Annotated in this window: 123 protein-coding genes and 1 pseudogene (1 of these 124 only partly in view); 107 read left to right on the forward strand and 17 right to left on the reverse strand. The window is 49.2% G+C overall.

From position 1 onward, the window contains the following. Nucleotides 1-396 precede the first annotated feature (396 nt). Nucleotides 397-1011 (forward strand): hypothetical protein, encoded by a 615-nt coding sequence (locus EIZ37_RS00005; RefSeq protein WP_134682503.1) that lies wholly within the window; start codon nt 397-399, stop codon nt 1009-1011. On the opposite strand, the gene EIZ37_RS00010 is transcribed toward EIZ37_RS00005, so the two are convergent. Further along, nucleotides 1012-1263: a hypothetical protein gene (locus EIZ37_RS00010; protein WP_134682504.1), complete on the reverse strand. Its 252-nt coding sequence runs from the start codon at nt 1261-1263 to the stop codon at nt 1012-1014. It lies immediately after the preceding gene. Nucleotides 1264-1370: 107 nt separating this feature from the next. After that, a complete protein-coding gene (locus EIZ37_RS00015) occupies nt 1371-2378 on the reverse strand; it encodes an NAD(P)/FAD-dependent oxidoreductase (RefSeq protein ID WP_134682505.1) in 1008 nt (335 codons plus the stop codon). Between the two features lie 421 nt (nt 2379-2799). Here EIZ37_RS00015 and EIZ37_RS00020 point away from each other — a divergent pair, with 421 nt between their 5' ends. The 14 genes from EIZ37_RS00020 (at nt 2800) to EIZ37_RS00075 (ending at nt 13754) form a co-directional block, all read left to right on the forward strand. After that, a complete protein-coding gene (locus tag EIZ37_RS00020; RefSeq protein ID WP_134682506.1) occupies nt 2800-3993 on the forward strand; it encodes an NAD(P)/FAD-dependent oxidoreductase in 1194 nt (397 codons plus the stop codon). Between the two features lie 10 nt (nt 3994-4003). Next, complete coding sequence (locus EIZ37_RS00025) at nt 4004-4258, forward strand: hypothetical protein (protein ID WP_134682507.1); 255 nt, start codon at nt 4004-4006, stop codon at nt 4256-4258. Between the two features lie 166 nt (nt 4259-4424). Continuing rightward, nucleotides 4425-5186 (forward strand): DeoR/GlpR family DNA-binding transcription regulator, encoded by a 762-nt coding sequence (locus EIZ37_RS00030; protein ID WP_134682508.1) that lies wholly within the window; start codon nt 4425-4427, stop codon nt 5184-5186. Between the two features lie 198 nt (nt 5187-5384). Continuing rightward, a complete protein-coding gene (locus EIZ37_RS00035) occupies nt 5385-5612 on the forward strand; it encodes a hypothetical protein (protein ID WP_134682509.1) in 228 nt (75 codons plus the stop codon). Beyond that, nucleotides 5612-6478, forward strand: a complete 867-nt coding sequence (locus tag EIZ37_RS00040; RefSeq protein WP_134682510.1) for a BglG family transcription antiterminator — start codon at nt 5612-5614, stop codon at nt 6476-6478. Before EIZ37_RS00035 ends, EIZ37_RS00040 begins: the two co-directional genes overlap by 1 nt. Before the next feature lie 148 nt (nt 6479-6626). After that, a complete protein-coding gene (locus EIZ37_RS00045) occupies nt 6627-7124 on the forward strand; it encodes a PTS sugar transporter subunit IIA (protein ID WP_134682511.1) in 498 nt (165 codons plus the stop codon). A 66-nt stretch (nt 7125-7190) separates the two neighbouring features. Next, nucleotides 7191-7952, forward strand: coding sequence for a glucosamine-6-phosphate deaminase (gene nagB, locus EIZ37_RS00050; protein WP_134682867.1), 762 nt, complete (start codon nt 7191-7193; stop codon nt 7950-7952). Continuing rightward, nucleotides 7934-8197, forward strand: coding sequence for an HPr family phosphocarrier protein (locus EIZ37_RS00055; RefSeq protein WP_134682512.1), 264 nt, complete (start codon nt 7934-7936; stop codon nt 8195-8197). The genes nagB and EIZ37_RS00055 overlap by 19 nt, the downstream gene beginning before the upstream one ends. 33 nt (nt 8198-8230) lie before the next feature. After that, nucleotides 8231-9952, forward strand: a complete 1722-nt coding sequence (gene ptsP, locus EIZ37_RS00060; RefSeq protein ID WP_134682513.1) for a phosphoenolpyruvate--protein phosphotransferase — start codon at nt 8231-8233, stop codon at nt 9950-9952. A 99-nt stretch (nt 9953-10051) separates the two neighbouring features. Further along, a complete protein-coding gene (nagE, locus tag EIZ37_RS00065) occupies nt 10052-11494 on the forward strand; it encodes an N-acetylglucosamine-specific PTS transporter subunit IIBC (RefSeq protein ID WP_134682514.1) in 1443 nt (480 codons plus the stop codon). A gap of 71 nt (nt 11495-11565) precedes the next feature. Next, entirely contained in the window at nt 11566-12483 is a 918-nt protein-coding gene (locus EIZ37_RS00070; protein WP_134682515.1) for a DUF7916 family protein, read from the forward strand. Between the two features lie 73 nt (nt 12484-12556). Next, complete coding sequence (locus EIZ37_RS25765) at nt 12557-12775, forward strand: hypothetical protein (protein ID WP_167568538.1); 219 nt, start codon at nt 12557-12559, stop codon at nt 12773-12775. Nucleotides 12776-13251: 476 nt separating this feature from the next. Beyond that, the gene (locus tag EIZ37_RS25770; protein ID WP_167568540.1) at nt 13252-13368 is read left to right on the forward strand and encodes a YuiA family protein; all 117 of its coding nucleotides are present in this window, start codon (nt 13252-13254) and stop codon (nt 13366-13368) included. Nucleotides 13369-13493: 125 nt separating this feature from the next. Then, the gene (locus tag EIZ37_RS00075; protein WP_134682516.1) at nt 13494-13754 is read left to right on the forward strand and encodes a YuiB family protein; all 261 of its coding nucleotides are present in this window, start codon (nt 13494-13496) and stop codon (nt 13752-13754) included. Nucleotides 13755-13820: 66 nt separating this feature from the next. Here the strand turns inward: EIZ37_RS00075 and EIZ37_RS00080 are convergent, their stop codons facing one another. Further along, nucleotides 13821-14003 (reverse strand): hypothetical protein, encoded by a 183-nt coding sequence (locus tag EIZ37_RS00080; protein ID WP_134682517.1) that lies wholly within the window; start codon nt 14001-14003, stop codon nt 13821-13823. Between the two features lie 185 nt (nt 14004-14188). Here EIZ37_RS00080 and EIZ37_RS00085 point away from each other — a divergent pair, with 185 nt between their 5' ends. Further along, nucleotides 14189-14812 (forward strand): 3D domain-containing protein, encoded by a 624-nt coding sequence (locus EIZ37_RS00085; protein ID WP_134682518.1) that lies wholly within the window; start codon nt 14189-14191, stop codon nt 14810-14812. Between the two features lie 101 nt (nt 14813-14913). Here the strand turns inward: EIZ37_RS00085 and EIZ37_RS00090 are convergent, their stop codons facing one another. Both EIZ37_RS00090 and EIZ37_RS00095 read right to left on the reverse strand, forming a co-directional pair. Then, nucleotides 14914-15681 (reverse strand): cobalamin-binding protein, encoded by a 768-nt coding sequence (locus EIZ37_RS00090; RefSeq protein ID WP_134682519.1) that lies wholly within the window; start codon nt 15679-15681, stop codon nt 14914-14916. Nucleotides 15682-15701: 20 nt separating this feature from the next. Beyond that, nucleotides 15702-16181, reverse strand: coding sequence for a divergent PAP2 family protein (locus EIZ37_RS00095; RefSeq protein ID WP_134682868.1), 480 nt, complete (start codon nt 16179-16181; stop codon nt 15702-15704). Between the two features lie 145 nt (nt 16182-16326). On the opposite strand from EIZ37_RS00095, the gene EIZ37_RS00100 reads away from it, so the two are divergent. From EIZ37_RS00100 to EIZ37_RS00130, 6 genes and pseudogenes are all read left to right on the forward strand, one after another. Continuing rightward, nucleotides 16327-16707, forward strand: coding sequence for a DUF309 domain-containing protein (locus tag EIZ37_RS00100; RefSeq protein ID WP_134682520.1), 381 nt, complete (start codon nt 16327-16329; stop codon nt 16705-16707). Between the two features lie 69 nt (nt 16708-16776). Beyond that, nucleotides 16777-17205 (forward strand): CoA-binding protein, encoded by a 429-nt coding sequence (locus EIZ37_RS00105; RefSeq protein ID WP_134682521.1) that lies wholly within the window; start codon nt 16777-16779, stop codon nt 17203-17205. Nucleotides 17206-17314: 109 nt separating this feature from the next. Next, nucleotides 17315-18133, forward strand: coding sequence for a MerR family transcriptional regulator (locus EIZ37_RS00110; RefSeq protein ID WP_134682522.1), 819 nt, complete (start codon nt 17315-17317; stop codon nt 18131-18133). Beyond that, nucleotides 18134-19351, forward strand: a pseudogene (locus EIZ37_RS00120) (MFS transporter). Nucleotides 19352-19530: 179 nt separating this feature from the next. Continuing rightward, a complete protein-coding gene (locus tag EIZ37_RS00125) occupies nt 19531-21321 on the forward strand; it encodes a methyl-accepting chemotaxis protein (RefSeq protein WP_134682525.1) in 1791 nt (596 codons plus the stop codon). A 136-nt stretch (nt 21322-21457) separates the two neighbouring features. Next, nucleotides 21458-22054 carry a sulfite oxidase-like oxidoreductase gene (locus EIZ37_RS00130; protein WP_134682526.1) on the forward strand — a complete coding sequence of 199 codons (597 nt, stop codon included), beginning with the start codon at nt 21458-21460 and terminating at the stop codon, nt 22052-22054. Nucleotides 22055-22144: 90 nt separating this feature from the next. On the opposite strand, the gene EIZ37_RS00135 is transcribed toward EIZ37_RS00130, so the two are convergent. Then, nucleotides 22145-23617, reverse strand: a complete 1473-nt coding sequence (locus EIZ37_RS00135) for a recombinase family protein (RefSeq protein ID WP_134682527.1) — start codon at nt 23615-23617, stop codon at nt 22145-22147. A gap of 109 nt (nt 23618-23726) precedes the next feature. On the opposite strand from EIZ37_RS00135, the gene EIZ37_RS00140 reads away from it, so the two are divergent. Next, the gene (locus EIZ37_RS00140) at nt 23727-24974 is read left to right on the forward strand and encodes a helix-turn-helix domain-containing protein (RefSeq protein WP_134682528.1); all 1248 of its coding nucleotides are present in this window, start codon (nt 23727-23729) and stop codon (nt 24972-24974) included. Between the two features lie 499 nt (nt 24975-25473). On the opposite strand, the gene EIZ37_RS00145 is transcribed toward EIZ37_RS00140, so the two are convergent. Next, complete coding sequence (locus tag EIZ37_RS00145) at nt 25474-25893, reverse strand: helix-turn-helix domain-containing protein (protein WP_134682529.1); 420 nt, start codon at nt 25891-25893, stop codon at nt 25474-25476. Nucleotides 25894-26050: 157 nt separating this feature from the next. On the opposite strand from EIZ37_RS00145, the gene EIZ37_RS00150 reads away from it, so the two are divergent. The 27 genes from EIZ37_RS00150 to EIZ37_RS00260 all read left to right on the forward strand — a co-directional run bounded on the left by EIZ37_RS00150 (nt 26051) and on the right by EIZ37_RS00260 (nt 39959). Then, complete coding sequence (locus tag EIZ37_RS00150) at nt 26051-26284, forward strand: helix-turn-helix domain-containing protein (RefSeq protein ID WP_134682530.1); 234 nt, start codon at nt 26051-26053, stop codon at nt 26282-26284. 70 nt (nt 26285-26354) lie between these two features. Beyond that, on the forward strand, nt 26355-26516 hold the full coding sequence (locus tag EIZ37_RS25775) for a hypothetical protein (RefSeq protein ID WP_167568544.1): 162 nt from the start codon (nt 26355-26357) through the stop codon (nt 26514-26516). Nucleotides 26517-26590: 74 nt separating this feature from the next. Continuing rightward, nucleotides 26591-27043: a hypothetical protein gene (locus tag EIZ37_RS00155; RefSeq protein ID WP_134682531.1), complete on the forward strand. Its 453-nt coding sequence runs from the start codon at nt 26591-26593 to the stop codon at nt 27041-27043. A gap of 16 nt (nt 27044-27059) precedes the next feature. Further along, nucleotides 27060-27638: a host-nuclease inhibitor Gam family protein gene (locus EIZ37_RS00160; protein WP_134682532.1), complete on the forward strand. Its 579-nt coding sequence runs from the start codon at nt 27060-27062 to the stop codon at nt 27636-27638. Between the two features lie 12 nt (nt 27639-27650). After that, the gene (locus tag EIZ37_RS00165) at nt 27651-28457 is read left to right on the forward strand and encodes an ERF family protein (RefSeq protein WP_134682533.1); all 807 of its coding nucleotides are present in this window, start codon (nt 27651-27653) and stop codon (nt 28455-28457) included. Nucleotides 28458-28484: 27 nt separating this feature from the next. After that, nucleotides 28485-28904: a single-stranded DNA-binding protein gene (locus EIZ37_RS00170; protein WP_134682534.1), complete on the forward strand. Its 420-nt coding sequence runs from the start codon at nt 28485-28487 to the stop codon at nt 28902-28904. A gap of 103 nt (nt 28905-29007) precedes the next feature. After that, on the forward strand, nt 29008-29922 hold the full coding sequence (locus tag EIZ37_RS00175; RefSeq protein WP_134682535.1) for a hypothetical protein: 915 nt from the start codon (nt 29008-29010) through the stop codon (nt 29920-29922). Then, nucleotides 29912-31219: a replicative DNA helicase gene (gene dnaB / locus EIZ37_RS00180; RefSeq protein WP_167568546.1), complete on the forward strand. Its 1308-nt coding sequence runs from the start codon at nt 29912-29914 to the stop codon at nt 31217-31219. The genes EIZ37_RS00175 and dnaB overlap by 11 nt, the downstream gene beginning before the upstream one ends. Next, the gene (locus tag EIZ37_RS00185; protein ID WP_134682537.1) at nt 31216-31398 is read left to right on the forward strand and encodes a hypothetical protein; all 183 of its coding nucleotides are present in this window, start codon (nt 31216-31218) and stop codon (nt 31396-31398) included. Before dnaB ends, EIZ37_RS00185 begins: the two co-directional genes overlap by 4 nt. After that, nucleotides 31395-31838, forward strand: a complete 444-nt coding sequence (locus tag EIZ37_RS00190) for a hypothetical protein (protein WP_134682538.1) — start codon at nt 31395-31397, stop codon at nt 31836-31838. Before EIZ37_RS00185 ends, EIZ37_RS00190 begins: the two co-directional genes overlap by 4 nt. 12 nt (nt 31839-31850) lie before the next feature. Then, nucleotides 31851-32366, forward strand: a complete 516-nt coding sequence (locus EIZ37_RS00195) for a DUF1064 domain-containing protein (protein WP_134682539.1) — start codon at nt 31851-31853, stop codon at nt 32364-32366. Beyond that, on the forward strand, nt 32366-32830 hold the full coding sequence (locus EIZ37_RS00200) for a hypothetical protein (RefSeq protein WP_134682540.1): 465 nt from the start codon (nt 32366-32368) through the stop codon (nt 32828-32830). Before EIZ37_RS00195 ends, EIZ37_RS00200 begins: the two co-directional genes overlap by 1 nt. 29 nt (nt 32831-32859) lie before the next feature. Beyond that, nucleotides 32860-33801, forward strand: coding sequence for a hypothetical protein (locus EIZ37_RS00205; protein WP_134682541.1), 942 nt, complete (start codon nt 32860-32862; stop codon nt 33799-33801). Further along, nucleotides 33779-34219 carry a DUF5651 domain-containing protein gene (locus tag EIZ37_RS00210; protein WP_134682542.1) on the forward strand — a complete coding sequence of 147 codons (441 nt, stop codon included), beginning with the start codon at nt 33779-33781 and terminating at the stop codon, nt 34217-34219. The genes EIZ37_RS00205 and EIZ37_RS00210 overlap by 23 nt, the downstream gene beginning before the upstream one ends. A 31-nt stretch (nt 34220-34250) precedes the next feature. After that, nucleotides 34251-34466: a hypothetical protein gene (locus EIZ37_RS00215; RefSeq protein WP_134682543.1), complete on the forward strand. Its 216-nt coding sequence runs from the start codon at nt 34251-34253 to the stop codon at nt 34464-34466. A 41-nt stretch (nt 34467-34507) separates the two neighbouring features. Next, nucleotides 34508-34954, forward strand: a complete 447-nt coding sequence (locus EIZ37_RS00220) for a hypothetical protein (RefSeq protein WP_134682544.1) — start codon at nt 34508-34510, stop codon at nt 34952-34954. A gap of 159 nt (nt 34955-35113) precedes the next feature. After that, the gene (locus EIZ37_RS25780) at nt 35114-35254 is read left to right on the forward strand and encodes a hypothetical protein (protein ID WP_167568548.1); all 141 of its coding nucleotides are present in this window, start codon (nt 35114-35116) and stop codon (nt 35252-35254) included. A 24-nt stretch (nt 35255-35278) separates the two neighbouring features. Continuing rightward, a complete protein-coding gene (locus EIZ37_RS00225) occupies nt 35279-35848 on the forward strand; it encodes a hypothetical protein (RefSeq protein WP_134682545.1) in 570 nt (189 codons plus the stop codon). A 475-nt stretch (nt 35849-36323) separates the two neighbouring features. Next, nucleotides 36324-36842, forward strand: a complete 519-nt coding sequence (yyaC, locus tag EIZ37_RS00230) for a spore protease YyaC (RefSeq protein WP_134682546.1) — start codon at nt 36324-36326, stop codon at nt 36840-36842. Between the two features lie 223 nt (nt 36843-37065). Further along, entirely contained in the window at nt 37066-37329 is a 264-nt protein-coding gene (locus EIZ37_RS26665; RefSeq protein WP_167568550.1) for an HNH endonuclease, read from the forward strand. Nucleotides 37330-37423: 94 nt separating this feature from the next. Then, a complete protein-coding gene (locus tag EIZ37_RS25785) occupies nt 37424-37597 on the forward strand; it encodes a hypothetical protein (RefSeq protein ID WP_167568552.1) in 174 nt (57 codons plus the stop codon). 19 nt (nt 37598-37616) lie between these two features. Then, a complete protein-coding gene (locus tag EIZ37_RS00240; RefSeq protein ID WP_134682548.1) occupies nt 37617-37841 on the forward strand; it encodes a hypothetical protein in 225 nt (74 codons plus the stop codon). A 25-nt stretch (nt 37842-37866) separates the two neighbouring features. Next, entirely contained in the window at nt 37867-38163 is a 297-nt protein-coding gene (locus EIZ37_RS00245) for a hypothetical protein (RefSeq protein ID WP_134682549.1), read from the forward strand. Between the two features lie 23 nt (nt 38164-38186). Continuing rightward, entirely contained in the window at nt 38187-38717 is a 531-nt protein-coding gene (locus EIZ37_RS00250; protein WP_134682550.1) for a hypothetical protein, read from the forward strand. Between the two features lie 39 nt (nt 38718-38756). After that, nucleotides 38757-39014 carry a hypothetical protein gene (locus EIZ37_RS00255; protein ID WP_134682551.1) on the forward strand — a complete coding sequence of 86 codons (258 nt, stop codon included), beginning with the start codon at nt 38757-38759 and terminating at the stop codon, nt 39012-39014. Nucleotides 39015-39458: 444 nt separating this feature from the next. Further along, complete coding sequence (locus tag EIZ37_RS25790) at nt 39459-39605, forward strand: hypothetical protein (protein WP_167568554.1); 147 nt, start codon at nt 39459-39461, stop codon at nt 39603-39605. A 12-nt stretch (nt 39606-39617) separates the two neighbouring features. Then, nucleotides 39618-39959, forward strand: a complete 342-nt coding sequence (locus EIZ37_RS00260) for a hypothetical protein (RefSeq protein WP_134682552.1) — start codon at nt 39618-39620, stop codon at nt 39957-39959. 60 nt (nt 39960-40019) lie between these two features. Here the strand turns inward: EIZ37_RS00260 and EIZ37_RS00265 are convergent, their stop codons facing one another. Next, entirely contained in the window at nt 40020-40220 is a 201-nt protein-coding gene (locus EIZ37_RS00265) for a hypothetical protein (protein ID WP_134682553.1), read from the reverse strand. Between the two features lie 547 nt (nt 40221-40767). On the opposite strand from EIZ37_RS00265, the gene EIZ37_RS00270 reads away from it, so the two are divergent. The 10 genes from EIZ37_RS00270 to EIZ37_RS00305 all read left to right on the forward strand — a co-directional run bounded on the left by EIZ37_RS00270 (nt 40768) and on the right by EIZ37_RS00305 (nt 45486). After that, entirely contained in the window at nt 40768-40998 is a 231-nt protein-coding gene (locus tag EIZ37_RS00270; RefSeq protein WP_134682554.1) for a DUF1653 domain-containing protein, read from the forward strand. Between the two features lie 19 nt (nt 40999-41017). Then, nucleotides 41018-41206 (forward strand): hypothetical protein, encoded by a 189-nt coding sequence (locus EIZ37_RS00275; RefSeq protein ID WP_134682555.1) that lies wholly within the window; start codon nt 41018-41020, stop codon nt 41204-41206. Between the two features lie 369 nt (nt 41207-41575). Next, the gene (locus EIZ37_RS00280; RefSeq protein ID WP_134682556.1) at nt 41576-42196 is read left to right on the forward strand and encodes a hypothetical protein; all 621 of its coding nucleotides are present in this window, start codon (nt 41576-41578) and stop codon (nt 42194-42196) included. 23 nt (nt 42197-42219) lie between these two features. Next, on the forward strand, nt 42220-42627 hold the full coding sequence (locus EIZ37_RS00285) for a DUF3307 domain-containing protein (RefSeq protein ID WP_134682557.1): 408 nt from the start codon (nt 42220-42222) through the stop codon (nt 42625-42627). A gap of 13 nt (nt 42628-42640) precedes the next feature. Continuing rightward, nucleotides 42641-42796 carry a hypothetical protein gene (locus EIZ37_RS25795; RefSeq protein ID WP_167568556.1) on the forward strand — a complete coding sequence of 52 codons (156 nt, stop codon included), beginning with the start codon at nt 42641-42643 and terminating at the stop codon, nt 42794-42796. Nucleotides 42797-42810: 14 nt separating this feature from the next. Next, a complete protein-coding gene (locus EIZ37_RS00290) occupies nt 42811-43263 on the forward strand; it encodes a hypothetical protein (protein ID WP_134682558.1) in 453 nt (150 codons plus the stop codon). Next, nucleotides 43260-43529 (forward strand): hypothetical protein, encoded by a 270-nt coding sequence (locus EIZ37_RS00295; protein ID WP_134682559.1) that lies wholly within the window; start codon nt 43260-43262, stop codon nt 43527-43529. The genes EIZ37_RS00290 and EIZ37_RS00295 overlap by 4 nt, the downstream gene beginning before the upstream one ends. Before the next feature lie 2 nt (nt 43530-43531). Continuing rightward, nucleotides 43532-44386 (forward strand): trypsin-like peptidase domain-containing protein, encoded by an 855-nt coding sequence (locus EIZ37_RS00300; RefSeq protein WP_134682560.1) that lies wholly within the window; start codon nt 43532-43534, stop codon nt 44384-44386. A gap of 25 nt (nt 44387-44411) precedes the next feature. After that, nucleotides 44412-45209: an AsmA family protein gene (locus tag EIZ37_RS25800; protein ID WP_167568558.1), complete on the forward strand. Its 798-nt coding sequence runs from the start codon at nt 44412-44414 to the stop codon at nt 45207-45209. Continuing rightward, complete coding sequence (locus EIZ37_RS00305) at nt 45094-45486, forward strand: phBC6A51 family helix-turn-helix protein (RefSeq protein WP_167568560.1); 393 nt, start codon at nt 45094-45096, stop codon at nt 45484-45486. The genes EIZ37_RS25800 and EIZ37_RS00305 overlap by 116 nt, the downstream gene beginning before the upstream one ends. Here EIZ37_RS00305 and EIZ37_RS00310 read toward each other — a convergent pair whose 3' ends face one another. Further along, a complete protein-coding gene (locus tag EIZ37_RS00310) occupies nt 45487-45693 on the reverse strand; it encodes a hypothetical protein (protein WP_134682562.1) in 207 nt (68 codons plus the stop codon). A gap of 115 nt (nt 45694-45808) precedes the next feature. On the opposite strand from EIZ37_RS00310, the gene EIZ37_RS00315 reads away from it, so the two are divergent. The 27 genes from EIZ37_RS00315 (at nt 45809) to EIZ37_RS00435 (ending at nt 81338) form a co-directional block, all read left to right on the forward strand. Continuing rightward, entirely contained in the window at nt 45809-47254 is a 1446-nt protein-coding gene (locus tag EIZ37_RS00315; RefSeq protein WP_134682563.1) for a terminase large subunit domain-containing protein, read from the forward strand. Nucleotides 47255-47270: 16 nt separating this feature from the next. Then, nucleotides 47271-47543, forward strand: coding sequence for a DUF2829 domain-containing protein (locus EIZ37_RS00320; RefSeq protein ID WP_134682564.1), 273 nt, complete (start codon nt 47271-47273; stop codon nt 47541-47543). Next, nucleotides 47540-47980 (forward strand): hypothetical protein, encoded by a 441-nt coding sequence (locus tag EIZ37_RS00325; RefSeq protein ID WP_235827838.1) that lies wholly within the window; start codon nt 47540-47542, stop codon nt 47978-47980. Before EIZ37_RS00320 ends, EIZ37_RS00325 begins: the two co-directional genes overlap by 4 nt. A 65-nt stretch (nt 47981-48045) precedes the next feature. Beyond that, on the forward strand, nt 48046-48357 hold the full coding sequence (locus EIZ37_RS00330; protein ID WP_134682565.1) for a hypothetical protein: 312 nt from the start codon (nt 48046-48048) through the stop codon (nt 48355-48357). Continuing rightward, entirely contained in the window at nt 48354-48500 is a 147-nt protein-coding gene (locus tag EIZ37_RS25805) for a hypothetical protein (RefSeq protein ID WP_167568562.1), read from the forward strand. Before EIZ37_RS00330 ends, EIZ37_RS25805 begins: the two co-directional genes overlap by 4 nt. Nucleotides 48501-48556: 56 nt before the next feature. Beyond that, nucleotides 48557-49216 carry a hypothetical protein gene (locus EIZ37_RS00335; RefSeq protein WP_134682566.1) on the forward strand — a complete coding sequence of 220 codons (660 nt, stop codon included), beginning with the start codon at nt 48557-48559 and terminating at the stop codon, nt 49214-49216. Beyond that, nucleotides 49213-49452, forward strand: coding sequence for a hypothetical protein (locus EIZ37_RS00340; RefSeq protein ID WP_134682567.1), 240 nt, complete (start codon nt 49213-49215; stop codon nt 49450-49452). The genes EIZ37_RS00335 and EIZ37_RS00340 overlap by 4 nt, the downstream gene beginning before the upstream one ends. A gap of 30 nt (nt 49453-49482) precedes the next feature. After that, the gene (locus EIZ37_RS00345; RefSeq protein WP_134682568.1) at nt 49483-51609 is read left to right on the forward strand and encodes a portal protein; all 2127 of its coding nucleotides are present in this window, start codon (nt 49483-49485) and stop codon (nt 51607-51609) included. 200 nt (nt 51610-51809) lie between these two features. Further along, the gene (locus tag EIZ37_RS00350; protein ID WP_134682569.1) at nt 51810-52901 is read left to right on the forward strand and encodes a hypothetical protein; all 1092 of its coding nucleotides are present in this window, start codon (nt 51810-51812) and stop codon (nt 52899-52901) included. Between the two features lie 16 nt (nt 52902-52917). Further along, on the forward strand, nt 52918-54084 hold the full coding sequence (locus EIZ37_RS00355; RefSeq protein WP_134682570.1) for a phage major capsid protein: 1167 nt from the start codon (nt 52918-52920) through the stop codon (nt 54082-54084). Nucleotides 54085-54156: 72 nt separating this feature from the next. Beyond that, nucleotides 54157-54579: a hypothetical protein gene (locus tag EIZ37_RS00360; protein ID WP_134682571.1), complete on the forward strand. Its 423-nt coding sequence runs from the start codon at nt 54157-54159 to the stop codon at nt 54577-54579. Between the two features lie 18 nt (nt 54580-54597). Next, nucleotides 54598-55263, forward strand: a complete 666-nt coding sequence (locus EIZ37_RS00365; protein ID WP_134682572.1) for a phage adaptor protein — start codon at nt 54598-54600, stop codon at nt 55261-55263. A 14-nt stretch (nt 55264-55277) separates the two neighbouring features. Next, nucleotides 55278-55670 (forward strand): phage tail fiber protein, encoded by a 393-nt coding sequence (locus EIZ37_RS00370; RefSeq protein WP_134682573.1) that lies wholly within the window; start codon nt 55278-55280, stop codon nt 55668-55670. Between the two features lie 17 nt (nt 55671-55687). After that, nucleotides 55688-56149, forward strand: a complete 462-nt coding sequence (locus tag EIZ37_RS00375; RefSeq protein ID WP_134682574.1) for a hypothetical protein — start codon at nt 55688-55690, stop codon at nt 56147-56149. Continuing rightward, the gene (locus tag EIZ37_RS26215) at nt 56150-56815 is read left to right on the forward strand and encodes a hypothetical protein (protein ID WP_205683760.1); all 666 of its coding nucleotides are present in this window, start codon (nt 56150-56152) and stop codon (nt 56813-56815) included. A gap of 25 nt (nt 56816-56840) precedes the next feature. Next, nucleotides 56841-57152 carry a hypothetical protein gene (locus EIZ37_RS00385; protein WP_134682575.1) on the forward strand — a complete coding sequence of 104 codons (312 nt, stop codon included), beginning with the start codon at nt 56841-56843 and terminating at the stop codon, nt 57150-57152. Between the two features lie 204 nt (nt 57153-57356). Next, complete coding sequence (locus tag EIZ37_RS00390) at nt 57357-60188, forward strand: fibronectin type III domain-containing protein (RefSeq protein ID WP_134682576.1); 2832 nt, start codon at nt 57357-57359, stop codon at nt 60186-60188. A gap of 14 nt (nt 60189-60202) precedes the next feature. Next, on the forward strand, nt 60203-62008 hold the full coding sequence (locus EIZ37_RS00395) for a carbohydrate-binding protein (protein ID WP_134682577.1): 1806 nt from the start codon (nt 60203-60205) through the stop codon (nt 62006-62008). A gap of 12 nt (nt 62009-62020) precedes the next feature. After that, entirely contained in the window at nt 62021-62851 is an 831-nt protein-coding gene (locus EIZ37_RS00400; protein WP_134682578.1) for a hypothetical protein, read from the forward strand. A 26-nt stretch (nt 62852-62877) separates the two neighbouring features. Continuing rightward, nucleotides 62878-64935 carry a hypothetical protein gene (locus EIZ37_RS26605; RefSeq protein WP_328591335.1) on the forward strand — a complete coding sequence of 686 codons (2058 nt, stop codon included), beginning with the start codon at nt 62878-62880 and terminating at the stop codon, nt 64933-64935. Nucleotides 64936-64949: 14 nt separating this feature from the next. Next, nucleotides 64950-65360 (forward strand): lytic transglycosylase domain-containing protein, encoded by a 411-nt coding sequence (locus tag EIZ37_RS26285; RefSeq protein ID WP_328591336.1) that lies wholly within the window; start codon nt 64950-64952, stop codon nt 65358-65360. 152 nt (nt 65361-65512) lie between these two features. After that, the gene (locus EIZ37_RS00410; protein ID WP_134682579.1) at nt 65513-76069 is read left to right on the forward strand and encodes an LPD38 domain-containing protein; all 10557 of its coding nucleotides are present in this window, start codon (nt 65513-65515) and stop codon (nt 76067-76069) included. A gap of 41 nt (nt 76070-76110) precedes the next feature. Then, complete coding sequence (locus tag EIZ37_RS00415) at nt 76111-76602, forward strand: phage holin family protein (protein ID WP_134682580.1); 492 nt, start codon at nt 76111-76113, stop codon at nt 76600-76602. Next, nucleotides 76602-78002: an N-acetylmuramoyl-L-alanine amidase gene (locus tag EIZ37_RS00420; protein WP_134682581.1), complete on the forward strand. Its 1401-nt coding sequence runs from the start codon at nt 76602-76604 to the stop codon at nt 78000-78002. Before EIZ37_RS00415 ends, EIZ37_RS00420 begins: the two co-directional genes overlap by 1 nt. A gap of 323 nt (nt 78003-78325) precedes the next feature. Further along, nucleotides 78326-78589 carry a hypothetical protein gene (locus tag EIZ37_RS00425; RefSeq protein ID WP_134682582.1) on the forward strand — a complete coding sequence of 88 codons (264 nt, stop codon included), beginning with the start codon at nt 78326-78328 and terminating at the stop codon, nt 78587-78589. Nucleotides 78590-78686: 97 nt separating this feature from the next. Further along, nucleotides 78687-79112, forward strand: coding sequence for a hypothetical protein (locus EIZ37_RS00430; protein WP_134682583.1), 426 nt, complete (start codon nt 78687-78689; stop codon nt 79110-79112). A gap of 12 nt (nt 79113-79124) precedes the next feature. Beyond that, the gene (locus EIZ37_RS00435) at nt 79125-81338 is read left to right on the forward strand and encodes a type IV secretory system conjugative DNA transfer family protein (protein WP_134682584.1); all 2214 of its coding nucleotides are present in this window, start codon (nt 79125-79127) and stop codon (nt 81336-81338) included. 287 nt (nt 81339-81625) lie between these two features. On the opposite strand, the gene EIZ37_RS00440 is transcribed toward EIZ37_RS00435, so the two are convergent. Continuing rightward, nucleotides 81626-81934, reverse strand: a complete 309-nt coding sequence (locus EIZ37_RS00440) for a hypothetical protein (protein ID WP_134682585.1) — start codon at nt 81932-81934, stop codon at nt 81626-81628. Nucleotides 81935-81936: 2 nt separating this feature from the next. Here EIZ37_RS00440 and EIZ37_RS26610 point away from each other — a divergent pair, with 2 nt between their 5' ends. The 4 genes from EIZ37_RS26610 to EIZ37_RS00460 all read left to right on the forward strand — a co-directional run bounded on the left by EIZ37_RS26610 (nt 81937) and on the right by EIZ37_RS00460 (nt 86104). After that, complete coding sequence (locus EIZ37_RS26610) at nt 81937-82029, forward strand: hypothetical protein (protein WP_328591338.1); 93 nt, start codon at nt 81937-81939, stop codon at nt 82027-82029. Between the two features lie 100 nt (nt 82030-82129). Next, the gene (locus EIZ37_RS00450; protein WP_134682586.1) at nt 82130-83731 is read left to right on the forward strand and encodes a spore germination protein; all 1602 of its coding nucleotides are present in this window, start codon (nt 82130-82132) and stop codon (nt 83729-83731) included. A gap of 34 nt (nt 83732-83765) precedes the next feature. Next, nucleotides 83766-84899 (forward strand): GerAB/ArcD/ProY family transporter, encoded by a 1134-nt coding sequence (locus EIZ37_RS00455; RefSeq protein WP_134682587.1) that lies wholly within the window; start codon nt 83766-83768, stop codon nt 84897-84899. Between the two features lie 5 nt (nt 84900-84904). Then, entirely contained in the window at nt 84905-86104 is a 1200-nt protein-coding gene (locus tag EIZ37_RS00460) for a Ger(x)C family spore germination protein (protein ID WP_235827863.1), read from the forward strand. Between the two features lie 288 nt (nt 86105-86392). Here the strand turns inward: EIZ37_RS00460 and EIZ37_RS00465 are convergent, their stop codons facing one another. Next, a complete protein-coding gene (locus EIZ37_RS00465; RefSeq protein WP_167568564.1) occupies nt 86393-87352 on the reverse strand; it encodes a DMT family transporter in 960 nt (319 codons plus the stop codon). 125 nt (nt 87353-87477) lie between these two features. Between EIZ37_RS00465 and pdxR the strand changes: the two genes are divergently transcribed. Then, nucleotides 87478-88875 carry a MocR-like pyridoxine biosynthesis transcription factor PdxR gene (gene pdxR / locus EIZ37_RS00470; protein ID WP_134682589.1) on the forward strand — a complete coding sequence of 466 codons (1398 nt, stop codon included), beginning with the start codon at nt 87478-87480 and terminating at the stop codon, nt 88873-88875. A 49-nt stretch (nt 88876-88924) separates the two neighbouring features. Here the strand turns inward: pdxR and EIZ37_RS00475 are convergent, their stop codons facing one another. From EIZ37_RS00475 to EIZ37_RS00490, 4 genes are all read right to left on the reverse strand, one after another. Beyond that, nucleotides 88925-90043, reverse strand: coding sequence for a deoxyribonuclease IV (locus EIZ37_RS00475; RefSeq protein ID WP_134682590.1), 1119 nt, complete (start codon nt 90041-90043; stop codon nt 88925-88927). Nucleotides 90044-90171: 128 nt separating this feature from the next. Beyond that, a complete protein-coding gene (locus tag EIZ37_RS00480) occupies nt 90172-91647 on the reverse strand; it encodes a sigma-54-dependent transcriptional regulator (RefSeq protein ID WP_134682591.1) in 1476 nt (491 codons plus the stop codon). Then, nucleotides 91616-92929: a sensor histidine kinase gene (locus tag EIZ37_RS00485; protein WP_134682592.1), complete on the reverse strand. Its 1314-nt coding sequence runs from the start codon at nt 92927-92929 to the stop codon at nt 91616-91618. Before EIZ37_RS00485 ends, EIZ37_RS00480 begins: the two co-directional genes overlap by 32 nt. A gap of 12 nt (nt 92930-92941) precedes the next feature. Continuing rightward, nucleotides 92942-94090 (reverse strand): iron-containing alcohol dehydrogenase, encoded by a 1149-nt coding sequence (locus EIZ37_RS00490; RefSeq protein WP_134682593.1) that lies wholly within the window; start codon nt 94088-94090, stop codon nt 92942-92944. A 223-nt stretch (nt 94091-94313) separates the two neighbouring features. Between EIZ37_RS00490 and adhP the strand changes: the two genes are divergently transcribed. Next, nucleotides 94314-95327, forward strand: a complete 1014-nt coding sequence (adhP, locus tag EIZ37_RS00495; protein ID WP_134682594.1) for an alcohol dehydrogenase AdhP — start codon at nt 94314-94316, stop codon at nt 95325-95327. A 181-nt stretch (nt 95328-95508) separates the two neighbouring features. On the opposite strand, the gene EIZ37_RS00500 is transcribed toward adhP, so the two are convergent. Beyond that, the gene (locus EIZ37_RS00500) at nt 95509-95946 is read right to left on the reverse strand and encodes a GreA/GreB family elongation factor (protein ID WP_134682595.1); all 438 of its coding nucleotides are present in this window, start codon (nt 95944-95946) and stop codon (nt 95509-95511) included. Nucleotides 95947-96117: 171 nt separating this feature from the next. Continuing rightward, the gene (locus EIZ37_RS00505; RefSeq protein WP_134682596.1) at nt 96118-96882 is read right to left on the reverse strand and encodes a hypothetical protein; all 765 of its coding nucleotides are present in this window, start codon (nt 96880-96882) and stop codon (nt 96118-96120) included. A gap of 361 nt (nt 96883-97243) precedes the next feature. Between EIZ37_RS00505 and EIZ37_RS00510 the strand changes: the two genes are divergently transcribed. The 14 genes from EIZ37_RS00510 to EIZ37_RS00575 all read left to right on the forward strand — a co-directional run. Beyond that, nucleotides 97244-98320: an extracellular solute-binding protein gene (locus EIZ37_RS00510; RefSeq protein WP_134682597.1), complete on the forward strand. Its 1077-nt coding sequence runs from the start codon at nt 97244-97246 to the stop codon at nt 98318-98320. A 13-nt stretch (nt 98321-98333) separates the two neighbouring features. Beyond that, complete coding sequence (locus tag EIZ37_RS00515; RefSeq protein ID WP_134682598.1) at nt 98334-99464, forward strand: ABC transporter ATP-binding protein; 1131 nt, start codon at nt 98334-98336, stop codon at nt 99462-99464. After that, a complete protein-coding gene (locus EIZ37_RS00520) occupies nt 99461-101170 on the forward strand; it encodes an ABC transporter permease (protein WP_134682599.1) in 1710 nt (569 codons plus the stop codon). Before EIZ37_RS00515 ends, EIZ37_RS00520 begins: the two co-directional genes overlap by 4 nt. Before the next feature lie 32 nt (nt 101171-101202). Then, complete coding sequence (locus tag EIZ37_RS00525) at nt 101203-101973, forward strand: HAD-IIA family hydrolase (protein WP_134682600.1); 771 nt, start codon at nt 101203-101205, stop codon at nt 101971-101973. Nucleotides 101974-102025: 52 nt separating this feature from the next. Continuing rightward, nucleotides 102026-102589, forward strand: coding sequence for a glycerol-3-phosphate responsive antiterminator (locus tag EIZ37_RS00530; protein ID WP_134682601.1), 564 nt, complete (start codon nt 102026-102028; stop codon nt 102587-102589). Between the two features lie 120 nt (nt 102590-102709). Beyond that, on the forward strand, nt 102710-104422 hold the full coding sequence (locus tag EIZ37_RS00535) for a glycerol-3-phosphate dehydrogenase/oxidase (RefSeq protein ID WP_328591337.1): 1713 nt from the start codon (nt 102710-102712) through the stop codon (nt 104420-104422). 84 nt (nt 104423-104506) lie between these two features. Then, complete coding sequence (locus EIZ37_RS00540; RefSeq protein WP_134682602.1) at nt 104507-106198, forward strand: methyl-accepting chemotaxis protein; 1692 nt, start codon at nt 104507-104509, stop codon at nt 106196-106198. A gap of 791 nt (nt 106199-106989) precedes the next feature. After that, nucleotides 106990-108198, forward strand: a complete 1209-nt coding sequence (locus EIZ37_RS00545) for an ROK family transcriptional regulator (RefSeq protein WP_134682603.1) — start codon at nt 106990-106992, stop codon at nt 108196-108198. Nucleotides 108199-108235: 37 nt separating this feature from the next. Then, nucleotides 108236-109552 (forward strand): ABC transporter substrate-binding protein, encoded by a 1317-nt coding sequence (locus tag EIZ37_RS00550; RefSeq protein ID WP_134682604.1) that lies wholly within the window; start codon nt 108236-108238, stop codon nt 109550-109552. A 64-nt stretch (nt 109553-109616) separates the two neighbouring features. Continuing rightward, the gene (locus tag EIZ37_RS00555; RefSeq protein WP_134682605.1) at nt 109617-110540 is read left to right on the forward strand and encodes a carbohydrate ABC transporter permease; all 924 of its coding nucleotides are present in this window, start codon (nt 109617-109619) and stop codon (nt 110538-110540) included. Nucleotides 110541-110629: 89 nt separating this feature from the next. Next, on the forward strand, nt 110630-111388 hold the full coding sequence (locus EIZ37_RS00560) for a carbohydrate ABC transporter permease (protein ID WP_235827864.1): 759 nt from the start codon (nt 110630-110632) through the stop codon (nt 111386-111388). A gap of 32 nt (nt 111389-111420) precedes the next feature. Continuing rightward, nucleotides 111421-112437 carry a Gfo/Idh/MocA family protein gene (locus EIZ37_RS00565; protein ID WP_134682607.1) on the forward strand — a complete coding sequence of 339 codons (1017 nt, stop codon included), beginning with the start codon at nt 111421-111423 and terminating at the stop codon, nt 112435-112437. Continuing rightward, nucleotides 112437-113426 (forward strand): Gfo/Idh/MocA family protein, encoded by a 990-nt coding sequence (locus tag EIZ37_RS00570; protein ID WP_134682608.1) that lies wholly within the window; start codon nt 112437-112439, stop codon nt 113424-113426. Before EIZ37_RS00565 ends, EIZ37_RS00570 begins: the two co-directional genes overlap by 1 nt. Nucleotides 113427-113446: 20 nt before the next feature. Beyond that, nucleotides 113447-113976 carry the 5' portion of a sugar phosphate isomerase/epimerase family protein gene (locus tag EIZ37_RS00575; protein ID WP_134682609.1) on the forward strand. Its footprint extends 304 nt past the window's final position, so 530 of the gene's 834 nt are visible here — the first part of the coding sequence; the start codon lies at nt 113447-113449; the stop codon falls past the right edge of the window.

Consider the following 113976-nt stretch of genomic DNA (forward strand, 5'->3'; position numbering starts at 1 on the left):
TGTGAGAGGTCGGGGGCTAGCCGCCCCCTCCTACTCGATTATTAGACGATCGATATCGTCTCGAGCTCATCCAATGAGAGATTGTATACTTTCTTTTCATCATCATGATAAATCAGGACAAGCTGTTGATCCTCATGAAAACAGAGCATCCTCCCGATGAACTGGGAAGGCTCGATAGAGGAACATTTACGCGTAAACCTCAACAACTGATTCGCTTTAATCCATTGAGGAAAAAATTCATTCGCCTGCATCGAGCTTTCATCCCCTTTTCGCGCAAATACTGTATTGGATGATATCGACATCTTTGATGAATAAGGAGATAGGAATGAACTGGAAACAAAATGCAGATAGTATGGGAGATAGAACGAAACGATCCTAGACAAGGAGTGAATCGCAATGAACAGATGGTCGAAACATCTCATCGCACCTGTATTGGTCGCGGCATTGGCAGCGCCTGCTTCCGCTGCTGCCCAAACCATGATCTTGCAGCAAGAAGGCCACTCCCCGACTATGCAGACGGCCTGGAAAAAAGGAGTTCATGGCAACAGAGCTCACAAGGCACATGAGCAGCAATATATGCTTTTGCTGGCGGAAAAATATACTCCGGATAAAGTGGCGGAATGGAAAGCGGTCTTTGCGGAGCGCGAACAGCTTTTCGCGAAATGGAAGAGTGTGCGGGAAAAACAGAAACTGGACCCTCATCTGGTAGAGAAGAAGGAACAGTATAAAAAATACAGGGACGTCTTGAAACAAAAGGTAGGCAACGGTGAAATTACCAAAGACCAGATGAAAACGATGCTCACCGAATGGAAGGAAAAGAATTTTCCGGAGAAGGCCAAGCTGGACGCGGAACGAAGAGAGCGCCGTGCTGCATTCAGACAGACCCGTCAAGCTTTTGACGAAGCGATTGCATCCGGCAATGAAAGTGCGATTCGCAGCGTGCTGCCAAAGCTGCTGGCACAGGAAAAGGAGAAAAACCAATATATCGCGAGCAAGCTGAAGCAAAAATAACTAGCGATGCCATTCCTGGACGGCCAGCCACACTTCTTTCTTGCAATGCTCGCACCATCCCATATGAACACAGAGATGCTGCTGCGCATCGGGCAAGCCGTTTGTCAGCTTGCTGTCTTCGATGGGGCGATAGGGGCTGTAGTCGCCGTAATAATCATAGAGCCGTCCGGCGTCTTCCATAGGCTGACCGCAAGATTCGCAATGAGTGGAAAGGGATTGAAATCCGTTGCAAATGGGACAGATGTAATTCATGCTCTGTCACCTCCCACGTCTACTGTGTGCATCTGTCATAGCGGATATACATGCAAAAAAACAACCCCCTGACGATTGAAATCAGGGGGTTGTACGATGATTCGACGCTATTTGAAGCCTTCCATGCTGGAAGAGTGATGCGGCTGTGCTTTCGCTTCCGGATTAATATACGTGATCGCATTGTTGACGGCGGTTGGCGCTTCGCCAAAGCCTACGGCGATCAGCTTCACTTTTCCTGGGTAGGTGGCAATGTCACCCGCAGCATAAATGCCGGGAATATTGGTTTCCATTTTGGAGTTCACCAGGATGGAGCCTTTTTCGAATTCCAATCCCCAGTTTTTGATGGGGCCAAGAGAAGAAATGAAGCCGAAATTGACGATGACCGCATCGACATCCAGTTCAGTTTCTTCTTTCGAGGCGTTGTTTTGGATGATGACCTTTTCGATTTGTTCGTCACCTTGGAGCTGGGTAAGTTCATAAGATGTCAGGACGTTCACTTTTGAGTTCATGAGTGTTTCGACACTGTGCTCATGTGCGCGGAATTTATCACGACGATGGATCAGATGCACCTCTTTGGCAATCGGTTCGAGCATCAAAGCCCAGTCGACTGCCGAGTCACCGCCGCCAAAGACAGCGACGCGTTGACCTTTGAAAGAGTTCAAATCGGTAACGAAATAGTGCAGATTCGCTTTTTCAAATTTCGCTGCCTCCGGATTTTCCAGACGGCGCGGTTCAAAGGCGCCCACACCTGCGGTAATGATCACCGCACGAGAGTAGTGAATTCCTTTGTCCGTAGTGATTTCAAAGACATTGTCTTCTTTTTTCTCTACATTTTGCACTTTCTCTTCCAAGCATACGCGCGGATCAAAGTGGGAGATCTGCTGCTTCAGTCCATCCACGAGATCCTGAGCCAATACCTTCGGGAAACCGGCAACATCGTAAATATATTTCTCAGGATAGAGAGCGGCGAGCTGGCCGCCAAGCTGAGGCATACTTTCGATGATTTTCACGCTCGCTTGTCGCATACCACCATAAAAAGCCGTAAATAATCCAGCAGGACCTCCACCGATGACGGTAATATCAAAGATCTGCTCGTCCTTTTGTAACAAACCCAAACCCAAGCACCTCCAAAGAGAAGTCAGAATTCTGAGCACACTTTCCTATTATAAACATCCTTGGAAAATAAGGAAAGCTTCAATGGAAGCCGAAACAAAGGAGAAAAGAAGCAGAATGATTAAACGTGAAAATAGGTACAAAAAGAAATCAATTATGGCTTGAAGAATATGGAGTTTCTTGTTACTATGTAAGTGGTTGTGAACAGTTTGTGAACTTGATTGTGCTTTTTTTCACAGTTTGATGTTTTGGTGCTTGCACTCATACGGTTTTACATCGATTCCTTTTGGGCACCTTACCTGTAACAACCCACGTGAAAGAACGCACAAACTTCCAAACGGTTTCCATATAGGAAGGCTCTTGCCGTACAATGTCGTCGGCAGGGCCCGGCTTTACAAAAACAGGAATGGGAAGGGATCAACGATGAGTACACCCAAAATCGTAATTCTTGGCGCCGGATACGGCGGGCTTTTGACAGCATTGGGGCTGCAAAAAAAGCTGAATTACAACGAAGCAGAGGTTACGCTTGTAAACAAGCATACCTATCATTATCTGACAACCTGGCTGCATGAGCCGGCTGCAGGAACATCCAGTGCCGATCACGCGCGTGTCGAATTGGATCGCATTGTCGACATGCAAAAAATCAAGTTTGTCAAAGGTGCTGTCCAGTCCATTCAATCCACAGAGCAAACCGTTACGCTGGAAAATGGCGATGTGCTGTCCTATGACTACCTGGTCATCGCCCTGGGAAGCGAATCCGAGACTTTCGGCATCGAAGGATTGAAGGAGTATGCATTCGGAATCCGCAGCATCAACTCCGTTCGCCAAATCCGCGAGCATATCGAGTATATGTTTGCGAAATACAAGACCGAGCCGCATCGCACCGATTATCTGACGTTCGTTGTCGGTGGAGCAGGCTTTACTGGTATCGAGTTCTGCGGGGAATTGACTGACCGCGTGCCTGAGCTTTGCAAGGAATTTGACGTAGATCCTGAATTGGTGAAAATCTACAGCGTCGAAGCAGCACCGACTGCCCTGCCAGGCTTTGATCCGGAATTGGTTGAATACGCCATGAACGTGCTTACTCGCAAAGGCGTAGAATTCCGCATCAGCACTCCGGTGAAACAATGTACGCCGGATGGTGTCGTTTTGGCGACAGGCGAGGAAATCAAATCCAAAACCGTCATCTGGACGGGTGGCGTACGTGGCAACAGCATCGTGGAGAAATCCGGCTTTGAAGTGATGCGCGGTCGCGTAAAAGTGGATGAATACATGCGTGCCCCAGGACATGACAACGTATTTGTAGTGGGTGACTGTGCGCTCGTCTTCAATCCAGAAGGACGTCCATATCCGCCAACGGCACAAATCTCCATTCAAGAAGGAGAAAATACGGCACAAAACCTGGTCGCGTTGATCCGCAACGCTCCATTGACGCCATTCGTCCCTGCTCTGCAAGGTACATTGGCTTCCCTCGGAAAAGGGGAAGGCATGGGCGTAGTTTTTGGCGGCAAAAAAGTATTTGGAACCAGCGCTGCCCTGATGAAAAAGGCGAGCGACCTGCGCTACCTCTACAAAATCGGCGGGGTTGGCCTGGCTTTGAGCAAAGTCAAACTGTAAGAGGGATTGTATGCGCCATGCCAGTGTGCAGGTAAGGGGACTGTTGACCAAGGAAGAGCTGGACAGATACAACGCTTTGATGGAAGTGGGCCATTTCCTTGAAGAAGCGAATCGCTACGACTTGTCCCGCAGCATTCAAAATGAAGTGGATATCCTGGTTCAGCCTGCAATCGAGCGCCTGAAGGAAAAGGGGCGCGAGCGAGATCAGGAAAACCTTCGTTATATGATCGACAATGGTCTTCTCGATATGGATGAAGATGATTAAGTAAAAGAACGCAAAAAACCCTCCTGTTCAACCGACCAGGGGGATTTTTTTGCGCTTTAATGACTTATATTCACTTAACAATACTTACAATCGCTTGTAAAATCGATTATAAACACTTATAATGAAGAAGCAAATATAACCGCGCAGCTCAAATGGGAGAACAGGTATGTACCAAGAGGAACGATTAGCAGCCATTATCGAGCATCTGAGCAAGCACAAGCGAGTGAGTGTTCAAGATGTATGCGAATTATACGGGGTATCCCGCGACACTGCCCGCAGAGATTTGGTGCGGTTGGAGGAACAAGGCTTGATTTTGCGGACGAGAGGCGGAGCCATTTTGCCTCCTATGCATAAAGCGCTGCCCAAATACACGGAACGCCTTCAGATGGAGCATGAAGGGAAGCGGCGGATCGCTGCTCTTGCCTCGAGCTTGATCAAAGACGGGGATCACTTGATGATGGACGCTTCGACCACCGTGCTGTTTACCGCTGAGCAGCTGCAAACAGAGCGGCATGTCCTCGTGACCAACTCCATCGATATAGCCGGGACCTTTGCCAGCGACGGGAAAAATACGGTTCATTTACTTGGCGGGATATATAAGCCCGAACATCGCTATGTTTACGGCCACCATGCCATTGAAATGCTGGGCAAATACCATGTAGATAAAGCAGTCTTAGGAACATGCGGGATTGGCATCCAGGGATTAACGACCTATACGGAGGAGGAAAGCTACCTGCTCCGGGCGATGATGAAACAAAGCAAGCAGGTCATTGTCGTAGCGGATCATTCCAAGTTTCATGTGAGGCTGTTCATGCAGGTAGCCGCTTGGGATGAAATAGATATGCTGGTGACCGATCAGCAGCCGGATGACGAGTTGTCGCAAATCCTTGCAGCCAATGAAGTGGAGGTATTGGTTGCCCAGGAATGACCTGATTGCAATTCCTGAGAATGGCTGGCGTGACATGATCATAGATTGGCGTGACAGCTGACGAACAAGGGCTCTGGAAGCACAGCCCTTGTTTGGCATGCATACAATCAGGTTGACAAGATTCGATACAATGTACTATCATAGATATGAAAGAAAATAAAGCGCTTCCATTCATGGCGTGTTACTGGATAAGCAGGCATGAGCCAGGAAAAGAATCTTTTTAAAAAGAGAGTCTTTTTCTGGCCTTTTCTTACTGTATCAGAAGGTATAAACTTCTCAATTAATCAATCTGATACAGCACGAAAAACGTCTGCGAAAGAAGGACTTGTTACCTTCTTCGAGAGGGCTTCTATTGAAGTTTTTCTTACTTTTCAGGAGCCTCGCCCGACCAAGCAAGCGCGACTATTGGTTGATGGTGATTCCTGATGGCAGAACAACGCAAATTTGTGATAGGCCGCATTTTTAATAACAATGTCATTTTGGTTCACGACCTCCCTAAAAATCAGGAGTTTATCTTGTTGGGGAAGGGCATCGGTTTTGGCCAAAAGGTCGACGGTGAGATCGACTACGATGATACGCGGATCGAAAAGAAATTCCGACTGGAGCAGGAGCACCACCTCAGGCAGTACGAATCCATGATTAAACAGGTGGACCAAGCTGTCATCGGCATTTCTGAGGAGATTATCAGCCTCATTACACAGGAAATCTCCCCTGACATTAATGAACATGTCCATGTGGCTTTGCCGGATCATATAAATTTTGCCATCCACCGCCTCCGCAATGGCTTGGAAATCGTCAATCCGTTCCTTTTGGAAATACAGACACTGTTTGCCAAGGAGTATGCGTTGGCGCAGCGGGCTGCCAAAATGATTGAGGAACAGTTTCAGATCGACGTACCGGAGAGTGAAGTTGGCTTTTTGACCTTGCACATCCATTCTGCCGTCAGTTACATACCCGTTGCGAAAGCGGTCCAGGTCACCAATATGATTTCTGACTTGGTGGCGAAGGTGGAGCAGGCGATTGGACGTAGACTCGATAAGGACAGCGTCGAGTATGTGCGATTCATTCTCCATTTGCGACATGCGATCGAACGCATTCGCAACAAAACATCCATCTCCAATCCATTGTTGGACCAAATCAAGATCACCATGCCGGAATCATTTGCGCTTGCCACAAAGCTTGCCAAGCAAATTGCAGAGAAGCTGGAGATCCATGTATCGGAAGAAGAAAGTGCCTACACAGCGCTGCATATTTTCCGCTTGGCACAACAGATGGAAAGAAATCAAGAATAGATCCTCAAAGGCGTGTTACTAGTTCGACTAGGCATGAGCCAAGAAGAGAGATTGCAAGCCATGCTGCTCGCTTTCTTTTCCTTGTCTCATGCTTTTTTTGTTGCAACTGGGAAAACCTAAGAGGGTCCAAACATCTCGGGAGGTCTGCATGTTTCAAAAATGGTTTTCCAAGAAAAAAGAGTCCACAACGATCGCGATTGCTGCACCGCTGACTGGACGCGTGATGCCATTGGAAGAGGTGCCGGATCCGGTCTTCGCTCAGAAAATGGCGGGTGACGGAATCGCGATCCTGCCGACGGATGGTCTTTTGGTCTCGCCTGTATCAGGAAAGGTCGCGCATGTGTTTCCGACTCATCACGCGATTGGTCTCGTAAATGCGGAGGGTCTCGAGCTGCTGATCCATATCGGCATCGATACGGTGAAATTAAACGGAGAGGGCTTTCAGCCTTTCGTCCAAGTTGGTGACCAGGTAAGCGTAGGCGATAAGCTGATCCATTTTGATCTGGAGAAAATCAAAGCGGCGGGCTACTCACTCATAACCCCAGTGCTGATTACCAACCATGAGATGCTTGCGTCCATCACCTTTACAGCGGGTGCTGAGGTTCAAGCCGGATCGGGAATCGTCATGGAAGCGCTTCTCAAGTAACGAAAGGAACGCGATGGTGTGTCGTGTAGACAAACATGTCGCGAATGGGGAGGAACAAAACGAATGATCCAGCTATACGTGACGGAGGATTATCGTGAGTTGAGCAAAAAGGCAGCGCAGGTTGTAGCTGAGCAGATTCAAAAAAAGCCCGGAGCGATCATCGGTTTTGCAACAGGTGGCACTCCTATGGGGTTATACGAAGAATTGATCGGGAAATACAACCAAGGTGAGGTTGACTTCAGCGGAATCACCACGTTTAATCTGGACGAGTATGTCGGTTTGACCAGAGAGCACCCCCAGAGCTACTACCACTTTATGTGGGAGAATCTTTTTTCGAAGGTGAATGTGAAGAAAGAAAGGATCCATTTCCCGCCAGGCATCTTTACGGATGCGCAGGCTGTTTGCCGTCAGTATGAAGCACAAATGGATGAAGCGGGCGGCATCGATTTGCAAATATTGGGGATTGGCACGAATGGACATATCGGCTTCAATGAACCAGCAGATACCTTTGAAATCTCGACACATTTGGTCGATCTTGCGGAAGAGACCATTGAAGCGAATGCACGCTTTTTCGGAGACAAGACAGAGGTGCCCAGGAAAGCGATTACGATGGGTGTCGGCAGTATCATGAAGGCGAAATCCATTTTGCTTTTGGCCAGCGGAAAAAACAAGGCAGAAGCCGTGAGTCATATCTACTCCGGGTTTGTGGATCCGAGGGTACCTGCGTCCGTGCTGCAATTGCATCCGCATGTGACGCTGGTCATCGACAAGGAAGCGGCACAGCTGATAGAAGAGAAGGGAGCATCTACATGGTTACATTCACAGTAAAAGTAGAAGCAGAGGGCGGTCTGCACGCACGTCCTGCATCCATGCTTGTGAACAAAGCAAATGCTTTTGATTCGAAGATCCGTATTAGCAAAGGGGAAAAAACGGCGGAAGCCAAGAGCATCCTCAATATCATGACCTTGGGCGTGAAAAAAGGGGAAGAATTGAAGATTGAAGTGGACGGTGCCGATGAGCAGGAAGCGGCTGAAGCACTGAAACAGCTTTTTGCAAGTAATTTCGCCATCTAATTGGAGTGGCTTGGATAGGAGATGCATGAAACGATGATGAAGGGGATCCCGGTTTCACGAGGAATTGCGATTGCGAAAGCGATGGTGCTCCGTACAGAAGAAGGACATCATGAAATCAAATCGATTCAGGCAAGCGAAGTAGACAGAGAGAAAGCCAGACTGAAAGAGAGTGTAGAGCTTGCGGCGCGTCAGCTGACCGAACTGGAGAAGCAGGTTAAAGAGACAGCCGGTGCTGAACAGGCCGCCATCATGCAGGCTCATATGGAATTTTTGTCGGACCCCGCATTTGTGGGCGAAATGGAAAGCAAGATCGCGGAGCAATTAATCACCGCGGAATCCGCAGTACAGCAAGTGGCGGAACAGTTCATCATGATCTTTGAAAGCATGGATGACACCTACATGCGGGAGCGCGCTGCGGACATTCGTGACGTGAGCAAACGACTGAAGCAGAATCTGTCAGGCGAGGCAGGCGGCGGGCTTGCCGATATAAAAGAAGCGACCATTATTATCGCGGATGATTTGACTCCGTCCGATACGATTCAAATGCCGCGCCAGTATGTCCAGGGGCTTGTCGCAGCAAAAGGGGGAGCTACGTCCCATGCAGCGATTCTTGCCCGCTCACTCGGCATTCCGGCGATCATGGGGATTGGCGAAGAAGGTCTGAATCGCTTTAAGAACGGGGACTTTGTCATTATCGACGGGGCAACCGGCGATATTTTGCTCAATCCGGACGAGGAAGCGATTCGTCAATATACAGCTGCACAGGAAAAAGAAGCAGCACGCAAGCAGGCGCTGGAGCAGCTCCGCGGCCTGAACGCAGAAACAACCGATGGCCACAGCGTTCACCTTGTTGCCAACGCTGGCGGCAAGGAAGATCCAGCCGAGCTGTTGGAAAAAGGAGCAGAGGGAATCGGTCTGTTCCGCAGTGAATTCCTCTTCATGCACCGGGAAACGATGCCGACAGAGGAAGAACAGTATGAAGGATACCTGCGCGCGGTAAAAGGCATGCAAGGGAAGCCTGTCATCATCCGTACCCTGGATATTGGCGGCGACAAGCACTTGCCATATCTGGACCTGCCTCAGGAAATGAATCCGTTCTTGGGCTGGCGAGCCATTCGTATCTCGCTGTCCCGCGTAGATCTGTTTAAAACCCAGCTGCGTGCCATTTTGCGTGCAAGCGCTCATGGAAAAGCACTCATCATGTTTCCGATGATTTCTCATATCGAGCAAGTCCGTCAGGCGAAGGCCATTTTGGAAGAAGTGAAGCAAGAGCTGAAGAGCGAAGGGCAAGCGTTTGACGAAGCGATTGAAGTGGGCGTCATGATCGAGATCCCGGCGGCTGCGCTCATTGCTGACGATTTGGCGAAGGAAGTCGACTTCTTCAGCATCGGTACCAACGATCTGGTGCAATACACCATTGCGGTTGACCGGATGAACGAAAACATTTCCGAGCTGTACAACTATTTCCACCCGGCGGTATTGCGCCTGATGAAGATGGTGATTGATGCTTCCCACCGCAACGGTATCTGGACCGGTATGTGCGGCGAGATGGCCTCGGATCCGTTGGCTACCGAGCTGTTGGTAGGCATGGGCCTGGATGAGTTCAGCATGAACCAAAACTCCTTGCTCGAGGTCAAACAACGCGTTCGCTCCATTTCCCTGGCGGAAGCGAAGGAGATTGCCGAAAAGGCACTGTCCTTGCCGACTGTGGCTGAGGTGCAAAGCTACTTGGCCAGCCGCGTAAATGAAGCGTAAGCAGTCATCTATCCCTTGTGTCAGTTATGCTCTCTCCGCGGTTTCAATCCGCGGAGAAGGCTTGCTGAAATATAATCATTTTACAAAGGAGGTCTTTTTATGTTGGCTTTTTTGCAAAAGATTGGGAAGGCGCTCATGCTCCCGGTCGCAACATTGCCTGCAGCAGCCCTGTTGCTCCGTTTCGGTGCCATCAACTACGTGACGGAATTTCATCTGGGTGAAGGCTTAGGCGGATTTTTGAACAAGTACATCGCTCCCTTCCTGCTCGCTGGTGGTTCTGCTATTTTTGATAATTTATCACTTATCTTTGCTGTAGGGGTTGCGATTGGTCTTGCTGGGGATGCTGTTGCTGCACTTGCTGCTGTAATCGCTTACTTGGTGCTCACATCTGTTCTGGGCAAGGTTCCGGCCGCATTTGACTTCATTCCGGATGAAGCCAAATTGAACATGGGTGTGCTTGGCGGTATCTTGGCTGGTGGCGTGGCCGCTTACTTCTATAACAAGTACCACAACATCAAACTGCCAGACTGGCTTGGTTTCTTTGGAGGAAAACGTTTCGTTCCGATTATTACGTCCTTGTCTATGGTCATTATCGGTCTTGTTTTTGGTCTGATCTGGGGTCCGGTTCAAGAGTGGCTGGATGCTTTCGGTCGATTCATCGTAGGTCTTGGCGCGACAGGTGCCGGATTGTTCGCGTTCTTCAACCGTCTCTTGATTCCGTTTGGATTGCACCACGTATTGAATGCCATTGCTTGGTTCCAAATCGGTGACTTTACCGATGCGGCGGGTAAAGTGGTACATGGTGACTTGAATCGCTTCTTTGCGGGTGACAAATCCGCAGGTATGTTTATGACGGGCTTCTTCCCAATCATGATGTTCGCGCTTCCGGCAGCTGCGTTGGCGATTATCCACACAGCGCGTCCGGAAAAACGCAAGCAGGTTTCCGCTGTATTTTTGGGAGTAGCGTTGGCTTCCTTCCTGACAGGGATTACGGAACCGATTGAGTTTGCGTTCATGTTTGCTGCACCATTGCTGTATGCTGTGCATGCGGTGCTGACTGGTGTATCCGCGTTCTTGGTCACCTCTCTGGGGATCAAGCATGGGTTTGGCTTCTCGGCCGGTCTGATTGACTATGCGGTGAACTTCCCGCTGTCGACCAATGCGTGGCTGATCATTCCGATTGGTCTGGCTTTCGGGGTCGTATACTATTTCTTGTTCCGCATCATGATCGTGAAGCTGAATCTCGCTACACCAGGTCGTGAGGTGGATGATGTCGCCACCGACGCTGCTCCAGGAGTGGCCTCCAGCATGCAAGATAAAGCACAAAAAGTGCTGGGGATGATCGGCGGCAAAGAGAACATCACCAACATCGATGCATGCATCACTCGTCTGCGCCTTGTGCTGAAGGACGACACGGTTGTCGATGAAAAAGGTCTGAAAGCAATCGGAGCGGCTGGCGTAATGAAGCTGGGCCAAGGAAGTGTGCAGGTTGTTTTCGGCACCCAATCCGAGCAGCTGAAAGACGAAATCAAGAAATTGTAAGGAACATCAACATGGACGGGAAGCCGTGAAAGGCTTCCTGTCCTTTCTACATACGGAAAGGATGTGCTGGTATGAAACGCATTCTCGATTGCACCGCTTCGGATTTCAGCCGCATGACAGGCCGCGATCTGAAAGCTTCGATACAAGCGGCAGAAGGGCGTACGCTCCTTGCAGAGGTAATCTGTGCAGGGACGCCGTTGTACCCGGCTGTGACCAATGCTGAAATGGCGTCTGCCTTTGGTGCGGACATCATTTTGCTCAATTTCTTTGATGTATTTCAGCCTGGCATCGCAGGACTGGCGGTGGAACAACCGGAGGAAGTCGTACGTACGCTCAAACAATACATAGGCAGACCTGTCGGATTGAATCTGGAGCCGGTCGACGTCACAGCGAAGCAGGCAGAGACCCTGTTGGAGCTTCCGAAAGGGCGTCTCGCTACGGCGGAGACGTTCCAAGAGGCGAAAAAATTGGGCTTCGATTTCGTATGTCTGACAGGAAACCCGAAAACAGGCGTCACCAATGCGGAAATCGCCAAGGCGATCAAAACGGCGCGAGAGGTCATGGGGGAAGAAACGCTGATCATCGCGGGAAAAATGCATGGAGCAGGCGTAGCTGGAGAAGCGGGGGAGGATATTGTCAGCGAGGCGGATATCATCAACTTCGTGGAAGCCGGTGCCGATGTCATTTTGCTGCCATCGCCAGGGACAATCCCGGGAATCACACTGGAAAGCTGCAAAAAGATGGTCAATTCGATTCGCAAGCATGGGGCGCTCTCGATGCTCGCGACGGGGACAAGTCAGGAAGGCGCCGACGAAGCGACAATCCGTCAGATCGCTCTGATGAGTAAAATGGCTGGAGCGGATCTGTTCCATATCGGCGATGCAGGGTATAGCGGGATCGCGATTCCTGAAAACATCATGCACTATTCGATCGTGATTCGCGGGAAACGTCACACGTATGTACGTATGGCGGCATCAGTAAAACGATAAAAGCGAAAGATTAAGCTGACGCAGATATGCGGCAGCTTTTTATCTTAATGTAAGGGGCTGCGGTGGGGAGAGCATGTTTCGCAACTCCGCTTCATTCTACGCCCTGCAAGGGAGCGGAGACTGTCCGCTCCGCAGAAAATCGCAGGGGTCCGCAAAAGTGGTAGCCGCTACGCAGCACGGGCAGGTTGCGGCCCTTTTTCCTGCGATTTCCTGCTCCGCTTTGTCGGGCTTCGCAGGCGCTCCGTTCCGAAACATGCTCTCCAGCGTAGCAGAAGCTGTTATAAAAAGATAAAAAGATTGCAAAAAGATTACTGTCTTTTTCGCCGACTTTATGCAACAGCCACGTGAGGAAGGGAAGAGAGGGACGGGGCGGAGTTTTTGCCGCGCCTACAAAGGTGGAGCTTCCAAAAACGGGACACGCTTGTTGCGCAACCTCTACGTATGAATAGGCTTCCTCGAACCTTTTGCGCGACGTACCGTTTTTGGAAGCGGAACCGGACAGTCAACGCTTCCTTGCAGGTGTGGCAAGTTCGGAGCACCGCCCTCTCTTCCCTTCCCCCACCACAATGTATGTACGTACAACCAAGAGATAGTGTAAGCATGAGAGAGATAATCAAGAATGTTATCGCTTACATCAATAAATAGCGCTTATATTCACATTATTCGCTATTTTGAAAAAAGTGAGCGAATCTGCTATAGTGTTGCTTATCACATTTAATATTCAGAAAATATAGAAATTAGCAAAATTAGGAGAGGGGAGACTGGGACATGAAACAACAAGAACAGTGTCCGTATTGCAAAGGAGAAGGTTACTTTCAAGTCATTTTGGGCGGCACGGAGAATTGCCCCAGCTGTGAAGGAACCGGGAATCACCAAGAAGAATAAGCTTGGGAGTCTTCTGTCACACAGTTGACACATCCAGATTTGCTTCACGGTGCTGTCTGCATTGACCCTTACCCAGCTTTTCGTTACACTTATAGCTGTAATGCTGACGGCTGGAGGGTTTTCTTATGAATTTGCTGCAATTTATTGTATCCATCGTGCTGTTCATCGTCCTAGGATTTGGGATCGGCTTTATCATAAACATGATTTTGCGCACGACATGGCTGCCGGTTGTCTTGGCACTGGGTCTGGTGGTTGGCATTCTCGTGTATAACCGGATTGTTCCAAACGTTTTTGATGTCGCGATTCTTGCCTGCGGGTTAGCTGGGACGATCGGTGGCGGATGGACGATTCAAATTTTGCGGAAAAAAGGATACCGGATGTTTTAAACGAAAGGTGAAAAGCTTATGGCGCTCAGGGGAAGGCATGCCCTCCCTTGAGCGCCATTTATGTTTCTACGTAATATCTACATCATCGGCTGCTTTGAGTGCACTGTCCCAAGATGGAAAGTAAAACAGTGCATGGCGCATTAATTCAGGATCGGTTGATTTTACTGACTTCTTGGAGAGATTGCCACCTTGTACTCGAAGATCACGTATCCGCTGACGAACTTGCTCAGAGCTTAACGATAGATCCAATACTGCTCATCTCCTTTTATTTGAAGTTTCAGTAATAGTTTGGATAAAACAGACTGATTTTAAACACAATTTTTTCAAATTGATTTGCTGGAAGAACTAACCAAATTTTTCCACAACTCTAGCAATTTATGTATATAACTCTCGTTTCTGGGACATTACTAGAGACGAGAGGAGGTTTCACACAGATGAAATGGAGACGTTTGTGCAGTGTTCTTGCTGTAAGTATCATCGCCATTACCGCATTTGCACCCAGTGGCTATACTTACAATCTGGCGGGGATCACTGCCGTGAAAACGACCTACGGACTACAGGAAAATAGAGAGGGCTCGCAAACAATCAAGAAGCGTAACGTGCGAGCCAGCTCCCTTACTATGGCAGATGAATGGAATGCACAGAACCCGGCATTGGCTCACTATCCAAGAGTTCGTGTCGTGGCCACTGGCTATTATGCAGGAGTTGAATCGACAGGGAAAGACCCGACGCATCCGTCTTATGGGGTCACCTACTCAGGTGTGAAAGTACGACGGGGCGAATATTCTACAATCGCGGCTGACCTGCGCGTATTTCCGTTAGGGACGGTGTTGTACATACCGGGATATGGGTACGGCGTGGTGGCGGATAAAGGAGGAGCGATTCGCGGGAATAAAATCGATCTTTACTTCCCGACCAAGCAGGATGTTTACAACCAATGGGGGAAAAAGACCCTGGACGTGTTTGTCTTGCATAAAGGGGAAGGGCGAATAACGGAAACGATGATGAATCTGTTGCATGAAAAAGGAATCGCCGCGATGGCGCAGCCTTATCAGTGATTACCATACACAAAAAAAGGATTTGTCCCAAGCCGTCTGGCCGGGCAAATCCTTTTTGACATCGTGCGTAAAGAAACCAAATTTTTGAAATAGCCGGCACGCTAGGGATGAATGAGGGCGATCAGCTTTTCCAATCCGTCCAGGATGCGTGGAGAAGGGCGGCAATATAAGCCTTCCTCCAAGAGGTGAACCTGACCGGCTTTGATCGCCGTCATCTCTTGCCATTCCGGACGTTCGGTAATCATTTTCGGCTTGATGCGTCTGAGCTCAATGCCGCACCAGACAATGCAGATATGATCAGGGTCGCGTTCAAGGACCATGTCTCTTGTCGCTTTTACATTGGCCACCGCGTAATCATCAAAAATATTGCGTGCACCCGCTATTTCGCTGACGTCGCTGAGCCAGTTTTCTCGGCCAGGGGTATAGATCGGATCCGGCCACCATTCCCAATACAGCTTTGGCCGGTGTGTACGAGAGGAGGTAGCCTCCCTCAATTCCGCGATCCTGTCTGTAAAATGGCGGGCCAGCTGCTCGGCACGGTCTTCATACCCTGTTGCCCGTCCGACTGTCCGGATATCATCCGGGATGTCGCCGATGCGTGAGGGATTGAGGATGATATGGGGAATGTTTCGTTCCTGAAGCGCTGCGATGTTTTTCTCCATACCCGGTACACTGAGCGAAGCGATGACCAGATCAGGCTGGAGGCTCTCTACTTTATCCATATCAATCGTCAGGTCCGGACCCACTTTGGGCAGATGCTGCCATTCCAGCGGCCAGTCCGAATGATCATCCAGGCCGACTACATATTCGCCAAGCCCGAGGTAGTACAGGATTTCCGTATTGCTTGGACAGATGGAAACGATGCGCATAGAGATCCACCCTTTTGGGATTAAGTGAAAAACGGATGCATGGCAATCGCAATCATGATCCCCAGCCAACCGCCAACCAAGACTTCAATCGGTTGGTGACCCAAGAGCTCTTTTAGCTTCTTGGCTTTTTCCTGATTGGGGCGCACGCGGAAGGTTTTCATGCCTTCCAAAAGATGGTTGAATTCATCGACCAGCTTGTTAAGGACGACTGCTTGCATTCCCGCATGTCTGCGTACGCCAGCGGCATCGAACATGACGATGATGCCCAAGATGGCCGAGATGGCAAACATGTTGCTGCCAAACCCTTCTCGCAAGCCAACTGCTGTGGAGAGCGCCGTCACCGCCGAGGAATGAGAACTGGGCATCCCCCCGGTGCTGAACATCAGTGCCCATTGCCACGTACGCGTCGCAATAAAGTGCAGAGGAATTTTAATAAACTGGGCAATCACGATCGCCAATAATGCAGCCCAAAGTGGAAAATTGCTAAAAAAAGCTGTCATGCGGTTCAATCGTTCCTTTCTCCGATATGCTGATAAGATGATTGTAACAGAAAGGGAAGTGTACATTTGCTAAGAATTTGTTAGGAAAAAATGCCAAGCTTCTCTATAATAAAGGGTGAGAAGCACGGAAGGGAATATCCAAACGATGGAAAATATCTATCCTGAACAGTACTATCTGTTCCTTCAAAAATTTAATGAAGGGGAGTATTATGAATGCCATGACCTGCTTGAGGAAATTTGGATGGAAGAGAAAACCAACAAATTTTTGCAGGGCATGCTGCAACTCTCGGTAGGACTTTACCATTTTGGATACGGAAACATCAAAGGCGCCAGATGGATGTTTGGCAACGCTCGCAAATATTTGTCACGCTATGCGCCCGTTTATTGGGACTTGGATGTGGAGCGAGTGATCACCTATCTGGATCAATGTTTGGCGGCTCTGCCGGAGGAGGACACCATACCCTTCGCACAAGTCGCAAGCATTTCGCTACCCACTATTAGCCTCTCATTAATCGGGGAATCATAAGCAATCAGCATCACGAAACATCGACGAGGTTCTCCTATTTTACCATAAAACCATAAAGGAGTGCGTACCATGCCTTTTCAAAATCCGTCAAACGACCAAAGACGTGAAATTCTGCAGCAAGCGAAAACGATTGCCGTAGTGGGTCTATCCAACAAGCCAGACCGGACCAGCTACATGGTGTCAGAAGCGATGCAGCATGCCGGCTATAAAATCATTCCGGTGAATCCGGTGATTGCCGGAGAAACGGTGCTGGGGGAAAAGGTGGTTGCTTCTCTCAGTGAGATCGAGGAACCTGTCGATATCGTCAACGTATTCCGCCGCAGTGAGGAAGTCATGCCAGTCGCAGAAGAATCGGTCAAGATCAAGCCGAAAGTTTTCTGGCTGCAGCAAGGGATTTATAATGAAGATGCAGCTGATCTCGTGGCGGAAAGTGGCATTGTTCCGGTGATGGATCAATGTATCAAAGTGGATCATGCGTTGCTGGTGAAAAGAAAATAAAACGAGAACAACGACTGCCTATTGGGTGGTCGTTTTTTTCTAACAAACGTGACGTTGACTTTCCACTTTACTGGAAGGTATATACTCGGGTCAAGAAGGGGGGAAAGTTATGTTTAAAATCAGTGAGTTTTCGAAGCTATGCCAGGTTTCAGCCAAAACGCTGCGCTACTATGACCAGATCGGACTGCTGAAGCCTTCTCATGTCGATGCGGTGAATGGTTATCGCTATTATTCGGCTGATCAGCTTCATCGTGTAAACCGAATATATGCACTGAAGGATCTGGGTTTTACTTTGGAGCAAATCATACCTATCCTCGATCAGGATCTCACAGCTGATCAGATCCGCAGTATGCTGCTTCATAAGGAAGCGGAGTTGAAGACGCATTTGGAAAAGGAGCAGGCCCGTCTGCAGCGGATACAATCCAGACTGGTTCAATTGGAGCGGGATCGTTCAAATGGTCCCGAATTAGCGGTTAGCTTTAAGGAGATTGAGGAAAGCTGGATCGCCTCGATACGGGAAGTGACCTCAAAGGCAACAGTTTTCCGATTATGGGAGGAGTTGAAACAATATGCACAGCAACAGGGGCTGGCAGAGCCCAAGACCTGGATGGTGCTATGGCATCAATGTGCGGAATGTGAGGATCATGTTGACCTTGAAGTAGCGATCCCACTTGCCAGACAGGCACAGTCAACGGAACGGGTGAACGTTCGACTTTTGGAGCCGACGTCTGCCGCTTGTCTTGTACATGAGTGCCAACCACAAGGGTACTGCAACGTGTCAGCAAGACTGGGGATTTTTCTTGAAGAACATCGCTATGCGATCCACCCAGATAACCCCAGTAGGGAAATCTATGTATCTTCCCTCGATGGCACAACCTTTATGGCTGAAATGCAGATGCCAATCTCTGCGGGAATGGGGAGGGTCTAAGTGTTGCAATCGGTACACATAACCCCAGGAAACAAAGCATCCATCTATTTATTGGCTGCCAGTGTCTTTGCGATCAGCACGGTGGAAATGCTTCCGCTCGGCTTATTAATGAAGATTGTCGAGGAATATCAAGTGTCAATCAAGACCGCGGGGTTAGTAGTGAGTGTATATGCTCTTGGTGTCGTAGCCGGAGGTCCTCTGCTGACAGCCTTGACGACAATGATTCCGCGAAAAAAGCTGCTTCTGGCTTTGCTGGTACTTTTTCTAGCAGGAAGCTTGCTTAGCGCGTTGGCAACCACGTTTCCGGTATTGCTGATTGCCAGATAAATTAGTGCTGTTGCACATGGAGCGTTTTTTGGCGTGGCGGTTGTCTTGGCAAGTCAGCTGGCAGAACCAGGGAAAAGGGGCTCCTCGATCGCGTTAGTCGGATCAGGACTTTCGCTTGCGACAGTATTGGGGGGGCCGCTGGGGACGTTGTTGGGCCAGCAACTGGGTTGGCGTTTTCCTTTCCTCGCTGTAGCGATTCTGGCACTGGTGACTATACTAGGCATCGCTAAAGTCGTACCGCACCTTCCTGGAGGAGAAGCTCCCCATTTTCGTCAACAGATGCGTGCAATCATTCGGATTCGGGTATTGTTAGCGTTGCTCACGACTGTATTTAGCTTTGCAGGCGTTTTTCTGGTGCTCACTTATATTGCACCGTTGTTGACAGAACATACAAAGCTGCCTGAAGCAGCGGTTCCTCATATTTTACTGCTATTTGGAGTAGGCACCGCGATCGGCAATCTCCTCGGAGGGAGGCTTGCCGATAAACGATTAGTTGCCACTTTGTTGGGCAGCATGATCCTTGTAACACTCATCATGACAGCTTTTACGATCACCAGTCACTTTCGCATCCCGATGGCAATAACGATTTTTTTATGGGGAGTGACATCTTTTGCTCTTGTTACTCCACTTAACATCCAAGTGCTGAAACATTCGGAGGGTGCACAGGATCTAGCCTCTTCCATGAATATCTCCGCATTTAACCTGGGGAATGCTTTAGGGGCATTCATCGGGGGATATGTGGTGGATAGTCATTATGGTCTCGGAGAATTGCCGATTGTTTCCTCCCTCCTTACATTGCTGGGCATTGGACTCTTAATCTGCGGCGTCATGCAGGATCGACGACAATCTGCTGCCAGTAGCATCCATCAAACAAAATCTACTGGATCGTAATCAGTAAGAAGCAAAAGAGACGTCTTTCGTAAAAACGAATAGGGCGTCTCTTTTCTGTTCAAAAAATACGCCCTATAGAAATTTTAATGAAGTTAATTATTTTTTATCCTGATCAAGAAAATTTTCATGTAAAATTGGTTCTAACAGACTATTCCAATAGACAAGCAGGGTGATTGAACGTGAAACGAAAGTTGCATCTAGGGATTCGCGGAAGACTGTTATTGATGTTTGCATTTCTTATCATTGTGCCTTTGACCACACTTGGCTTCATTAGTTATTCCAATACGGAGATCATGGAAGTTACCGTACTGATGGGAACGAAAGAAACCATTGCGGCACAATCTTCTGATATTGCGGAAAAATTCACCGAGTGGGAAGAACAACTCAAACAAGTTGCAGCCTCCGAGGAAGTCCGCATCGACAAGATCCAGCCAGGGGTCGTTTGGGAAAAATTCCCGAAGCTGCCTGCTGTCAACCGGCCGGAGCTGAATCAGCACTTTTTCGATTATTTTCAAGGAACGCTTAACTCCAATCCATATCTGACCCGCGCTTTTATGGCAACCAAGGAAGGGGCCTATTATCTCGCGCCAATGCCTGAGAAAGAGGACCTTTCTTCCTATGATCCAGCAGAGGAAAGCTGGTTTGAAAGTGCCGTGAGCAAAAAGGGTGAGGTCGTTTCGAGCTATTCCAGATATGATGTCACCAAAGGAACCAATGAGATCACGTTGGCAAAAGCGGTAGTCAATGAGTCAGGCGAAGTGATCGGCGTTGTTGGGTTTAACGTAAATCTGAAACAGCTCAGTCACGTAGCACGCGAAGGTATCGCAATAAATACGATCATCATCACGGGATTGGCCATCGTGATCGGCATGGCCATCGCTTACTTCTTTACTTCGAGCCTCACACGCCGGATCAAGTGGATGCAAGACGGATTGGAACAGGTCGCTGCTGGCAACTATACGGTAGAGCTTGCGGTGAAAGGCAGCGATGAGATTACCGAGGTATCCACGAGCTTTAATTATATGGCGAAAAGCATTCGTTCTTTGCTCACCCAGCTGCAGGGTTCTGTGCTGCATCTGCATGAGAGCTCCGATCAGGTGATGAACCATACGCGTCAAAGCTTGCAGCAAATGGAGGAAAGTGCACGTGCGGTGAGCGAGATCGCCACCGGAGCCAGCGCGCAGGCCGAGCAGATCGAGCAAAGTGTAGGAGTCGTCGGTGAAGTCAAAGACATGACCACAGAGATGACCACCAGCATCGTCTCCATGAATCAGACGAGTGACAGGGCCATGTCTGCAAGCAACGAAGGGCTCGTGCAGATGGAGAACATGCAGCGCAGTGTCAGCGAAAGCGAGCAAACAGTGGCTCATGTCGTGGAGAAAATCAGCAGCCTCCAGCAAAAATCGCTGCGTGTCAGCGATATTATCGGCCTGATCAACAGCATCGCGAGCCAGACCAATTTGCTTGCTCTGAATGCGGCGATCGAAGCGGCGCGTGCCGGTGAGCATGGGCGAGGTTTCGCAGTGGTAGCCGATGAAGTGAGGAAGCTGGCCGAGCAATCCAGCCGTGCGACGGAAGATATCACCGCGCTCTTGAAAGACATCAGCGAAGATATCGAGACATCGGTGGAGACCATGAACAATATGCAGCACGTGATGGAGCAGCAAACAGGTTCCTTCCAGCAAGTCAAAGTGCATTTCCAGGAGATCTCGCAATTTGTCGGGGATATTGAGGATCAAGCGGGACGCTTGGTTACCTTTATGGAACAGATTGATCAGAAGCAAGCGGAAATCGTGGCGAATATGGAAAGCATCGCAAGCGTGAGCGAAGAATCAGCGGCGAGCGCCCAAGAAGTTGCCGCTTCGACGGACGAGCTGTACAAGTCTTTCTCCACGCTGGAAGAGGCTGCCCTTCGATTGCGCCAACAAGCAGACATGCTGGAGCATGAGGTTGGAAAATTTACTGTTTAGGATATCGAAAAGACCCTCGAAAGCACGAGGGTTTTTTCCATCCAATCACAGTTTCAATATTGCGTGGCAGAGCAGGATATGGTAAGAAGGGGGTAAGGATTTTTGGTGAAAGCAGTGCAAAAGGAGCGGTTGACAGATGTTTTTTAACAAGGGAAATGACCAGACGCAGGATCGTGTGCCACCGAATCAAAAGGTGACTACCGGCTTTCCTGTTTTGCATTATGGGGAAGTTCCGCAATACACCGATTTGGCGACAGAGTGGAGTTTTCGGATATTCGGCTTGGTCGAGAAGGAAATGACCCTCTCCTTTGAGCAAGTGATGGCCTTGCCTACGAATCAGGTGCAAAACGATATTCACTGCGTGACCGGCTGGAGCAAGCTGGACAACGAATGGGAAGGCATTCCGGTTGAAGAGATTGCCAAGCTGGCGGGCATCAAGCCAGAGGCGAAATACGTACTGCTTCATGCCGAGCACGGCTGGACGGCCAATATGCCGCTGGAGGATTTCCTGAAGCCGGGCAATCTTTTCGCGTTCAAGCATAATGGCGAGCCGCTGACTCCGGATCATGGCTATCCGCTGCGCTTCGTGATTCCACATCTGTACTTCTGGAAGAGCGCGAAATGGGTGCGCGGGGTAGAATTTTTGGAGAAGGATAAGCCGGGGTTCTGGGAGAAGAATGGGTATCATATGTATGGGAACCCGTGGAAATCCCAAAGATTCGCTTGGGATTAATGTTTTTGGATCTGCAAGGAAGCCCGTGGAAATCCCAAAGATTCGCTTGGGACTAATCGACCATATTAACTCTTTGGGATATCATAGGCGCTAAAGATCATTCAGTTTCCACTTGAAACGAGAAATAGGCATGGAGCTACCAGGTCCTCCTCTAAAATCTGTTTCATCTGCATCAACAACGATGGATTCAAACAAATCACGAACGAGTTGTTTCTGAGTAAGCTGATCTAATTCGGTCCAGGCAAGTTTAATGTTGCGCAGCTTGTTGATGATGGATTCCACGTCAACAGGCTCGCGCTTTTTTCTTTGTGGTAACTCTTCAAGTTGAGCTTTGATATATGTTTCTGTTTTTGAATCTTCCGCTGTCAGTTCTTTTAATTCTTCCAATGAAATGGCACCGTTGGCGAATGCAAACTGCCACTTTTTTTTTCGCGCTTTGAGCTGATCCAGTTCCCGCTCAAGCTGGTTAATAAGATCTTCAAATTCACTTTCCACGTTGTTTGCTTCCGGTATAGCAATATCGTTTAATAACCGTTCATCAAAGGTTTCCAAATTATCGAGAAGAGTTTTGGTTACTGAATCCTCCCCGATAATCGGCATATTACACATTCCTTTATGGAATCTGCCCATACATTTATAAAACCTTCTCCGTCCGTTTTTGGTTGGACGCGCACCGCCAATCATCGCTGTTCCGCATCGACCGCACTTTAGGATTCCCGAATAAATGAAGTCGGAGGTTTGACGCTTTCCGTCCTTCTTTCTCCCCTCACGGATCTCCTGGGCCATATTGAACTCTTCCTCAGTAATCAGAGTGGGATGAGTGCCATCTGAAAGCATTTCCTTACCTGTTAATTCTCCGCCAGCCTGCCGATAATTCCAGCGGATCTTGCCGCAGTAAACGGGATTGGTCAGGATGTAGTAGACGCTTCCATATGCCCAATCAGCGCCCCTTTTAGGAACCTTCTCACGGTTAAGAGCAGTCACAATAGCTTTAATTCCATGACCGTTTACGTACATGGAATAAATTCTTTTTAAGATCTCGGCTTCCATCGGATTGATAATCAGGTTTCCGTTTTCGAGGTCATAACCATATGGAGCAACAGCGCCATTTCTTTCCCCTTTGAGTGCTTTCGTGTCCATCCCCATCTTAACCCGTTCGGCCAGATTCTCTCGTTCCCACTGTGCCATAGCAGCAACGATGGTAATAAAAAACCTTCCCATTGCAGACGTGGTGTCGAACACTTCGGTTGCTGATTTAAACTTCACATCGTGTTTGTCAAACAACTCAAGCAACTCATGAAGGTTGGTAACGGATCTAACCATTCGATCAAGTTTATACACCAGGACTACATCGAAATTTCGCCGCTTTACATCATCCTTTAACCGTTTCATAGAGGGACGGTTTAAATCTTTTGCACTATACCCATCGTCAATGTAGAAGTCATGTATTTCCCATCCTTGGCTACTCACAAAGTCAGTCAGCCGTTGCTTTTGTGCGTCGATAGAGTAACCTTCTTTAGCTTGTTCTTCCGTTGAGACACGGCAGTATATTCCGACTTTCAACCCTTGTCACCTCTTATAAATTTAGTTTTAATTAAATTAATTGCACTAAAAGTGTAATGACCTTTTACAGCATGATAACACACCTTGGCGCGGGGGTACTAATCACAACATGTTGAAAAACTGGATAATTACTGAGATGAAAAAAGCAAATATTAATCAAAAAGACTTATCCAGGCTGATCGATCTCCAGCCCTCAAATCTGAACAAGAAGCTTGCTGGAAAGGGTTTGTTTTCTGTCAAAGAAATAGACCAAATTACTCAAGTGCTAGGATTACAACCAGGGTATTTTTATGAATCTCTTTATCGCTCATGGCTTGTTGAAAAGAGAAAGGTTTCCTTACAAAATCTCAAGGACTTAATCGTCAAATGTCTGGAGTTGGATAAGATATCAATTGCTGATCGGATCGTTTCGCACATATTGGAAGACCAAAGAAATTTGGAGTTTCTCCTTGAAAGCGGGGAAACACTTTATGCCCAAAATAGATATAAAGAAGCACTTTATTTTTTCCAAAATGTTTACATGAACGAACGATATTTTAATTCTCGCAGACTCGCATTTTCCCTTTACCGTATATTTTTAATGTCCAGGGAAATTGACTTTGACTATGCGTACGATACCGCTCTGCTACTATCCCCACACATCAAAGAGCTTGAGGGAGAGGACAGAAGGCAAGCGTACAGCAAAGTCATAGCCGTATTTTTTATTTTAGAGAAATGGGTATTGGTCCGGCAGCTGAGCCAAACCCTTGCCGATCTATCCAAAGAACATGATCCGATTATGTATGGTGACGCATTAGTATATCTTGGTATTGTAGCCAGGGTAAACAGGCAGTACACGCGAGCGATGTTCTACATAAGTCAATATGAGCGTATAAGCGAAGAGTTTAGAAGGTGGGCAATTGGGAATCGGCTATATGTCCTTATCGATCAGGGGCAATCGGAAAAACTTGATGATTTATACCAATATGCCAGCCAATATGGATTTCCCGGGTTTACTGATTACCTTTTTGAAAAGTGCGTGGAATTAGATCGATTGGATCTTATTCAAAAGGCTCTTAGTGAACATAGTGAGGGGCTTGTTAATTTGTACAGACCTAACAATCCAATTGAAGCGAAGAGAAATGTAGTGGCATTAATCAATTTAGCCAAGTATTTTTTTGCGATTGGAAAGACAACGGAGGGAATAACGGAGCTTTTAGGGGCAACCAGGTTGTCGTTACGCCATAAATTACGAAAGCAAGCAACTATGATTTCTTTGCTAATGTTTCAATACAAAGAATCATGTACAATAGAACAACAAGGTGAATTTATCCAACTTTACTCTAAACTTTTGAATGAGGGGAAGATCAGTTTATGAAAGCCGCAAAGATCCTTGTAATCCTGGCAATTGTGTTGCTTCCGACATTCGGAGCGCATGCTGAAACAATCAATCAGGAGAATTCGACAATAGTTTATGAAGAGGGACCACGCTGGTAAGAAGAATTAATCTTATATTTCGACAATTACTGTCGATAATTTCCTGTTATGCAGACCCCCGCTCTAGGTGGCAATCGGTTATAGAATAAACAGACAGATGCCAAAGGGGGGGAGCTTTTTGTACACATCACATTTCATGAAACGTGCTTTCTCGCTGTCCGCGCTTTTTTCGTCGAATTTGCCCTGTATATGCAGATGCAACGAGTAGTAAGAGTCGCAAAAGGGGCATCTTTTCACGTTTTTCCAAAAATCGACGAAAAGGCGAAAAAGCAATGCAACTTAGATATCGACTTCCGTACTCTCAGTGAAATTGTTTCCAACAAAGAAAAAGACGATTTTGCACAAGAGATTTACCAAAAAATAAAGGCCATCCTAAGCGATTAGGATTGGCCGTTTTTGATTTTATAGAGTTCAACCAGCTCACGAATCATATTAATTTTCTCTGTAGGCAATTGTGAGATTTGTTGAGCAAGCTCAAGCGTCTCCATGTCTAGCGAAGAGATCAGCTTTGCGTATTCATACGCTTCGGGAGTGATGCCGATATTACTGGTCTTTGAGACATCCGTTTTTTGATTATCAGCACCAGGTTCTCTTTGATCAGTTTTCCCCGTTAAGTAGTCAATGCTTACTTCAAAAATGGTTGATAACGCCTGTAGATCATCGATACTTGGCTCTCTGAAACCATATTCCCAGTTGGAATAAGTCGAATGTCCTTTCAGCCCGAGTTTATCAGCAACCTCCTTTAATGTCATTCTGCTCCTCTTACGTTCTTCCTTTAGACGTTTCGCTAAGATGCTCATGAATTATCACCTGCCATTAATTTATGATATCACGATTTTACGTAACGTAAAATTATTTACCCGAAAAGTGCAAAAACCGTTTGACTTAGCTAATTTCTGGATATATAGTGTAAATATAAGCACGATACGTGCAAAGTAAGGAGGGAGGTGAACAACAATGTCATTGTTCAAAGGGTTAAGCTTTAGACTACGTATCCGAGAAATTCGCCTTGAAAAACGATTCCCGCAAAGTTATGTTGCAAAAGAACTTGGATTTGCTTCTTCTTCTGGATTGCAGCATATCGAAAACGGCAGTCACCGTTTGGACATTGTGAATGCATGGAAGTTGTCACAGATTTACGAATGCCCAATGGAAGAACTGCTGGAAGTAACTGAATCTGAAACAACGTAATTTTTTTTTGACCACCAGTTACACATTATGTGCATTAATTTACACAAATGGAGAACGGGGGATTCTGAACGTGAGTAAAAAGATCGTTTTACCTCCCGAAAAATGGATTGAGATCATCAACAAATACTTCGTTCCCGCGTTGGTACAACAGCAGTATGAGGCCAATGAGGGATTGAACAGTGAAAGCTGCCATTCGGCAAAATGGCAACTTTCGGAGGAAAAAACAGCTTAAAAAAGTGTAACACACCTACAACGGATTTTACACAAACATATTCAGACAGATCACGACAAAGGAGGACAAAATGGATGAAAAAAGTACCTTTGTGGATCAAGTCAAATGACGATCTGAAAGTTGTTTTGGATGAAGTAATTGCAGACTTGATTGAAATAAAAGCTAACTCGGACAGTTACACACTAAGTGAAAATTGGGAGCTTATCCGCATTGCCCTGGTGAGCTTTAGTCGATTGGGCGATCCAGCGACTTTGCTGGAACAATTGCACAACGTATTATGCCTGGCGTACCAGCTTCGCAAACAGGACATTGGCATAAACATTCGCTTACACGGATCGCCTGATCGGACCGAATCACAAGCGGAGAAAATGGTTCGTGATCTCCTGGATAATGCAGAGGTTCAATCGCATGACTCAGGCAGAACCCGATGGATCGATGCCAGAGAAACGGGCAATGGAAAAGATATTCAAGTGTCAGCTTTCTTTGACAAAAAGGATTTCGAGCTGCCGAAAGCAGTTTCACATTAAAAAGGAGTGAGAACGGATGAATATGGTAAACCCAATCATGGTACATGAGCTGGAAGAAATAGAGGATCTTTTGTTTGAGCAATCGGAGGAACAAGCTAAACAGCGCTTTGAAATTAAGGATCTCCCTTCACTCAACTGGACGGTTCGTAAGCTGGCTGCACTGGAGGCCAAACGTGACGAGGTAAAGCAGCTTGCCGATCTGGAACGGGAACGTATCGCTCGATATGAACAGAACCAGCTGGCAGGAATTGAACAGTCGGAGAACTTCTTCAAAGGGTTGATCGAGGCTTATCTCCACAAACGCCGTGAAGAAGATCCGAAATTCAAAAAGGAAATCACGCCTTATGGCGAAGTAGCTTTCGTCAAGCAACAGCCAGAATTTATCTACAACGACGAAGAATTGATCAAGTGGTTAGAAGGGCATGAACATTACGATCAGGTGAAGGTCGAGAAGAAAGTCGCCAATAAATCAGAGCTGAAAAAGCTTTTCACTCGAAACAATGATGGACGTTTCTACGATGAAAACGGCGAGCAAGTTACAGGTATGATCGCACTGGATCGTCCCGACAAAATCACCATCAAGCTGAACAAGTAGGAGGGTAGTCGAATGTTCGAGCAAACCTCAATCGAAGTAGATGGTATCCAGTACCAGATTCAGCAAGCGTATTTCCCTGGATGGAACGATGACCACAAGATCATCCTCAAAATTGCCGAAGTGATGGAAACAGTAAAGTACATTCAAAAACGCGGACATAACAAGTTTCACAACTACAAATACGCAACGGAAGCTGATGTAAATGAAAAAATCCGCGAAGAGATCGCCAAGCGAAAGGTGATCATGATCCCAAGCGTTCTCGATCACAAGACTCGTGATACCAAAACGAAGTCCGGTAATACGGAATACATCGTTTGCACCATCATGCAATTCACGTTTATGGATGGCGAGACTGGCGAGCGATTGGTACTCATGATGCGCGGTGAAGGTCAAGACGTAGGAGATAAGGCAATTTACAAAGCGGAATCCGGCACACAGAAATACGCTTTGATGAAACTGTTTATGATCCCGACTGGTGATGATCCGGAGGCTGACGAGGAAGCAGATAAGCGAAATGCTGGTCAGGATGACAAGGGCAACCGTGGCAACAAGAAAGCCCAGGAAGAGAAGCCGCCGACGCAAATTGATCCCCTGACTTCTGAACAAATCGGCAACGTTAATCTGAAAGTCCAGGAGCTTATTGCGCTCGGAGGCACAAAAGAGAAGATCCATGAATCTCTCTTCAAGGTATTGAACAAAGAATTTCATGTTGTGCTTCGCGATCTAACTGAGATCCCAGGCAAACTATATGGCGATACGATCAAGATCCTGGAGGGTTTTATTGAAATGAAGAAACAACCGCAGAGCGCGGCGAAATAACCGCGCTTTGCAGATAGGAGTCCGTAAATGAATCGAGTGATTCTAATTGGCAATCTGACGAAAGATCCAGAACTCCGCTATACACCATCAGGAACCGCTGTTACTACCTTCACCCTGGCGATCAATCGTCCGCGTACGAACCAAGCAGGAGAAAGAGAAGCAGACTACATCAATGTGGTTGCATGGCAAAAACTCGCTGATCTGTGCGCAACGTATTTGCACAAGGGGAAACAGGCAGCCGTTGAGGGGCGGCTCCAGACAAGATCTTATGACAACAAGGAAGGTAAAAAGGTCTATGTGACTGAGGTTGTCGCTGAGAACGTGCAATTCCTGGGAGCGCGCAATGAGCAGGGATCGAGGAGCGAGCGCAACGACGATCCATTTGGCGATCCATTCGCTGATGCAGGAAAACCCATTAATATCTCGGATGATGATCTACCCTTCTAAGCCATTGGCTTACCCCTCTTTTTTTTGAAAACGGTTTGTCGAATCTTTCCGTCGAAAACCGTTTTTATTGTCGGAACATCGCGCCATTGTGGGAGGGCGAATCATGGAATGGACCACCGGAAATGACATAGTTGATCGAATAAGCAAGATGCACCTGGAGGGCAACATTATCCCTCACACCTGGTACCACAAAATCACTCTAAGTGATAAGCCTGACCTGGTTGCTATTGTCATGTTATCTGAAATCGTCTACTGGTACCGAGCAACTTATGAGAAAGACGAAGATACAGGCCGTGTACTAGGGATCAGAAAGAAATTCAAAGCGGATCTGTTGCAGCGGTCATACGCTTCCTTCACTGAACAGTTTGGGATCACCAAGAGGCAGGCGCAGGACGCTATGAAGCGGTTGGAGGATCTCAAACTGGTCACAAGGCATTTCAGAACAGTTACCGTTAATGGCACGAATATAAACAACGTTTTGTTTATCGAACTTCACCCCGAGGAACTGGAGAAATTGACTTATGGGGATGGGGGGCTATCACGTTCAAACGGGAGAGGGTACCACGTTCAAACGGGAGAGGCTATCACGTTGAAACGGGAGACAAATACAAAGATTACCTCAAAGATTACTACACAGACAAAACGTGTGCGTTCCTCTCCCAAAATGACAGATTATACGGAAGCCTTTGAACAATTCTGGAGCGTGTATCCTAGACGGATCGGGAAGAAAGAGGCTTTCAGCAAATGGGTAGCTCGGTTAAACAGTGGTGTATCGGAAGAGGAGTTGATCCTAGCTGCTACAAACTACGCGAAGAAATGCAAAGCTGACAAGACTGAGGAACGCTACATGATGCATCCATCCACCTTCCTAGGCCCAAACGATAAATACGTGGACTACCTCAGCCCGCAGCCTGAACAAAAGGAAAAGCCGGACAAGCCTGCTGATCCAAGAAGAAAGCCTCTTGTTGATGAGAATTTCATAAAACGATTTTCGATAGGTGATGAAGATGATCTATAACGAGCAAGCCGAACAAACGGTGATCGGTTGTATTCTTCTAAAGCCGGAATTGATTAAAGATTGTCGGCTGCAACAGGAGCAAATGACTGAAACTAACGGATTGATCTTATGGGCCATGCGACAGCTTGAAAAGCAGGACAAGCCCGCGGATATGGTCCATGTCACTTCAATCCTCCAGGATCACAGAAAGCTGGAACGAGTCGGCGGGGCAGTTGCATTAACCAAACTAGCCTCTAGTGTTCCGACCGTTCACAACTTTCAGTATTACGAACAGTTGGTGTTAGAAGCCTGGCAAGCAAGAGAAGCGTTTGAAGCGTCTAGGTGGCTACAAGAAGCGCTGCTAAGCGGGGAACGGACACAAGCAGTGAATGCCGCAATCCAGCGAATGATGAAGCTCCAGGACAGCGGCAAAGCGGCTCTGGTGGATAAGCGTAGGATCATGCTGGAAATGTGGGAAGAGTACGAATCAACCGCACTCAAAGGTATCTCAACGGGATACAGACCGTTGGATGCCATGACTGGAGGATTCAAACAACGCGGCGGAGATTTTTGGGTGGTAGCCGCAAGGCCAAGCGTAGGAAAAACTGCATTCGCATTGTGCATTGGGTTTGCGGCAGCAACAAACGGGGCGATCGTAGTATTTTTCTCGCTCGAAATGAGCGAAAAGATGTTGATCAAGCGTTTACAGTCTGCTGTTGGCATGATCAACTCGCTCAAGCTCCGCGATCCGCAGAAGTTTTTTGATGAAAAAGATTGGGAAAAACTCGCTCATGCAGTCGGGATCATTAACACCACATCATTTGAAATCGTAGACGAGCCTGTGATCACAGCTCATGATGTTCGTTCGATCTTGAGGAAGCTTCGATCAGATAATCCTGATAGGGCGATCATTGGGATCATCGACTATCTACAGTTGATGAAGCCGCACACGAAAGAGGATAACCGGACGAATGAAGTTGCCGCAATCTCTAGGGAATTGAAGCAAATTTCAAGGGAACTTGAAGCGACTATCGTCGCGCTAGGACAACTCAATCGCGGTGTGGAGGGACGAGCAAACAAACGTCCAGCCATGTCCGACATAAGAGACTCAGGAGCGATTGAACAGGATGCGGATCTGATCGCACTTCTCTACCGTGATGATTACTACGACAGAGAAACAGAGAATCAAAATGTGATTGAAGTCATCATCGATAAACAGCGTGAGGGTCCTACAGGCACTGTGGAGCTGGCATTCCTCAAAGAATACAGCAAGTTCGTACCACTCAGTTATTTCGATAGGGAGGATACGGATAAATGAACAGATGGCACGTATTTGCGATCATGAAAGATCACTTTTTACGCACGGGAAATCGGTTAAGCATACCGCAAGTTGCGGTGCAGTTTGATGGCAAGATGCCGATGGAAGAGATCGCAGAAGGAATCGAGGAATTTATGGCGGTCTATGTGCATGAAACTGCAAAATCGGGTGACGTATGAGCGAGGTACTAACAGAAGAGGACAAGCGTAGGCAGCGCATTGAAAAGCGCCAACTCAAAATGAATACCTTGTTCCAACAAATTCAAGAGCTTTCTGACGAGTTACCCAAGGAACTCTCCAAAAAGCTCACGCTCATGGCAAGTGTCCTGGGCTTAATCGGGGAGTACCAGGCAGACGTAAAGAACGAGCTTGGCTCGATCAGTACCCAGCGTAAGTATGAATTTGCAAAGGCGAAGAAAGAAGCAAGCGGCACCGTTGCTGACAAGGAAGCATATGCCCGAGAGAAAACGTTGGGATTGCGGCAAAGGGAATCCGAACTGGAAGCGGAGCTGCTACGTTGGGAGCTTGCTTATAAAAGCCAGGAAGAGAAGATCAACACTGGCAAGCTGTATCTGAGAGCATTGATTGCCGAATACAACGGCAAATATAACGCGGACTAAGGAGGAGAACGGATGCGAATATTTGGGAATCGCAGACGAAACGCGGGCGATGATGGGCAAGTTAAGCAGCAAAAGTACAAGAACAAGAAAGTTGTAGTAACCAGGGACCGGAAAGTAATCCCACTGGATGAAGCGAAACGATTTCATATCGATGGCCTTCCGTTTGATTCAAAGGCGGAAGCAGAATATTACCTGATTCTCTTGGACAAGCAGGAGCGAGGTGAAATTACTCATCTCACTTTGCAGCCAAAGTATGAACTGCAGCCAGCTTGCGTTAGATGGGGAGAGAACCTTCAGCCAATTCGATACCAGGCAGATTTTGAGGTTGAGTATCCTGACGGAAAGCTAGAAGCAATTGACGTTAAGGGACTTCCGAGCGAGGCTTCCCTACTTAAATTCAAAATGTTCCAGTACCACTATCCAACGGTACGCCTGGTCCTGCTGAAACGCGTAAGAGGCGGATCGTTCGTGGAACTGAAAGAATATAACAAACAAAAACGTGCGGAAAAGAAAGGGGCAAAACAATAATGATCAATCGCGTGAAATTCCTGGGCAAAGTAAACGAGGCAAAAACGACTGCGAAGAAGCGTAATGTTACTCTGCATGCAGATGCAGAAATCAAACCTGATGCGATTGCTATCCTCTACACCTTGCAAAAGTCGGACGTAGAAATCTTTGTGAGTGAAATGGGCAAACCCATGGAACAATGTGTCGTCGTTGGAAAGATACAAGAGATCAAGCTGGGGAATAAAAATACAGTCAAACTTGAATTGCCACGCGACTTAGACGATGCGGAATTTATGAAAATCGCCTCTCTGTCGTTGGTGAATACGAACGTCGATGTGGAGATAGGGACCAGCCAACTGGAAATGGATCTTTCTACTGGAGCGGACAAGCCCGCCACCGCTTATACGGTTGAAGGCGATGGTACAGTCAGTAACGTCATCGCAGCGTTCCAGGAAGCCGCTGACGTAGCAGCTAACCAAGGCTAGGAAGATCCTATAAACAGGGGGCATGACCAATGTTTCAGATAGATCCGTACAACATATTGGCGAATAAGCGAGTTACGCTTTGCGATTGGGTATGGGATGAAGTCTATGAGATTGAAAAGGCATTGCAATATCTGGAACAAGAAACGGGCACAAAGGTTGTGCAAAGTGGTCGAGTGATTGCGGTCCGGTCTACGGATGTGGACCGCCTCTACTCCTCCTTTAAATCCTCAATCTACATGAGCAAGTACAAAGACATGGACAATCGCCGCCGATTCCTGGATCAAATGGTTAAGCAAGGGCATTCGTATGAACCGATCAGAGGAGAAAGCATCCTCTTTCTCTACGTCGGGGTAGGGAAACCAGTATACGACCACCTTACAACCTATACTGTCGGCAGACCGACGAGGATCGCCGCTGGACAGCGTGCAAACCTTCCCTGGGGGTATGAGGTACCAGCCGGAGCAAAGGACCCTTCACAGAGTTCACACGAGGGCATGGAGGCAGTCAACAATGTGATCCGAAAAATCAGACGAGAGGGTGACAACATTTCACCCGAACGCCTGGAGGATGCAAGATCGCTTTTGCCAGTGGGTTACGTAATGCCACCGTTTCTCCTGGAGTATTCGGAGGAAGCGTTGATCAAAACGGTTTTCACCCAGCGTTTATTTGAACGGGGAGCGCAGGGGGCAACCGTCGAGATCGTAGACGATATGTGGCGCTGCTGTCTCAAGATTGACAAGGAGAAGTGGGAATATCTTTACGATTACCACGGCCCGCACATTCACCTTTGGACAAAAGCCATGCGAGCATTGAGAGACAAGTCATTCACCTATGAGCAATTGACAAGCCGAGCCAAAGAACCCTGGGAAAGCCTTTACGAGCTGATCATGCAGACAGTCGGCAAAGAAGGTAGAACGATGTGGGACAGAATCGCGGAGGGGAAAGCTGATGAGCAAGTATCTAACCAATGACCAGAGGGCAATTATCGCCCTCCTCGGCTTGCCGACAGAGTACCTGGAAGAAGCGGAACACGAAAAAATGGAACGGATCTTCAAACCAGGATTGAAAGAATTACGAGCGGGGCGCACCTGGATTATCAAAGGGATTATGAAAGTGCTTGATGGGTGCGATCCGATGGAAATGAAGAACTTCGAGAAATTGAAGAAAAATTACCGTATCAAGCTGGTACCGAGAACAAGCAGAGATCCGAATTATCTGTTGTTCAAAGAGGACGATATTTGGGCATTAGTAGAGCACGCGGTGACTCAAAATTGCGTTGGTTGCAAGAAAACGGATTGGAAGAAATGCGAACTGCGAAAGATCTTCATGTCGTCCATGGAAGTACCCGCAGCTCACAACGAAACGAATCAGTGCCAATACTGCCAATAGAACCGATTGTAAGATGAACGGAGGAAACAAAATGGTTAATAAATTCACATGGTTTGTGGTAAAAACCCCAACTGACAAAGGGTGGCGAGTAACTGCGGACCAATTTGTAACGAAAAGCGATCAACTGTTACACGATGCGAGTAAATATTCAAATCCAGAGAGGCAGGCAAAACGGATTGCAAAACAGGTAAGCGAACAGATAGGCATCCCTGTTATGGATTGGGATCGCGACCGCTTTATTGGTTGAAGGGAGAACGGCTTAACTGTTAAGGGAAAGGGGCTTGGGAGGTGGGTCCTCTGGTTGAAGACATAGACAAGGCCATCCTGGAAGAGACTACTCAGGCGATAATGGACTACTCCTATCGACTAGCGCAGATCGATATGTTAGAGGCGCAGTTGAGTTACGCTGGAGAGAGCGGCTTAACATCCGGCTATGGGATTGAAGCAAGTCTACCGAAACCACAGGGAACCAACAGCGATAAAGTTCAGCGCGAAGCATTACGGCGGGAACGGAAAGCGCGGTTGTTAAAGACCTATAAGGATTCGGTCTATCGGGTGGAAACCGCGCTGGATCAGCTCACCGACGACAAGCAGATTGTAATAATAGAGAACCTTATGGATGGGATTCATAAGCGTTTGATCGCCAAGATATTGCGCGTTTCTCCCTCAAAGTATTACGAAATGGAAAAGGCAGCTATAAGAAATATGGCTCAACTCATGTATATGAAAAAGTAAGGAGGACAAGAACCTCCTTCTTTTTTTATACGCACTATTAACACATAGTGTGTAAAATTTGCCACAAAAAATGTAAAAAGGTATTGACTTGCACGTGTCGTGTAATTATGATGAGTGTGTAGACGCACCAAACAACAAAAAAATGGAAATGAGGAGGGGATGAAACTGAGATTGCTGCTTTTCTTTTATTACGTGTCCGTCATGTTGATATGGTTTTGGATCGCATCGATGATTTTGGAAGCGTGGGAGCGGCGTAAATCAAGACGTAAGGTAACTGGAGAGAACCGGTCGCAGGCATAATGTGTAAAAACAAAGGAGGAAGCAATGATGGAGAACACAGTGGAAATGATTGATTTGGACGATGTGATAATAAGCGGAATGGACGATGATATCACGTACACCTACGAGAAAGATGGGGTCCAATACGGATTTACACGAAGTGGGGATATCATCATGACCGATCGTTACGACAGTGAGGGAGAACGCGGGTTAACCTGGTGCTTTGCCCTGGATACGATAATACATCTTCACGATGCTGGGAAAGAAACGGACCTTTACACACTCGATAATTTGTACACAGCTGCACAAACTGCATTCCAAATTGCATCACTAGAAGAGATCCCAGATGCTTATCAAGGCAGGATTTGGTGGGGAGAATATCCCGCTTGGCAACACGCCTATAACCGGATAAAGCGGGAGCATCCGCGCGGAAGAGAGCCGATAATATTGCTTGCAGATGAAATGAATAAACGTGGATATGGCTTTGTAACCCGAGAGGAATTTTACAGCTCAGTTGCAGACCTGTTAGGCAAATACCGTGTGAAATCCTCAGTTGAGAGAATAAGCGACGAGTGGTATCGAATCGTCCTCAAAGATTGGAGTGAGGAACAATGATAGCCGCGAATGACGAAATAATAGATCCGTTGGTGTTGAACGACGAGCTGCTGGACCATCTTGGGAAGTATTACACCAGTGAAATGGTATCGATTTGTAAGCCTTGGATAAGAGAGATCCCCTTTGAAATATGGCTGGATAGACAACTCACGAGATTAAGGGGTTTTAGAGAAAATGACATGTTGGGACCGATTGGCAAAGTTTTTGAGTGAAAATAGCCTGGGGCGTAGCCAACAATCTATGCCCCAGGAAAGGGATAGGGATGGGGAAAACAGTGAAGTCGCTAGTGAAGAATTGTTGCAAATGCCCTCGATCACTAAAGGTGGGCAAAACACCAATAGTCTTTGATCGGACAGGCACCTATTGCGTTACCTGCTGGACGGAACGTAATCAGGAAATTTACTCATGGACAGATCAGATGGAACGCATTGCGGAATTACCGATTTTAACAGGAACCTAGGGGGAGCGAGAACGGATGAATAACTACTCGATCACATTACGCAATTTGTTGCCAAAAGAAAAGCCAGTATTGTTTTTCTGCATAGGAACAGATCGAAGTACAGGCGATTCGTTGGGGCCGCTAGTAGGAAAGAAGCTGAGCGAAAAGGGATTACCCGTGTTTGGAACCATTGATGATCCGGTTCATGCGGCAAACATTGCGGACACAATTGAAATCGTAAAACAGGACTATCCTGACCATACCATAGTGGCGATTGATGCAGCTCTCGGGCGGGATATCGGAGCTATAAAGATAAAGCCAGGACCAGTAAAACCAGGCGCAGGAGTTCATAAACAGCTGCCGGAAGTCGGAGACGTTCATATTATTGGCGTGGTAAATATCGCAGGATTCATGGAATATTTCGTTCTTCAAAACACGAGATTAGCCCTGGTCATGAAAATGGCTGATGAAATAGCGGCAAGCTGCATGGAAGCACTAAAAACCGGAGAGGGGGAGCAGGATGATGGTTCCTTACGACTTACTACCGTTGTATAGAAAGAGAATAACCGTCCCCGAAAAAGAAAGAAAAATATGGACTGCCGCATTCTAAGGGCCAAACAATCTAAAACAGCATCGAAAGCGGTGGGAACATTTGATAGGAGATTACAATCCAGTTCCAAAACCGAATCACAAGCGACAGTCTCCGACCAGGAAAGAGCAGGGAGAGATAAGCAAGGACATTTATAGGGAAGTCAACGAGCGCGATGAGGAGAGCTGCGTGCTGTGTGGATTTCCCTTTGTTCGTCGGTCCATCCCATACACCCTGGATTGCCATCACATTGTATTTCGGTCCCAGGGAGGGGTTGGAGAACCAAAGAACCTGGCAATGCTATGCGGGCCTGTTACTCAAACGGGAACATGCCACCATGCCGCGCACAGCGAGCGAGCCGCAGAGATTCGGAAGATCCTCCAGGGCTACATCGAGTGGATCTATAAGCCAAAGGAAGTGGCAGCGGAATTTGATATCGGGGAAATGTGGTGAAACGAATGTTCATGCTGCTGTCATTAGGCGTGATATTCATCGCATTCGGAATAGGATTATGGGTAGGCGATCAGATAGGAAGGGGGAACGAATGATGAAAAAACCAAGAGTGGTTAAAGCCATAATCACACGCACCGTTGTAGAAAAGGCAACGGTCGTATTGGATCAGGAAGGAAATGTCGAGGAGATCCAGGACATTCACGAGGAGATTAGTTGGGATAATGCGGAGGTACATGCCGTGACTACGGTGATAACTGAACACCCATGAATGAGCAGGGGGAGAACGGATGAAGCGGATGAAAGAAAACATCATGGAAATCACGCCTATACGTTGTGAAGTTACCTATCCCCAAAAAGGGAGGGGAAAGCGACCAATAACCAAAAAAGGAAATGCGGTAGGGGTTTATGCGAATCCTTATTGGCACCCGTATATGTACCACGCATATCACATCGTTTTCGATGATGGAACCAAAGATACGCTGCATTGGAAAGAAGTCAAGTTTTATAAATAGTTCTTGAGGAGAATGGGGGATTCAAATGGATGAGGTGCAAGCCTTCATAGCGAGAAATAAACATCAATTTGGGTACATCATGGGTGAAGCTAGTCGGCAGTGGGCCGCGATTGATCCGGTTGGGGCATTGACTGTCGGGCCCTGCGTAAAGCAAGTCGAGGTTTACGGAGAATACTTCAAGTTGGTTGACGCTAATGAGCGGATGCATAAAGCGTTGGAAGAACTGTTGCTGGCGTTTGATGTAGGGGATATGGCGCACACGTCAGTGAACGGGAGAGGGTATGCCGCAATCGAGGAAGCGCGGAAAGCATTGGGTGTTTAACACAACTCACAAAACGGGGTGAAATGATGGGCATTCAATACCGGAAAATAGACGAGGAAATGACCGAGCAACAGATCATCGAAACGCTGGCAACTAAGGTGATGGGGTGGAAATTAATGCCCGATGCAGCATACCGCATGAATCACAAAGAATGGACGGAGTGGTTAGGTGATGAGTCGAATTACCCGAACCTGTCGAAAGAGGGCGACGAATACATTCTATGGCTCGCTCCAAGGAAAAACGGTGCGCAATGGAATCCACTCAAAAACACAGCCGATGCGATTGAATTAGCAGAAAGAGCTTTCGGTGAAGAGTGGAATTTGCAAAAGCATGATGGCGGGTATTCCTTCAAAGGAGTTACGTCCGATGGAAAAGTAGGACGATCATATCACGAGGAAACAAAGCAAGAAGCCATTTGTAACGCGGTAATGCAGATCTTGAGCGAAGGCTGCAACTACATCGGTAAATGCGTTTGTTGCAATGAGGATGAAGAATTGCTGCCAGTGGAAGAAGGCGGCATTTGCCAAGATTGCGCAACACTTGGTGAGCCCTAATACGCAAAAACAATTTTATGATAAACGGGAGGGGTAAAGATGGATTTTAAAATTTTTCAAGTTGGCGAAGATTATTCAACTTACATTGTCGCCCAGACAAAAGAAGAAGCTTTGGAATATCACAACTCAATGGTTGATGCGGAATGGCATGAAACACTTGAAGGCGTGACAGAAGTCCCATTGGACAAAAAAGGGCGATTTGAAGCAGAAGAGGGCTATCAAGATTTGACATTCGGTGAGTTCTTGGGTTCGGATTTTGTTTATGAAAAGCCTGTGGTGATTTGTTGGAACGAATGATTCACCACATTACTTGTGGTGAACGGAGGAAGGGAATGAAAGAAATCGATTACGGTAGCGTTGACGTTGACAAGACGGGACCAATATTAACAGTCGTTTGGAACAACAAGGTAAGCATATCGTTACTAGGCGGCCAATGGTATACCACAGACTTAAGTGATCAATCATACATTTCACTTATAAAGCGGTCGCTTAAGCGAGAGTGGAAAATACGGCAGCAATATTCAAATGAGATCGTTCACCACAATGGATATTGAAGAATGCGGGAGGTAAACAGGAATGCTAATACAGCTTAACCGAATCTACCGGATCACATCAGATGAATACAATGTCACCTTATCAGTTTAAGTAGAACCAAAAGAAACGACGAAAGAACGGAAGCAGCAAGATAGCTGGCGACCACTCGGGTATTACCCTAACCTGGAGCAAGCATGCATCGCCATTTTGAATAAAGATATCGCGGGATCAGATGCTCAGTCTATTGAAGAACTTCTCACCGCGATCCAGGAAGCGAAAGCGGAGCTGGTGAAGGTGATCTACGAGAATGGATTCCAGGGAACCAACGATAAGCAGCTATTGTCGGTTGGTTAGAGGAGGCGCAACATGGAACCGACCAAGATACAACTAGAAAAGCACCTTAATGATCCGTTATACAAGAAAGCCGCTGAAATATGGCTGGAGACGCATAGGGAACAGATCATGAAAGGGGCAGAGAAATACCCCGAACCTCTAGGGAAAGCCAAGTGGACCCCAAAGCAGCTGGTCAAGCATGCCCTTCAAGAAAATGCCGATCAGGTCAACTATATTGTGTACTTAGGGCAGCAAGCGGATGAAATGGAAGAGGATATACGCTGGTTGCTGGATAACGTTGAGAAGATGAACGATAAAATGGATTGGTCAAGATGGGAAAGAATCATAGAAAAATATTACGATGACCATTCTTAGATAAAGCGGAATATCCCGCCACAGGTAAATAAAAGCGGCGGGATTTCCGGTACCAGCTCATCAGCTGCCTTGCTGAATGATGGTGAAGAATTGTCGGATGTGCTTATCCTGGATGCCGAAGGTCTTTAAAACACCTGCGAGAAGAGTTAGGCGGGTATCCTGTTCGACGCTATCGATTAGATCAGCCACACAATCAGTTGAGCAGCTGTTTTCCTCCAGGGCAGACATGATCTCACCGTAAGCCTTTTGTTGCTTGTCCATAAATACATTTCTCCTCTCGTGTGGAAATAAAAAATCCCGTCAAAGTATTTTCTACCAATCTCACATTGTGAATTTCATCATTATCAAAGGGCAGACGGGTGCCTCATTGATATGAATCGGTCACATTAAGCTCAGTCTTGGACAGACTTCTCCCTGCTGGGAGTCCGCTTAATTTCTACTGTGAGATAAATAAAAAAATACTTTAACGGGATTGTTCGGCGTAAATTGCGATCCGCAATAAGGTAGCGGAATCCGTTAATATCTAATCTGTTATAAAAAATATACAAAAAATCAGTAGATGTTATTTATTCAGTTGTATCGACAATTATGCACGATACGTAAAAAAGTGTCAAGCATTACCAATTATTAATGTACATCAAGACAGAAAAAACACACGATACATGCTATACAGAACGAACAGAATGTACAGGATAGACGAGATTTGAAAGGGAAAAATCATTCGTGATACAATGGCTCCAGACAAGTAAATCACAAGGAGCTAGGGCAAACACGCCTAGCTCTTTTTTGTTTGAGCGGGGGGAATAGGATGGCAAGAGTGGGGTTGTATAAGCATTACTCAGGCGATCAGTATTGGGTGCAAGGGGTCATGGAGGCACACAACATCCCAGGGATCGAGGATGGAACGCCAATGGTTGCATATCGATCTATAGAGACATTGAAACTCTATGTGCAGCCGCAAAGCTCTTTCGATGAGCTGGTGAGTCCGGGGAAAGGGAAACGAAAAGTGCCGCGATTTACGCGAGTAGAGAACGTGTAGACGATGGAGGCGAAACGGAATGAAAACGTATGAAGATTACCTGTACGAATATATCGACATACCCAGACTGGAAGACAGGATGAAGGATCTGGAGGATTGGATCAGCAAAGGTGGAACGGTGTACGAAATGGATCGTATGATAAGCGAGTATAATACCCTCAGATTGATCCAAAGTCAGGCTGTTAACGCACAGCAAAAACGATACTAAAGTTTACATCAACGAAACGAATCAAATGCCCACTAACAATCGAAAAAGTCGATTACATCAAGACAAACAACCACGTTTACACCTGGCTTACGTGTCAACCACGTCACCAGGAAGCGCTTAGGTCAAAATAAGCCGCGTTTCTCTCGCTTTGACAGGAGAACAACGCGGCTTTTCTTATGGGCGTATATGGCGGTTCAGCGCGATCTGAAAGGGAGGCTCACCAAGGTAAGGCACATTCTTGTGGAGGGTGAGCTATGCAATGGGTGTGGTATCAACGTGCCTTTGTTTTTCAGTTACAACCCCCTTTATCTGCCGCTCAGCAATGGGCGGCTTTTTTATAACAAAGATACGAAGCGGAGGAGAACGGAAATGTCGGATGTATCACTCAAGATCAACAATGCAAAAGGCGCAAATGCGGAGTTATCAGTAACGAATGCGGAATCCCAGCACGTAACGGCGATCATTTCGGGTGTTTTCGGCGTGCTGATTGACCGTCCATCGAGAGAGCTGCATGGCTGCGGTACTGGAAAACCTGTGTGCAGCGGATCAGAAACAGCTGCAAAGGTCGAAACAAAGGCGCTAGAAGCTCCAAAGGCTCCACCGATCCAGGTCCAGAAGGTTGAAACCAACATCCAGGTACCGAACACCACAGAGGTGAAGCAAAACCCTGTGATTTCCCGACCAAAGCAGCTTCCAGTGATCAACGGGGAACGGACGCTCATGCAGAACCTGGGAGAGAAAATGCGGGAGATCGGCATCGTGAACAGCGATAGACCTATGCCTTTCGAGACAAACGGGAAGATGGTCTATCCCACACGCTATGTATGTGAATGCGGTGACGCTGGCATCCGGTTCAATGCGGAAGAGAATGAATACACCAAGTGTCGGGCGTGTAACACGAAGCTACGCCTCCGGTTTGCTACACCAGGAGGGATTGAGCAGCCGGACGAGAACGGCATGTATTTTGTAGCTGACGCTCCTTATGAGTGATCGGTGAACTGGAGGGAAAACGGATGGATCTCACATTATTCTGCACAGCTTTCATATTGCAGTTGGTTGGTCATCGGATCGGTGATTATCTGCTGCAGACGGATTGGCAGGCGAATAACAAAACGAAGCATAACGGTGCGTTAGTAGAGCATGTAACCGTCTATTCGATCACAATCGGATTGATCATGCTACTAGCGTTTGATTGGATCATAGCCATGTGTGTGTTCGCGCTCACGTTCCTGGAACACCTATGGATCGATACCCGCAAGCCAGTGATTGCCTGGAAGAACTTCCTGGAGAGGCGATTAGCTGGACGAAAAGACTACGATATCAGCACATTACCCTTTTTCGTGCTGATTGAGATCGATCAGACTTTCCATTACGTGCGGATCTTGCTGTTATCGCTGCTGATTGGTTACGGCATTGCTTAGGAAGGTGAAGGCAATGATCAAGTTCCTACCGAGTATATGGAAACGGATCACTTGCAAGCATGACTGGATATTGAAGCATCGATATATGATCGACGCTGGACTGAATCAATTGCGCTTTTACGAATGCGTCAAATGCGGCAAGAAAGAAAGAAAAACAGATTGGTATTGAACGGAGGAAATCGGATGGGCATTTACGTATGGAAGCCAGGAGTGAATCAGAAGGATGCAATCGAGGCTCTGGATCGTCTGAGTGAGAAGAGTATGCCAGATCCATCGGAACACGATGACTACCATCGCGATATAGCTATCGTTCGACAGGCGCTTGCGGATCGTGCGAAAGAGAAGGATGGAGCGTATTGGGAGCGCAATATGATCGCTCTGCTGTTGTCTAATATCATCAACTATCACACTCCACACTATGGAATTTGCGGGTGGTATCCACATCAAGGAGAGGGATTTGAAGGGTGGAGCCGCGTTCTTAGCCTGGATAATGGTAAAATCACATTCCATGTACCGGACGACTTCGACTTGGGAGATCTGCCGCAGATTGAGCCGAATTGGGATGGTCACACAACGGAAGAGAAATGGAAGTATGTCATGCATCTATGCGGCTGCAAGGATGCTGAGCCGACATGATCCTGTTCAGTATTGGCGTATTCATCGGGGCGGCAGCCGTATGGCTGATCACGCTCCTTTATTTTTGGACAGAAGAACGGTTTGGATTTCGGCCTCACGCCTTAGAATGGAACGGTTCATTTCGAGATATTAACGGCACGATACAAGTTTCGTATCAATGCCGCGTCTGCAGGGAAATCATCACGTTACGTTATCCGACAGACTTTCAACACATGATGGATGAAATGCCAACAGTAAGAGGATGTAAAAGTAAAGGGGAGGGGTAAGTATGGCAAGTAAATTTCCTGACGTAAAAAGACAGTATCAGATCGAGGCAGTCAATTACCTGGTTGATCGTGGATTCATCAAAGGGAAAGATGACGGTACTTTCGGAGTGGATGAACCGATTACTCGGGGTGATATGGCTGCTATTCTGTATCGGATTCTAACCAGTACAGAAGCTCCCCCACTTCCTGATCCAGAAGTGCCGGATAAACCCGATCCATCACCAATTGAAACGCCGCTTACCTGGTCACAGGTGCAAACGATCGCCAGTGAGGTATCGGTCAAAATCGATATGAATGGCGTTATCGGGTCCGGCACGCTTCTGCCAGGCGGCTACATTCTGACAGCAAGACACGTTGCGTGGGGCAATCCATTCTCGTTCCTAACGAAGAATAATGGCAAATGGAAAGCTGAATGGGTAGCCGACCATCCGAAAGTAGACGACGAGAAAGGCGGAATGGTTGATCTCTCGTTGTATCGCATCAAAGATCCAGATCTATACGGAAAGCTTCCATACGCTGTGCGCGATAAAAACGGTCGTGTAAATGGAAATCAAGAGCTGCTATCGGTTGTACATGGCGATGCATTCGGCAAAGTGAAGCGTGGCAAGGTAGACCGTCCATCGATTACAACGTCTATCCCTCCTATTCCGTGGATGTTTGATTGTTCCATCGACGCTAATAAGGGAGACAGCGGAGGCGGAGTATTCAACCAATTCGGTGAGCTGGTCGGCGTGATCAAGCGCGAAACAAGCGTAAATGAGCTGTTTGGATCAACCTGGAGTCGAGTGCCTGGATGTGAAGTGATTCAGTTATCCGATCCAATCGTCAAAGAGTGGCTGGATCAATTCGTCAAATAGAACAACTGAATAGGAGGGAAACCAAATGAAAACGTCAATCGACGGAATCGTAGTTGAGGGAACAGTCGAGGAAATATTTCAGCTGCTCAACCGGATGAAGCAGATCGAGAAGCAGAAGGAGAAAGTATCCGATCATGCACTGGATGCGCTGCGCTATGGAATACAAACGCGGATCATTGATGATTCGGGGAAAGTAAGAAAGCCTTGGGAGCGCCCCAGGGCTTCTTTTATTCCCTTGAGTGACGACCAGCTCGCCAAAGCCAGTGGCATAGCAAAGGCTCCTGTGATAGATGATCAAGACGCTCTATTCATGCCTGGGTTTGCCAAACGCATGCAGGATGCTAGAGAGCTAATCAATATCCAGGGAGAAAACGGCAATTGGAACTATGATCATTATATGCACGGCATCTACAACGGGATGGAAATGATCTTGTCAACGATTGAAGGAAGAGAGCCTAATTTTCGTAGTCCTCCAGATAAGTGGATTTCTAACGGGAAAACCACATGGGATGAGCGGTTGAAAGAAGCAAATTGGCTGCTTGAGATCCAGGGGCAGGATGGCACATGGGATGAAGATCCATTCACGCTTGGAATGTACAACGGAATGGAAGCAATTGTTGCCACTATGGAGGGAAGAGATCCTGTCTATCGGGATGAACCGAGCGAATGGGTAGGCGAGGATGAAATCGAAGAAGGGAGGAACGCACATGAGCAAGATCGAGCTAGGTTATCAACCGACGAAGGCGGAAGAAAGGCTCCTGGAAGTTCTCCTGGACCCTTCCAGCAAGACCATGACGGTTGCGGAAATATGCCAAGCGGCTGATCAAAGCAGGCAGGCATACTACAATGCGATGAAAAAGCCGGAGTTTGTCGCTCTATATGAGGCAAAATCATTTGAATTGGTTAAGCATTCCCTCGGCCCTGTCATTAACGCGGTTGTTCAAAAGGCGAAAGAAGGATCACACCAACATGCAAAGATCGTTTTGGCGATGGCAGGCATGTATTCGGAGCGGCACCAGGTGAAATCAGAAGTTGACGTGCAGGGGGAAGTGGTCCATTCCGGCTCGTTGAATATCGTGCTTGGCAATGGAAATGGATGATTACTGTTTCGATTTACGGAACAAGAGCCTAAATGCAAAGATGATAGCAGCGATAATCAAGACGAACGGCACAAGTTTGACACCGATCATCATCAGTCCGGCACCAGATGTGAAATCGAACAACCCGCTTGGGAACAATCCATAGTAAATCACGAACACAACAATGCCAATCAAGATGCTTCCTGCTACTTGTAGATTACTTCTCATAATCATTCTGTCTCCTTAGTCGTATTACCAATGATTATGTCCGTTTATCCACAGGGAAGCCACTTTTTTTGTGTATAAAATTACGACAAGTATCGACAAAAAGGGAGGGGGAATAGTGGATGTAACATGGGTAGCACAGCCACGGCAGTCTCGCTTTCTAAATGAGGTCATGGACCCTAACGGAGCGGATGAAATCCTATATGGCGGCGCAGCAGGGGGCGGGAAAACGGATGCCTTACTGATCGCCGCCATTATTTATGCCCAAAATGGCGGTCATGTGCTGTTCCTGCGCCGCACCTATGCGCAGTTGGAAGGAAAGCCTATCCCGCGAAGCAAGCAGCTCATACCGCGCTCTATGGCGACTTACAAAGAATCGAAACGCCAATGGATTTTCTTTTCTGGCGGATCGATCAAGTTTGGTTATCTGGAGAAGAAGGGCGACGAAGAAAACTATCAAGGTCATGAGTATGCGTTGATCGTTTACGACGAGTTGACACATTTTGACTTGTCTCAATACATCTACCTTCTCTCTCGTAACCGATCGACGGAAGCAAGATTCATCGCGTCCGGTCTGAAACCAAAGATCATCGCTGCAAGTAACCCTGGATCACGCGGCCATGCATGGGTAAAAGGCAGATGGATCGACGGACACGAACCGGAAGTTGTATGGGAAGCTGAAATGCCGGATGAAGTGAAAGCATCGCTCGCCGCCCAGGGATTAGCAGTAGAGCCTCGGAAACGGGTGTTCATTCCCGCTAAGCTGCAGGATAACCAAAAGCTCCTGGCAGTTGACCCGGGTTATCTGGCTCGCTTGCTTGAATTGCCGGAATCACAGCAGAAGATGCTCTTGCATGGGGAATGGGACTACTTTGAGGGCATGGCGTTCCCTGAGTGGAAGCCGGATCTGCATGTATGCAAGCCATTCCGCATACCAGAAACCTGGAGACGTTTTAGAGCGGTTGACTATGGGCAAGCCGCTCCGTTCTGCTGCCTGTGGTTTGCCGTGGACCAGGACAGCGAGATATGGGTATATCGCGAGCTGTATGGGGTCGTGCCGCATGCATCTGACCAAGCAAGCAAGATCGTTGAGCTGTCGCTGATGTTCAATGACCTGGACGAGAAAGTACCGGAGAAGATCGATTTCACGATCTTGGACTCTGCATGCTGGGCTAAGAATCAGTTCGGGGAATCTGTAGCCGAAACGTACATGAATAACGGTGTGCAAGTGTGGCAAGCAGACAAGAACCGTCTCCAGGGCAAAGCCCGCGTCCATGAATGGTTGAAGCCGATCATTGGACCGGACGGAAAACTGAAATCCCGCATTCACATATTCGATACATGCAAGAACCTGATCGAGCAGCTGTCTACGTTGCCGACAGATCCGAACAATCCGGATGACGTGGATACGGACGCTCCAGACCACGCTTACGACACGTTGCGTTATGGATTAATGTCCAGACCGCAGCCGCCTAAGCGGACGGAACCGGAAAAGACCGTCATTCAGCGTCACAAGGAACGAATCATAAAGAAAGCCAAAAACCAAACGCGTCGATGGGCGTAAATAGGAGGAAACGAGCATGAACTTCGGTCAAGCATTGGAAGCATTGAAAGATGGAAAAAAGGTAGCGAGATCTGGCTGGAACGGTAAAGGTATGTGGATTGTTCTTATGCCAGCTTTGTACCTGGAAGCAGGTATGGTCAATGGTCGCACTCGCAAACACATTGGAGAAGATAAGCCTCTCGACTCACAACCATATATCGCGATGTGGACCGCAACTGGTCAATGGCAACCAGGGTGGCTTGCGTCTCAGGCAGATATGCTTGCAGAAGATTGGCAAGTTGTAGAATGAATCCGGCACAACCGATGACAAGGGAGATCTTTGAAGGGATTCTGCGTGTCGAATTGAGTAAGGATTTTGCCAATATGAAACCTTTGCCGGAACCACCGTTAGGGAAACCTCCGGAATGGTTGCTCAAGGAAATAGAGGAGGAGAAAATGATGTCAAACGTAGTCAAGAAATACCGAAAAAAGCCGGTTGTTATAGAAGCGGTACAGGTAACACCGCATATGCGTCAAAACTTAGGGCCGTTTCCAGAATGGGCGCTCCCACACTTGAAAGGCGGACGAACGAAGGGTATCGAAAACTCTGAATGGATAAAGGTCAATACCCTAGAAGGCGAAATGAACGTGTCCGATTACGATTACCTTATTTGTGGGGTACAAGGCGAAGTGTACCCATGCAAGCCTGATATTTTCCAGGCTACATACGAAGAAGTAGAAGAATAAGATCAAGCCTCCGTCAAATGACAGGGGCTTTTTCTATAAAAAATGTGAAAGTGGAGTGATGTGAAGTGAAGATTAAACAAACGCAATTGAATCGTTACGCCAAAATCAAGTACAGCGAGATTCCTGGGACAGAAACGACAGCAGAACATCGTTCAAGGGTGGCTATGGGGTATCTGATGAAAAACGGATACGCATGTATGAACGGTCACGCGATCAATGAGATTATCAATTTGATCCGATCGCTGCGAGAATTGCGAATCGAGTACACAATGTCTGTTATTCAGCACGTTCAACAGACGAGTAACATCAGTGTAGATGGTTGTTATTACGAATTTACACTAGGTTACTTTGAAGATGATCGGGAGACGATGAAATGATTCAGACTATCACAGTCACGTACAATCCAATCACGCGAGAGCTGGCTATCAAAGAGAACGAATTCCGGACATTTGAAGCTATCGCTGTATTGGAAGCTGCCAAAGCGATGATCACGAATAACTGGTTAAAAGAGGAGGACTGAGCCGCTACGATTGTAGCGGTTTTTCCTATACAACCACACAAGAAGGAGGAAATTGCGTGAGTAAAGCGGTTTTTCAACCGAATCCATTCAAGAACCTGCCATGCGAGACGCATAATTGCCGCAAATACGCAGAGTACCTGGTTATGGGCAAAGACACGCCTCTGAGCACAGGTCACAAGCTATGCAAGGAATGCGCCAGCAACCTGATAGCGACAGCACCAGTTGAGCTGCTGCCGGAGAAAGAACAGCCGGATATTGAGTCTCTCGTAGAAGAGAGAGTAGCAGAGAGGGTAGCAGAAAGACTCAAAGAGTTTTCTTCTGCTGCTACAGTAATAACAGGATTGGAAGCTGAGGCATTGGTAGCAAACGGAGAGGCGATCCTGGTCCCTGCCTCAGAATTAGATCCGGAATTTGTCGAACTGTCTCTTGATGCAGCTGCAGAATTAAAAGTCAATGTTGACGAACAACCTCTTGTTCCTGCACAGGAAGCAGATCAGCCGCTAATTCCGGTACAAGAAACCGTTAAAGCGGTAGAAAATGTGCTGGATGCGGTACAAAACCCGCCTGAAAAGGTACAAAATCCATCTGAAACGGAACAAGCCGCCCCTGATCGCGTACCCTGCCCATACTGCAGCGGAACATTCAAAGGCGAACGCGGTTTGAAAGCCCATATCATCCAAACACACCCTGAGAAATGGGAAGGTAATGGTGGATGAGTGAAGTCATTCTCCTGCTCATTATTGTCGGATTGCTTGGATTCATCGTTTATAGCGATAACCAGCACCGAAAAGAGCGTAAAGAGCTGTATTCCCGCCTGATGGCGAGGGATCTACACGACTATTCCTTCCACAACCAGGTCACGACACCATCTGCACCAGCTCCAAAGAACTATCTCAAAGAGGCATATGATGCCCAGGCGAGAGAACGAGCGATGCAATATGTGGAGGAATAACCGATCCAGCTAGGAAGGGGGTGAAAACAGTTGGCTAATTTAATGGGTAAAGCCGTTTCGATGCTTAAAAGCCTCACAGGTGTAGGGAAGCAATTGATGCCTGGAGGATTCGGAGGAGGTCAACCACCGGATAAGATTGATTTTAGCGAGGATCTGGCGCAATTCGTGAATGCAGAGTTCGCGCGCCGACAGACCGAACGCAGGCCGTTTGAGCTGCAATGGCGTTTGAACATGGAATTTGTGAATGGAAACCAGTACCTAGAGATCAATCCGCACACGATGGCGATCGAAGAGATCCCGAAACCGTTTTGGTGGACGGAACGAGAGGTATTTAACCAGGTAGCAACAATTGCTGAGACGCGGATCAGCCGCCTAACCAGGCAAAAGCCGCTGCTTAAAACACGTCCAGCTTCCGTTGATCATGGCGATCAGTCTGCAGCTCGTATCAGTTCCATGCTTTTAGCGTCCGCTTGGCACGATCAAGAGATGGACCAGGCGTATAACGATCTGTACATTCCCTGGATGGAAGTAACGGGTACGGTATTCGTCAAAACGGTATGGAACAAGGATAAGGGCAGACTCATATTTGAGGATTCACAGCCGATCAATCCAGAGGAAGAACAAACCTCAAACGTGAATGACGCTCCGGAAAAGACACAAGTTGTCTTTAATCACGGGCAGGAAGTGATACGCGTCTATGAGGGTGACTTGGAAACGTGCATTGTCCCTCCATTCGAGATCTATCCGGATTCCTCCTGGCGTGATGATGTGAAGTTTTGCGACTCCATCATCCATGCAAGGGCGTATCACGTTGACGAGATCAAAGAAATGTATGGGCAAGTCGTGGAAGAGGAACCTGTCGATGCGATCACGCTGCAGAACATTACCAGTGGGCTTGGCGGATTGGGATACAACTCCGGATCATTCAGAAGTAGTTCTCGTCGCTTGCGTAACCACGCCATTGTAAAAGAGTATTATGAGCGTCCATCGGCTAAATACCCGCATGGGCGTTTTATTGTGGTCGCTGGAAACAAGACGCTGCATTCCGGGCCACTCCCGTACATGATCGGAGAGGATGGAAAACCAGCGTTCCCGTTCGTGCGGACCGTATCCATCAAAAAGGCAGGGTGTTTTTGGGGAGTATCTGTTGTGGAACGATGCATTCCGATCCAACGTCGATACAATGCCTTGCGTAACCGCAAAGCCGAGTATCTGAACCTGGTTGCGATCGGACAGTGGTACGAACCAGAGGGATCACTATCCGATGATACCGAACTGAACAATGCGCCTGGTAACAGAATCCGCTACAAGATGACTCCGAATGGAGGAAAGCCGGAACCAGTCCAGCACCCTAACCTTCCATCATCGTTTGAGAACGAGATCCAGACGCTATTGAGCGAATTTACAGCCGTATCCGGTGTATCTGAGCTGAGCCGCTTCTCGGAAGCTCCTAGCGGGGTGAAATCGGGTGTAGCCCTATCAATCGCAAATGAGCAGGACGATACCAGGATCGGTCTTACCGCTTCCAATATCGCGAATGCCATGCAGCAGATGGGCAAGTATTGGTTGCGCTTGTATCGTCAATTCGTCCAGGAGCCGCGTGTATTGCGTAGCGTGGGTGCAGCTCGCCTTGTAGAAGTGAAAGAATGGACCGCAAGCGATCTGAAATCCGATGACGTAATCATTGAGAACGCTTCTGCACTTGCGGAAACTCCTTCACAGCGCCGTCAAATGGTGTTCGATTTGCTTGCTCAGGGGCTATTCAATAAGCCGGAGGTCAGCAATCTATCCAACGAGGCACGACAAAAGGTATTCTCGCTTCTGCAGTATGGCGATTGGGAAAGTGGTTGGGACGATGGGACCGAGCTTCACCGAGCCAGAGCTATGCGTGAGCTTAGCCTCCTGATCGATAACGGCGTAATGCCGCAAGTGAAGTCTTATGACGATCACGATATCCATGTCACGCAGCACAACCTCATGCGTCTCCAGGCTGATTATGAGGAGATCCTTGCTACTCCGTTCGGTCCGATGATTGATCAGATCATCGAAATGCACATCGCGGAGCATAGGCAAGCTCAACAGATGATGGAGCTGCAGGAGCAAATGGCAGCGATGGCGGGAATGCCAATGCAACCAGATATAGAGGAATCACAATAGGGTAGTAAGCCAATAGGCTTCACATACAAAATCTACGACCAGGGCAAACCGTAGTTCGCCAGGGCAACCGGACCACAGATAGCGCACGACCGCCGTATTTGACTGTACAGGCGTTTTTTGTGTTGGGTCGATGGTGAATCTAGGGGGAAGGTCGTACAGCGGTCTAACGGGGCGTACAGTCGCGAAGGGAAAGAGAAAACATGGAAACGACACATAGCGTACCGCAAGTAAAGATGCTTTTGCCGCTGAACCTGCAATACTTCAACGATGGATCTGCCGGAGGAGGGGATGCTGCAGCCGCTCAACCTACACTAGACGCTCAACCTGTTCATGGAGGTGAGGCAGGGGGCGCAGGGGAGCAATCGCAACGAGTTAACCCTCTGCTTGATGGGGGCATTTGGGAAAGTGAACCCGTTTCCGATCCGGTGGTCCCGGATGGCGGAGACTTTGCCGAAGATCCGACTTTCAACCAGGAGCCACAGGTGGAATACCTGGACTTTGGAGGCAGACAGGTTCCGGTAAATGATCCGATCTTGCGCGAGCTACATGGTGATTGGAGCGAGTTAAATCGTTCTTTCCACCTGGTAAACCAACGTGCGCAGCAAGCGGAAATGCAAGCACAGCAAATGTACCAAATGATGCAGCAATTCATGCAGCAGCAACAACAGGTACAACAGCAGCCGCAACAACCGCAGCTAACACCGGAACAGATCCAACAGCAGAACCAGGCGTTTCTGGATCGTTTGTGGGAAGATCCGCTCAACACGATCAACGAGCATACGCAGAAAGTGGTTCAGCAAGCGTTAGAGCAACAACGTGCGGAAATCTTGGGCGAAGTGTCTCCGATCATTGAGGAGCGCAAATTCAATCAGTCCGTACAGGCATTAGAAGCTCGATATGGTGAGTCGATCAATCCGTATGCGGATACGATGGCGGAAATCCTCCAGGCGAATCCACACCTGGAACAGTTGCCGAATGCAATGGAAACTCTTTATCTCATGGCAAAGGGCCAAATGGCGAATCAAATCGTACAGCAAGTACCGCGCAGCGTAGATGATATTCTCGCGAATCCTCAATGGAGAGAGCAGATCCTACAGAATCAGCAAGTGAGAGATCAGATCGTTCGTGGTTACGTGCAAAACGTGCAGCAGAAACAAACCCAAGCGCCTCCGACTATCGGACAAGCAGGGGCAGGCTTGGCACAAGCGCCAATTGTGCCGCCTAACAAGCCAAAAACCATCCAAGAGGGCGGGAAAGCCTTCCGTGAATGGATGAAAACCCAACAACAATAGGAGCGTGAATTGATCGATGGCAATTTTGAATCTGACGCGTGCTAACCAAGCACTCAAACTTTTCTACCTGGATGGACTCCGCGAGCAGCTGAACTACGCAAGCCCGATCCTTTCCGTGATCGAGCGTGATTCGGAGAATGTATTCGGTGATAAGATCGTAATGGCACTGCGTTACGGACGTAACGGCGGTATCGGAAACCGCGCCGATGATGGCGACTTGCCAACTGCTAACAGCCGCAAAACAAAGCAAGCACAGTGGGATACCAAAAACATTTTTGCTCGTATCCAAATCACTGACAAAACCATGCGTGCTTCCCGTTCTAACGAAGGTGCATTCGTGAGCTTGCTTGAGGCTGATCTGGAAGATGCGCAAAACGATGCGAAGGATAACCTGGCTCGCCAAGTATTCGGCGATGGCAAAGGTAAGCTCGCAACAACCGCAGCTACAGCTGCTTCTGCTACTGTACAAGTAGACAACGCTCAATACCTGTTTGAAGGTATGATCGTTGACGTTGTGAATCCTGCTGATGGCGTGGTGAAACACTCCGGTCTGGAGATCCTGGAAGTGGATGATCAATCCGCTACACCATCCGTAAAATTGAGTGCACCTGTCACTACTGACGCAGACGATATCCTGGTTGTATCCGGTAACTACGGTTTGGAGTTGACTGGTTTCGGCGCTGTATTCACGCCAGATAACACTCTGTACAACATCAACCGCGCACAAAACAAATGGTTCAACCCAATTGTGAAACCAATCGGCGGTGAAATCTCCGAGATCGGCATCCAAGAGCTGATTGACGAGGCAGAACGTCGCGCGGGTGGCAAGATTGACTTCCTCTCCAGCTCTTATGGTGTTCGTCGTGGCTACCAAAACTTGCTGCTGGCTACCAAACAGATCGTAGAAGTAATGGATCTCAAAGGCGGTTACAAAGTTCTGAGCTACAACGGCATGCCATTCTCCGTGGATAAATACAATCCCAAAGGTACTTTGTACGGTTTGGACACATCCACTTGGAAGCAATACCAGCTCATGGACTTCGACTGGTTGGAAGAGGATGGTGCAGTATTGTCCCGCGTAGCGAATAAAGCTGCCTGGGAGGCAGTTCTCGCGAAATACGCGGATCTTGGCTGCTCCAAACCACGCGGAAACTTCATCGCAACAGGAATCGTTGAACACTAATATTCTCGTGGTAAAAGGATGGGGATCGATCTTTACGATTGATCCCCGTTTTTTTGTATGGAGGGAAATCGGATGAATACGTTTTTCAGACATGAGGTGCAAACACGCCTGGTAGAAAAGCCGGAATGCTCGCCTGTATTCACCAGCACGTTACGCATCCCTGAGAGATTGCGAGAGTACGATCCGAATCTCTTTATCTTGTTCAATAACAAGACCGAACGCTTTGAGATCCACAGCTTGACAGATCGCTCGTTGATTGGTGGTACGGTCCTTCCGTATAAATCCTTGGACGCTCGTACGCTCGACTACGTGAAGCGTAACGATATCCGCGCTAGAGGGGAAGCGATCTTTAAAGAGTTGGAGGAACACGAAAGAAAAATGGAGAAGCAGCGCAAACGAGACTTTAGCAATTGGGTGGAGGCTGTCGGCAAGGAAACCCGCAAAGAATTTGCGCTCAGCTCTCTCGGTCTGGATCACATGAAAACCGTTTACTAACGGGGAAGGAGGGACCGAATGGCAAGCCTGGGCGAATTGATCCTACGGGCCAAGTATCTAATCAACGTGGAAGTAGATACAGCGGACATTGTGATGATGTTCAATGAGTGTTCGGAGGCGATTGCCGATGTAGCTGGCTACGCGAAGATGGCGGAGGCGAATTACATAAGCTCGCAGCCGATTGTGACACTCCCTATCGATCTAGTGGACATAGCCGAGCTAAAGATCAAGCCAAACGGGAAGCATTTCACACGGATGCTTTCAGTTGGCGTTGTGCAGCCGCATGATTCCTACGAGGATAGCCCGTTATCCGACTACGGACCATTCTATTACGAGTGGTTCGGGAACACGGTAGAGATCCGACCACAGCCCGCTAGCGATGGTCTTTTGCAGATTCGATACTATGCCACGCTGCCAAAATTCCTGCCGCCAACAGAATTTGATGGCGGAGAGGAAGATCCGGCATTCCTGGCACAGATTCCGACTCTACACGCACGATACCATCGGATCTATCCGCTATATGCAGCCGCGCGCCATGCGCAGCATTGGAAGGATTCGGAGCAGGAAAAAGCGGATCTATACAACGATTACCTGGAAGTCCGGAATGACCTGGAGCAAGACACGCAAAAGGTCAAGATTCGGGCGCGATCAAAAACGGTCTACCGGACACATGACTTTATCTAAAGGGGTGAATACGCATGTCAGCGATGACCGACTACCTTGAAAATAAGCTGATCAACCACGTTCTGCGCGGTCAAGCATACACACCCCCTACAGCTATCTATGTAGCATTGTTCACAACGGCTACTACAGAAGCGGGAGGAGGTACAGAGGTAACGTCCGTTGGGTCTGGATACACCCGCATGCAAGTGGTGTTTACGGACTCCACAGCGGGGGCTACTTCCAATACCGCAGATATTATATTCCCCGTAGCGCTTTCTGATTGGGGAACGATCGTAGATGTCGCCTTGTTTGATGCACAAACAGGAGGGAACATGCTGTTCCACGGTCCGGCGACCGTAGCGAAGCCTATTCAATCTGGCGACCAATACGTACTCCGAGCAGGAGAGATTGATCTTACCGGAGATTAAGCAGGAGGGTAAGCCTTATGTTAAATCGTCGGTATGGCACAAGGATGTATAACGACTCGGGGATCAAACAAGGATCGGCTATCTTTTACGGATTCTTTGGTACAACGTTCAAAGCAAACGGGAAATTAGCCGCTTCGTGCAGCTTTAACATGCGGATTACACTCGGTGCGAAACCGACAGCGGTGAAAGTTGGATCGACTTCACTTCCGATGACTGCCGAAATGACAGCGAATCCGGTCCGACTGCGGTTTGGTGAGGGCGTGAATTATCCGTTCTCAGTCGTTATGAACATTGAACCGAATGCGATTATGTCCGGTCAATCGAATTTACCGATCTCAATGAACATGGCAGCCAATCCGTTCTTGTTCCATTGGGGCAAACAAACAGATCCATACCTGGAACAGTGGCAAGATGAACCGAATCCAGGATCGATATGGAGAGATGTAAATCAACAGCAGAAAGATTGGAGGTCGAATTGATTGCCTCGTCTACAAACAGCGAATAACGCGCAGACAACCCTAACGGCTTCCCTGACAGCTGCAGCAACATCATTTACGGTGACGAATGCAGCATCATTTCCGAATGCTCCGTTTCGCATAACAATCGACGGCGAGATCATGGAAGTGGGCGCGATCAACAAGAGTACGAATACTTTCTCTAGTGTTCAACGGGGATTAGAAGGAACCACAGCAGCCACTCATAATGCAGGGGCGTTCGTGGAGAATCGATTCACGTCCGGCACATATGGCGAGCTTGTTGATTCTTCCCAGCTCTCCAACTATGCGCTGAAAACTGACAAAAAAACCGTTCGATTTGGTCACACATATGCGATCCCTGGAGATATAAAAGTGGCATCTGGAGATACGGATTATATCATTCCGTTCTTTGTATCGCTTGCGTCTGGACAAACCGCAAAGTTTGCCAAAGTAAGAGCGCGAATCAACTCCGGTACGAGCGTAACGTGTTACATCAAGAGAAACGGCGCGGATATGTTTGGTCCCGCCAACGTCACACAAACCGCTACTGATTGGGATGTGACAGACGTTGATTTATCCAACAACGACATGCTGCAGCTCGTCGTTACAGCCGTATCCGGATCTCCTAAGAATTTGTCATTCACCATCTTTATCGATTACACCCAATAAAACCATCGAAAAGGGGATGTTTTGAATGATTATCGAGGCTACTAACTGGCAAGCTCAATTGAAAGATGGTTCCAGACTGCGCGGCGGGCAATCAAATCTCATGTATTACGATGTGAATGTTGGCGCTGTTCCTATCGATCAGATGATCATTTTTTCTGTAGGGCACAACACCGGATGTTTTACGTATTATGTTCCGACAAAGACCTGGTACTACGATGGCAAGGTAACAGACTTTGCTTATCAAAAGCAGTTTTCTATGTACGATGGCAGCATTCTCACGGTTGACATTGACAAAGAAACCGGATTGCTGAATCTGACGCAAGCGTTTCCGGAATAGTCTCCAGATAAAACCCGATCATAGGGGGTGCAACGTTTGAGTAACATTATGTCATTTACGAAACCGGATAACACTATCCGGTACGATTCGACCCTCGGAATCCTGGTTGCCGATAACGGAACGTCTCGAAGCGAGTTTCACCCTATCGGAAACAGAGTGGTGTATAAATCTAGCGGCAGAACGGTAGAATGGCGACCTACTGCCATGATGTTTGTAGACGAAAATGGTTTTGAGGACCAAGTGTATACCGTGAAAGATGCGGTCATGGAATACAAGGGGAACAAACTCAAAATCAATCGTCCCATGCCGGACATTGATGATTCCTTTATCGTTGAGGATGATCATCTAAAACATGCAATCCTGATACAAAGCTGGCAGCGCGATCCGGTCCCGTTTCTTTCGGGCCGGATCGATTTTGTCATTAGCGGGGAATTGCGTATCGATCCGGATCTCCAGGTGCATGCAGATGGTATGAACATCGTCGGTCCGTTTGAAACGGATGGAGATATTAAGATTTACGATGGTGATCGCCTGGTATTTACCCTTCCGAAAATCGTAGCGTATGACTCCAACATGCCAGATCGTTCGGAAATGCATGGACGATACCGCGTGAAGAGTAACGAAGATGGTTTGCTTGCGTTCGATATCGTTATGGATAATGCCTGGGTAGGATCTGACGAGCGTGTTTATCCGATCTTGATTGACCCTACTGTCGTTACCAATGGTATTTCCGCGACTATTCAAGCCAACGGCGGAAGAAAGCTCATTCGCATGAGCAACGGGTGGTTAATTGCCTCCAACGCCTACTCAAACAGCACTCAGTTTAGGCTTTTTGTATCGAAGGATGGCGGAGTCAACTGGTCGCAATTATGTTATTACACCGTGTCAGGAGGGTACACACTAAGCGATCATGCAATAGCGAGTGTCGGCAACAAGATCCACTGGATTGTCAGTTACAGCAACGGATCGATTGAAGCCTGGGAGATCGACGCAACAACACAGACCAACACGAACATTTCCGGCGATTTTGCAACTAAAAGGAAATATTACTACCAAGAGTATAGTTACCCTCCAAGCGGGGTTTCCATTACCTACGATGGAATAAACGCTCTGCACGTAGCGTTTTGTAAGAACATTGGAACATACTCCAACTCTGCAAACGTATTTTATTTGAAAGCGACAGTGGACGCGAACGGGTCAGCAACGTATGGTCAGCAAGTTCAAGTGACAAATAACAATAATAACATGCAACAAAACACAAATCCGACCATCGTTTTTGCAAATGGCGAACCTGTTATTATAGCTGAATACTATTACGGATCGTCAGTCCACAACATCAATGTTTTTAAGCAAAGCGGATTACCTAACCAGACAGTAAATGGATGGTTTACTAAGGTTGTTTATGCAGGTGGAAACTACGCACAGAGCTTCCCATGCGCTGTTTTAGACTCTGCAGGAACTATTCACTTGGTATGGCACAGCCTGGAGGGCAATGATCAAGGCGGAAACGTAAGGTACTCCAAATCAACAGACTATGGAGTCAACTGGTCAACATCCGAAAAACTTACTAGCGGTGTAGGCACAACAGGCTCATACCCATCCATTGGATTAACCAGTGACAACAAGCCTGTTGTTCTTTTCTTCACCACGTTCAACGAGCAGTACGAGCAGATTTACCGATTAATGTTCAATGGTACTTCCTGGAGTGCTGCTACTCGTTTGACGAACGAACAAGCGTCTCAAAGAAGTCCAAGCCTTATGGAAAAGGATTCAGGAGGCGTTTTTGGTTACGTATGGATGGACTTTGGTTCCTCGGCATTGAAATACGAAACTGTTTTCGATAATCCAACGACTCCTGTTGTAACAGCTCCCAATGGAGGAGAAACGATAGATGCTCAATATACTGTAGCGTGGACCGCTTCCGGATTGCCGTCATCGCCTGTAATGGGTATTACTACAGGAATGACCAACCAAGATACCGTTGCGACTCCTACTGTTAATTCAAAAGTTGGTCAAACGATTACAGTTGATCAGGACGGTTATATCACCCGCGTCGAAATGTATGGAAGGTGCGCAGCCGCTTCTGTAACAATGACTATCGAGGGCGTTGATGCAAATGGATACCCAGATGGAGTGGTGAAAGCGTCTGCAACTGTAGAAACAGACTCCTCTAATGCATATAGGGGATTCCTTCTAAGTACACCATTAGCGGTTACAGCAGGGCAAAAACTAGCTATTTGTATGCAGTCTCCTACTCACACCATTGTGCTTGTGGGATCTAATGTAGACTGGTATCTAGGTGGGAAAGCATTCAACGTTAATGTGGGTTTTATGACAGGTGACGTATGTACGCGGATCTACTATGATCAGGCGAATCTATCTTACCTTAGAACGTTGCCGACTATCCCGAATAGCGGAGTATTAAGTTCTGGATCAAGACTAGGACAAACATTCACCGTTACCAAAAATCGCCCGATCAAAAAGATCAGGTTGAAATTTGATGCCAAGGGATTAGCTAGAACCGTACGATTGTGCAACGTGACTAACGGGTATGGCGGGAATACAATCTACGCCTCACAAGATGTCAGGATCGACGCTGAAGGATACGTAACGCTTGATTTAAGCAATAATCCGTTAACGTTTCCGGTTGGAACAGTGTTAGCTGCGGAAGTAACGTCTTCCGGTGACGCTAATATCATCGGGTCGAGCGGAAACCTTTATTCCGGAGGCAACTTGTACTACGGAACAAACATAGACGCAAATGTTGATGCTTGGTTAGAAGTCGGTTATGACGAAGGTTCTAATGCGAAATATCAGGTTCAGTTATCGACCAACGGCAAGGGATCTTGGAAGGACTTGATTGCTCTGACGGCTGCTGGAGTCACTTCTTACCTTTACGATTTTAGTGCGGAGCCTGAGACTAACCAGGCATTTGTCCGTGTTCGTGGTTACGATGGACAGGCTTATAGCCCGTGGGATGAATCGAATGCTGCCTTTGCGATCCAACACAGAAAAGGCTATCAAATGATGCTATAAAGGGGGGGAAACCGATGCAATTGCCTCCACTAATCCGAACGGGATTTGTGAGCGGGATCAAGTCTCTCCTTGATCCAACCGCAATTCCTCCCGATTCTCTCTCAGAGGCCCGTAACGTCCGAAGTGACGAAGCGGGCATTTTGCGTATTCGGAGGGGAAGCGAGACGTTACCAGGTCTTGATCTCGGGGTGGGACCTATCCAGGAGGCGGAGAGTGCCTTTAACAAGATACTCGCGATCTGGAATCGTAACATTTACCTGGTAAACGATAACGAAACACATACACAGATCGGTTCAGATCTCGTCGGAAAGACAGCGAATGACGAGGCGTGTGTGATCCGCTGGTCAAGAAGTGGGGCGGAGATCGCCTATATCTTCGCTGGCAACGGGGTAATCGAGACGAATGGAACAACAAGTAAGCTATCGGTCCCATACGTCCCAGCGTCTGGAGAGACTCCTAACCTTCTTCTCAACGCTAATATCGGGAATGCCTGGGCAGCTACAACCGCTTATACCGTAGGCGCGAAAGTCTACGCGAACGGCAATGTCTATGAGTGTACGGTAGCGGGTACGTCCGGCACGACAGCGCCAAGCGGCACGGGAACAGCTATTGTCGATGGCACAGTTACCTGGAAGTATCTCTATCCGCTCCAGGACGTTACAACTGGTCCTGCACGATGCAAGTTTGGCGTGCTCCGCGCTTCCTTGTCACAACGGATTGCCCTAGCTGGAGATCCGCAGTCGCCAAACACGGTGTACCTGTCTGCTCCCCTTGACGCGACTTACTATCCATCAGAGCAGGTTTTGCAATTGCCCGATGATGGTTCGAAGATCATCGGTCTTGCAAACTGGTACAACTCCCTGGTGATTTTCCGCGATCGAGACATATGGGCGATGTTCGGGAGTGATCTCACTGATCCAAGCGCCAGTCTCGTCCTCCAGGATGCCTCGATGGGGTGCGTCTCTCGTCGTAGTATCGCGAACGTTCCAGGTGTGGGGATCGTGTTCCTGGGAACCGATAACGTGTATGCGCTCCAGGGCGTGACCGCGATTGAGAACCAGCAAAAGGCTGTGCCGCTCGGAGACGATATCCGAAAGCAGTTGAAAGTGGCGATGGCGGACTACGCGAATGAATCGGTAGCGATCTACTATGACCGTGAGTATCGATTGTGCTTCCCGAAAGCGATCAAAGAGGACCGAGTATTCCGGTTGAATCTCCAAAACGGACCCAACTGGTATATTGATTCGGGGCCGCGCTCCACCCGCTATTTCATTGATAAAGGGAAATTGTACGGGGCGACATTGGGATTCGGAAAGCTGCACACGTTCACGGAAGGACTCCTGGACGATGATATGGGCATACCGTTCTATGTGGCATTCCGCAGGGAGGATCTGCAATACGGTCCGTCCCGTTTGAAACGACTGTTCATCTACGCTATGTCCAAGGGACGAGAGGCGAATACGTCGATCTTCTACATGGGAACCCCCTTTAACGTGCAAATGTTCAATGAAGGGGATGATCCGGACGTAACGATCATGAGCGGTACGGATCAAGATCTCAGCATCAGCGTGGTTTATGACGGTGAAGTATTCGACGTTGATCAAGTGAATGTGAAGGTAGGGAAAGATACGTTCCTGGAACTGGAACAAAGCGAGCCGATCCACATTTATGAAGTGGTGTTCAAGCCGCAACTGAAATGTAACTTCGTACAGATCCGTATCAATGCGAATGTGCCTGGACAGGATATCGCTATTTTGGGCTACGGCTTAGAATACAGTACCCGCGGTCGCATTCATGGAAGATCCAATAAAAGCGAATAGGAGTGGTACACATTGAATTTCAAGCCGCAGCAACAAAATGCAAGGACCGTACAACGGCAAACTGTAGGGCAACCGCAAAACTTCGGAGCTGGCGTACCGACAAACGTTAGCCTGGGCGGGCGCACAAAAATGACTGGAAGCGTTCCGGCTCGCGATGAAAACCGCGTCTCCGTACAGGGCAGCCAATTTCTCAAAGATCCAGGCGCACCTTCTAGCAACATGAGAACACAGGTGCAACCCGTTTCCCCGAAACAGGTACAGCCTCCGATCAATACCGATCGTTTTCGTACAGCACAACCAGCTCAGCCAATGGTCCAGGGGCGCATGCAAACAACAAGACCGTTTAACGATGAACGGATGGTTAATCAACCGGATCTTTTGAAGAGTCAACCGACCAACCAAATGCGGATCATGCCATACCAACCAACACGACCAGTCAACGACGAGCGTATGACCGCGCCTGGTGACTTTATGAAGTCTCAACCAGGCGGACAGTCCAGATATCTCCCCTACAGACCAACCGCGCCAAATGGCGGCGCAGGGGCGTTCCCTGGAGGTATTCCAGCGGATCAAATGCTCAGACAACCAACTGACCAAATGCGCTACCTTCCATATCAGCCAACCGCACCAAACGGAAACACGGGTATCGCTGGCGGCAGACAAATGGAAATGCCACAGCGAAACCCTTACATTCCTGCGAACGGGAATACCGGAATTGCTGGAGGACTGCAGCCACAAGTGATTGGGAATCAAGCGGCAGCAAATCCTCAGCTTTCACAACTGCAGCAATTAATGCAACTGTATCGACGTGGACAAGGTTATAACAATCTCAGCCCGCGCTAAACCACAAAAACGAGGTGAAATCATAAATGTCAATCTTCGGTGGAACGACTGACCGTGAAAAAGACGGCCACTATGTCGGGGGACGTAAACTGACGCAAGAAGAAAGCGATGCAAGATACGCAGAAAAAGGCGGCAACATGGGATCTCTCTTGAAAGAAAGAGCGAAAGCGGATCGTCTTGGCTATGATTCTGTGGAAGAAATGCACTACCAGGAGCGCAAAGATCCAGAGGATCGAAAAAGCTCCACAAAGCCGAAAACGAGTGGGACAGTCGGCAATAAACCTACCACTACTACCACATCCCCTAAACTATCTACACAGGTGATGCCAAAAACTACGACAGGCGGATTGACTCCGAATCCTACCTACACGCCTGGAAAAACCGTGGATCTCAGCGGATTGAAAAACGCTATCGGCTCTCGTCCAACGCAATATATGAATCTCGGAGAGTACAAAAACTATATTGACCGTATCGCGAATGCGGGCGGTGCTGATGTTGCTGTTGATCCGGCACGATTCCAAACCACTACACACTTGGCGGATCTGTTAAAGCAGATGAATGAAGTGCTGGCTCCGCAGACTCAGGCGCAGAAGAACGCGGCAACGTCCAGCTTCAACCAGGCGATGCAAGCGAACGACAGCAAATGGGCGGCTCGCGGACTTGGTGCCTCCGGTGCTGCAGCTGCAGAGGCGAGAGCAGGGGCAAATGCACTGGCTGGTCAGATGGCTGGTATCGAGGCAGATCAACAAGCAGTAGCCGCGCAACTCGGATTGAACTACGCGGATCTTGGATTGCGTGAGTCCGATCAACGTTTCAACCAACAGCAGTCCAACCGCCAATTTGATTTGAATCGCGCTACTGGTGCTGCGTCCGGTTACATGGACGGTCTGACCTTCCAAGAGCAGCAGCTCCAAAACTATCTGAATAACTTGAAAGACGTTACTGGTATGGAAATGGGGCAGAATCAATGGTCGCAAGAGTTTGGTCTGGAACGACAACAGGCTGACTTCGGCAGATGGTTGGATTCCAGCCGATTCTATGAGGATCAACGTCAATTCGATGAAAATATGGATCAAAGGAAATACGAGTACGATAAGGACCTGGATTTCCGTTATGACGATCTGGATTTCCGGCGCGATTCTTTTGATCGGGAATATGATTACCGAGATTCTGAGCTGGATCAACGTCGATACGAATACGACAACGATATGGATCAGCGGCAGTACGAGTACGACAACGACTACCGCTTGCGCGAAGGAGAATTGACAGGGATCTACAACCCGTATTCAGCTGGAAGTGGAGGCGCGAGATACGCAATGTCCGCATCTGGATCACCAGCCGGCATGTCTACAATGAGTGCTTCCGGTGCAGCGAATACAAAAGGATTGATCAACAACCTTTTGAATTTGAAAAAGCAAGCTAACCAGGCATCGGCAAGCGGAGCCACGCCACAGCAGATGGCGGCATTCAAGGCGCAAGGAGACGCGATTCGCCAAGAGTTAGCACTAAATGGCGTGGACCCTTCCCTCTACGGATCGAACGTGACGTATGACCAAGCTCTGCAGAATCTCGCGTCAACAGGTGGAGGAGGAATTCAGACTCTAGCAATGCGTGATTTCCTTGCGGGCAGACAAGACCGCGCATTCGATGAACTGATGCGACAAAACGAGTATGAACAAGACGTACTCAACTCCAACCGCAATTACCAACTGGATCAGGCTCGCTATAACCAGGATGTTATCAATTCCGGTTACGACAACCGATACAAAGAATCGGGAATCCGCGATAGAGAGTTTGAACGGAATTCTCAAATCGCTACAAATGGCTATATGTCCTCTGTCCTTTCCCTGGGCAGCCGTGATGAAGCGCTGGATTACATCGCGAAATACGGTGGTAGCATGGCGAATGATGGTGCAGACGTGATGGCGATCATGGATGCGGTAGAACGTCGATGGGGCGGAATGAGTGAAAAAGAAAAAGTCGCTTTGCAAAATGCAATCCTGGAAGGGCAATTGAAACAGCAGCGTCTCCAGGAAGAACAAGGGACCAGCAGCGGATCTTTCTGGAATAGCTCGGGGGAGTAGGTAGCCTGAAAGGAGTGCCGCAATCCTATCAGGCTCCGATTTCTAAAGCGGCTCAGGCAGTCGGCATCGATCCGAAGTTTATCGCTGCGATGATGAAGCAAGAATCCAGCTACAATGTGAACGCGAAAAGTCACGCTGGCGCTTCCGGTCTGATGCAGCTCATGCCAGCTACAGCTAAATCCCTGGGCGTAACGGATATCTACGATCCCGAGCAGAATATCATGGGAGGCGCAAAGTACATCAAGCAGCAGCTTGATCGATTCGGATCGAGAGAGCTTGCGCTTGCCGCGTACAACGCTGGTCCTGGACGGGTTCAGAAAGCGATTCAACAAGCAGGAACGAATGATTGGAATGTCGTTAAAAGATACCTACCAGCCGAGACACAGAACTATGTGCCGAAGGTGTTGGGGAACTACGCAACATAGGAGGAATCGGAATGCCATTTGACTCTAAAGGACGGTGGTACGATCCAAACCTGGAACCATTCAAAATGGATCGTAGATACCAGGCGAAAAGATCGTACCTTGAGGGAGAATGGTCATATTCGGGGAATAAAGTAAGCGAGGGGGAGGCACCAATGCCTTCCCCTTCTTCTGTTACTCCGAAGCAGCATGGCCCATTCTTGCCATCGAAACCATTATCACAAGCACCAGCTCCACAACATGGTCCGTTTTTGCCGGATCGCCAAACATCAACAAAACCAACAGCGAATACCAACAGCTATCTGACCAACTTCTTAGCGAAGCAGAAGGTACTGAATGATCAAAAGCCGATCTCGCCAAGCGCGAACATTTCCCGCCAAGAGATTAAAACGTCACAGGCATTGAAATCGCAGGGACTCCCTACGATCAATGATGCAAAGTCATCCAGTCCAATGAGCGAGTTTTTGACCGGACGAGTAGGAAACAACATTCCGTCTCCAACTCCAGCACAGTCCACTCCGGTACAGACTTCTCCTGTAACGGGATACCTGGCTAATCAACAAGCACGAAACAGCGTAACGTCTCCAGTTGCACAAGGGCCAACATTCGGAGAGACAGCGAAACGATATGGAGAGGCATATTTGAATGAATGGGTGAAACCGATCCTTACGCAAGGCCCAACCGCGCCTATCTCGGAAGCGCTGGAAGGTGCATTCACTCCAAATAAACAAAACCGTAATTACCTGGAGGAAGCCGGGGCAAACTTCCGAGCTGGCCTGGGTGACGTATTAGAAACAGCCGGAAACACCGCTCACTACCTGGGAGATGGACGCAGCCAAATGGTTTCCGGCATTGGGGATTCGCTCAGACGCGGAGGCGATTCTCTACGCCAGGGCTATGAAACCGAACAAGTGACAGATATGAACGATCCGCGATTCTTCTCTACCACACTCGCAAGAAGCATGGCATTCCCTGCAGCAGCCGCTCCGGTGGCAATCGGGGGTGCTTTGGGTGGCGAAGCAATCGCAGGTGCAGCTGGATTGGGTGCGCTTGGTACGTATGTAGCCGGATCTTTGGGCGCAGCGATTCCAGCGACGGCGTTTGAGTCTGCGATGGAAGCAGGGGATACATACGCGCAAGCAAGAGAGCGTGGCGAAACCCTGGAACAATCCCGGGCAGCAGCCAATGAAGCGTTAGTGAAAAACGCAGGGTTAGTTGGCGGAACGAACTTGGCAGAGTTCTTAGCGGCATTCGCGCCTGTAAGGGGCTTTAACCGCGTTGCCGCAACCATCGGTAAGGCTGGTGCGGGTGCTGTGGTAGAGGGCGGTCAAGAGGGGTATCAAGACGTTATCCAGCGTGACGCATTGGGCGAGGACGTTTCCTATAATCCGATGAATTGGGATCAAGCAACCTGGGATGCAGCAAAAATCGGCGCTTTGATCGGTGGAGGTATGGCTGGAGTCGGTGCAGTCGTAGATCCATACAGCGACGAACGTATCCAAACCATCCAGCGTGACGTTGTAAATGCCCTGCCTCCACAGATCAAGAAGCACGTCCAGGACTACACAGAATCCCGCATTAAAGAAGGTGCAGATCAGACAACCGCCTTGAACGAAGTGATGGACGATCTGATCCAAATGCCGGAGACGCAAGAGATTGTCCAGGAAGTGCTACAGAAGCATGCCAAACGAGAGGCGGAGAAAGAGAAAGTAGCCGCCCAGGGAACAGCGAAAGCGGCTCTCGATCTTGGCGTAATCGATGCGCTCGATCTGAATGCGGGACGCACAAATAAATCGACGCTTGACGAGGAGGATCTTGCCGCTAGAGTCATCCAGGCAGAGCAAACCTTCCCTGACTTTCATCCATCAATGACGGAATTGCAGGAAACGCTCGGCTTGTCTCCTAACGAGGCTTTCGATGTTGCCACGCAGATGATTGCTCGTCGCCAGGAACGAAACCGCCAGGCGGCTGCAGCTCCTTCGATGAATCAACAGGAAGCGGGACCGATCGAATTTACAGCGAATCAAGCCGCGCCAGAAGTCGCTCCGGTTGATTCGATTGATATACCAAGCGTTACACCTGTCGAATCTCAAACTGGATTAGATCAATTGGGATCTGGAATGACTTCTGGAATCACCGAAAACATGTACGACATGCTGTGGAATAAGGTACAAAAAGGCGATGTGAAAGAAGCGGGGCAAGTATCTCCACTCTTGCAAGCAGCTAAATTTGTTCGTGATGCTGGAGGATTACAGACACGCGATGACTTGATCCAGTTTGCAAATGATGTGGCTAGTGTACGTGATCAGCAACTCACAGGTCCAGCATTCCAGCAAGCGATGGGTAACGTTGTTAATAAGTACACGCCACAACAAACTGCGCAAGAAGTCATCGAACAAGAGCCATCCCTGGATGAACTGCGACAGGAATTGCAGGAAGAGAACCGTCTCCAGCAAGAGATCCAGGTCGGAGATAAAGTCACCATTGATGGACGCAAAGGCGAATATGAAGTCGTCGATGTGAAGGACCAAGCTGCCGTAAAAGTACGATTCCCAAACGGGCAAGAGATCCCTGTTGGAAGGTCAAAGGTGCAGAAGTTGCAGCAGACAGCCGCAAACGAGCAAAATACAGCCGTTCCAGATCAGTCGGTATCATCGGAAGGATCTGACGTTACACAAGCTAAAAACGCGGTTGGGGGCGGTCTATCAGGTACGAGAGTTGAGTTTGCGAGCAAAAGAAAATTCACCCCTGATGAAGTGGCGAACGCAACTGAGAACCAAGTGAAGGACCATATCGCTTGGCAAGCAGTCGGTTACGCAAAAGATAAAATTGATGAAGCGATCAGGAACAACGACTTAGCAACCGCCCGAAAATTATTCAAAGAACAAGCGAAGAACACGGGCGGCGGTAACGATCTAGCTCTTTGGAATGGCGCATACCCTCCAGGGAAAACTTCTATCACGATGCGAAACGGCAATAAAATCGATGTATCGCATGACCAGCTATTCAAGCATTACGTGGAAATGGTCAAAGAATCCGCTGGTACTATCGAGCAACCAAGGGAGAAAACGATCGATAACAGCTCGAATGATAAAAATGACCGTGAATCCAATGAACAGCAACCGGACAACATCATTGTGCCGGACGTGGGCAACCGCGATAGTGTCATCGTTGAAATGAACGGCAAGCAGGAAGAGGTCCAGGTCGGATATGCGATTGTGGACGCAAGCAACCTGGTAACGTCCCACAATACCGATCTGACGGTCAATGAAGAATTTCCGCAAGAGATGCAGCCCCGGGATCGTACCCGCGAGGCATACCGCGATCAGATCACGCGAATTGCACAAGGCTTAATCCCCGAATACCTGGGAAAGAGTCCGAAAGCATCTGAGGGCGCACCGATTATCGGGGAGGATGGCGTTGTTGAGTCCGGCAACGGGCGGACCATAGCTTTGAAAAATGCGTACCAAGAGGGCATGGAAAGCGCAAAGCGTTACCGCGAATGGCTCCAAAAAGAGGCTGATATTTTTGGGTTAACTGAGAATCAGGTAAACGCTTATAAACATCCCGTATTGGTTCGGGTTCGGCTTACAGACCTAGACCGAGAAGAATTTGCCAGAGCTGCAAATAAGTCAGATGTAGTCACCCTTTCACCTTCTGAACAAGCGCAGGCCGATGCCGCAAAACTATCGATTGGCTTGATGCAATATTTTTCGCCGGACGAGAAAGGGCAAATTCAGACAAGAGAGAATAGAGAGTTTATCACGGAGTTTATGCGTACCGTTGTGGGGAGTGCCGAACGTAATCTCTATATGACCAGCGAAGGGGCATTGTCACAAAGCGGGATCAACCGCATTCGTAATGCTGTATTCGCAAAAGCATACGGTGACGCAGCTGTGATTGAAAAGCTGGCAGAAGATCCAGACAACAATGTTCGCAACATCACGAATGCTCTCCTTCTGGCTGCCCCCCGTTTCGCTGCGCTCAAAGCCGATATGGAGGCGGGTGTGTTAATTGATGCAGATATTAGCCAAGACCTCTCAAACGCTGTCAAAGTCCTTTCTGAGCTACGAGAAGAGGGCAGGAGCGTGCAAGAATATCTGGATCAAGGATCAATGTTTGGCGATGACCTTTCCCCAATCGCAAAAGAGTGGTTAAGCATCTTTGAACGTTTCAAGGGAAGCGCTAAACGTATCTCAACATACTTGCTTACCTACGCGCATAACGTGCAAGCAGTGGGCGATCCATCGCAAATGTCTCTATTTGGGCAAGAGTATCCAACAAAAGAAGAGTTGCTGGAGGCGGCAATTCGGGAAATCGAAAGGACGGATGGAAATGCAAGAGAAGCAGCAGAGTTACAAGTCACGCTTTTTGACGAGCCGAAACCATATGTTGAACAAGATACGGAAAGCATCGGACGATCGCAAAAAGAAAGTGCTGCAGGAAATCAAAGAGGATATGAAACGGTAGATCCTGCCTGGAAAACAGAGAGCGGCTACAATCGCAATTACAAACAGCGGATCGATTACTTGGATAACCTCCTTGCGAAGAATTTGAAACCATCCTTGAAAAGAATGATTCAAGCGGAAAAAGATCGTGTTACCGCGATGTGGGACGCAGCGCAGACCATGCCGATGTACGAAGTTTTTGATCTGCAGAATGATTCGTTGAACTCGGGCGAACGATTCGACTACAAAATCTACGAGGAAACACTGAAAACCCGCAGGTCAAATGGTGAAAAATACGAAGCTCGTCCAATCCCCGAGTGGATCAAAAACCTTTCGGATGAAGAAGTGAAAAAACGCGCCGATGAATACCAGGCAAACGGATCACTTTCTTCTGATAGAGAGGGATTCCTTTTCTATCGTGAGTGGAATGATCGTCGCCAGAACCGTGTGAATGAGAAGAAAACCGCAGCAGCGAAAGAGGCAGCGGAGAAAAAGGCAGCATACGGAACCGCAACCGCTTATACGCGAGACACATTCACGTATCGCGGTCGAGAGCGTACTCGCGTTGTCTTTAACGGAAACCCTACTCAAAGCATGATCCGCCCGCTCAAAGCGATGGGATTCAGCGAGACTAGCGGCAGAGACAATACTTGGGACGGTCCAGGTCACAAGATGGGAATGGACAAAGCATTCTCCAAGCTGGATGCCGAGATCAGGAAGGAGGCGAACCGTCTTGCGAAGGAACAACGAGCAAAAGAACGGGCAGAAAAAGCAGCGGCAAAAGCCCAGGGAACAACACCAGCAGCACAAGCAGCGGTGGAGCCACAAACGCAAGAACAGCCTGATCAAGCTCCAGCGGCAAAAGAAGCGACTGAAAAAGCAAGCGCAGTAAATCCAACTATCGTGGACCGCTACCTAATGTTTGAAAAGCGAGTGCAGCAAGGGAAGGTAGAGGACGTTGAGGAAATCAAACGATTCTACCAGGCACTCAAAGAGAATGCCAACACTTTCAAGGAATCGCTAGTGGCGAAGCTAAGAACGATGGATCAATACAAGAAGAAGCGTAACGCTACGCTGGCGGACCTGGCGAACAAGACGCATGAGCGAATCGCGTACACCCTGGCAAGCGTTGACGGGATGGGGATCTCTTACAACCCGTCTGAGGATGGAGCGAAGGAGCGAGCGGTCGAGAATAAGATCGTGGGACTCACCCAGGCGGATTTGGACAAGCACAACGCAGAAAGAGAAAAGTCTCGCAACTATGCGGAAAAGGTCAAGAACAACCCCGAAACGCTGCAGGAATTGCGTGATAAGAAGCGTCAATACGGACTGACGGATCAGGAGCAAGAACGCCTGGACGAGCTAGAGGCACAAGCCACCAAAGAACGTGATAAAGAGCGAAAGAAACAAGTGGCGGAAGTCTCCGGCAAGATCGAGTTTGGTCCGGTCGAATCGTTCACGCATACCAAGACTGGAGCGAAAATGTTCAAGGTCGCGTTGAAATCCCGCTTGGATAAAGAGGCATATACCGCACTCAACAAACGCATGAAAGACCAGGGACACCCAGGCTACTCCACGTTCGCAAAAGGATTCCTGTTCAACGCTGATCCAACCGAGTATTTGAAGCAGTACACGGAGAGCCTGGAGGACGCTGTGGAGACGCAGGGCAGCCAGGAAGATGCCGAAGTTGTTCGACGCAAGAAAGTAGCGGACAAGCTGCGGACGCTAGCTGATGGCATGGCAGCGCGGGCTAACGAGGCGTTGAGCCGTGATCGCCTGACCAATACCGCGAAGCGGGCAAGAGAAGCGGCTCACGCGGAAGAAGCAGCGCAAGGAGAACTCACTTTCTCCAAAATCATGCGCAACGTAGCCGATGGTATTGAGAGCGGGGAAGCAGTCCACCTGGAAGGGGTATCCGCTCGTACTCACCTAGAGACACTGACCTACTACTTGCGCATGGCTCGAAATGAGTACATCAGAAAGAATAATATCTCCTACTCGGATTCGCAGAAAATCGATTTCGATCCCGAGCATATCAAGGGACTGGATTATCCATATCCGCAGCTGCACAAAGACACTCTCCGTGATCTGATCAAGTACGCAGGAGATCTAAAAGGCGGTAAGATGGCAGCTCGCTCTCTAAACGGTCAAATGGCGAATGCCAAGACCCACCTGGTAGACGTTCGCTATCAGATGGATAACATCGAGAAGTTGCTGGACCTAGCAAAAGGCGTGAAGGATGCCAAGTACACCATCGAACGAATCGAGGACTCTCTGATCCATAACAAGCGACTGCAAACGATGGGGATCAAGACAGCCGAGCAATTCCGATCAGCCTTGCGTGAGTATCTCAAATTCCGTGACGGAACCGCTATGACTGCCGAACAGCGCAAAGAGTTGGAATTGAAACAGCGCGAGCGTGAAATGGCGCAGCTGAAAGTCGATGGATTTTTCCCTACACCGAAGCCGTTGATCGATAAGATGCTGGATTACGCCCGCATTGAGGATGGAATGACTGTCCTGGAACCATCTGCAGGCAAGGGGAATATTGCCGATGCGATCCGTAAAGAACATCCGAATGCGGTCCTGGATGTAGTTGAATACAATCATTCGCTCTCCAGCTTCCTACAAGATAAAGGGCATAACGTGGTCGGGGATGACTTCCTGGAGCATACCGGACAATATGACAGGATCATCATGAATCCACCGTTTGAGAACCTGCAGGACGTTGATCATGTGCGCCATGCATATGAGCAGCTGAAACCAGGCGGCAGGCTGGTAGCCATTATGAGCGCCGGACCATTCGGGCGCAGCGATAAGAAGTCCACCGAGTTCCGTCAGTGGCTCGATGACCTGGGCGCGGAATACACCAAGAACCCATCTGGATCATTTAAGGATAGTGAGCGTTCTACCGGAGTTGAAACCTACATGGTTGTAATTGACAAGGACAGTGCGGCAATGGCACAACAGGAAACGGCTGCTGCTCGTCAGAAAGACATCGATACTTTCGTGGGATCAAAAGGAACATCCGGTAAACCACCAGCTCCACAAAAAATTAAAGCGATCCAGGCGCAGTCGTTCGATACTGCGCCTTTTACTATTGATGATGTGATAAATGGGAAGGCTGTTGTCCTGTCGTCGGAAGGTCCTGCACCGCGTACAGATAAGAGGGTAACGCGGACAGAGATAAGCCAATTCATCAAGGATAAATTGGGAGTACAGTTGGGAGTTGGACATACCAAAGGGGTCGCTCCCGCACTATACAACCGGAAAAGCAACGTAATCCGCAGCCAAGACTACGGTGATTTTGAGAAGATGGCACATGAGATTGGTCATGCGTATGATCGCAACGGAAAATATTCCAAAGATCCTGCATTTGCTGATGAGTTGCAAGCTCTCGCTGATCGACTAGAGATTCCGGTGGGCATGGACCCCGAGCAGATTCAACGGGAAGGATTTGCAGAATTTATGCGCACCTACCTGTATAGCTCGGAGGAACTGCTGGCAGTAGCTCCAAATTTACTGGACGCATTTGACCAGGACTTGAAAGCCCAGGGCAAATTAAAAGACATTCGGACCCTACGTGAAATGATCCAGACTTGGATTGGACAGTCTCCAGATGCCCACGTTCGTGCCGGATGGCAAGAAACAACGGAACGTAAAGTGCCGATGCGGGAACGTTGGGAGAACTTTTACACCAAGATCGTAGACGATATGTATCCTATGATTAGCCGTGTTCAACGTGCGCTTGGGAGAAACCTGGACAAAGTACCGGATGCATTCAATCCAATTGGGGCAATTATCCGCTGGAGAGGATCGGACGGAAAAGCAGAAACATTCCTGGAGTATGGTGTAGTCAACAACGAAGGGAAAAAGATCGGTAAGGGCCTGACTGAAATTCTATCAAAAGTAGATGATCTGAACGTACTGAATGATTTGCTGGTTGCATTGCGCTCAGTGGAATTGAGCGATGTTCATGGAAAAACCAAAACGCCAGTGGACATTGCCAAAGCACGCCGGATGATTACGCAATTGCGCGATAAGAAAGAGGGTCGCCAATACTTTGAAGCTGCGAAAGAGCTGTATGCATATCAGCGCGACTTGCTCAATCTTCTAGTAGAATCGGGACGTTTCTCTAAAGAGGATATTGATCGATTTACTAAGGATCATAACTTCTATGTGCCATTCTACCGTGTACAAAGCGATACCGGACTCCAGGCAAAGGTTGATGGCTACTTCAATACCCACAAACACAAAAAGATGGGTGGATTACAAAGCCCAATCCGCAAAATGAGCGAAACAGGGTCAACGAAAAATGTCATTAGTCCAGTGGAATCAATCGTTCGTAACACGTATCTGTACGTGAGCATTGCAGAGCGCAACAAGGTAGGGGTAGCATTTGCAAAGACAGCTGAGCTTTTCCCTGAGCAAATGACACCTATCTTTGAACGTGTGGATACCGTAGCGACTCCAGGGATTACCTTTGAACAAATGCAAGCATTATTCGGGGATCAAAACGCCACGGAGGATGCTAGTGTCGAGTTGAATGAAGAGGCGGTAAGGCAAGGGTTCTTGGCAATGTTTACGCCGACTACAGGCAAAAACGAAACCATAGTTTATGTAGATGGAGAGGCGCAAACATTCAAGATCCGCGATCAGTCTTTCTATACCGCGTTCCAAGCGCTTGTACCGGAGACACTGAACGGCCTAGCCAAGATCGTTTCGCCTGTAACCAATGTATTGCGCACAGGGATCACAATGACACCTGACTTCCTGATGTTGTCGATCCTGAGAAATGCGGCGGTCATGGCGTTGCAATCCAAGTCATTCAACATGATCGATTGGTTTACAGGGCGGTTCCCGCTGGAAGTGATGATGGGTTTCTATCATGCACTCAAAAAAGACAGCACGTATTATGAATGGAAATCCACTGGTGCCGGAAACAGCACAATCAACTACAGCACAAAGCATTTCCTGGACATTAAAGCAAAGAAGATCCTAAAGGAGCAAAAGGCGAAGGGGCTTTGGCGCAAGACGGTCAAGGGAGCGGAATCGTACAAACGCCTATCTGATGCTATCAATGAAATGTACAAGATCGCAGAATATACCCGAGCAAGAAAGAAAGGCGCGTCCAATGAGGAAGCGGCTGTACGCAGCCGGATGGTGGACTATGACCACAAAAGGGCAGGATCGTGGGGCCGAAACATCAACGCAACTTCTCTGTTCTTCAATGCTGGGGTCCAAGGCTTGGATATGTTCTTCCGGTCCTTGAAAAACAAGAATACCTGGGGGCGCGGATTGGTGGGTATTGTTGTGCCAACCATTATCCTGCTGGCGATGAACTGGGACGACGAGGAATATTGGGAGCTTACCCAGGAGGAGAGGGACCGGAATTATATCATCAAAATTGGTGACGGTCAATTCCTCAAGATCCCAATCCCTTTTGAGTATGGTCTGACGTTCAAAACTGGAATTGAGTACGCAGCGGTGCGGGCGTTCACGGAACATCCGGCAGAATTTGAGGACTACTGGAAAAACTGGTGGCAAACCGCCACGCCTTCCCTCATGGTCAGCACGATGATTCCTTGGATCGAATTGTGGACAGGCGTGGACTATGAGACGGGGCGAAACATCGTTCCTATGGATACGCAAGATATGGAGCCGCGCTATCAGTACAACGACAATACTCCGGAAATGTACAAGCTGCTGGGGGATTGGCTGAACGTATCACCAGCAAAAATCGATCACGCTATTCGGAGCTTTACAGGTGGTGCAGCGAAATACGTATCCTCTATCGGTGATTTCTCCCTGGAGAAAGCTGGCGTGGTGGAAGCAAAAGATAAAATCGGTAACACAAACCCATTGATCAGCCGGTTCGTTGGATCGGTTAATGATGGAACGACAGCCAGCGGCAATGAGTTTTATGAGAAGCTTGACAAATTGGAACAGCAGCACAGTTCATATGGTGTACCTGGTGATCCTGAGCCTATCGTGAGCAACCACCGAAAAGCACAGAAGTTTATGGCGGCATTACGCAACATGAGATCCGATTTGCTCAACGAAAAAGGCATGAGCCTAGAGCAGAAGAAAGCAAACATCGAGAAGATCAACAAAGCTCTCCGCGATTTACCTCGTAAAATGCTTGGAAAGGAAGCACTAGACGAACCAAACTTCCTAGAAATGATGGAATTGACTGACCGATACATCAAATGGAAGGATAAGCAAAAAGGAAAGCAACCCAATAATACGGGCGCGGCAAAATAGCTGCGCTCTTTCTTTATGACCAAAAAAGGAGAGTGTTAGGTATGAGGTTTTCGATGGATCAATTCGCAATCGGAGAAGTTGCAAACGCGAAGACAGGTGGCGCTGCGATAATTTCCGGATCGGTAGCTTGGTTTATTCAAACGATGTATAACGCTGAAATCGGAGACATGCGTTATTATGTCGCATTAGCTTTTTTGATCATTATCGCCCTGGACTGGTTGACAGGAATCGCTGCCAGCTTTAAAGATGGGACCCTATCCAGCGAGTACGGCATTAACGGCATCCTGCGCACAATTTTTGTGATCTGCTTCCCTGCTCTCGCTCGCTTCCTGGATAACGCACTTGGCACAACAGAAGTATTGTTTTATGGCGTGACAGGCGGGCTAATGTTCCACTACTGGCAAAGCGTAACGGCGAATGCATACCGCGCGGGCTGGGACAAATGGATTCCAAAATGGCTCATGAACTTGGTGGCATCTGAGATTGAATCGAAGATTGCAAGGGCGACAAAACGGAAGGGAGAGAACCCGTAATGAAATTTTTCTTAAATCCCGGGCACGGCGGGGCGGACCCTGGCTCCGTTTCAAATGGGCTAAAGGAAAAAGATATCACCTTGCTTGTCTCAATGCGTATTCGCGATATTTTGCTCAACGAGTATGAAAATATTGAAATCAAAATGAGTCGGACAGACGACAGAACGGTATCCCTCAAAGAAACTACTGATATGGCAAATGCGTGGGGAGCTGACTTCTTTCTGAGCATCCATGTTAATGCTGGCGGAGGGAAAGGTGGATTTGAGTCGTTCATCTATCACAAAATCCCCGCAAAAGATCTAAAGGAGACAGAGAGGGTACAACAGCTCATTCACGCGGAAGTTATGAAGCTGATTGGCGGGATCGACCGCGGGCCGAAAAAGAAAGACCTCCATGTATGCCGAGAGACAGAAGCCATTGCGGTTCTAACCGAAATGGCTTTTATTGATGTAGCCAACGATGCTGCGAGGTTAAAGGACCCGAGATTCCTTGAAAATGTGGCAAGAGGACACGCTAACGGGGTAGCATTGGCTTTCGGTTTAAAGAAGAAAACTGCGCTCCAGAAAACACCCATTTTAGGGGAGAGTAAGGCAGCCATCGAGCAGATGATAGCATTTGTCAAAGAGGAGAATCCCCAATTTGATGAGGAAATAGCGAAAGCGTTCTTGGAAGTTGGGCGGCTGTACGGGATCAGGGGTGACATTGCCTTCTGCCAATCGATCCACGAGACAGGCTGGTTTAAGTTTGAAGGAGGAACAGCAGTCACTCCCGATCAGCATAATTATTGCGGGCTTGGGGTAACGAAGAAGGGAGTCAAAGGTGCTGCGTTCTCAAGCATTCGTGAAGGAGTAACGGCTCAGATTCAACATTTATACGCCTACGCGACAAAGGCGGATTTACCAACAGGAGAAAAGATCGTTGATCCGCGCTTTCATCTGGTTACGAGAGGGATTGCGCCTGCCTGGGAGGACCTTAACGGGCGCTGGGCCGTACCAGGTACAACGTATGGTCAAAGTATTCTCGCCTTGCATGACAAGCTGCTTAAATTCCCGATTCCGATTCGTAAAGAGGAGGAAAATAAGTTCTTAGATGTAACTTTCATTGTGAACGGCAATCCAATCCCTGCGCATTACATGGGGATACCGACGAAAGGGTACATCCAGGATGGGAGGGCGTATATTCCAATCCGTCCTTTTGCCGAGCTGGTAGGTTTGAAAGTCGCTTATGAGCCAAAAGATCACTCCATTTCACTGAATGGCAGAAAGCTCAAAACGAAAACAATATTAGAAACCGAGAAACGGAGTACAGGGTATTGCCAGGTGAAGGAAATTGCCGATCTATTCAAGTACAAGCTTGCCTGGGACCAGTCAACAAAGACGGTTACGGTCGTCACGACTTAGTTTTACACGGTATTACACATAATGACATAAAAATATACATGTGTTATGCTTAATACATCCGTTCTCCAATCCATTTTGTTTCCTCCGAGAAACGCGCAAGGTGCTTATGCCTTGTGCGTTTTTTTGCTTATTTATCGAGAAAAGTGGAATGTTCTTGCTTACACACGCATACGCTAGATTCATCTAGCGCATGGGCGATACTACGGCCTTCTCCCGAAATCGGGGGGAGGTCTTTTTTTATTTTTACTCGGAATGTGCAAAAGGATACGGTCATACCGTAGTAATGCAGAGGTTCAAACCAGGGAATGACAGGGGGATACACGATGAAGCGGAAGAGGAAAGTCAAGAGTGTAACTTTTAGTCAAGCCGATCCATTTGAGTGCCAACTCCTCAAGCATGCCAACAGGCAGGGACGTTTTGCAACTTACGTTAAGCGATTGATCCAACGTGATATGGAAAAAAATAATGCGCCAGCCGAAGCCAGCGCAGGGCGTACTATACCATCCCAGGGAATTAGGGTAGTTGTTGGATCAAAGGAATTTCATCAGGGTAGCAAAAGTGATCAAACCAGCACCAGCTCCGATTAAAACAAGCGGCAAAGGAATCAGCATTTTGGGTCCTCCCATCGGATTTGATACGTATAGTTTGGCATCTATTTAGACGATTTATACAGGAGGGAATAAGATGGATATGGTTGTACGGATCAACGGTGTGCCATTGAGAGAAAGAGCGCCCTTCGATGAAGTGCCCACAATCAAATGGAGAAAAACAATCCATCCGAAAATGAAACAAATTGCCATTACGTTGTGGACCCTATCGGGCACGATCCTGGCAAATGAGCATGTGCAAGCGGTCGGTTCAATCGCAAAAGAGATGAAACCTCTAACTGATCTTTTCCAAGAGCTTGCTATGGGATTGGGGGCACTTGCCTTAATCGCGGGGTTTGCCATGTTCGGCTTTAACAAACGTCTCGGGAAAGTAACGATCATGCGGACAGCTTTGATTATCCTAGCGATATTCCTTTGCCCATCCGCGATCCTACTCCTAGCGATCATCGGTAGATATATGAACGATGCGATGTGGAACGTATTGCAAAACATCAAAATGTAAGGAGGAACACAGATGCTTGTTAGCTTCCCCGAGGAACGGATCACACTCACCTACATGCGCAAGGGTGTCGCCTGGGAGAAGGTGGAACCGATCTATCCGGAAGTTGCGGTGGCTGTAGAAGTTCAGGATAACATTCAGACCATAGTTCACAACGAACCAGTATTCGCATTTTTCCAGATCACGCCGCACTCTACGGTAAAAAATGATTACGCGCATCAATTTGCCGAGATCATTGCGGATGGATACCAGGAATTTTATCGTCTTGTCCGGTCAAGAGCAAAGAGACAAGATATGATCTTTATGGAATCCACGATGACAAATGGCGCATATAAAAGCCACATCGTCACGTTGCCCGCGCTAAAAGATACCATCCGCGCCCAAGCGCAATCAATCTGGAGACACTCCACGATAAAAGAGGCTACCGATCCCCTGGAGGACTTATCCGCTGAACAGGTTCTTTGCTACGATCTACGTCTCCGCTTCCCTCATTTCCTCTCACTGAAAACCGACAGGCGCTTGCAGGAGAAGCCGCTCGGAGAGATCCTGGAGCTTTCCCGTTTCCTACAGGAGAACGATAAAGTCTACATTCAGTTTGGAATCCAGCCAGCCGAAACGATGTGGTACAAAGAGGCAGAACAGGACCGCAAAGTATTTGAGAAAGAGAAACCCCGTTCCTGGAAGAAGTCGAAGGAGATCAGTGATGCAACCGACAAAAAACTATCACAAGCGGGATTTGATTTTACCCTACGGCTCGTTGTCCGGTCCGAAGATGTTCGGCGGCAGCTGCGGATCATGAGGGGGTTGATCGTAGCATTCAAACAGCTAGATCACGACAATGAGCTTGTTGGGAAGAAGGTCCCTAAATATAGGGTGAATCATTGGATTAGAAAAATGAAAGACAGAAAAATTGATACTCCATTCTTGTTTGGGCGACGCAACCTGGTATCCGGTGAAGAAGCCGGACACTTTTTTAAGCTGCCACAGCACTCTCTCCAGGAGGATTATCCAATCATCGATACGATCAATCATCCAGAGGTTGATCTGCCAAAGGAAGTCACAAAATCGGGACTGTTTTTGGGAACGGCTACTTTCAAAGGAGAAAAAATTCCCGTATATAAGCCGACGAAGAATTGGGATCTTTTATGTCTGCCGGACGTTGTGATCGGGCCGATGGGATGCGGCAAGACAGAAGGATATGCGGCAAACGCGATTGTTGAAATGGTCAAAGCGGGCTATGGGGGGATCGTAATAGATCCAGCAAAAGGACAGATCGGGGATCAGGTGGAAAAGGTTTTGCCGCCAGAGAAGGTAATGAGGATACGGTTAGGAGAAAAGCCGATTGGTTTGGATTGGCGTGAAGTTCTCCATGCTGAGCGGGCTAAGCAGCAGCTCGCGGGGATCATCATGGGAGTATTCCAGGATATTAACGAGGATGCGCCGGAGACAGAGCGGCACATTAAGGCAGCAGTCTATGGCATGCAGACAGGACGACTCCAGGAGATACTGGAGATCTTTGAGGACGATGCCCATAGAGAGAAGATAATCAGACAAATGCCGGATGGCATGCATAAGACAACACTAATCGAATTTGGTAAGGAATCTCCTGCCATGCGTAGAAAGATCCTACGCCCCATATATAACCGTTTGGATTGTGTCCTTGGTGATGCCTACCTGGAGGAGTGCATGCGGACCAGGGCGGGATTGGACTTTGTAGAGTTATTCAAAATGCGAAAGGCTATCATCATCGATGTTCCGGTCAAAAAATTGGGAGCCGCGGCAGTAGATTTGCTGGTCAATATTCTATGTACAAAAGCGGATGCTGCAATGACTTTACGGCCTGACAATGACGATGATCCCGACATGTTTCCTTTCCTTTTCCTCATGGACGAACCACATCAGTATTTGAGAGCAAAAAAAATATGGAAAGGCGCAGCAGTAACTAGCCGGAAATGGAGAATCAAATATACGTGGATGTTTCACTCGTTTGAGCAGCTGCCTGCCGATCTGGTCGAAATCATTAAATCGGCGGGGCCAAACTATCACCTATACGCCAGTTCTAAAGAAACCTATAATAAGCTCAAAGAGGAAATAGTACCATTTAAGCCCGAGCAAGCGATCAAACTTCCACGGTTCCACGCGATTAATATCATCCGGTCAGACTCAGGTATGCTACGCCCATTTATAGCTAAGATGGCTCTACCGCCAGCTGAAAGGTTTTCGTCTTAATAATCCCAAGCAAAGCAGTGTTCTTTCGCGATGATCCAATAATGAGTTTTTGGATCTGCACGCTAATCCGTGGAAAGAACAACGGTTTGCGTGGGATTAAATGGAATCGACAAAGAGGCGGAAACCCGCCTCTTCATTCGTTTCAAACGGAATGGTTTCACAGGAGCCCCTACGACCAGGCCTTCCTACGGATTCTCCATAAGTGTCCACAACGATTTCTCCCAGCTTTCCTTGATGCTGCGGCAACCGCCATCTCTTCTTGTGGTGTAGGTTTTGCTGTTGATTATTCAATGATTGGTTGAGCCAGGAGTTGCAACTAGATTGCTTCCTCTCTGGCGTTCTCTTCTTTCATCCTCAGTTTCAGGACTTCCAGTGAATACCATCATTGGCGAAGGCCCATCTGCCATTTTTTCCTTCAATTTTCGATTTTCTGCAAGTTCACTCTCCAAGCGACTATTGTCCAGAACGTCTATGGAAACAGCGCTCTCATCAGAGACGTCAATGTCCTTTTTCCAACTGCCATCAATGGGCACGTCAATTTTATCGAGCTGCACAGTAAAATGTAGGTATCGAAGCTGTACAGCAGGCACAGGCATCAATCGCTCATTGCAAGGCTCGTGAGGCATGGGTGGTCAGTAATCGGGATTATACGCAAGCAGCTCGAAAATCCTGCAGCAAAGTCGGATTCTAAAACATGCAACAACAGGAAATTGAAGCAAGTTTATGCATGTAATTTTTCATATTGGGGGGATACTAAGAAAATCCAAGACATGCGGAAAGAAGTGATATAGATGGTCAATTTTTTTCGCAATAGAAACGTGAACAAAAAAAAGCAGTCGGTGATCAACCATCGGGAGAACATCGAATTATCGGGATTTTTGAACGAATCACTCCAAGAAAATGTCCAGACCTTGAAGAACCGGCTGGGAAAAAATACAGATTTTTTGGTCAACGATTTAGTATGTAAAGAATGGCAGGCAACCTTGCTTTTCTATAAATCTCTCGTCGATGTTCAGCTTTTGACCGAACGGGTCGTGTCTCCTCTAAAGGAACAATGGGACGCAAAACTGCAACAAGTCGTGGCATGCGAGCAGGTACAAACAACGGTATCCGATCCACTAGCGGAAATAAAACGTTGTATCGTGTTGAGTGACACTCAGTTGGTAAATGACTGGCACTGTGCAGTCGATGAACTGCTCGACGGAAAAGTGCTTCTGCTGGTAGACGGTGTGGCGGTTGGGCTTGCGATCGGATTGGCAAAAGTGGAAAAGAGAGATATATCGCCCCCAGAGACAGAGCTAAGCGTCATAGGTCCCCGGGAAAGTTTTGTGGAGATTCTCGGACCCAATATTACGTTGATCCGCCAGCGGTTGCGCGATCCTCATCTGTACATTGAGTCATTTCAGGTGGGGAAGCGGGGGAAACAAGAGGTTGCCCTTTTTTATCTGGATGATGTCGCGAATCCTGCTCTCGTAGAGGAAGTGAAGAGGCGCGTAATGTCCATCGAGGTCGGTGCATTGCAGGGGCAACTCCATCTGCAAGAACTGCTGGAAGATAACACCTACTCCTTGTTTCCGCAAATGCGTCCATCGGAGCGGCCTGACGTGGTTTGTTCCTACCTGTTGGAAGGAAGCGTTGTTTTGATGGTTGAGGGAGCGGCGCATGCTCTGATCATGCCAATTACTTTTTATCAACTCATTACTACAATTGATGACTACTACAGCAGTTGGCAATATGCGACATTGATTCGTTTGGTGAGGATGGTTGCTTTGCTATTCAGCATTGCGACCCCAGGCTTCTATCTGTCGCTTATCGCCTACAACCCAGAACTCATACCCACTCGGCTTGTCATCTCGATGGACGCGGCCCGGGTGAAAGTTGCACTGCCGATTGTACTGGAAGTCTTCATAATGGAGATCATGATTGAAATATTGAGGGAGGCCGGCATCAAGCTGCCCAAGCCAGTGGGTCAAGCTGTAAGTATCATTGGAGGGCTTGTTATAGGAGAAGCAGCGGTTAACGCTAATCTTGTCAGTCCGGTCACGGTCGTCATTGTCGCCTTAACGGCTATATCTTCATTTACAGCGCCCGTCTATCTTCTCGGGATCACGTACAGGATACTGCGCTTCTTTTTGCTCCTGTGCAGCAGTATCTTCGGATTGTACGGCTTTTTATTGGGATTATTCATCATTCACGCCCATGCGTCCCGACTTGTCTCCTTTGGCGTTCCGTATCTTGCCCCTCTCTCGCCCCTTCGGATCCGTGATTGGATGGATACGGTACTCCGATTTTCGTTTAAACGCCTCATCCATCGCCCGACGTTCCTCGCATCACAGAATCCGACAAAAGCTCAACCCCTTGCGATGACTTCCAAAAATCAAAGGAAGGAGTAGGGGCTCCAATATCAGTGAAGAAGGATAGTGACATATGAAGGGATTTGAAAGACCGATAGAGATCAGCCCTACTCAATTAGTCCTGCTAGTATTCGGTACAATTGTTGGGGTCGGCTTCATCACGCTGCCCCGAGGAGTGGTTGAAAAAGCGCGTGAGGACGCATGGATTACCATTATCCTAGCAGGTTTCGTATCATTGGTCTCCCTTTGGCTGATTCTGCGTACGGCGCGTATTTTTCCGAAGGATACCTTGGTTGAATACAATGTAAAAATTTTCGGCCGGTTTTGCGGCTTCTTGTTCAATCTCCTGTTTGCGGAGTATTTTCTGTTGTTCACTGTTACGGGAATTCGAACAATGGCAGAAGTGGTCCGGGCGGAGATGCTACCGTTTACGCCATTGGAAGCGATTATCATCGCAATGCTCATCACCATCTTTTATGCGGCGTGGGACGGTCTCATGCCGATTGTGCGGATAAACGAGTCAGGTCAGCCTATCACCTTCCTATTAATCATTTTATTTTTCATGATCGCATACCTGGAAGCTGACTGGTATGAAATCCGAGCCCCTTTCGCTGAAGGATTTCTACGGGTAGTCCAGCCGATTCCCGATACCACTTATTCTTATCTTGGATTTGAAATCCTGCTTCTGTACTATCCATTTGTCCTTAAAAAGGAGAAGTGCTTTTGGAATGCGTCAACAGGAATAGCTCTCTCCGGAGCTTTTTACAGCTTCATTGTGCTGGGAGCGCTGCTTACGCTTGGGCCCGATGTTACGATGACCCAAACCTATCCGGTTGTGACTATGGCCAAAATGATCGAGATTGTGCGCCAGTTTGTAGAGCGGGCTGAATTGCTTCTCATTATTCTGTGGCTACCGCTTGCTTACACTACTCATCTGGTGGTGTTTTTTTCTTCCGCCTTTACCATGAACCGTATGTTTCCGAGGATTTCACAAAGGTGGTGGATGGGGTTGAGTATCCCGGTAATATACGTTCTCACCTTGATTCCCGACAATTTAATGGAGATGGAGAGGTGGACCAATTATGTAGGGGTCATCGGAATGTTTATTCTCTTTGTATACCCACTTTTGCTTCTGGCAGGTGTATTCGTTCGCCGAAAGCTGGGACTCCTCCCCGCTTCAGGAATCCAGGAAGGTGAGGAATCGTGATTCGAATGCGAATTTTCAATTGGGTCTTGCCCATGCTAGTTATCGCCTGCATTAGTTTGCTGACTGCAGGTTGCTGGGACTATCAAGAATTGGAGGATCGTGCAATCATAGTCGGACTGGGAATCGATGAACTGCCGCCCGTTAGAAGCAACGGCTTTGAGACAAGGATGTATCAAGTAGTGGTGCAGATCGTAGAAGCGGCTGCTGAAGACGGGGGTGATCAGAAGGGAGGAGGTTTCGGTTCATCGGGGAAGCAAAGCGGCTACACCAATTTCGTCATCGAGACGCCCTCGATAGCGGATGGGATCGAACGTGTTGTGACGCGGAGCGATCGCTTGCCGAATATGTCTCATCTACAGACGATCGCCCTTGGGGAGAAGGTGGCCAGGAAAGGCATTAACGAGCTGTATGATTTTTTCGCAAGGTTTCCTCAGATGCGCCGACACACGGAGATGCTTGTGTTTGATGGCCCCATCTCCCAATTATTCGCAACACCGAGCGTGTCTGAACCTACTCCTGCACTCCACATCGCGGAGATGATAGACAACGTTCAGCGGACGATTGTGATGCCGGTATCCAATTTGGGGACGGTGAGCAAAAGCGTCCGATCCCAATCGCCGTTTCTCTTGGTAAAAGCCGCAATGAATGAAAATAAAGAGATTCTGATTAATCAAGTGGCCGTGTTTGACACATTCAAAATGATCGGTACGTTGTCACGAGAACAAATGATGGACATCTCGGTCTTACAGGATGAGATAGAAAGAGGAGTCCTGCATTTTCCGTGTTACCAAGGAAAAAAAACTGGACTTCAGATCATTGCGGGCAATTGCAAAATTAAACCGGAACTACGTGAGGGCCATCCACATATTACATTCGACGTGGAACTTGAAGGTGAAATGATGGAATACCAATGTTTGGGCGCCTCATTCGAAAAACCAGAGCAGATTAAACGTTTAGAACAGATCGTCTCCGATATGTTGAGGATACGGTTGAAGAGAACGGCAGAAAAGGTGAGAAACAAATACGGGGTAGATGTACTGCGGCTCAGGACGAGGCTCAAGAATGAGCGGGACCTGTATAAGGAATTACGCCAACGGCCGAGTGAATTTTTCCGGCGATTGACAATAGACGTCAAGGCAGATGTAAAAATTCGTAACATCGGCAATAATGTTCAGACTCCAAACAGGGAGTTGAGGCCGAAATGAAAAAAAGAAGTTTGTAAATTCCTAATCTGACCTGGGAATAACTGTAGACCCAGATATAAAGCACGAGGATAATCTTGCAGATGGAAATGCTGCCGGGGTGGGGAGGAAAAGTCTATGCATCGCGCGGCGTCATCAGCACTGTAGCCGGAAACGGCACTAGTGCTGATTCCGGAGACCTAAAGAATAAAGCAAGGATCCATTCCAATATACGGCAATCCGGGATGTGTGGGTACCACATGCAAGCTTTCTGAAGAAGCGAGCATATGGTACCCGTTTTCGTTTTCCTCCTTATGAATCCAAGACTTCGACCGAACCTGCTTTTTTCTCCGCGTTCTCCGGATTTACTCCAATCAGAACCATCCCGAGAATCACCAGCAGCCCCCCTGCCCACTGCAGCCATCCGGCATTCTCCCCCAAGACCGTGACAGACAGCACTAATGCGGTAAAAGGCATCATCCCCGATAATGCTGCGGCGGTTGATGCTTCACATCTTTTGATCCCCGCGTACCAAAAAATGAAGGCGAGTGCGGTGACAAATGGGCCGTACCAGATGATTGCGAGCCATTGAGCCCAACCGATCATCGCCAGGGAAGCCAATGGTCTTTCATAGAGCGAAGGGATCACACATAGAAGCAATGCCATGGCCGACACCAGGGTTGTTTGCGCGAGGGGATGCAGCGGCGCACGTTCCGCAGCAGCCGATTTCACGGCGGCGCTGCGTGAAAAGATGTTAAACAAGGATTCGCTGACAGCAGCGAGAAGCACGAGGATATTCCCCGCCAAATGCTCCATGGAGAAGGCATGGTCGCGTCCGGGGGTGAGCAGCCCTTGCATGAGCAGAATCCCTCCGATAGTACTGAGAATGCCGAGAGACGCAGCCCGACTGATCGTTTCTTTTAACAGGAGCATAGCCAGCAGAACGGTCACCGCAGGAGTCGCACCGGTCAAGATCCCGGCCTCGCCCGCACTGGTACGGGAAAGTCCGTACAATAAAAACATGCGAAACAAAAACATGCCAAAGAGCGCTTGAACAGCGAAAAGAATCCAATCTCTCGCTGTCAGATGGGGGACAGCTTTCGCCAGTTCCTTCCACCCCAACGGCAGCAAGCATAGAAGCGCAAAGAATAAGCTGACAGCAGTAGTGGTAAAGATCCCTAATTGCCCGTTGATAAAACGCGCCGCAATCACAGAGGTCCCAGCCAGCGAGAAAGCGCCGAACAAATACAGCATCCCTTTCCATCGTGCCAAAAAATCACATCCTCCCAAAAGTGTTGAAATGACCGCTGGAAAATCATGCTACAATCGTAGTAAAGAAACTGGTCCGGGAAAAGGACCAGTCCAGCGCGAAAGATAAGGAACCAGTTGGAGGGCATATGTGGGGAATCGAGCTGCAGCGACAGAGCGAAGTATCTTTAAAGCGTCAGATTTACCAAGCGCTTCGGAAGCAAATGGTAGACGGCAAGCTGAAAGCAGGCGAAGCATTGCCATCCACCCGTGAGTTGGCGAGAGAGCTGCAGGTGTCTCGCAATACGGTGAATGAAGCTTATGACATGCTGCTTGCGGAGGGCTATGTTTTCAGCCATCAGGGGGCGCCGACACGGGTCGCGGAAGGGGTGTATCTGGAGGAAAAAAACGGTGCAGAAACAACGAAGCAGGAACCTATGCCGCCAAGCTTTTTGGCTGATTTCCGGACGGGTCAGCCTGATTCGCAGCATTTTCCCCGGTATTTGTGGCAGCAGATGGTACAAAAAACGCTGCAAGAGATATCTCCAGACCTTTACGGATATGGCGGTCCGCAGGGATTGCTCAGCCTGCGGGAAGAAATTGCCGCTTGGCTGTATCGCAGCAAGGGGCTTTCTGTGGATATCAGTGATATCTTCATCACGGCGGGAGCCACGCATGCCCTCCATGTGATTGCCGACTTGCTCTATCAAGAAGGAAAAGAGATGTTCGTAGAGGATCCCTGCAATCGCGGGATGTTGAAGACGCTGAAAAATAAAGGCTACCCGATTTCACCGATACCGGTCGATGCCTTTGGCCTGCAGACGGAATGCTTGCATGGGAAGCGTGCGAGCGCGGTTTATGTCACCCCCTCGCATCAATTTCCTTTAGGCGGGATTCTGCCGGCTGTTCGCCGCACAGCACTCATCCGTTATGCCAGGGAAAACGAGTGCTATCTGGTAGAAGATGATTATGACAGCGAGTTCCGCTATTATGGTGATCCCGTTGCACCGCTGTATGCCATGGATCCCGGGCGGGTGATCTACGTCGGCACTTTCAGCAAGGTCCTCTTCCCGGCGCTTCGGGTCGGCTATGTCATTCTTCCGCGTGAGCTGCATCAGCGCTGGCGCCATTTGCGCACCCATACGGATGTCCAGAACCCGCCGTTTGAACAAGCGGCATTAGCTGAGTTTTTGCGTACACGGAAATTTGACAGGCATCTGGGGAAAATGAGAAAGCTGTATGGAGAGCGGCGACAGGCTCTGCTGGCAGCGTTGAAAGAGCGCTTCCAAGACACGTGGCACGCCTGGGGAGATGCGGCAGGGCTCCATCTGGCCGTCGAGTTTCCGGGGATGACTTTCGATGATTCCTTTGTAGCCGATTGCCGCAAAGAAAAAATCCGCATTACGCCTGTGGAATATCATTGCATCCGAAAGGGCGAGCATGCGAGCAAGCTGCTGTTTGGCTATGGTCATCTGGAGCCAGAGGAAATACGTAAAGGAATCGATTTGCTGCATGATTTTCTGAAAGAAAAACGTCTCATGAAATAAAAGGCCGGAGCTGTGCGAATCGCAGCTCCGGCATTCTTTTTGTATGAGGCTACTTGCCGATCGCAAACCAGGCGATCAGTCGTTGATTGATCTGCTCTTCCGTAAGACTTTCGAACAGCTGGGCCTCCTCAACCATATCGTACAGACGCTCCATCGGCTCGCGTCCATCCGCTTTCTTCGCTTTGGCGTCGTTTTTCAGCACGTCCCATGTACGGATGACAAACTCGCGTCGATCAATCTCCTGCTTGCGGAAGAAGAACGTCAATTGCTCCACATCCTTCAGGAAGTCACTGCCAAAACGCTGTTCCAGGTCGCCGCGAAGCAAGGCGATTTCCGCCGCATACATCGGACGCTCCTTGCCTTTTTCTTTCCCGATCCATGGTGTTTCCAAAATGAGCGGCAGGTGGCGGATTTTTTCATGGTGCACGATGTAGTGCATCGCGTCGAAGCCGATCATGCCAGCACCGATCGGGGCGTGGCGGTCTTTGCGGGTGCCGAGCAAGCTCTTGCTGTCATTCAGGTGAACGACGGCAATGCGGTCCAAGCCGACGATCCGGTCAAATTGTTCGAGCACGCCGTCAAAATCATTGACGATATCATAGCCGGCATCGTGAATATGGCAGGTGTCCATGCAAACGGTGAGTCTGCGGTTGTCCTCTACTTTTTCCATGATCGCCGCGATTTCTTCAAAGCTGCGACCGACTTCCGAGCCTTTGCCCGCCATGGTTTCCAGCGCGATATTGACGTTGGTGTCCTTCACGCCATTGAGGACCTCGTTCAACCCTTCCGCAATTCGGGCTACCCCGTATTCCGCATCCTTGTCTGTAAAAGCTCCCGGGTGCAAGACGATGTTTTTCACGCCGATGTAGTCGGTCCGGCGAATCTCTTCTTGCAAAAAGCGAACCGCGAGCTCATAGGTGTCGTCCTTATAGGAGCCTAGATTAATGATGTACGGTGCGTGCACGACAATCTCGTCAACGGTCATGCCATGCTTGTCCATCACTTCTTTGCCTTGCTCGATGAATTGGTCTTCGATCGGTTTGCGCCGTGTATTTTGCGGTGCCCCCGTATAGATCATGAATGAGGTGGAGCCATAGCTGACCGCTTCCTCGGCAGCGTTGAGCAGCCCTTTGCCGGAGAAAGAGACGTGTGAGCCTATTTTCAACATGAATGAGAACCTCCTTATTTGCTTAAAAGAAAAAACCAATCCGTCTATGAACCGATCATTGGATCGACTGTCCGGGCACATTGGCGCTTATCTTTTGTATCAATTGTAGCGCTTCGAGCGGTTCGCCTTCAACCACCAAGCGTATCTCGGCTCGGGGAGGAGGATTGTTTTTCATTGAGGTAATAGCGGATGATCCGTTTGCTGATCTTCCATCGCTGACTTAGCTCTTGGCGGTTTCCTTTGGTTTTGGCTAGGCCCTTCTCCATGATGCTGCGGCCGATTTCACTCTCCAAGCTTTTGATCCGTTTGATAAGCAGGGAGAAATCGAGATCTTGAGCGGCATCGGCACTTTCCACAATCGTTTCGACAAACCGGGAGCAAGAATATTCGATGCTGGAAAGCGTGTCGGCGGGGTCGGATGCCGGGGGATGAGGCGGGAACCGCTGCCCTTTGCGGATCGCCTCTGGCAAATGTTCGGGCTGGAGCACCGGACAATCATGGATGGCGATGGTTTGGTTGAGCACATTGAGGAGCTGGCGTACATTGCCCGACCACTCGTGCTGCTGCAAGCACTCCATAGCTGCCGGGTCGATCCGATGCAAGTTGCCGTACTTTTTGGCCAGATAGTAGCTGCATAGGACGGGAATGTCGCCAACCCGTTCACGCAATGGGGGGAGCATGAGTTTGACACCTTCCAGACGGTAGAGCAGATCCTCGCGGAAACGCTTGCATTCGACCTCGTGGGCAAGAGAGCGATTGGTCGCGGATATGAAGCGGATATTGCTTTTGCTCATCTGCTCCCCGCCAATTTTCATATACTCGCCGGTTTCCAAGGCACGCAGCAGCTTGACTTGGATGCTTGCGGGCGCCTCTCCGATTTCATCCAGAAACAAGGTGCCGTTGTCCGCCAGTTCGAAAAAACCTTTTCGGGCTTTAACAGCGCCGGTGAAGGCTCCTTTCTCATAGCCGAATAATTCGCTTTCCATCAAAGATTCCGGTACGGCTCCGCAGTTGAGCGCAACGAACGGGGATTGCGAGCGGAGGCTGTTTCCGTGAATATAGCGGGCGAGCAGCTCCTTCCCGGTTCCGGTTTCCCCTTCAATCAACACATTAATCGCTTTTTGGGCGAGCTTCCGCGCAATCCCAAGAACCTTTTCCAGTGGACTGCCTGGGGCATATACGATTCCATAGGGGAGAGCCTCCTTGGCGAGGTCGCCCTGTGGAGGAAGCGTATGGGCCAACAGTGGATCAATCACCTTGTCCAAATCGTCCAAGTTGTCGAATGGCTTTTCCAAATAGTCTTTCGCCCCCCGTTGGATGGCGGTCACAGCCGACTTGATGGTGCTGTATCCGGTCATGATCAGCACGGAGCAGTCAGGATGGGCGGCGTGCAGCTTGGCCATCAAATCCAAGCCGTTTGCATCGGGCAGCTTCAAGTCAATGAACGCTGCTTGGAATTGTTTTCCCTCCGCGGCAATCAGTCTTTCTGCCTCTCTGCCGGAATTGGCGACGGTGACGCAGCACTGCTTCCGCTGCAGATAATAAGTAAAGAAGGACGTGACCTCCTGCTCGTCATCGACGATCAATACATGCTTGGTTTGCATCTGCTATCTCCTCCGGTATGACTAGTGGTAATAACAGGGTAAAGGTGCTGAAATGGCCAACCTGACTCCTGGCCAACAATTGACCGCCGTGTGCTTGCGCGATGCCCAAACTGACGGATAACCCCAGTCCTGTTCCTTTTGTGCTTGTTTTCGTCGTGAAAAAGGGCTGGAAGATTTGAGAGAGATGATCGGGGGGGATTCCTTGGCCGTTATCGGTGATCGAGAATGCTGCATAAGCAATGCCCTCTTGCTCCGCGGAAAACGTCTTGAGCACGATCGCGGGAGCGGGTGTCCCGACCAGCGCATCTCGCGCATTGAGCAGCAAGTTGATCAGGATCTGTTCAATCTGGTGCCGGCTCCCCCGAAAGAACAAAGGGGAGGCAGTGAGCTCCTTGGTGATTGTGATGCCGGATACCGTAATTTGATAACCGATCAGACTGAGCACGTCATGGATCAATTCATTGATCGATAAACATTCGAATTGATATTCTTCCTGTCTGGAAAACGTAAGCAGATTTTGGATGATCTTTTTGCAACGGACACCGCATTGATGAATGTCCTTGAGCAGCGGATGGAGCGGACCCGATTGGAATTCTCGCAGCAAAAGCTGGGAGTTGCCCAGGATCGCCGTTAACGGGCTGTTTAGCTCATGGGCAATTCCAGCTGCCATCTCTCCGACCGCTGCCATTTTGGCGGATTGGATCAGCTGAGCTTCGATTTTCACCTTTTCGGATACATCTTGGTAGAGCATGATGTTTTCCACAGATACGCCGACATGCTCCGCGATTTGCGAGAATAGGATCCGCTCTTCCGGGTTGCCAGGCTGTCCGGCATCGAGCAACAGCGTAAGAAATCCGAATGTTTGATTGAGGTGGCTGCGTAATGCAACGGATAGGAAGCGAAAACCAGGAAAGGAGTCTCGCAAGCGTTCTTCCACATCTCCAACCTGAGGGGGTGATCCGGGAAGCAGCTGCTGTGTAAGCGTTTGGCAGTGCCATTTTCCCTCCCTGCATGCGGAGACGTAGGAGGAAAACGTGGGGCCTTTCACCAGCGTAAGCGCAAATCGCTGAAAACAAAATAGCTGCGATAATGAAGAGGCGATCGAGTGGCTGACTTCCGGCCAGGTTGCATTGACTTGTATTTTGGTCAGTTCGTTGATGACTTCCAGCTGCTTGTTCTTTTTCTTCATTTCTTCGACTAGCGTATTCAACTCGGTATAGTAGCTTTTTCGGGAAGAATGAATGCCGGTTAGCTTTTGGAGGATTTCCTGTTTATTCTCCATAGACACATCCTCCTACAGGGCTTTGCGGAAAAGCGCGGCCACATCCGCGATGCTCATGTCGCGGGGATTTGTGGCCATACATACATCCAATAGCGCATGCTTGCTCAATGCCTCAATCTGATCGGCATGCAAGCCAAGGGAAGACAAGGATTGCGGGATATCCAGGTCTCTTGCCAACTCCTTGACCGCTTTCAAGGCTAAGCGAGAGGAGTCGTGCATGCTGAGTCCCGCTGTATTTTCGCCGAGCGCTTCCGCTATCTTTTGATAACGCTCGGGTGCGGCAATGTAATTGTGTTCCAACACATAGGGAAGCAGAATCGCATTGACTTCGCCGTGGGGAAGGTCCAATAAACCGCCAAGCTGGTGGGACATGGCGTGTACGGCCCCCAGGATCGCATTCGAGAAAGCGATGCCGGCTTGCAGACTGGCCATCGCCATCGCCTGCTTGGCTTCCACATTAAAGCGACTCGCGGCGGAGGGTCGCAAATATTGGGAGATGAGCCGCATGGCCTGCAGGGAGTAGACCTCTGTCAGGGGAGTGGCCGCCAGTGACAGATAGGATTCAATGGCATGGGTCAATGCGTCCATGCCGGTATTCGCCGTCAAGAGCTTGTCCATGGTCGTTAACGTTTGCGGATCGATAATGGCGATGTCCGGTATCAATGATTTGGAGATGATCGTCATTTTCATTTTTCGCTCGGTGTCGGCAATGATGGAAAATTGAGACACTTCCGAGCCTGCCCCTGCCGTGGTGGGAACCATCACCATGGGCGGCAAGGGACGGGAAATGTGATCGACTCCTTCATATTGGTGGATCCGACCGCCATTTGTGGCGAGAAGCGCGACTGCTTTCGCGGCATCGATCGCACTGCCGCCCCCGACACCGAGAATCGCGTTTCCACCGAATTGGTGATAGGCTTCGACGCCGGCATGGATCTCATGATCTTTCGGATTGGGGGTCACCTCCATCCATAGATGATAGTCCAAGTGGGCTGCATCCAGATAATCTATGACTCGCTCGACCCAGCCAGCAGAGGCAACGCCCGCGTCGCTCACCAAAAACACGCGTGAAGCCCCCAGTCTGCGTAGACTTTCTCCAACCTGCGAGATGGCTTGTTGACCAAAGATAATCTCGGGTGTCATAAATTTGGAAATTTGCATAAAATCCCCTCCTTTGTGCCTGATTCAAGTATTCCGCACGGGACGTTCATTTCCCTACCCAGCCAATCATTTGGCCCATTGGCCGTCTTTTCGTCCACAGGAGCCGAAAAATCGGCTGGATAATCGAGCGGAGTGTTGACGGGATCAATCCTCGCCGTTGGTATGAAGCTTGCTTATGAGAGAGGCTGTAATCCAAAAATCAATTTTTAGGGAGGCCATTGAGATGAAAGCAGCTGTTGTATCTGAATTTCATCAAAAGCTGGAAGTGAAGGAAGTGCCTGTTCCTGAGGTCGGACACGGTCAGGTGCTGGTCAAAATGAAAACCTGCGGCGTCTGTCATACCGACTTGCATGCGGCGCATGGCGATTGGCCGGTCAAACCGAAGCTGCCCCTCATTCCCGGACACGAAGGGGTGGGGGTGGTCGAAAAATTGGGAGAAGGGGTCACGAGTCTGAAGATCGGAGACCGCGTAGGCATTCCCTGGCTGTTTTCAGCCTGCGGAGAGTGTGAGTACTGCTTGACGGGCTGGGAGACGCTGTGCAAGCAGCAATTGAATGGGGGCTATTCGGCAGATGGCGGCTATGCCGAATACTGCGTCGCTCCAGCGGCTTATGTAGCGAGAATTCCGGATAGGTTGAGCGATGTGGAGGCGGCACCGATCTTGTGCGCGGGTGTCACGACGTACAAAGCGCTGAAGGTGGCTGACATCAAACCTGGTGAATGGGTAGCCATCTATGGCATCGGCGGATTGGGACACGTAGCGCTCCAATATGCAAAAGCAATGGGCTATTATGTAGCAGCGGTGGATATCCAGGATGACAAACTGGCTTTGGCCAAGGAGTTGGGAGCTGATCTGACCGTAAACGGCAAAGAAACCGATCCCGCCTCATTCATCCAGAGTGAAATCGGCGGAGCGCATGCTGCGATCAGTGTGGCTGTGACCAAAAAAGCATTTGAGCAGGCCTATCAATCCGTGAGAAGGGGCGGCTCCCTTGTCGTGGTTGGCTTGCCTAATGAGGAGCTGCCCATCCCCATTTTTGAAACCGTTCTCAATGGCGTGACGGTAAAAGGCTCGATTGTCGGGACGAGGAAGGATATGCAGGAAGCGCTCGATTTTGCCGCCAAGGGGAAAGTAAAGGCAATCATCGAAACGCAACCCCTCGAAAAGATCAATGAAGTGTTCGACCGTATGCAAAAAGGCCAAATCAACGGCCGCATTGTGCTGACGATGGATTAATGCAGAAATGCAGGGCTCGTGTCAGGTGGCTCCGGTCTTGTCGGTCGATCCCTGACGGATTGCTCCCTGCCCAATGGCGAAGAGGGAAGAAATGACTTCCATGTAGCAAAAAGGCCCGAGACGTTACGCCGTCTCGGGCAATTCATGCGCAATCGGCATACCATCTGAGTTCCAATGCGCTTTATAGACTGTAATTGAAGCCGATGCTCTTGACCACGGCATGGATTGCGCCATTCGGTGTCAACAAGACCACCTTCTCGTCCTTTTCTCTCAGCAGCAGCTGCCTGCCAACGGGTGACATGAAAGAGATATATCCCTTGTCCGGATCGGATTGCTCCGGCAAACATATCGTGAAGTCGTCCGTCATGAAGTCCTCTTCATAGAAGATCGATACTTGGCTGCCGATCAACACATGCGTAGGAGATGCATGTTCAAGTGGGTCAAACGTAGACAAAAACCTCTCTACAGTAGCAGCATACTTCGTAAAAAACTGTTGGTCACGGTCCAGAGGCGGCACCGTGGCTGCGTACATGTCTTGAAGCTCAAAGCGATTTTCATCCAGAAACACCAATTGTTCGACCAGCCGTTTGCGCAAAGGATGGTGAGTACTATGGTTCATCGAAGATCGCCCCCTTTGCTGGATTTAATGCAACGCAGCATTTCAATACGTACATGTTCGAAAACCTCCCGTAACAATAAAAATGGAGTTCTCAGTGAAAAAGGAGAACTCACATTCATCATACCATTTATGGGAAATTACGTTAATAGAAATATCCAGGATTAGAACGATTCAGTTCAGCAGCTCATAGCGATAAAAGCCGATCGGTTCATCGGTTCGAAAAGTCCATTGATTCCAGATGCTGCTTTCCATGTTGGTCTTATCCGTCGCGATCTGCCGGATTCCCCCCGGCGGGACGGTAATCACGGGAGATTCACCCTGCGTCAGCGGCTCTTTGTCGGCATCATACGCATACAGTTTCACTTTGACGTCCACTGCTTGATCACCATCATTCTTTACCATGAACAGATTGAGATAATCGCGGTTGGAACAACGGCTGCAGGGCTCCTTGGTCGCATAAACCAACTCCACGCGCACGGGATGATCCTTGGCGGGTTCACTCTTGGAAAAAACCCTCTCCGCTCGATCAAATGTACTGGCGTATTCCCACTTCTGCCCAAGGGGGATATACACCGCCATGAACAAGAAAATATGCAGCCATAGGACCAGGATAGCCAAGAACGTTGCTTTCGGATTGTAACCGGAAGAAGGGACACCGCGATTCAGAAAGTGGGCGATGATTCCGCATAGCAGAAAGATTGCGCCAAAAACGGAAACGATGATCAAGGTAATGGTGGTTTCCTGGACCGAGGGCTTTAAGGGAAACCCAAAATTGGCTCGAAAATACCAATGGCAGAGGAGCGATATCAGAAAGGTAAGCGCATACGAGCTCCAGCCAATTCGCTTGATGACAGCGGAGTACCTCGAGGGGATATAGCCGAATACGACCAGCATGGAAGAGATGCTAGTCAAAATAAGCGTCATTGCAATTCTCATTTCATCACTCTTTTCCCAATGTAATTCTTTACTATCTTAAGATAAATGGTTTCGCAAGCGCAGAACAGGGAAAAAAGGAAGAATCATCCGACATAATTCGATAAATTTTCAAAAATGGAAGCACTTTCATTGACAAAATTTGCAACAGTCTAGTATAATCGAAAAAAAGTGATCAACTTCACATGTTTCGATATACGGTTAGGCGGAGAAAATGGAGAAAACCCTTACCCGTAAATACATTCCTTCACGGGAGGAGTGTGTTTATGCGTCGAAGGGTTTTCTTTTTGTCTTTATGCGTATGGAGAAACCGAGAAGCTAGTATCACTTGCGCTTTTCTATAAATAGAGAGGAGTCTGACCAAATGAAAAAGAGAAAATGGCTCAATGTGGTAGCGACGGCGACCCTGCTCACCTCCGTCATGCTGGCTGGCTGCGGGTCTTCCGAAAGCACAGCACCATCGACTGGAGGCAGTGCGGAGGGCGGCGCGGCAGCGAAAAAGGAACTTGGCGCGATCGCGTTCTATTCGCCTGAAACGCCTGACATGACCAAAGAAATCGGACAAAACTTTGAAAAAGCGAATCCAGGTGCCTCTGTAAACGTGCAATATGCAGGGACAAACGTACTCGTAAACCGCATGATCGCGGAGAAGGACAGCCCGATGGCCGACCTCTGGTATGGCGGCGGCGGCTTCCTGACTTTTGAATCCGCAAAAGATAAAGGCATCATTACTCCTTATACGCCTGAAGCAATCAAAGATTGGCCAGAAGTACAAGACGGCATCAAAGTCCGCGACAAAGACTGGAAATGGATCGGAACTGAAGTATTCGTTCTTGGTTTTGTTTACAATACGGATCTGGTGAAGCCAGAAGACGCGCCGAAAACATGGGACGACCTGTTGGATCCAAAATGGAAAGGCAAAATTCAAATGCCAAACCCTGCAGCATCGGGCACCGCTACGCTCCTCGTACTTAGCAAGCTGATGGAGAAAGGCGAAGAGCCAGGCTGGGAATATTTCAAGAAACTGGTGGATCAAATGAGCGCACTGCCTGATTCCGGTTCCGCTCCTACGAAAGCGGTTGCAAAAGGCGAAGCGCATATCGGGATTGCCTTTGACTTCATGGCGTACGAAATGAAAGCAAAAGGTGAGAAAGTAGACTTTATCGTGCCGGACAAAACGCCTGTCATCGTAAACCCTGTATCCCTCGTAGAAAACGGTCCAAATCCGGAAGGCGGAAAAGCGATGATCGACTACCTGCTTTCCAAAGAAGGACAGCAAACCTTGGCGAACTGGTACCATATTCCAATCATGAAAGGCGTAGAAACGAAAACGCCTCTTACTTTGGAAAAGGTCATCCCACACGCGCAGGAACTGGATGTTGATTGGGTAAACCAAAACTACGACCGTGTACGTAACGAATGGCGTCAAAAATTCCAATAAGGGAGGCTCTTCCATGGGGTCAGTCAGAATTGAGCATTTAAACAAAGTATTTAATGGAAACACCGCATTGGAAGATGTCAATCTGGAAATCCGGGAAGGCGAGTTCTTCGCCCTCCTGGGGCCTTCGGGCTGCGGAAAAACGACCACGATGCGCTGTGTTGCCGGATTTGAGACACCTACTTCCGGAAAGATCTATATCGGCGACAAAGATGTTAGCAATATTCCGGCAAATCAGAGAAATTGCGGCATGGTGTTCCAAAGCTATGCGTTGTTCCCGCATTTGAGCGTGTTTGAGAACGTGGCTTACAGCCTGAACATTCGCCGCTTCTACCAAGGCGGCATGGGCACCAAGATTGCGACGCTGGCTCACTTGCTCAACAGCAAGCTCGGCAAGCTGGATCGGGAAACCGAGAAGAAGGTTCGTGATTCCCTGGATTTCGTAGAGCTCGGACATTTGGCTGATCGCCTGCCAGGACAGCTCTCCGGCGGTCAACAGCAGCGTGTGGCGCTGGCGCGTGCCCTTGTCATGGAGCCTGCGGTATTGCTGATGGATGAACCACTCTCCAACCTGGACAAAAAGCTGCGCAATGTGATGCGTGTGACCATCCGTCAGATTCAACAAAAAGTGGGCATCACCACCATCTTCGTCACACATGACCAGGAAGAAGCCATGAGCATGGCGGACCGCGTGGCTGTCATGCACGGAGGCAAACTGGTGCAGGTCGATACACCAACCGCTTTGTACAGCAATCCGGTGTCCCGTTTCGTAGCTGATTTCGTAGGCTCCTCGAACATTCTGCAAGGATCGGTGAAAGAGACCAATGATGTGGGCGAGACCTTGATTGAGATTGGCGGCAATCGTTTGCTGCGCTCTTCGTTCCCTGCAAAAAAGAAAGACGTAGAGGTTATTATCCGTCCGGAAAGCGTTCGCCTGTTTACCGGGGATGCAACAGACAGCACGGATAATATTTTGGATGGAACCATTGAGCTCTCTACCTACCTTGGCCCTACCATTCGCTATGATGTAAAAGTGGGCGATCTCCAGTTTGAGGTGGACACTATCTTTGAAGCGGGCAATCCGTTGTTGGAGCCGGGAACAAAGGTGAAACTGGAGATTGATCCAAGTCGCGTGGTGATCATATGAAAAAGCGACTCTCTCTCCGGTTTGACGGATTTGACGTCTTAAAGTGGATTATTTATCTCTTTTTCTTCGTATTCTTGATCATCCCGTTGTTCTCGATTTTACTGGTCAGCTTTACAGGAGAGCCTGTCAACCTGTTTGGCAGCTTGACCAATGAAAAGATACTGAGTTCCACGCTTAAAAAGCTGTCCAATGTTTCGGTGGAAGCTTATACATCCATCTTCACCGGAGGCAGCGGATACTTTGAAGCATTGGTGAACAGCTTGAAGCTGGGGGTTGGTGTCGCGCTTCTCGTGACGATTGTCGTCTTGCCGATTGCCTACGCCTTTGCGCGCACCAAAATGCCGTTTAAACCGTTTTTTGCAGCGATCTGCACGATCCCGCTGATCATGCCGACCTTTATTTCGTCCTATGCCTTTGTCTTGATGTTCGGGAAAACAGGCTGGGTGAATCACATTTATCAAGCATTGGGCGGAGAAGGCGTGCTCTTCGATGTTCAATCCATGATGGGGATTGTCTTGGTGCAAGTGTTCTTCTTCTTTCCATACGCGCTGTGGCCGATGGTGGCTGCGTTTAAAATTTGCGATGTGACGTTGGAAGAAGCTTCGCAAAACCTGGGCGCGAAGAGCTGGTACACGTTTATGCGCGTAACCCTGCCATTGGCGATGCCGGGGATCATCTCCAGCATGCTCTTGATCTTTACGGTCAGCTTTTCCGACTTCGGGACACCGATCATTTTGGCTCCAAAAGATCTCAACCTGATCGTTGTGGAAGCGTACCGCGAAATCGCCGGCTTTTTCAACTGGGCTGGTTCTGCAGTGTTGACCATCATCATGCTGATTGTCGCAGCGTTCTTCTTCTGGCTGCAGCGCATGGTGATCAAAGGCAAAGAGTATGGAACCATTTCCGGAAAACCGACCAAGCAAAAGCTGAACGATCACAAAGGTGCGGTCTCCGTGCTGACGGCGTATACCGCATTGGTCATGCTCGTTCCGCTTTTGGCTGTAGGATCCGTGTTCCTCTCTTCTGTAGCAACGACTTGGGGCCATCATGCTTTGCCGGATGGCTATACGCTCGATCACTATAAGACGATTTTCAGCACCTCAGGCAAAAACATCATGAACAGTATGCTGTTGGCTGGCGGAACGCTGGTGATCAGTGTGATCATTTCGACATTCGTCTCCTATTTCGTAGTCCGCCGCGGTGCTTCGGGACTGGATTTCGTTTCCTCCATTCCGCTGATTGTACCGGGGATTGCGCTCGGAATCGCATTGATTCAGACCTTCAATACGGCACCGCTCCACTTGACTGGTACCGCTTTGCTCTTGATCATCGCCTATACGATCCGCCGCATGCCCTATATGATTCGCTCGACGATGAGCTCGATGATGGCCATCCGCAAAGATATTGAGGAAGCGGCCGTCAGTCTGGGTGCGTCTTCTCTGGTTGCAGCCATTACCGTCATTGGGCCACTGATGCTGCCAGGGATCGCAGCGGGGGCGATTCTGGTCTTCGTCACGGTCATTAAGGAAGCGAGCATCTCGATCTTGCTAGCTCCGACCGACTGGGCGCCGATGAGTCTCGCAGTGTTCCAAAACCTGCTGCGCGGTGAATATTATACAGCATGCGCCATGGCGATTTTGATCATCGTCATCGTGGTGATCCTGCAGGCGCTCGCCAAAAAGATAACCAAAGACCAGCTGTACTAATCAGCGTAGAGAGAGTAGAGGGGAGAAACGGTATGAAAGGGTTCATCTTTGATCTCGATGGCACGGTCTATTTGGGGGAGCAATTGATAGATGGCGCAGTGGAGGCCATTCGGGCGCTGCGCGAGCGAGGGGATAAGGTCGTCTTTCTCTCCAACAAACCGATAGCCACCCGCCGTTCCTATGCGCATAAGCTGACAAAGATGGGGATTCCGACAAATATTGAAGACGTCTTGAATTCTTCCTTGATCGTCGCTCGCTATTTGCAAAAAGTATGCAAGCCGACCGACCGTGTGCTTGTCATCGGTGAGGCGCCGATTCGTGACGAGCTGCGCGAGCATGATATCGTGATGACGGATAACCCGATGGATGCCCAGTATGTCGTGCTTTCCTGGGATCGTCAGTTTACTTATGACAAGCTCAATGATCTGTACCAGGCGGCGATTCGCGGGGCGATTGTCATCGCTTCGAATCCGGATCTGACTTGCCCAATGGAAGATGGGCAGATCCCGGACACGGGCGCCTTTATCGGGGCATTGGAAGCATTGACAGGAAAACCGATCGATCTGGTTGTCGGCAAGCCATCCCCGATCTCGGCGGAAGCGGCGGTCGCCCATCTCGGCCTGGACCATGCGTCCTGCTACATGGTCGGCGACCGTCTGGAAACCGATATCAAAATGGGAAATGACACGGGCATGAACTCCGTATTGGTCCTTACCGGGATCAGTACGCGGGAGATGGCAGAAGCCAGCGTACACAAGCCCAAGTATATTCTGAATAGCATCAAAGAAATCGTGAACCTCTAGGCCCATCTGATATAATAGAAGCATCATCAAGCATCAGACGCGGAGGTAACATATGTATCCTATAGTAGATCTGGTTGAGTGCCAGACGATTGCTGCTGTGCAATCCGAGCAATATCTCGACGATGCGCTGAAAAGCAATGTAAACATCATATTTTTGCTGACGGGCTCCATTTTTAACATAAAGGAGCTGGTCGACCGAATCAAAGCAGCCAACAAGCATGTCTTTTTGCACATGGAGTTCATCGAGGGGATTGCGGCGGATAAGAGCGGTGTGGCCTATGTAGCCAAAAATGTAGGGCCCACGGGGATCATCTCGACCCGCAGCAATCTGATCCGCGTTGCCAAAGAGATGGGTTTGATGGCCATTCAACGCATTTTTCTGATCGATCGGAATGCAATCGTCAAAGGGCTCAAAGTGATCGAGCAAAGTCTGCCGGATGCGGTCGAGGTCATGCCGGGCGTGATGCCGCGCGTGATACAGGAAATGACCGATCTGACCCCTTTGCCGATTATTGCCGGCGGCTTGATTGGAAACAGGAAAGAGATCGCGGATGCACTGGAAGCAGGAGCGCTGGCGGTCTCCGTCGGTACCAGTGAATTGTGGCATAAGGAATAAATCGCATTTTCAATAGGGAAGAGATCAGGAGAAACCCCTTTGGAAGAGCAACAACTTGGGAGCATCAAGTTGTTCTTTTCCATTGGGGTTTTTGTGTCTGCAAAGAAAGGGAGAGCGACTGTGAAACCATCATTTTCTGCATTGAACCGCAAGCGCGTATTGACCGACATGAAAGCGCAAGAGCTTGATTTGCTGGTCATCGGCGGGGGGATTACGGGAGCGGGAATCGCGCTGGACGCCAGTTTGCGCGGGTTGTCGGTCGGCGTGATCGAACGAAACGATTTCGGCTCAGGCACAAGCAGCCGTTCCACGAAGCTCATACATGGAGGCCTTCGTTATCTCAAGCAAGGGGATGTCAAGCTGGTGCAGGAAGTAGGCCGGGAGCGGGCGATCCTCTACAAAAATGCGCCGCATCTCGTCATCGCCGCACCGATGCTGCTGCCGATTTACAAGGGAGGAACCTACGGCTATCTCGCTTCCTCCGTCGGCTTGTACGTGTATGACTGGCTGGCAGGCGTCGAAAGAAAAGAGCGCAGAAAAATGCTCAATCGCGAAGAGACGCTTTCGCATGAGCCCTTGTTGAAGCGAGAAGGATTGAAAGGCTCCGGCTTGTATTTTGAGTACCGCACGGATGATGCGCGCTTGACACTGGATATCATGAAAACGGCATGGAGCCAAGGGGCGCATATCGTCAACTATGCACAGATGGAAGAATTCATCTATCGGGACAAAAAAGCAGTCGGCATCAAGGTGACAGATCGCCTCACCGGGGAATCGCATGAGCTATATGCCAAGCATATCGTCAATGCGGCCGGCCCTTGGGTGGACGGCATTCGGGAAAAAGATGGTTCCTTGAAGGGCAAGCGTCTCTTCCTGACAAAAGGGGTTCACCTGGTGGTTGCGGGCGAGAAGCTTCCGGTGAAGCAGTCGGCCTATTTCGATACGCCGGATGGCCGGATGGTATTCGTGATTCCACGCGGCAACATCACGTATATCGGGACCACTGACACCGCCTACCAGCTGGACATCGACCAGCCTAGGACGACCGAAGAGGACCGCGATTATCTGCTGGGGGCCGTCAATGCGATGTTCCCGGAAGTGAGGCTGGGCGTGACAGACGTGATTTCCCACTGGGCCGGGCTGCGTCCGCTGATTTACGAAGAGGGCAAGGGTCCATCCGAATTGTCCCGTAAAGATGAGATCTTCGTGTCCGATTCCGGCTTGATCACGATCGCGGGCGGGAAGCTGACCGGCTTCCGCAAAATGGCGGAAAAAGTGGTCGATCTGGTGGCCGCGCAGCTCTCGCAAAACAATGGCAAACGCTATCCGGAATGCGCGACCGATAAAGTAATCATCAGCGGGGGCGAGCGGTTGGGACACGCTGCCTATGGGGACTGCAAAAAGCAGCTTTTGCAGCAAGGAATTGCCTTGGGCGTGGAAGCGCAGGCCGCTCAAGAATGGATCGATACGTATGGAACCAATACCCAAAAAATCTACGATCGACTGAAAGCCAAGCCAGCCAGCGGCCAGATGTACGGTGAAGAGCAACTGCTGCAGGCACAGCTTCACTATTCCGTCGTGGAAGAGATGACCGCCAGAGCGGTGGATTTCCTGCGTCTGCGCACCGGCTGGACGTATTTCCATCCGGCGAAGGCAGCAGCGAAGGCTGAAGCTGTCATTCGCTTGATGGGGCAATTGCTCGACTGGGACGACACGACGAAGGCACAGCAACGCGCCGAGGTGGATGATTTGCTTGACACGATCTATAACCTGCCGAAAAACGAGCAAGATATCGGCAAAAATCACACTCAGGCAACGAAAAAAGCGCAATAAAGTTTACCACGGACACGTGAAAAAAGCACCCGTTTGCAGGTGCTTTTTCGCGCGTTCACCATCACAAGATTGGGATGTGAATCCATGAAACAAACGGTCGGAGTAAAGCTGTATGGCGCATTTATCTGTATTCTACTGATCATGGCTGCTTTTGGCTTCATCAGCTACAACGCGCAAGAAGGCATTAACCGCAAGGCTGTCGAGATTAATGAGAGCTGGCTGCCGAAAAGTACCTCCATTTTGCATATCAAGTATTATGCAGAGCATTTTTTCACGCTCGAACTCCAATACATCATGACATCTGATCTGAGCAAAAAAGGCATCATCACAAGTGATATGGATGAAACACTGAAGCAAATCGATCAGGAATTCGCGGTCTATGAAAAGAACCCGATGAGTGAAGAGGAACGCAAACGGTTTTTGTCCTTGAAAGGCGCATGGAAAAACTATCAGCAGATCCATCAGGCAATCGTCCAGCAAACGGATCAAGCCGGTGCGCAGGCAATGCTCATCGAAGCGGACACCATGTTCCAGGTCATGGAAGGCTATATCGCCACACTGGTCAAGCTGAGCAATGAGGGGGCAGCGGCAGCGACCCAACAAGCCGCGGTGATGCATGAGAACGGGACGCGCAATACGCTGGTGTTTAACGTGGTTGCCGTCGTACTCAGCATGCTGCTGGCCTATTACCTCGCCCGCAATATCCGCAATCCGCTGCGCGAGGTAGTGCGTCATGTGAAAGCTGTGGCAGGGGGCGATCTGGGCATGGCGGATATCCACTTGAAAAGCCGCGATGAACTCGGAGAGCTGGCGGCGAACTTTAATGAGATGCGCAAAAAGCTGCGGGAGATCGTGAAAAGCGTCAATGAGGCAGCGGAGCATGTCTCCGTCTCCTCCGTCCGTTTGAATGAGCATGCCAAGGAGACGCTGCAAGCAAGCAATGATATCGCCCTCTCCATGCAAGAAATCGCGGCAGGATCGGAAACGGCGGTCACAGGTGCAATGGACAGCGCCAAAGCCATGGAAGAGATGTCAGCAGGCATCCAGCGCGTGGCCGAATCGACGGCAACGCTGGCAGAAGCGTCATTGGTCGCAGAGCAGGATGCGCGTGAGGGAAATGCGTCCATCGTGCGCGCTGCCAGTCAGATGAGCTTGATCAATGAGGCAATGGAAGGGTCTGCGGTCGTCGTTTCACAGCTGGGGGATAGCTCCAAGGAGATCCAACAGGTGGTTGGCCTCATCAGCGAAATCGCGTCGCAAACGAATTTATTGGCGTTGAATGCCGCTATCGAAGCTGCACGGGCCGGCGAATATGGCCGAGGTTTCGCCGTCGTGGCGGACGAGGTGCGCAATCTCGCCGAGCAATCGGATCGCTCTGCCCGTCATATCGCCTCTCTGGTGGAAAAGATCCAGGCGGATACAGCCCACGCGGTAGAAGCAATTCAAGCGCTGGCGGGAGACGTCAGCGAAGGAACCGTGATCGTACGCGAAGCTGGCGGAGCTTTCGAGCAAATCGTCCGCTCCATGGGTGAAATCAACGAACAGGTGCAGGAGGTATCGGCAATCACCGAGCAAATGTCAGCCAGCGTAGAAGAGCTGACTGCTTCGGCTGAGCAGACCGCTTCTGTATTCAGCAAGGCTTCCGAGCAGACACAGAAGATCGTCGAGACCACAAATCATCAGGTGGCGGCGAGCGAGGAAGTCACATCCTCGACGGAGGCGCTGAAAGAGAGAGCACAGCAGTTAAAGCAAGAAGCAAGCTGGTTCAAGGTGTAGGCAAAAGCGGATAAAGAGCTGTCAAAGGAGGTACAGAAATGTCCCTTCCGTTTGACAGCTTTTTTCTATGGAGCAGAATTTCTAAACTTCTCATCCCTATTTGCTCGGACAAAAAGCTTGGCTATGTTCTAAAACGGTGCTGTTGCGGGGTGAGCATGTTCCGCAACTCCGCTTCATTCTACGCCCCGCTGAGAGTAGGGACTGTCCGCTCCGCAGAGAATCGCGGGGGTGTGCAAAAAGTGGTACACGCTTCGCAGCTTAGCCAAGTTTGCACCCCTGTTTCCCGCGATTCCCTGCTCCGCTGGGTCGGGCTCCGCAGGCGCTCCGTTGCGGAACATGCTCACCTGCGTAGCAGAAGCTTTCTTTTGAATGTGAAATGCAAGAAGCAGGACAGGAAGTTGGGATCGCAAGGGAGCTTCTGTGAATGCAGGACTTCCAAGTAATTGCTTACAAAATGCAACCGCCGCGTGAGGAAGGGAAGACCGGGACGGGCGGAGTTTTTGTCACACCATCCGAGGTGGAGCTTGCGAAAACGGGACATGCTTGTAGCGCAACCTCTACGGGTGAATCCGCTTCCTCGAACCCTTTTGCGCGACGTCCCGTTTTCGCAAGCGGAACCGGACAGTCAAAGCTTCTTCGCGGGTGTGGCAACTTCGCAGCCCCGCCCGGTCTTCCCTTCCCCCACCACTATGTTTGCACAAACCGTTTTTCGGTTCCGAATAAATAAAGTCATTGGAAAAAGGAAGTCGCATATATTGGTCTCAACAGACGCAGTGAAAGGTTGTTAGAGGATGACGAGGACTGGTGACCAGAAACTGATGCAAGAGCTTAACCGGCATGTAATTCTCCATACCATTCGAAAAAACGGCCCCATCTCACGCAGTGACATTGCCAAGCTGCTGTCGATTAGCCCGACAACCGTCACTTCCGCAGTAAACGATCTGCTCAAAGACGGGTATGTGATTGAAAATGGCACCGGAGTGTCAAACGGCGGCAGGAAGCCGATCCTGGTGCAGTTTTCTCCGAACCACCGCTTTCTCATCGGTGTGTCAATTGACAATTCCCGGGTCACCATCGCGGAAATGAATCTGGATGCAGAAGTAAGACGAAGGGTGGATCTTCCATCCAATGGAAAGACAGGTGATGAGATTATAGCCTTCGTGCTGGATGCCATCGAGCAATTCATGCAGCACTATGAGGATCTGGCGGCATGCATCGGGATCGCGGCGATCGTGCCGGGCATCATCGATGCGAAAAACGGCGTGATCCGGTACAACGCCAAGCTGCGCCTGAAAGACGTCCGCCTGAAGGAAAGGATGGAGGAGCGGACAGGTTTGACCGTATGGATCGACAATGATGCCAATGCGATGGCGCTTGCCGAGCTCCATTTCGGGTCCTTTCAGCATCACAAAAACCTCATCTACATTACGATTGGCGATGGACTTGGCACCGGTGTCGTCGTAAATGGCGCGATCCTGAGGGGGACACATGGAGGAGCGGGGGAATTCGGCCATACCAGCATTGACCGGAGCGGTTCCCTGTGTGATTGCGGAAATGTAGGCTGCTTTGAAAACTACGTCAGCTGGCCCGCGATCTTCTCACGGATCGTCTCGGCCCATGCGCGGGGAAAGCAGTCGACGATCATGGATATGGCGAACGGTGACATCACGCAGATTACAATCAATACCTTTCTGCGAGCGCTGGAGCAGCAAGATGAATTGGCGACGGGGATTATGAAGGAAGTGGCTGCTTACTTGGGAGCAGGCATCGTGAATTTGGTGAACTTGTTCAACCCGGAAGTCATCATCCTGGGCGGAAATCTTTCGCACAAGAATGAAGCGATGCTGGATCAGGTGAGAGAGGTGGTGCTGACAGGAGCCATGGAGATTTTGACAGAGGGGTTGCTGATTCAACCGGCTTCCTTTGGGGAGGAGATTCATTTGAAGGGAGCTGCCGCACTCATTATGCAGGATCTATTTCATTTTTCGATGACCTCGTGAAGCTTGGACAGGAGAAAGTGTGAAAAGGGGGATCTGTATGAAAAAAAGGGGATTGACGTGGGTGTTCGCTTCGCTTCTCGTCACGATGCTGGCTGCGGCAGGGTGTTCCAGCTCTGCGCCGCCGGCAGCAAACAACTCAGCTGAGTCACCTGCAAGCAATAGTGGAAACGCTTCCAATCAGGAGAAGGTGACGCTCACCTATGCGCTATGGGATCAGAATCAGGCACCCGCGATGGAGGAAATCGCAAAACGGTTTACCGCAGCCAATCCGCATATCGAGGTGAAGATTGAAGTCACACCGTGGACCCAATATTGGACGAAAATGGACACCGCGGCGACTGGCGGTGTGCTGCCCGATTTGCTGTGGATGAACGGACCGAATATCGTCAAATACGCTTCCAATGATATGCTGCTGCCGATCACCGATCAAATCAAGAAAGACGGCATCGATATGAGCAACTATCCCGAGGCGTTGATCAATCTGTACACGGTAGACGGACAAATCTACGGAATTCCAAAAGATTTCGATACCGTGGGGCTTTGGTACAACAAGGAAATGTTCGACGCAGCCAAGATCCCTTACCCGGATGGAACATGGGATTGGGCCAAAGTGAAGGAAGTGGCGAAACAGCTGACCGACCCGGCAAAAGGTATCTACGGCTTCGCAGCGATGAATGCCAATCAGTCCGGCTATTACAATATTATTTTCCAGCAGGGCGGCTTTGTCATATCCGAGGACCGCAAGAAATCGGGCTATGACGATCCTAAGAGCATCGAAGCATTGAAGTTTTGGTACAGCTTCATCGAAGAGAAGCTCTCGCCCCCGGGCCATCTCATGGCAGAGTGGGATGCCGCGGCAAAGCTGTTCGAATCGGGGAAGGTAGCGATGATGACCCACGGCTCTTGGAAGGCAGTCGAATTCGGGCAAAACGAGTATACGAAGGATAAGGTGGATGTGACCTACCTGCCAAAGGGCAGCGTGAGCAATGCCAGTGTCATCCATGGCTTGACCACGGTGATCGCAGCGAACACCAAGCATCCCGAAGAGGCGTGGGCCTTCTCCAAGTTCCTCGGCTCCAAGGAAGCGGCCGAGGTCCAGGCCCAGACAGGTGCGACCATCCCCGCATTCAAAGGGACGCAGGATGCGTGGGTAAAAGCGTTCCCGAATTTTCAAGCACAGGTCTTTATCGATCAGGCTGCCACAGCGAACCCGTATCCGGTCTCCAAAGACACATCGAAATGGAATGCGCTGGAGACCGAATATTTCACCAAGGTGTGGGGAGGAGAAATGAAAATCGAGGATGCTGCCCGGGAAATCGCCACGAAGATGAACGAATTTTTAGCGCAAGAATAAAGGAAGGCTGACGGGAACGGCTCCTCCGGCAGACCGAAGCCGTGGGGAGCCGCTTTTCCATCGAATGGAGGGGGGCGCAGTGGAACACGCAGCGCAATACCGCAAAAAACAGCAAAGACGCTCTGATTGGCTCTGGGCCTATGTGATGATTGCCCCGACGGTCCTGGGACTGGCGTACTTTTACTTTTGGCCGATTGTGCAGACCATCTATTTCAGCTTCACCAAGTGGGGGGCGTTCGGCAAGTACAAATGGGCGGGGCTGGACAATTACGAGAAGCTCCTCGACGATCCGACCGTCTGGAAATCGCTGGGCAACACATTCGTCTACACGTTCCTGTCGGTGCCGGTGAGCATGGCGATATCCATTTTTGTTGCCGTCTTATTGAACCAAAAAATCAATGGGGTATCCGTGTACCGCACGCTATATTTCCTGCCTGTCGTGACCATGCCTACCGCCATCGCCATGGTGTGGAAATGGCTGTATCACAGCGAGTATGGACTGATCAACAATCTGCTGTCTTCCTTTTCGATTGAAGGGCCGCTGTGGATCAATGATCCCGACATCGCCTTGTACTCGCTGGTGATTGTGGCGATCTGGAGCACGGTCGGGTACAACATGGTCATTTTCCTGTCGGGACTCCAGGGGATACCACGCACCTATTACGAAGCGGCCCAGATTGACGGAGCGGGACCCTATCGGCAATTTTTTCGCATCACACTGCCGCTTCTGACACCGACGATCTTTTTTGTCATGATTATTTCCATGATTAATGCGTTTCAGGTGTTCGACATTATTCTGATGATGATTGGACCGCAAAACAGCACGATTGATGATACGCAGTCGCTTGTCTATCTGTTCTATCACCACGCCTTCGTGGTCGATAACAAGGGGTATGCCGCAGCGATCGGCGTCATTCTGCTGGTCATCATCTTAGCTGTCACCATTGTGCAGATGAGGCTGCAGAAGAAATGGGTCCATTACGAATAGGGGGAGCGGGTGTGAAAGCAACGGTAGGAACGACTACGAGGAAAGCGGCCATCGGCATCCACCTGATCCTGATCTTCGGTGCCTTGCTGATGGTCGGGCCATTCCTTTGGATGCTGCTGACCTCTTTTAAGACGTTGGGTGAAGCGACGCAGGTACCGCCGATTATCTTCCCTAAGGTTTTCCAATGGAAAAACTATGCGGATGCGACAGTGACTCTACCCTTTTTCACCTTTTACTGGAACACGATCATCACGACGGTCGCCAAGGTACTGGGCCAGATGATCCTCTGTTCCATTGCCGCCTATGCGTTTGCGCGAATTGAATTTCCCGGGAGAAACGTGCTGTTTGTCTTTTGCTTGTCCGTCCTGATGGTGCCCAGCCAGGTCTATTTGCTGCCGCAGTTTTTGCTGATCCGTGATCTGGGCTGGTTGAATTCGCTGGAAGCGTTGATTGTCCCGGGATTATTCAGCGCATTCGGTACCTTTTTGCTCCGCCAGTTTTTCCTTTCCTTGCCAAAAGAGCTGGAGGAATCGGCGAAATTGGATGGCTGCAATCATATACAGATCTATTTCCACATCATGCTTCCGTTGATCAAGCCGGGCTTGATTGCGCTGGCCATCTTCACGGCGCTGTGGTCATGGAATGACTTGATGTGGCCGCTGATTGTTAACAGCTCTCCGGAGAAGATGACCTTGTCGGCGGGCCTCGCCTCCCTGCAAGGGCAAAACATGACGCATTATCCGATATTGATGGCGGGAGCGCTGTTGGCGATTTTGCCGATGATTGTCCTGTTTATGTTTCTGCAAAAGCAGTTTGTCGAGGGGATCTCTTTGACGGGTTCCAAATAACACGCAGTAAAAAGGGAAGGGAGAGAATGTAAATGCATCATGTCCTGGTCGTTGGAGCGGGGACGATGGGCAGTGTCCATGCCCGAAGCTTCGCCCGGATGGAAAACGTAAAGCTGGCAGGGATCGTAGATATTCGCGCCAATATTGTAGGGCCGCTCGCCGAGTCTCTTCAGACGCAGGCTTTTGCAAGCTATGAAGAGGCGATGGCCGCACTGGAGCGGGTAGATATCGTGGATATTTGCTTGCCCACCGATTTGCATAAGACCTATGTGCTGAAAGCGGCAGCCGCAGGCAAGCATGTGATTTGCGAAAAGCCATTGGCCGGCAATTTGGCGGATGCCCAAGAGATGATAGACTTTTGTCGCGAGCGCAATGTGAAGCTGTTCGTGGGACACGTCCTCCGCTTTTTTCCGGAATACGTGCAAGCGAAAAGGCTGGTGGACAGCGGGGCTATCGGAGAGGTCGCCATGGTCAACACGTTTCGCGGCGGGATCTTCCCGACTGCCTGGAAGGACTGGTATGCCGATGTGAAGATAAGCGGCGGGCTGATCCTCGATATGATCATCCATGATTTTGACTTTTTGCGCTGGTGCTTCGGTGAGGTCGAACGCGTCTATGCCAAAAGCATGATCGGCAGAACGTTCGCCCGCATGGAGTACGCGCTTGTCAGCCTGCGCTTTGCAAATGGCGTGATCGCCCATATCGAAGGGAGCTGGGCTCATCAGGGCTTCTCGATGAAATTTGAGCTGGCCGGAAAAAAAGGGGTGATCGACTATGACAGCCGTGCCGCGAGTCCGGTGGTATCCACACTCCGCAAGCAGGAGGCAGGGCAAGGCGGTGTAGCGGTTCCGGAGAGTCCTTTACGCGAAAGTCCGTATTTTCTGGAGCTGCAGCATTTTCTGGCTGCGATCGAGCGGGAGACAGAGCCGCTCGTGACCCCGGAGGATGCCTATAAAGCGATGGAGATCGCACTGGCCGCACTGAAATCGATCGAGACAGGCAAGCCGGTCTCATTGGCACATAGCGCTGGCAAAGGAGGAGATTGCTGATGAAAGTAGGGATCATCAGTTTTGCGCATATGCATGCACATAGCTATGCGCAGGCTATTCAGGAGCTGGAGGGAGTGGAGCTGGCAGGGATTTATGATGATGATCCGGAACGTGGGCAAAAGGCGGCTGCACGATACCAGACAACCTTTTACAGCAGCTATCAGGAGCTGCTGGCGAGCGAGATCGACGCGGTGATCGTTACCTCGGAAAATGCTAGCCATCGGGAGCATGTGGTCGCTTGCGCCGCGGCAGGAAAACACGTGCTGTGCGAGAAGCCTCTGGCCACGACCGCTGAGGATGCCGAAGCCATGATCCAAGCCTGCAGGGAGCATCAGGTGATCCTGCAAACAGCGTTTCCCGTCCGCTACAACACGGCAATCCTGCGGGCGAAAGCATACATGGAGGAAGGAAAGCTCGGGCGGATCATCGCCATGAAAGGAACGAACCGGGGGAAAAATCCGGGCGGCTGGTTTGTGGATCCGCAAAAATCCGGTGGTGGCGCGGTAATCGACCACACCGTTCACGTCGTGGATATCATGCGCTGGTTTCTCGGAGCCGAGGTCGCAGAGGTGTATGCGGAAGTAGGGTACCAACTGGCGTCCGAAATACCGATCGACGACTGCGGCTTGATCACCATGGAATTCAACAATGGCGTATTTGCCACACTGGACTGCAGCTGGTCGCGCAATCAAAGCTACCCGACCTGGGGAGATGTCACCCTGGAAATCGTCGGAACAGACGGAACGCTCAAAATCGATGCCTTTGCGCAAAAGCTGGACGTGTACAGCAACGATTCCGGCCACATCTATGCGTATTGGGGGGATGACATGGATCAACAGCTCGTCCATGATTTCCTCGACAGCGTCAGGAAAAACGAGCAGCCGAAGATTACCGGAGAAGACGGACTTCGCGCGCTGGAGGTAGCGCTTGCCGCTTATCAATCGGCGAGGGAGCTGGAACCGGTGCGGATCGAGAAAAGCCAAGCGTGACAGGGAAATGGGGGATTGGCATGTTAAAGGGAATCAATCAATGGTGCTTTCCGGATGCGACGCCGCTGGAAACGCTTTTTGCCCATAGCCAAAAAGCGGGCTTCGACGCCGTAGAGCTGAATCTGTATCAACCAGGTGCGGTCGGCTTGACGCTGGAAACCAGCTTGCATGAGGCGGAGGACATCGCCAAGCTGGCGGAATCGTTCAATCTGCAGCTGCGCAGCCTGTCCACCGGATTGCTGTGGCAAGCGCCGCTTTCTTCTCCGGATGAGTCGGTTAGAGAGAAGGGACGAGCGATCGTCGAAAAGCAGATCGAGCTGGCCAATGCCATCGGTGCGGATACTGTGCTGGTGGTGCCGGGCGTTGTAGATGCTCAGACGTCCTATGAGCAGTGCTATGAACATTCGCAAAGGGAGCTGCGCAAGCTGATTCCCGTAGCGGAAAAACACGGCATCCAGATCGGCATTGAAAACGTGTGGAACAAGTTTTTGCTGTCGCCGCTGGAAATGGCGAGATATATCGATGAGCTGGATTCCCCGTATGTGGGGGC

Source organism: Brevibacillus migulae, from assembly GCF_004521915.1.
In the GTDB taxonomy this organism is placed as follows: domain Bacteria; phylum Bacillota; class Bacilli; order Brevibacillales; family Brevibacillaceae; genus Brevibacillus_F; species Brevibacillus_F migulae.

What these genes read in the sequence shown, in the direction of transcription:
- EIZ37_RS00205 (WP_134682541.1), top strand. Translation starts at nt 32,860, where the DNA reads ATGTTTCAGATAGATCCGTACAACATATTGGCGAATAAGCGAGTTACG.
- pdxR (WP_134682589.1), top strand. Translation starts at nt 87,478, where the DNA reads ATGTGGGGAATCGAGCTGCAGCGACAGAGCGAAGTATCTTTAAAGCGT.
- EIZ37_RS00435 (WP_134682584.1), top strand. Translation starts at nt 79,125, where the DNA reads ATGCTTGTTAGCTTCCCCGAGGAACGGATCACACTCACCTACATGCGC.
- EIZ37_RS00250 (WP_134682550.1), top strand. Translation starts at nt 38,187, where the DNA reads ATGATGGGCATTCAATACCGGAAAATAGACGAGGAAATGACCGAGCAA.
- EIZ37_RS00365 (WP_134682572.1), top strand. Translation starts at nt 54,598, where the DNA reads ATGGCAAGCCTGGGCGAATTGATCCTACGGGCCAAGTATCTAATCAAC.
- EIZ37_RS00030 (WP_134682508.1), top strand. Translation starts at nt 4,425, where the DNA reads ATGTACCAAGAGGAACGATTAGCAGCCATTATCGAGCATCTGAGCAAG.
- EIZ37_RS00500 (WP_134682595.1), bottom strand. Translation starts at nt 95,946, where the DNA reads ATGAACCATAGTACTCACCATCCTTTGCGCAAACGGCTGGTCGAACAA.
- EIZ37_RS00290 (WP_134682558.1), top strand. Translation starts at nt 42,811, where the DNA reads ATGGGCATTTACGTATGGAAGCCAGGAGTGAATCAGAAGGATGCAATC.
- EIZ37_RS00160 (WP_134682532.1), top strand. Translation starts at nt 27,060, where the DNA reads ATGAATATGGTAAACCCAATCATGGTACATGAGCTGGAAGAAATAGAG.
- EIZ37_RS00185 (WP_134682537.1), top strand. Translation starts at nt 31,216, where the DNA reads ATGAACAGATGGCACGTATTTGCGATCATGAAAGATCACTTTTTACGC.
- EIZ37_RS00110 (WP_134682522.1), top strand. Translation starts at nt 17,315, where the DNA reads ATGTTTAAAATCAGTGAGTTTTCGAAGCTATGCCAGGTTTCAGCCAAA.
- EIZ37_RS00140 (WP_134682528.1), top strand. Translation starts at nt 23,727, where the DNA reads ATGTTGAAAAACTGGATAATTACTGAGATGAAAAAAGCAAATATTAAT.
- EIZ37_RS25770 (WP_167568540.1), top strand. Translation starts at nt 13,252, where the DNA reads ATGAAACAACAAGAACAGTGTCCGTATTGCAAAGGAGAAGGTTACTTT.
- EIZ37_RS00450 (WP_134682586.1), top strand. Translation starts at nt 82,130, where the DNA reads ATGGTCAATTTTTTTCGCAATAGAAACGTGAACAAAAAAAAGCAGTCG.
- EIZ37_RS00425 (WP_134682582.1), top strand. Translation starts at nt 78,326, where the DNA reads ATGAAGCGGAAGAGGAAAGTCAAGAGTGTAACTTTTAGTCAAGCCGAT.
- EIZ37_RS26605 (WP_328591335.1), top strand. Translation starts at nt 62,878, where the DNA reads ATGTCAATCTTCGGTGGAACGACTGACCGTGAAAAAGACGGCCACTAT.
- EIZ37_RS00105 (WP_134682521.1), top strand. Translation starts at nt 16,777, where the DNA reads ATGCCTTTTCAAAATCCGTCAAACGACCAAAGACGTGAAATTCTGCAG.
- EIZ37_RS00175 (WP_134682535.1), top strand. Translation starts at nt 29,008, where the DNA reads ATGGAATGGACCACCGGAAATGACATAGTTGATCGAATAAGCAAGATG.
- EIZ37_RS25785 (WP_167568552.1), top strand. Translation starts at nt 37,424, where the DNA reads ATGAAAAAACCAAGAGTGGTTAAAGCCATAATCACACGCACCGTTGTA.
- EIZ37_RS00505 (WP_134682596.1), bottom strand. Translation starts at nt 96,882, where the DNA reads ATGAGAATTGCAATGACGCTTATTTTGACTAGCATCTCTTCCATGCTG.
- EIZ37_RS00085 (WP_134682518.1), top strand. Translation starts at nt 14,189, where the DNA reads ATGAAATGGAGACGTTTGTGCAGTGTTCTTGCTGTAAGTATCATCGCC.
- EIZ37_RS00460 (WP_235827863.1), top strand. Translation starts at nt 84,905, where the DNA reads ATGCGAATTTTCAATTGGGTCTTGCCCATGCTAGTTATCGCCTGCATT.
- EIZ37_RS25765 (WP_167568538.1), top strand. Translation starts at nt 12,557, where the DNA reads ATGTTTCGCAACTCCGCTTCATTCTACGCCCTGCAAGGGAGCGGAGAC.
- EIZ37_RS00550 (WP_134682604.1), top strand. Translation starts at nt 108,236, where the DNA reads ATGAAAAAAAGGGGATTGACGTGGGTGTTCGCTTCGCTTCTCGTCACG.
- EIZ37_RS00515 (WP_134682598.1), top strand. Translation starts at nt 98,334, where the DNA reads ATGGGGTCAGTCAGAATTGAGCATTTAAACAAAGTATTTAATGGAAAC.
- EIZ37_RS00265 (WP_134682553.1), bottom strand. Translation starts at nt 40,220, where the DNA reads ATGGACAAGCAACAAAAGGCTTACGGTGAGATCATGTCTGCCCTGGAG.
- EIZ37_RS00275 (WP_134682555.1), top strand. Translation starts at nt 41,018, where the DNA reads ATGAAAACGTATGAAGATTACCTGTACGAATATATCGACATACCCAGA.
- EIZ37_RS00385 (WP_134682575.1), top strand. Translation starts at nt 56,841, where the DNA reads ATGATTATCGAGGCTACTAACTGGCAAGCTCAATTGAAAGATGGTTCC.
- EIZ37_RS00415 (WP_134682580.1), top strand. Translation starts at nt 76,111, where the DNA reads ATGAGGTTTTCGATGGATCAATTCGCAATCGGAGAAGTTGCAAACGCG.
- EIZ37_RS00005 (WP_134682503.1), top strand. Translation starts at nt 397, where the DNA reads ATGAACAGATGGTCGAAACATCTCATCGCACCTGTATTGGTCGCGGCA.
- EIZ37_RS00025 (WP_134682507.1), top strand. Translation starts at nt 4,004, where the DNA reads ATGCGCCATGCCAGTGTGCAGGTAAGGGGACTGTTGACCAAGGAAGAG.
- ptsP (WP_134682513.1), top strand. Translation starts at nt 8,231, where the DNA reads ATGATGAAGGGGATCCCGGTTTCACGAGGAATTGCGATTGCGAAAGCG.
- EIZ37_RS00070 (WP_134682515.1), top strand. Translation starts at nt 11,566, where the DNA reads ATGAAACGCATTCTCGATTGCACCGCTTCGGATTTCAGCCGCATGACA.
- EIZ37_RS00430 (WP_134682583.1), top strand. Translation starts at nt 78,687, where the DNA reads ATGGATATGGTTGTACGGATCAACGGTGTGCCATTGAGAGAAAGAGCG.
- EIZ37_RS00155 (WP_134682531.1), top strand. Translation starts at nt 26,591, where the DNA reads ATGAAAAAAGTACCTTTGTGGATCAAGTCAAATGACGATCTGAAAGTT.
- EIZ37_RS00150 (WP_134682530.1), top strand. Translation starts at nt 26,051, where the DNA reads ATGTCATTGTTCAAAGGGTTAAGCTTTAGACTACGTATCCGAGAAATT.
- EIZ37_RS00360 (WP_134682571.1), top strand. Translation starts at nt 54,157, where the DNA reads ATGAATACGTTTTTCAGACATGAGGTGCAAACACGCCTGGTAGAAAAG.
- EIZ37_RS00530 (WP_134682601.1), top strand. Translation starts at nt 102,026, where the DNA reads ATGTATCCTATAGTAGATCTGGTTGAGTGCCAGACGATTGCTGCTGTG.
- EIZ37_RS00280 (WP_134682556.1), top strand. Translation starts at nt 41,576, where the DNA reads ATGTCGGATGTATCACTCAAGATCAACAATGCAAAAGGCGCAAATGCG.
- EIZ37_RS00395 (WP_134682577.1), top strand. Translation starts at nt 60,203, where the DNA reads ATGCAATTGCCTCCACTAATCCGAACGGGATTTGTGAGCGGGATCAAG.
- nagE (WP_134682514.1), top strand. Translation starts at nt 10,052, where the DNA reads ATGTTGGCTTTTTTGCAAAAGATTGGGAAGGCGCTCATGCTCCCGGTC.
- EIZ37_RS00145 (WP_134682529.1), bottom strand. Translation starts at nt 25,893, where the DNA reads ATGAGCATCTTAGCGAAACGTCTAAAGGAAGAACGTAAGAGGAGCAGA.
- EIZ37_RS00325 (WP_235827838.1), top strand. Translation starts at nt 47,540, where the DNA reads ATGAATCCGGCACAACCGATGACAAGGGAGATCTTTGAAGGGATTCTG.
- EIZ37_RS00170 (WP_134682534.1), top strand. Translation starts at nt 28,485, where the DNA reads ATGAATCGAGTGATTCTAATTGGCAATCTGACGAAAGATCCAGAACTC.
- EIZ37_RS00260 (WP_134682552.1), top strand. Translation starts at nt 39,618, where the DNA reads ATGGAACCGACCAAGATACAACTAGAAAAGCACCTTAATGATCCGTTA.
- EIZ37_RS00270 (WP_134682554.1), top strand. Translation starts at nt 40,768, where the DNA reads ATGGCAAGAGTGGGGTTGTATAAGCATTACTCAGGCGATCAGTATTGG.
- EIZ37_RS00200 (WP_134682540.1), top strand. Translation starts at nt 32,366, where the DNA reads ATGATCAATCGCGTGAAATTCCTGGGCAAAGTAAACGAGGCAAAAACG.
- EIZ37_RS00010 (WP_134682504.1), bottom strand. Translation starts at nt 1,263, where the DNA reads ATGAATTACATCTGTCCCATTTGCAACGGATTTCAATCCCTTTCCACT.
- adhP (WP_134682594.1), top strand. Translation starts at nt 94,314, where the DNA reads ATGAAAGCAGCTGTTGTATCTGAATTTCATCAAAAGCTGGAAGTGAAG.
- yyaC (WP_134682546.1), top strand. Translation starts at nt 36,324, where the DNA reads ATGAATAACTACTCGATCACATTACGCAATTTGTTGCCAAAAGAAAAG.
- EIZ37_RS00375 (WP_134682574.1), top strand. Translation starts at nt 55,688, where the DNA reads ATGTTAAATCGTCGGTATGGCACAAGGATGTATAACGACTCGGGGATC.
- EIZ37_RS00055 (WP_134682512.1), top strand. Translation starts at nt 7,934, where the DNA reads ATGGTTACATTCACAGTAAAAGTAGAAGCAGAGGGCGGTCTGCACGCA.
- EIZ37_RS00555 (WP_134682605.1), top strand. Translation starts at nt 109,617, where the DNA reads ATGGAGGGGGGCGCAGTGGAACACGCAGCGCAATACCGCAAAAAACAG.
- EIZ37_RS00295 (WP_134682559.1), top strand. Translation starts at nt 43,260, where the DNA reads ATGATCCTGTTCAGTATTGGCGTATTCATCGGGGCGGCAGCCGTATGG.
- EIZ37_RS00475 (WP_134682590.1), bottom strand. Translation starts at nt 90,043, where the DNA reads ATGTTGAAAATAGGCTCACACGTCTCTTTCTCCGGCAAAGGGCTGCTC.
- EIZ37_RS25795 (WP_167568556.1), top strand. Translation starts at nt 42,641, where the DNA reads ATGATCAAGTTCCTACCGAGTATATGGAAACGGATCACTTGCAAGCAT.
- EIZ37_RS00255 (WP_134682551.1), top strand. Translation starts at nt 38,757, where the DNA reads ATGGATTTTAAAATTTTTCAAGTTGGCGAAGATTATTCAACTTACATT.
- EIZ37_RS00210 (WP_134682542.1), top strand. Translation starts at nt 33,779, where the DNA reads ATGAGCAAGTATCTAACCAATGACCAGAGGGCAATTATCGCCCTCCTC.
- EIZ37_RS25805 (WP_167568562.1), top strand. Translation starts at nt 48,354, where the DNA reads ATGATTCAGACTATCACAGTCACGTACAATCCAATCACGCGAGAGCTG.
- EIZ37_RS00355 (WP_134682570.1), top strand. Translation starts at nt 52,918, where the DNA reads ATGGCAATTTTGAATCTGACGCGTGCTAACCAAGCACTCAAACTTTTC.
- EIZ37_RS00570 (WP_134682608.1), top strand. Translation starts at nt 112,437, where the DNA reads ATGAAAGTAGGGATCATCAGTTTTGCGCATATGCATGCACATAGCTAT.
- EIZ37_RS00565 (WP_134682607.1), top strand. Translation starts at nt 111,421, where the DNA reads ATGCATCATGTCCTGGTCGTTGGAGCGGGGACGATGGGCAGTGTCCAT.
- EIZ37_RS00440 (WP_134682585.1), bottom strand. Translation starts at nt 81,934, where the DNA reads ATGCCTGTGCCTGCTGTACAGCTTCGATACCTACATTTTACTGTGCAG.
- EIZ37_RS00520 (WP_134682599.1), top strand. Translation starts at nt 99,461, where the DNA reads ATGAAAAAGCGACTCTCTCTCCGGTTTGACGGATTTGACGTCTTAAAG.
- EIZ37_RS00035 (WP_134682509.1), top strand. Translation starts at nt 5,385, where the DNA reads ATGAGCCAGGAAAAGAATCTTTTTAAAAAGAGAGTCTTTTTCTGGCCT.
- EIZ37_RS00525 (WP_134682600.1), top strand. Translation starts at nt 101,203, where the DNA reads ATGAAAGGGTTCATCTTTGATCTCGATGGCACGGTCTATTTGGGGGAG.
- EIZ37_RS00490 (WP_134682593.1), bottom strand. Translation starts at nt 94,090, where the DNA reads ATGCAAATTTCCAAATTTATGACACCCGAGATTATCTTTGGTCAACAA.
- EIZ37_RS00095 (WP_134682868.1), bottom strand. Translation starts at nt 16,181, where the DNA reads ATGACAGCTTTTTTTAGCAATTTTCCACTTTGGGCTGCATTATTGGCG.
- EIZ37_RS00090 (WP_134682519.1), bottom strand. Translation starts at nt 15,681, where the DNA reads ATGCGCATCGTTTCCATCTGTCCAAGCAATACGGAAATCCTGTACTAC.
- EIZ37_RS00075 (WP_134682516.1), top strand. Translation starts at nt 13,494, where the DNA reads ATGAATTTGCTGCAATTTATTGTATCCATCGTGCTGTTCATCGTCCTA.
- EIZ37_RS00510 (WP_134682597.1), top strand. Translation starts at nt 97,244, where the DNA reads ATGAAAAAGAGAAAATGGCTCAATGTGGTAGCGACGGCGACCCTGCTC.
- EIZ37_RS25800 (WP_167568558.1), top strand. Translation starts at nt 44,412, where the DNA reads ATGAAAACGTCAATCGACGGAATCGTAGTTGAGGGAACAGTCGAGGAA.
- EIZ37_RS00560 (WP_235827864.1), top strand. Translation starts at nt 110,630, where the DNA reads ATGGTCGGGCCATTCCTTTGGATGCTGCTGACCTCTTTTAAGACGTTG.
- EIZ37_RS00240 (WP_134682548.1), top strand. Translation starts at nt 37,617, where the DNA reads ATGAAGCGGATGAAAGAAAACATCATGGAAATCACGCCTATACGTTGT.
- EIZ37_RS00215 (WP_134682543.1), top strand. Translation starts at nt 34,251, where the DNA reads ATGGTTAATAAATTCACATGGTTTGTGGTAAAAACCCCAACTGACAAA.
- EIZ37_RS00350 (WP_134682569.1), top strand. Translation starts at nt 51,810, where the DNA reads ATGGAAACGACACATAGCGTACCGCAAGTAAAGATGCTTTTGCCGCTG.
- EIZ37_RS25780 (WP_167568548.1), top strand. Translation starts at nt 35,114, where the DNA reads ATGAAACTGAGATTGCTGCTTTTCTTTTATTACGTGTCCGTCATGTTG.
- EIZ37_RS00040 (WP_134682510.1), top strand. Translation starts at nt 5,612, where the DNA reads ATGGCAGAACAACGCAAATTTGTGATAGGCCGCATTTTTAATAACAAT.
- EIZ37_RS00485 (WP_134682592.1), bottom strand. Translation starts at nt 92,929, where the DNA reads ATGGAGAATAAACAGGAAATCCTCCAAAAGCTAACCGGCATTCATTCT.
- EIZ37_RS00165 (WP_134682533.1), top strand. Translation starts at nt 27,651, where the DNA reads ATGTTCGAGCAAACCTCAATCGAAGTAGATGGTATCCAGTACCAGATT.
- dnaB (WP_167568546.1), top strand. Translation starts at nt 29,912, where the DNA reads ATGATCTATAACGAGCAAGCCGAACAAACGGTGATCGGTTGTATTCTT.
- EIZ37_RS00340 (WP_134682567.1), top strand. Translation starts at nt 49,213, where the DNA reads ATGAGTGAAGTCATTCTCCTGCTCATTATTGTCGGATTGCTTGGATTC.
- EIZ37_RS00455 (WP_134682587.1), top strand. Translation starts at nt 83,766, where the DNA reads ATGAAGGGATTTGAAAGACCGATAGAGATCAGCCCTACTCAATTAGTC.
- EIZ37_RS00100 (WP_134682520.1), top strand. Translation starts at nt 16,327, where the DNA reads ATGGAAAATATCTATCCTGAACAGTACTATCTGTTCCTTCAAAAATTT.
- EIZ37_RS00225 (WP_134682545.1), top strand. Translation starts at nt 35,279, where the DNA reads ATGATGGAGAACACAGTGGAAATGATTGATTTGGACGATGTGATAATA.
- EIZ37_RS00045 (WP_134682511.1), top strand. Translation starts at nt 6,627, where the DNA reads ATGTTTCAAAAATGGTTTTCCAAGAAAAAAGAGTCCACAACGATCGCG.
- EIZ37_RS00190 (WP_134682538.1), top strand. Translation starts at nt 31,395, where the DNA reads ATGAGCGAGGTACTAACAGAAGAGGACAAGCGTAGGCAGCGCATTGAA.
- EIZ37_RS00245 (WP_134682549.1), top strand. Translation starts at nt 37,867, where the DNA reads ATGGATGAGGTGCAAGCCTTCATAGCGAGAAATAAACATCAATTTGGG.
- EIZ37_RS00480 (WP_134682591.1), bottom strand. Translation starts at nt 91,647, where the DNA reads ATGCAAACCAAGCATGTATTGATCGTCGATGACGAGCAGGAGGTCACG.
- EIZ37_RS00195 (WP_134682539.1), top strand. Translation starts at nt 31,851, where the DNA reads ATGCGAATATTTGGGAATCGCAGACGAAACGCGGGCGATGATGGGCAA.
- EIZ37_RS00545 (WP_134682603.1), top strand. Translation starts at nt 106,990, where the DNA reads ATGACGAGGACTGGTGACCAGAAACTGATGCAAGAGCTTAACCGGCAT.
- EIZ37_RS00020 (WP_134682506.1), top strand. Translation starts at nt 2,800, where the DNA reads ATGAGTACACCCAAAATCGTAATTCTTGGCGCCGGATACGGCGGGCTT.
- EIZ37_RS00390 (WP_134682576.1), top strand. Translation starts at nt 57,357, where the DNA reads ATGATGTTTGTAGACGAAAATGGTTTTGAGGACCAAGTGTATACCGTG.
- EIZ37_RS00320 (WP_134682564.1), top strand. Translation starts at nt 47,271, where the DNA reads ATGAACTTCGGTCAAGCATTGGAAGCATTGAAAGATGGAAAAAAGGTA.
- EIZ37_RS00310 (WP_134682562.1), bottom strand. Translation starts at nt 45,693, where the DNA reads ATGAGAAGTAATCTACAAGTAGCAGGAAGCATCTTGATTGGCATTGTT.
- EIZ37_RS00130 (WP_134682526.1), top strand. Translation starts at nt 21,458, where the DNA reads ATGTTTTTTAACAAGGGAAATGACCAGACGCAGGATCGTGTGCCACCG.
- EIZ37_RS00300 (WP_134682560.1), top strand. Translation starts at nt 43,532, where the DNA reads ATGGCAAGTAAATTTCCTGACGTAAAAAGACAGTATCAGATCGAGGCA.
- EIZ37_RS00410 (WP_134682579.1), top strand. Translation starts at nt 65,513, where the DNA reads ATGCCTTCCCCTTCTTCTGTTACTCCGAAGCAGCATGGCCCATTCTTG.
- EIZ37_RS00305 (WP_167568560.1), top strand. Translation starts at nt 45,094, where the DNA reads ATGAGCAAGATCGAGCTAGGTTATCAACCGACGAAGGCGGAAGAAAGG.
- EIZ37_RS00540 (WP_134682602.1), top strand. Translation starts at nt 104,507, where the DNA reads ATGAAACAAACGGTCGGAGTAAAGCTGTATGGCGCATTTATCTGTATT.
- EIZ37_RS00420 (WP_134682581.1), top strand. Translation starts at nt 76,602, where the DNA reads ATGAAATTTTTCTTAAATCCCGGGCACGGCGGGGCGGACCCTGGCTCC.
- EIZ37_RS00285 (WP_134682557.1), top strand. Translation starts at nt 42,220, where the DNA reads ATGGATCTCACATTATTCTGCACAGCTTTCATATTGCAGTTGGTTGGT.
- EIZ37_RS00370 (WP_134682573.1), top strand. Translation starts at nt 55,278, where the DNA reads ATGTCAGCGATGACCGACTACCTTGAAAATAAGCTGATCAACCACGTT.